Origin of the sequence: Kitasatospora sp. NPDC086801 (assembly GCF_044745805.1) — a bacterium.
GTDB lineage: Bacteria > Actinomycetota > Actinomycetes > Streptomycetales > Streptomycetaceae > Kitasatospora.
Genome location: NZ_JBIVAX010000023.1, coordinates 1 through 115,343, shown reverse-complemented (window position 1 = coordinate 115,343; position 115,343 = coordinate 1). Strand labels below are relative to the sequence as shown.

The window sequence follows — 115,343 nt, the reverse complement described above, 5'->3', positions numbered from 1 at the left end:
CCCCGTCAACGCCGCCTCCATGCTCGGCCTGCTCGGCCTCGGCGCCCAGGGCGGCGACGAGGTCATCCTCGCCTCCGACGCCGACAACGCCGACGACGCCCTCGACCGCCTCGCCAAGCTCGTCCAGGAAGGCCTCGACGAGCTCCCGGCCGCGGCCTGAGCCAACTCGACCAACCCGACAGGGGTGCTGCCACATCGTGGCGGCACCCCTGTCGACGTTGATCAGCCCTTGACGCAGACGACCTGCTTGAGGTGGGCGACCACCTCGACGAGGTCCTTCTGCTGCTCGATGACCTTCTCGATGGACTTGTAGGCACCCGGGATCTCGTCCACGACGCCGCTGTCCTTGCGGCACTCCACGCCCTCGGTCTGCTCGACCAGGTCCTGCGTGGTGAACCGCTTCTTCGCCGCGTTCCGGCTCATCTTGCGGCCGGCGCCGTGCGAGGCCGAGTTGAACGCCGCCTCGTTGCCGAGACCGCGGACGATGTAGGAACCGGTGCCCATCGAGCCGGGGATGATGCCGAAGTCGCCGGTGCCCGCCCTGATCGCGCCCTTGCGGGTCACGAGCAGGTCGACACCGTCGTACGTCTCCTCCGCCACGTAGTTGTGGTGGCAGCTGATGACCTCGTCGAAGGTGACCTTGGCCTTGGCGAATTCACGGCGGACGACGTCCTGGAACAGCGCCATCATCACCGCGCGGTTGTTCTTGGCGTACTCCTGAGCCCAGAACAGGTCCTGGCGGTAGGCCGCCATCTGCGGGGTCTCCGCGATGAAGACCGCGAGGTCCTGGTCGATCAGGCCCTGGTTGTGCGGCAGCGAGCGGGCGACGCCCATGTGGTGCTCGGCCAGTTCCTTGCCGATGTTGCGCGAGCCGGAGTGCAGCATCAGCCACACAGAACCGGACACATCTATGCAAACTTCGCAAAAGTGGTTGCCGGCCCCGAGCGTCCCCATCTGCTGCATCGCCCGCTCGCGGCGCCACTTGACCTCCCCGGCCACGCCGTCGAAGCGGTGCCAGAAGTCGTCCCAGCCCGCCGTCCGGAAGCCGTGCAGCTTGGCCGGGTCGACGGGGTCGGTGTGGAGGCCGCGGCCGACCGGGATGGCCTGCTCGATCTTGGAGCGGAGGCGGGACAGGTCGTCGGGGAGGTCCTTGGCGGTGAGGGAGGTCTTCACCGCGCTCATTCCGCAGCCGATGTCGACACCGACCGCCGCCGGGCAGACGGCGCCCTTCATGGCGATGACGGAGCCGACGGTCGCGCCCTTGCCCAGGTGGACGTCGGGCATCACGGCGAGGCCGTGCAGCCAGGGCAGGGAGCTGATGTTGCGCAGTTGCTGCAGGGCCTGGCCCTCGACGGTGGCCGGGTCGGTCCACATCCGGATCGGGACCCGGATTCCGGGCACCTCGGTGTACGTCATGGTTGAACGACCTCCAGCGGTCGGGTGGTTCGGGGAAGGGGGTGCCGCGCGAAGAAGCCCGGTGCGGCTCGGGGAAGTTCGGGGGTGGGGCTCAGGCGCCCTGGGCACAGGGGGAGGACGGCCTCGGGGAGCGTCGGCGTATGGCTCGCTCGACCCGCATGGTGACCGCCTCCCTTCGTTCGTCGTCGTTCGTCGTCGTTCGTCCGTGTGTGCCGGGGACATCTATCCACGGAACGCCGCTGGCCCGCAACGGATTTAACAACGCGGCGGCCCGGCGGAGCGGGTGCTCCACCGGGCCGCACGGGAACCGCGAGGTCAGCTGACGACGGTGACCTCGCCGATGCCGAGGGCCCGCACGTCGTCGGCGATGACGGCGGCGTCGCCGACCAGCACGGTGACCAGGCGGTCCGGCGGGAAGGCGGCGACGACGGCCTCGGTGGCGGCGGCGGTGGGCAGTTCGGCGAGCTGCCGGTAGACCTCGGCCTGGTAGTCGTCCGCGAGGTACTGCTCGACCTGGTCGGCCAGGGTGCCGGCGACGGAGCCCGCGGTCTCGTACTTCAGCGGGGCGACGCCGACCAGGAACTGCACGGCCTCGTCGCGCTCGGCCTCGGTGAGGCCCTCGGCGGCGAGGGTGCGCAGGATGGTCCAGGTGTCGGCGAGCGCCGGGGCGGTGGAGGCGGTGTCCACCGAGCCGCTGATGGCGAGCAGCGAGCGGCCGCTGCCGTCGGCGGCGGAGCGCAGCGGCTGGGCGAAGGAGCGGACGCCGTAGGTGTAGCCCTTCTCCTCGCGCAGGACGCGGTCCAGGCGGGAGGTGAGGGTGCCGCCGAGGCAGTAGGTGCCGAGGATCTGGGCGGCCCAGACCGGGTCGTGGCGGTCGGGGCCGATGCGGCCGATGAGGAGCTGGGTCTGGACGGAGCCGGGGCGGTCGACGATGAGGACGCGGCTGCGGTCGTCGGCGGTGACGGGGGCGTGGACGGAGGGTTCGGCCGCGTTGCCGGTCCAGGTGCCGAGGGTGCTCTCCAGGAGGGCGGGCAGGTCGGTGCCGGTGAGGTCGCCGACCACGACGACGGTGGCGGTGGCCGGGCGCACGTGGGCGTCGTAGAAGGCCTTGACGGCGGCCCGGTCGATGGCCTTGACCGTGTCGGCGGTGCCGCTGCGGGGCCGGGAGAGGCGGTCGGCGCCGTCGAAGAGCTCGGCGTAGAGGGCCTTGGCGGCGCGCCGGGCGGGGTTGGCCTGCTCGTGGACGATCTCGTCGAGCCGGTTGGCGACGAGGCGCTCGATCTCGTCCTCGGGGAGGGCGGGGGCGCGCAGGGCGTCGGCGAGCAGGGAGAGGCCGCGCTGCAGGCGGGAGGCGGGGACCTCCAGGGAGACGCGGATGCAGGGGTGGTCGGCGTGGGCGTCGAGGGTGGCGCCGGCGCGTTCGAGCTCGGCGGCGTACTCCTCGGCGGTGAGGGTGTCGGTGCCCTCGCTGAGGGCCCGGGCGAGGATGGCGGCGATGCCGTCGAGGCCGTCGGGTTCGGCGGCGAGCGGGGCGTCGAGGAGGACCTCGACGGCGACGAGCTGCTGGCCGGGCCGGTGGCAGTGCAGGACGGTGATGCCGTTGCCGAGGGCGGCGCGCTCGGGGGCGGGGAAGGCCCAGGGGCTGGGGGTGCCGGGCTCGGGCTGGGGGTGGAACGTCATGGCGGGGACGTAGTCGGTGCTCATGCGGCGGCACCCTCCTCATCGGTGGCGGCGGTGGCGTCGGCGTCGTCGGCCGCGGTGGGCTCGTAGACGAGGACGGCCCGGTTGTCGGGGTGGAGCCGGGCCTTGGCGACGGCCTGGACCTCCTCGGCGGTGATGTCGAGGACCTTGGGAAGGGCGCCGCCCAGCAGCTTGGGGTCGCCGAACAGGACGGCGTAGCGGCAGAGTTCGTCGGCGCGGCCGGCGACGGTGGTGAGCCGGTCGAGCCATTCGCGCTCGATCTGGGCCTGGGCCCGTTCGAGTTCCTCGGGGGTGGGGCCTTCGGCGGCGAAGCGGGCGAGTTCCTCGTCGACGGCGGCGTCGATCTGCTCGATGGTGGCGTCGCCGGAGGTCTTGACGTCGAGCCAGCCGAGGCTGGGGGCGCCGGCGAGGCGGAGCAGGCCGAAGCCGGCGGCGACGGCGGTGCGGTCGCGGCGGACGAGCCGGTTGTAGAGGCGGCTGGACTCGCCGCTGCCGAGGATGGTGAGGGCGAGGTCGGCGGCGTCGGCGTCGCGGGTGCCGTCGTGCGGGAGGCGGTAGGCGGCCATCAGGGCGCGGGAGGGGACGTCCTCGTGGACGTGCTCGCGCAGTTCGCGGCCGATGGTGTCGGGGAGTTCGCCGGAGCGCGGGGGCTGCTTGCCGTCGTGGGCGGGGATGCTGCCGAAGTACTTCTCGACCCAGGCGACGGTCTGCTCGGGGTCGATGTCGCCGACGACGGTGAGGACGGCGTTGTTGGGCGCGTAGTAGGTGCGGAAGAACGCGCGGGCGTCGTCGAGGGTGGCGGCGTCGAGGTCGGCCATGGAGCCGATCGGGGTGTGGTGGTACGGGTGGCCGTCGGGGAACGAGAGCGCGGTGAGCTTCTCGAAGGCGGTGCCGTAGGGCACGTTGTCGTACCGCTGGCGGCGCTCGTTCTTGACGACGTCGCGCTGGTTCTCCATGGACGTCTCGTCGAGGGCGGCGAGCAGCGAGCCCATGCGGTCGGCCTCCAGCCAGAGGGCGAGCTCCAACTGGTGGGCGGGCATGGTCTCGAAGTAGTTGGTGCGCTCGAAGCTGGTGGTGCCGTTGAGCGAGCCGCCGGCGCCCTGGACGAGCTCGAAGTGCCCGTTGTTGGAGACGTTGGCGGAGCCCTGGAACATGAGGTGCTCGAAGAGGTGGGCGAGGCCGGTGCGGCCCTTGACCTCGTGGCGGGAGCCCACGTCGTACCAGAGGCAGACCGCGGCGACCGGGGTGAGGTGGTCCTCGGAGAGGACGACGCGCAGGCCGTTGGCCAGGCGGTGCTCGGTGATGGCGATGGCAGCGCCATGTCCTCCGGTGGAGGCGGATTCGGGGGCCGGGTTGGCCATGCGCTCGGGTCCTTCCCGTCGTCGATGTCGGGGTTCGTGTGGCGTCCCCCATTGTGGTGCAACGCGTGGGGGGCGTGTTCGTGTCCCGCGCGGACGGGGCGTTCGCCAGGGGCGGAAGAGGGGCGCTGGCCGGGAGTGTCGGCGCGAGGGTCCACAATGGGGGCGCCGAGCCCTGTTGACGGGGGTCGGCGGATGGACGTCAGAGACTGACCGAGACACAGCAAGCGAGACGTAAGGGAGCCCCGCCGCGATGGCCCGCCGCAGTTCGCAGACCCCGCCGCCCGGAGACTTCGAGGAGCGGATCCTCGATGTCGACGTCGTGGACGAGATGCAGGGCTCCTTCCTGGAGTACGCCTACTCGGTGATCTACTCGCGTGCGCTTCCTGACGCGCGGGACGGTCTGAAGCCGGTGCACCGCCGGATCCTGTACCAGGCCAACGAGATGGGCCTGCGGCCGGACCGCGCGCACGTGAAGTGCGCCCGTGTGGTGGGCGAGGTGATGGGCCGGCTGCACCCGCACGGCGACGCGTCGATCTACGACTCGGTCGTCCGGATGGCGCAGCCGTTCTCGATGCGGCTGCCGCTGATCGACGGGCACGGGAACTTCGGTTCGCTGGGCAACGACGACCCGCCGGCGGCGATGCGCTACACGGAGTCGCGGCTGACGGCGGCGTCGATGGCGATGGTGGAGTCGATCCACGAGGACACCGTCGACTTCGGTCCGAACTACGACGGCAGCGAGCAGGAGCCGTTGGCGCTGCCGGCGGCGTTCCCGAACCTGCTGGTGAACGGCGCGACGGGCATCGCGGTCGGCATGGCGACGAACATGCCGCCGCACAACCTGTCCGAGGTGGTGGCGGCGGCCCGGCACCTGATCAAGCACCCGACCGCGGACCTGGACACGCTGATGCGGTTCGTGCCCGGTCCGGACCTGCCGACGGGCGGGCGGATCGTGGGCCTGTCGGGGATCCGGGACGCGTACGAGTCGGGCCGCGGCACGTTCAAGATCCGGGCGACCACGACGGTGGAGGCGGTGACGGCGCGCCGCAAGGGCATCGTGGTGACCGAGCTGCCGTACAACGTCGGCCCAGAGAAGGTCATTTCGAAGATCAAGGACCTGGTCAACGCGAAGAAGCTGCAGGGCATCGCGGACGTCAAGGACCTGACCGACCGCGAGCACGGGCTGCGGCTGGTGATCGAGGTGAAGAACGGCTTCGTGCCGGAGGCGCTGCTGGAGCAGCTGTACAAGCTGACGCCGATGGAGGAGACCTTCGGCATCAACAACGTGGCGCTGGTGGACGGCCAGCCGCTGACGCTGGGGCTGAAGGAGCTGCTGGAGGTCTACGTCGACCACCGGTTCACCGTGGTGCGGCGGCGCAGCGACTTCCGCCGGCGCAAGCGGGAGGAGCGGCTGCACCTGGTCGACGGTCTGCTGGTGGCGCTGCTCGACATCGACGAGGTCATCGCGATCATCCGGTCGAGTGACAACGCGGGGCAGGCGAAGGAGCGCCTGATGGAGCGCTTCTCGCTGTCGGAGACGCAGACGGCGTACATCCTGGACACGCCGCTGCGGCGGCTGACCCGGTTCGACCGGGTGGAGCTGGAGCAGGAGAAGGCGAAGCTGAGCGCGGAGATCGCGGAGCTGACCGAGATCCTGGAGTCGGACACCCGGCTGCGCAGCGTGGTGTCGTCCGAACTCGGCGCGGTGGCGAAGCAGTTCGGGACGGAGCGGCGGACGGTGCTGCTGGAGGCGGGGGCGGCGCCGTCGGCGGCGCTGTCGGTGCCGCTGGAGGTGGCGGACGACCCGTGCCGGGTGCTGTTGTCGTCGACGGGCCTGCTGGCCCGGACGGCGGACGGGGAGCCGTTCGAGCTGTCGGAGAAGCGGTCGAAGCACGATGTGATCGTGTCGGCGGTGCCGGCGACGGCGCGGGCGGACGTGGGCGTGGTGACGTCGGCGGGCCGGGTGCTGCGGCTGCCGGTGATCGACCTGCCGGCGCTGCCGCCGACGCCGTCGCCGACGCTGGCCGGCGGGGCGGCGGTGGGCGAGTTCCTGCGGCTGGAGGCCGGGGAGCGGGCGCTGGCGCTGACCACGCTGGACGAGTCCTCGCCGGGGTTGGCGCTGGGCACGGCGCAGGGCGTGGTGAAGCGGGTGGTGCCGGAGTGGCCGGCGAACAAGGACGAGTTCGAGGTGATCGCCCTCAAGGAGGGTGACGAGCTGGTGGGTGCGGTCGAACTGCGCACCGGCGAGGAGGACTTGGTCTTCATCGCCTCGGACGCGCAGCTGCTGCGCTACCCGGCGGGGCAGGTGCGTCCGCAGGGCCGTCCGGCGGGCGGCATGGCGGGGATCAAGCTCTCGGACGGGGCGCGGGTGCTGTCGTTCACGGCGGTGGATCCGGCGTCGGACGCGGTGGTGGTCTCGGTGGCGGGGGTGTCGGGGACGCTGACCGGCGAGGAGCAGACGTCGTGGAAGGTGACGCCGTTCGAGCAGTACCCGCGCAAGGGCCGGGCGACGGGCGGCGTGCGCTGCCAGCGGTTCCTGCGCGGTGAGGACGGCCTGACGTTCGCCTGGGCGGGTGCGGCCCCGGCCCGTGCGGCGACCGACAAGGGCGCGCCGGTGGACCTGCCGGAGCGCGACCCGCGCCGGGACGGTTCGGGCACGCCGGTGTCGACGCCGATCGCGGTGGTGGCCGGCCCGGCGTAGCCCCGCGGCGCGGTGGAGGAGGGGTGCCGGAGCCGTCCGGCGCCCCTCCTTCGTCGTCCGGGGGCGCGGCGGGTGCCGAGGGTAGCCTTACCCGGGTGAGCACCTGTGCGACGCTGTCGCGTGAACTGTCGGAGCCGCTGGTCGCCACCGCCGCGGTGGCGACCACCTGGCTGCTGGTGGAGCAGAACGGGCCGTGGGGCGCGAAGGCGCTCGGGGAGAGCCACCTGGACCCGGCGACGGGGCGGGCGCTGGACGCGGCCGCGGCGGGCACCGGGGTGCGGGTGGCGCTGATCCGGCGGCCGGGGCGGCACGCGGACTGCCTGCCGACGGCGCGGCACGAGGTGGTGGTGGCGCACACGGTGCCGGGTCGCGGCTGGGTGCGCCGGGCGGAGGTGGCCGATCCGGCGGAGCTGCTGGAGCTGGACTTCACGGCGCTGGGCGTCGGCGACCACGGCGGTTTCGGGGTGGAGCACGTCGGCGGCCCGTTGGCGCTGGTGTGCACCAACGGGCGGCGGGACCGCTGCTGCGCGCTGCTGGGCCGTCCGTTGGCGGCGGAGCTGGCGGCGGCCGGGCACAGCGAGGTGTGGGAGGTGACGCACCTGGGCGGGCACCGCTTCTCCCCCACGATGCTGGTGCTGCCGTACGGCTACGCGTACGGGCGGCTGACGGCGGAGGCGGCCAAGGAGGTGTTGGCGGCGACGGCGGCCGGGCACATGGTGCCGGCCTGGTCGCGGGGCTGTTCGGGCTGGGAGCGTCCGGGCCAGGCGGCCGAGCACGCGGTGCGGCTGGCGACCGGGGAGACCAGGGTGGACGCGCTGACGCTGGCCCAGCGGCCGGACGGCGCGGGCCGCTGGCTGGTCTCGGTGCTGCACGAGGACGGCCGGGCCTGGGAGGTGGACGTGATCGAGGCGGTGAGCGAGCCGCCGCGTCCGGAGAGCTGCGGCAAGGCGGCGGGGACGCCGTCGCGGATGGACGTGCTCTCGGTGCGGGGCCGGTAGCGGGACGGCGGTGCGCGGTAGCGGGACGGCGGTGGGCGGTAGCGGGACGGCGGCCGGGAGCGGGACGGCAGCGGCCGGCATCGGGACGGCAGCGGCCGGGAGCGCGCGGGCGGCCCCGCGCCCGTGGGGGTGAGCGCGGGACCGGAGCGCGCGGGCGGCCCCGCGCCTGCTGTCCACGGAGGCGCGCGGGGCCGTCACGTCGGGTGTCGGCTCAGCCGGTGACGGCCTTGCCGACGAACTCGGTGGTGTAGGTGCGGGAGAGGTCGATGGTGCCCTCCTTGCCCTTGACGTCCGGGTGGAAGGCGGCGAGCACGGCGAGGACGGTCTTGGGGCCGTCGGCCGGCATCACGCCGTCGGTGGTGAACATCGGCAGGGTCGCCTTGATCGCGGCCGCGTACTGCTCGGCGCCGCCCTGCGCGTAGTCGGCGGGCATCTTCGCGGCGATCTCCTCGGGGCTGTGCGTGGACATCCACTTGAGGGTCTTGACGAAGGCGTTGGTGAGCTTCTGGGTGGTGTCCTTGTTCTTCTCCACCCAGTCGGTGTTCATGTAGAGCGAGGACGACGGGTAGAGGCCGCCGAGTGCCTCGCGGGAGCCCTCGGGGGTGCGCATGTCGTAGAGGATCTTGCCGAGGCCCTTGTCGAGGACGTTGGCGACGGTCGGGTCGGTGGTCATCCCGCCGTCGATGCTGCCCTGTTGGAGCGCGGCGATGAAGGTCTGGCCGGCGCCGACCGCGATCGGGCTGAACTCGCTGACGGCGGTGCCGTTCTTGACGGCGAGGTACTTGGTGAGGAAGTCGGTGGAGGAGCCGATGCTGGTGACGCCGAGCTTCTTGCCCTTGAAGTCGGCACCGGACTTGATCGCGTCGGCCTGCTTGGTGGAGACGAGTTCGACCTCCCCGGGGGCCTGGGAGAACTGCACCACGGACTCGACGATCTTGCCCTTGGCCTGGAGGTCGATGGTGTGGTCGTAGAAGCCGACGGCGCCCTGGACGTCGCCGGCGAGCAGCGCGGTGGTGGCGTTGACGCCGGCGGGCTCGCTCATCAGCTCGACGTTGACGCCGGCGTCGGCGAAGAAGCCGAGCCGCTGGGTGAGCATCGCGGGCAGGTAGATGACCTTGTCCAGGCCGCCGACCATGATCTTGACCTTGGGCCCGTCGACCTGTCGGCCGGCCGGGGCGGCGGCGCCGTGGGTGGTCGTGGCGGCGTCGTTGGCGCAGGCGGCGAGCGGGAGGAGCAGGACGGCGGCGAGGGCGGCCGCGGCGGGTCTGCCGATCGGGTTCGGGCGCATGGGTGGGGGTGCCTCTCTCTGCGAGGGGGGATCAGCGGCGCAGGGGGTTCAGCGAAGCGGGGGGTTCGCGACGCAGGGGGTTCGCGACGCAGGGGATGGGGTTCAGCGACGCAGAAGGGTTCAGCGGCCGTCGCCCGTGTCTGCGGGCTTCCAGCGGAACAGCTTCGTCTCGGCGAAGGTCAGCAGCCCCTCGGTGAGCAGCGCCACGACGGCGAGGATGGTCATGGCGGCGTACACGCCGGCCGCGTTGAAGGTGCCCTGGGCGGCGGCGACGAGCAGGCCGAGACCCTTGGTGGCGCCGATGTACTCGCCGACGATGGCCCCGATCAGGGCGAAGCCGAAGCTGACGTGCAGGCTGGTGAAGATCCAGGTGGTGGCGGCGGGGATGACCACCTGGAGGGTGACCTTGCGGCCGTCGGCGCCGAGGATGCGGGCGTTGGAGACGAGGTTGCGGTCCACCTCGCGGGCGCCCTGGAAGGCGTTGAAGAACACCGGGAAGAACACCAGGACGACGGCGGAGGCGACCTTGGAGGCCGGGCCGAGGCCGAACCAGATCAGGAAGATCGGGGCGAGCACGATCCGCGGGATGGCGTTGAGCACCTTGATGTAGGGCCCGAACACGTCGGCCAGGAAGCGGACCCGGCCGAGCGCGATGCCGAGCAGCACACCGCAGATGACGCCGATCACCCAGCCGGTGAGGGCCTCGTAGAGGGTGTAGCCGATCTGTTCGCCGAGCGAGCCCTGCGCGGTGCCGTGGGTGATCCACTGCCAGATCTGGTCCCAGATCCTCGACGGCTGCGAGAAGTTGAACGGGTCGATGACGTCCGTGCGGGCGCAGACCTCCCACAGTCCGAGGAAGGCGACCAGGACCGCGACCCGGGCCCCGTAGACGGTCAACCTCCGGTTGCGGGCGGCCCGTTCGCGGGCCTCGGTACGGCTGGCGGGGGCGGCCGCCGGGGGCTTGTCGGCGACGGCCGACGCGGTCTCAAGCGGCACGACCCGCTCCTCTCTCGCGGGTGATGCGCACCTCTTCGCCGAGCGAGGCCCAGATCTCGCGGTACAGCTCGACGAACCTCGGTTCCAGCCGGACGGCCTCCACGGTGCGCGGTCGTGGCAGGTCGACGGTGAAGATCTCCTTGACGGTGGCCGGTCCGGCCGTCATGACGACGACCCGGTCGGCGAGCGCGATGGCCTCGTCCAGGTCGTGGGTGACGAAGACGACCGACGCGGCGTTCCCGGACGACCTGGTCCCGGCCCACAGCTCCAGCAGCTGGTCCGACATCAGGGCGCGGGTCTGCACGTCCAGCGCCGAGAACGGCTCGTCCATCAGCAGGATGTCCGGGTCGTTGACGAAGGTCTGGGCGAGCGCGACGCGCTTGCGCATGCCGCCGGACAGCTGGTGCGGGTAGCGGTCCTCGAAGGCGGCGAGGCCGACCCGGCCCAGCCAGTCCCGGGCCCGCTCCCTGGCCTCGGCGGTGGGCACACCGCGGAAGCGCGGCCCGGCCATCACGTTGGACAGGACGGTGCGCCAGGGGAAGACGGCGTCCTGCTGGAAGACGAAACCGACCTTGGGGTGGATCCCGCGGACCGGCTCGCCGTCCACCCGGACCTCGCCCTCGGTGGGCTCCTCCAGGCCGCTGACCAGGGTCAGCGTGGTGGACTTGCCGCAGCCGGTGGGCCCGACGACGGCGACGAACTCGCCCTGGGCGACGGTCAGATCGAGATCGCGGACGGCGGTGTGCAGGGCCCCGGACGGGGTGCGGAACCGTTTCGTCGCGCCAGTCAGCTCGATCGCCGGGGTTGTGCTCATTCGATCCTCCCGGGTCTGTGCTTGCCCCGGAAAGGTAGGAGCGGGCCGGGCCCCGGCGGGAGCCTTCTCGGCGTACTGCGGTTTCTCCGCATTGAGGGGTGTTCTGCTCCTTTTGCTTCCGCTACAACTGCGGGGACGCGGCTGACAGAAACACGCCGGAAACGTAGGGTGTCCCGACCCTGACGTACCCGCCCCCCACAGCCGTCGAGAGGAGGCCCGGATGAAGCTGCCCCGCTGGCCCCGCCGGGTCTTCGCACAGCTGCTGCTGAGCCAGACCGTCGTCACCGTCGGTGTCACCACCGTGACCGCCGGCCTGTTCCTGGCCCCGGTCAGCAGCGAGCTGGACCACGACGCGATGCAGCGGGCCCTGTCGATCGCCCAGGCCACCGCCACCGACGAGGCGATCGCCCGGGCCGCCGACGCCCGGGACTCGGCGACCGCGCAGCGCAACGCCGAGCAGATCCGGCTGGCCACCGGCGCCAGCTTCGTGGTGGTCACCGACCTGGAAGGGATCCGGCTCTCGCACACCGACCCGGAGCGGATCGGCCACCGGGTCAGCACCGATCCGGAGCCGGCGCTCAGCGGGCTCAGCGTCACCGCGATCCAGCAGGGCACGCTGGGCCGCACCGCGCGCGGCAAGGTGCCGCTGCGGGTCGCGGACGGCCGGATCGTCGGCGAGGTGTCGGTGGGCATCAGCGATGACTCGATCCGCCGCCGGCTGCTGAAGATGCTCACCGGGATCCTGCTGTGCGCGGGCGCGGGCCTGGCCGCGGGGACGGTCGCCACGCTGGCGCTGGCCCGGCGACTGAAGCGCCGCACCCACAACATCGCGCTGGCCGACATCTCGGCACTGCTGGTGGAGCGGGAGGCGATGCTGCACGGCATCCGCGAGGGCATGGTGGCGCTGGACGAGCGCGGCCGGATCCGGCTGGCGAACGACGAGGCGGTGCGGCTGCTCGGCCTGCCGGAGGACTGCACCGGCCGGCCGATCGACGCGGTGCTGCCCCCGGGGCGGCTGGCGGACGTGCTGACCGGGCGGATCACCGGCGCCGACCTGCCGGCGGTCCGGGACGACCGGGTGCTGGTGGTCAACCGGATGAACACGGCCGAGGGCGGCGCGGTCGTGACGCTCCGCGACCGGACCGAACTGGAATCGCTGGTCCGAGAATTGGACACCACCCGCAGCCTGACCGAGGCACTGCGCGCACAGGACCACGAGCACGCCAACCGGATGCACACCCTGCTGGGCCTGCTGGAGCTGGGCCGCCACGAGCAGGCGGTGGCGTTCATCTCGGAGCAGTCCAGCTCGCACGCGGTGGTCGCGGCGCGGATCGCGGAGCAGGTGCAGGATCCGCACGTCGCGGCGCTGCTGGCGGGCAAGACGGCGGTGGCGGGCGAGCGCGGGGTGCGGCTGGTGCTGGCCCGGGCGGCGCACCTGCCGGACGCGGTGGTGGACGCGCGGACGCTGGTGACGGTGCTCGGCAACCTGATCGACAACGCGGTGGACGCGCTCGCGGCGGGTGGGGGCGGCCGGCTGGAGGTGACGCTGGCGGCGGCCGGCTCCACGCTGCTGCTCCAGGTCACGGACAGCGGCCCGGGCGTGCCGGAGGAACTGCGCGAGCAGGTCTTCGAGGAGGGGTGGACCAGCAAGGACGCGCCCGCGCACCGTCCGCGCGGGCTGGGGCTGGCGATGGTGCGGCGGCTGGTCGAGCGGACCGGCGGCCGGATCGTGCTCGACGCGGGGCCGCTCGGCGGTGCCCGGTTCACGGTCGAGCTGCCCGAGGCCCTGCTCACCACTCAGCTCGTGGAGGCCTGATGATCGACGTACTCGTGGTGGACGACGACTTCCGGGTCGCGGACGTGCACGCCGCGTACGTGGCCAAGGTGCCGGGCTTCCGGGTGACCGGCACCGCGCACTCGGCCGGGGAGGCGCTGGCCGCGCTGGAGCGCCGCCCGGTGGACCTGCTGCTGCTCGACCACCACCTGCCGGACGAGACCGGCCTGGCGCTGGTGCGCCGGCTGCGGGAGCGGCAGGTGGCCTGCGACGTGATGATGGTGACGGCCGCCCGGGACGTGTCGACGGTGCACGCCGCGATGCAGCACGGCGCGCTGCAGTACCTGGTCAAGCCGTTCACCTTCGCCGGCCTGCGGGACAAGCTGGTCGCGTACGCGCAGCTGCGGCACGCGCTGGCCGGCCCGGCGGCCCGGGAGGCCGGCCAGGACGAGGTGGACCGGCTGTTCGCCACCCTGCGCAGCGCCGCCGCCCCGGCCGGCCCGCTGCCGAAGGGGCACTCGGCGCCCACCACCGACCTGGTGCTGGGGGTGCTGCGCCAGGCGGGCCGGCCGCTGTCCGCGCAGGAGGTCGCGGACGCCACCGGGCTGAGCCGCTCGACGGCGCAGCGCTACCTCAAGCAGCTGGAGCGGGACAGCCGGCTGCGGCTGACCCTGCGCTACGGCGACACCGGCCGCCCCGAGCACCGCTACGGCCTGGCGGTCCGGGCCTGAGACCACGCCCGGACGTGGGGGGACCCCGGCGGCCCCTAGAAACCGCCCAGGCCCGCCGGGGTTCCCCGGGGCACGGCGCTCAGGCCGCGCCCGCACCGGTGAGGGCGCGCACCTCCAGCTCGGCGAAGCGGTCCGCGTCGGCGGGTTCGGACGAGGTGATCGTCCCGATCCAGCCGGCCAGGAAGCCGAGCGGGATGGAGATGATGCCGGGGTTCTCCAGCGGGAACCAGTGGAAGTCGACGCCGGGGAAGAGTGCCGCCTTGGTGCCGGAGACCACCGGGGAGAAGACGACCAGCACGATCGCCGGGATCAGCCCGCCGTACACCGACCAGACCGCGCCGCGGGAGGTGAACCGCGACCAGAACAGGCTGTACAGCAGCACGGGCAGGTTGCTGGAGGCGGCCACCGCGAAGGCCAGGCCGACCAGGAAGGCGACGTTCAGCTGCTGGGCGTAGAGGCTGATCGCGATCGCGGCCGCGCCGATCCCGACGGCCGCGAACCGCGCCACCCAGACTTCCTGGCGCTCGCTGGCCTCGCCCGTCGGCTCGGCCTCCGCCGCGTCCGCCGTCTCCCCCGCGTCCACCGTGTCCCCCGCGTCCACCGGCCGGGAGGCCGGGACGGCGGCGCGCCGCCGGAAGGGGCGCCGCCGCGGCCTGCCGCGCCAGGCGCCGGCCCAGATGTCGTGGGCGAAGGCCGCCGAGGAGGCCAGGGTGAGCCCGGCGACCACGGCGAGGATGGTGGCGAAGGCGATCGCCGAGATCAGCGCGAACAGCACCACCCCTCCGGTGCTGCCGTTGCCGCCGCCGAGCACCAGGGCCAGCAGCGGGACGGCGGTGTTCCCGGCCGAGTTGGCGTGCCGCACCTCCGCCGAGCCGACCAGCGCGGTCGCGCCCAGACCGAGCGCGATGGCCATCAGGTAGAAGCCGCCGACCAGGCCGATCGCCCACATCGTGGAGCGGCGGGCGGCCCGCGCGGTGGGCACGGTGTAGAAGCGGGACAGGATGTGCGGCAGCCCGGCGGTGCCGAGCACCAGGGCGAGACCCAGGCTGAAGAAGTCGAGCCGACTGGTGAAGGTGGCGCCGTACTTGAGGCCGGGTTCGAGGTAACGCCGCCCGGCGCCGCTGTGCTGGGCGGCCTGGCGCATCAGCTCGCCAACGTCGCCGTGGAAGCGGACCAGCAGCAGCACGGTGAGCAGCACCGAGCCGACGATCAGCAGGAAGGCCTTGACGATCTGGATCCAGGTGGTGGCCCGCATCCCGCCGATCGTGACGTAGACGATCATCAGGCCGCCGACGGCGACGATGGTCCAGGTCCGGGCCTGGGCGCTGTCGGTGCCGAGCAGCAGGGCGACCAACGAGCCCGCGCCGACCATCTGGGCGACCAGGTAGAGCAGGGTGACGACGACGCTGGCGCCGCCGGCCGCGGCCCGGACCTTGCGGCGGCGCAGCCGCAGGGCGAGCACGTCGGCGAGGGTGTACCGGCCGGCGTTGCGGACCAGTTCGGCGACCAGCATCAGCACCACCAGCCAGGCGACCAGGAAGCCGATGCTGTAGAGCACGCCGTCGTAGCCGTACAGCGCGATCAGCCCGGCGACGCCGAGGAAGGAGGCGGCGGAGAGGTAGTCGCCGGAGAGCGCGAAGCCGTTCTGCAGAGGGGTGAAGTCCCGGCCGCCGGCGTAGAAGTCCTCGGTGGCGCTGCCCCGGCGGCCGACCCAGAGGGTGATCGTCAGGGTGACCAGGACGACGACGGCGAACAGCACGATCGCGAGGTCGTGGTGGTCGCCGGTGGGGGCGACGGGGGGCGGGGTGGCGGTCGTCATCGTGGTCGTCACCGCAGCTGGTCCTGGGTGTCCCAGCGCAGGCCCAGGGCGGCGCGGTCGCGCTTGGTCCGGGCGTTGCGGGCGTAGAGCCAGGTGAGCAGGAAGGTCGAGGCGAACTGCAGCAGGCCGAGCAGCCAGGCCACGTTGAACGGGCCGGCCAGCTGGCTGCGCATCAGGTCGGGGGCGGCGGCCTGGGCGGCGACGTACAGCAGGAACCAGCCGAGGAAGGCGCCGCTGGTCGGAAAGACGAACGACCGGTAGCTGCGGCGGATGTCCTGGAAGGCGTCGCTGCGCTGGACGGCCCGGTACACCTCGGTGCTGTCGGTGGCGGGTGCCGGGGTCCGGGGGGCGGCCGCCGGTTCGACGGCGGGTTGGACAGTGGGGGCGGCGGCCCGGACGGGCGCACGCTCGGCCGGTACCGGCTGGACCGCACGGGCGGGGGCCGACTGGGCCGGTACCACCGGTTGGCCGGGTACGGCCGACCGGTCGGAGGCGGTGGCGGCGGCCGGAGCGGCCCACCAGTCGAATCGCTGTCCCTGCCCGGGACTGCTCGTCTGCTGCTGTGGCACAACTGCTCCTGGACCGGCGGGCACTCTGACCTCAACCATGATGGCGGCCGCCGGACAGCCCCTCTGACCATCGCGGATACCTTCACTCGATGAGGTGGGCGATCATCCGACAGACACTCATCCGACTACTGCTGCGTACCGGTGATCCCGTGTCGGAAGGCGTACGCGACCGCCTGCGCCCGGTCCCGTACCGCGGTCTTGGCGAACAGGTTGTTGATGTGCGTCTTCACGGTGGCCTGGCTGACGAACAGCCGCTGGGCGATCTCGGCGTTGGAGAGCCCCTCGGCGATCAGCGCCAGCACCTCCGCCTCCCGGGCGGTCAGCCCGTCCGGCAGCTCCCCCGGCCGCCCGGCCGGCTTCCCGGCCTCCGGCACGGATCCGACCGGAGGCCCCGAAAGCCTTTCCAGCAGCCGGAGTTGGACCTGCGGCGAGAGGCCGGCCGCACCCGCCCGGACGTCCGCGATCGCCCGGGCGATCTCCTCGCCGCCGGCGTCCTTGGTGAGGTAGCCGCGCGCCCCGGCCTGGAGGGCGGGGAACAGCGAATCGTCGTCGGCGTAGGTGGTGAGCACCACCACCTCGGTCTGCGGGTACGCGGCCCGGATCCGCCGGGTCGCCTCGACGCCGTCGACGCGCGGCATCCGCAGGTCCATCAGCACCACGTCCGGGTGACACCGCTCCACCAGGGCGACGGCCTCCTCCCCGTCCGCCGCCGCGCCGACCACCTCGATGCCGGGCAGCAGCCCCAGCAGCATCACAATGCCCTCGCGCACCACCGTCTGGTCGTCCGCCACCAGCACCCTGGTGACCCCTGCCTCGCTCATGCGCCCGCCCCGCTTCGCTCGGCAGTCGCTTCGCGAAATCCGCACCTGCTGATGATGAGCTCGCCGCGCTCGCTCATGCCGGCACCCGCAGCAGCACGCGCCACCCTCCGTCCTCTGGGCCCGCCAGCAGGGTGCCGCCGAGCAGTTCCGCGCGTTCGCGCATCCCCAGCAGACCGTACCCGCTGCCGCTGGCCGCCAGCTCCCCGGACGGCTCGCCGCGCGGAGGCCGGGAGTTGCGCACCTCCAGCTCCACCGCGTCCGCCAGGTAGCGCAGTTCGACGGTGCACCGGGCGCCGGGCGCGTGCTTGCGGACGTTGGTCACCGCCTCCTGCGCGGTGCGCCGCACCGCGAGGGCGGCCTCGGCGGCGAGCGGCCGGGGCGTGCCGGTGACGGTGAGCGCGGCCCGCTCCCGCCCGGTCAGCTCCACCAGGAACTCACCGACCGGGGTGAGCTCGCCGCGCAGCGCGGACAGCGCCTGCCGGGTCTCGACCAGTCCGTCCTGCGCCATCCGCCGGGCGGCGACCACCCGTTCGCGGATCTGCCCGCGGTCGGTGCCGGCGTCCAGCATCAGCCGGGCCGCCTCCAAGTGGACGAGCTGCGCGGAGAGGCTGTGTGCGAGCACGTCGTGGATCTCCCGGGCGATCCTGGCCCGTTCGGCGAGCGCCGCGCTCTCCGCCTCGGCGGCCCGGGCGGCGCGCTCCTGGGTGAGCAGCCGGCGGGCGGTGCCGCGGGCCTCGATGTCCAGCCGCAGCAGGTAGCCGAGCAGGCCGAGACCGCCGGTGGTGGCGAAGATGCTCACCCAACTCGCCCAGCTGGCGGCGGTGTACGAGCCCAGCGCGGCCGCCGCGGTGAGCAGGCCAGGCACGGGCGGCAGCCGGACCACCCCGATCACGGCCAGCCCGCACCAGACGAAGTCGGCCAGCAGGTACGCCTGCCCCCAGTTGGCCAGCCAGGCGCTGCCGAGCAGTGCGGCGGCCAGGCCGAGCGAGGGCGCCAGGCGCTGCTCCCTGGTGACGTACAGGTAGCCGGTGGCCAGGGCGGCGACCCCGAACAGCCCGGCCACCGCGACCGCCACCGCCCAGCCCGCGTACTTGCCGCCGGAGAACGTCCCCCAGCAGACGACGACCAGCAGGACGGTGCGGCCGAGCACGGAAAGGACCCGCCGGGGCCATCTCCCGGCCTCGCGCTCCAGCCCCTCGCGGGACGGCCAGCGGGTCCAGTACCACTCGGCCACGGGTGCCTCCTCGACGTTCTCGGACAGCGGGCCCCGGCAGGCTCCGGGCAGGGCGGTCAGCGCGGTACGGCGGCCTGTTCCGGCAGGTCCAGGGCCCTCGCCCGCCAGTTCACCACGAACGACCGGACCAGCAGCAGGACCGCCAGGCCCAGCAGCAGCGCGCTGCCCGCCTGGTGGACGTGCAGGGCCGCACCGATCCCGTACAGGGCGAGCCGGATGGCGAGCATCCCGACCCAGGCGGCCACCGTGGCCTTGGTGCCCTTGGCCCAGACCGAGCCGTCCCCGGCCCGCCACAGCCGCACGGTCCAGCCCCAGACGGAGCCCATCGCGACCACCGCCACCAGGCCGCACACGACCAGGGCGGCGGACACCGCGGTGTGCTGGTGGTCGATGAGCTGCGGGTCGCGCAGCGCGAGCGCGCCGAGGATCAACGGCAGCAGCCAGAAGCGGCGCTCGGTGTCCAGGCGCTGGGCACGCATCTGGCGCTGGACCACGAGGACCATCACCGCGATGATCACGACGATGTTGACGAGGGCGGTCATCGGACTTCTCCGTCCCGACGGGAGGCTTGTGCTGACCTCTCCGACGCTACGGATCCGGCGCCCGCGGTTGATCGGCGCCGAGGTGGACCACGGGTGGAACCGGCGGCGGAAGGGCCCTCCACCCACGGGTGGAGGGCCCTTCCGCCGGAGGCTCCGACGGCCTCAGGCGTCGATGCGGGAGCGGTCCAGGGTGGCCGCCGAGTCCACGATGAACTCCTTGCGCGGGGCGACGTCGTTGCCCATCAGCAGGTCGAAGACCTTCTCGGCCTGCTCCAGGTCGCCCAGGTTGATCCGGCGCAGCGTGCGGTGGCGCGGGTCCATGGTGGTCTCGGCCAGCTGGTCGGCGTCCATCTCGCCCAGGCCCTTGTACCGCTGCACCGGCTCCTTCCAGCGCTGCCCCTTGCGCTGGAACTCCAGCAGGGTGGAGCGCAGTTCGGCGTCGGAGTAGGTGTAGTGGTACTTCTCCTGGCCGCGCTTGGGGTTGGTGAGCTCGATCCGGTGCAGCGGCGGCACGGCGGCGAAGACCCGGCCCTGCTCGACCATCGGCCGCATGTAGCGGTGGAACAGCGTCAGCAGCAGGGTGCGGATGTGCGAGCCGTCGACGTCGGCGTCGGCCATGAAGATGACCCGCCCGTAGCGGGCCTGGTCGATGTCGAAGGTGCGGCCCGAACCGGCCCCTATCACCTGGATGATCGCGGCGCACTCGGTGTTCTTGAGCATGTCGCTCACCGAGGCCTTCTGCACGTTGAGGATCTTGCCGCGGATCGGCAGCAGCGCCTGGAACTCGGAGTTGCGGGCGAGCTTGGCGGTGCCGAGCGCGGAGTCGCCCTCGACGATGAAGAGCTCGCTGCGGTCGACGTCGTCACTGCGGCAGTCGGCGAGCTTGGCCGGCAGCGAGCTGGTCTCCAGCGCGGTCTTGCGGCGCTGGGCCTCCTTGTGCTGGCGGGCGGCGACCCGGGTGCGGGCGGCCGCGACGACCTTGTCCAGCACGGCCCGGGCCTGGAGCTTCTCGTCCTTCTTCGCCGAGGTGAGGAAGGCCTTGAGCTCCTTGGCGACGACGGCGGCGACGATCCGGTTGGCCGCCGAAGTGCCGAGCACCTCCTTGGTCTGGCCCTCGAACTGCGGCTCGGCGAGCCGGACGGTGACCACCGCGGTGAGGCCCTCGGTGGCGTCGTCCTTGGTGATGTCGTCCTCGGCGACGCGCAGCAGCTTGGCCGCGCGCAGCGCCTCGTTGACGGTCTTGGCCAGCGAGCGCTCGAAGCCGGTCATGTGGGTGCCGCCCTTGGGGGTGGCGATGATGTTGACGAAGGAGCGCAGGGTGGTGTCGTAGCCGGCGCCCCAGCGCAGCGCGATGTCCACGCCGAGTTGCCGGGTGACCTCGGTGGGGGTCATGTGGCCGAGCTCGTCCAGGACGGGCACGGTCTCCTTGAAGGTGCCCTCGCCGCGCAGCCGCAGCACGTCGCAGACCGGCTTGTCGGGCGCCAGGAACTCGCAGAACTCGGCGATGCCGCCGTCGAAGCGGAAGACCGACTCCTCGATCTGCTCGCTCTCGGTGAGCCGCTCGTCACGCACGACGATGGTCAGGCCGGGGACGAGGAAGGCGGTCTGCCGAGCGCGGCTGTGCAGGTGCTCCAGGGAGAGCCGGGCGTCCTTGAGGAAGATCTGCCGGTCGGCCCAGTAGCGGATCCTGGTGCCGGTGCGGGCCTTGGGCACCTTGCGGGTCCTGGTCAGGCCGTTGGCGGGCTCGAAGGGCGCGTCCGGGCTGGCCTCGGTGAAGATGCCGGGGGTGCCGCGGCGGAAGCTGATCGCGTGGGTGTGGCCGCTGCGGTCGACCTCGACGTCCAGCCGGGCGGAGAGGGCGTTGACGACGGAGGCGCCGACGCCGTGCAGGCCGCCGGAGGCCGCGTAGGAGCCGCCGCCGAACTTGCCGCCGGCGTGCAGCTTGGTCATCACGACCTCGACGCCGGACAGCCCGGTCTTGGGCTCGACGTCGACCGGGATGCCGCGCCCGTTGTCGCGGACCTCGACCGAGGAGTCCGGGTGCAGCAGGACCTCGATGCGGTCGCAGTGACCGCCCAGCGCCTCGTCGACGGAGTTGTCGATGATCTCCCAGAGGCAGTGCATCAGGCCGCGGCTGTCCGTCGAGCCGATGTACATGCCGGGGCGCTTGCGGACCGCCTCCAGGCCCTCCAGGACGAGCAGGTGCCGAGCGGTGTAGTTGGAACCGTCGTCGCCGGCCAGCAGTGCGGACGGCACGGTCGTTTCGGCACTCACGCGGCACTCTCCTCGGTGAAGTTCTGTCTCATCGGTCACATCCGGACGCATCCGGACCATCCGCCAGTGCAGCATGCCGCACCGACAGCCGTCGCCCGGTGTGCTCGCCCCCCTCCGCTGGGTGCACAGCACGGCGGGCCCCTCCCGCGCAGCTTGTACGCGCTGCGCGAACAAGGACCGCTCCGGTGTCCGGGGCCCGGGGCGCCATCTCCTCCCGGTACCACCGGTCCTGGCGGATCGTGGGGCCTGGCGCAGGCTCCGGAACTGCCGTTATGCAGGCTACCGGGGCCCGGGGCGGGGCTTATGCTCCAACCCGGCAGAGGATTATGCTACGCGGACCTCGCACCCGGTCCCGATCGGGCGTTCGAGGAACGGGCGGATCCTGGGATTCGGTACGCATGAACCACCGGCCCCCGGGGCACGTCCTCATCAACACAGCAGAATCCTCAGAGAAGAAAAGCCACGAGCGGGAACGTTTTCGGCCTGGTTGGATGTTGACCCTGGTACGACAGCTCGTCGAGCTAGAGAAGAGGCGACGTGACTACTGTTCTGACCCCTGCGAGCCCGCTCACCGCGGCTGACCGCTGCGACCGCTGCGGCGCCCAGGCCTACCTGCGCGTCGTACTCGCCAGCGGCGGAGAGCTGCTCTTCTGTGCCCACCACGGCCGGAAGTTCGAGCCCGAGCTCAAGAAGATCGCCGTGGAGATACAGGACGAGAGCGGCCGTCTCGACGGCACCACCAACGCCACGGCCGCCGAAGAAGAGCGCTGATCCAAGGCGCCACCCCAGCAGCCAGCGTCGAGCTGTGTGTCCGGCCGCGCACCGCGCGCGACCGGTGAGCCGGGCGACAGACCCCCTCGGGGCCGGTCGCCCGGCTCTGCTGTTCCCGGAGGCCCACACGCTCCGCACCGATGTGGCGTCAGAACGTGACCAGTTGGTCACCGGCGGCGGCCCGGGCGGCCCTCACAGCACCGAGCGCACCGCGTCCGCGACGGACGCCACCCTGGTGTAGACGCCCGGGTGGGCCGCCTCGGCGCAGCCCGTCCCCCAGGAGACCAGACCGACCAGTCGGCCGCCGACGACCAGCGGGCCGCCACTGTCGCCCTGGCAGGCGTCCTTGCCGCCCTTCTCCTCGCCCGCGCACACCATGCCCCGGGCGTCGAACTTGCCGTCCTGCCCGCCCGGGTATGCGTGCGCACAGGTCTGGTCCGCGATGATCGGCACCTCCACCCCGCGCAGCGTGGGCGAGTAGTCGCCCCGCCCGGTGGTGTCGCCCCAGCCGAAGACCCGTGCGGCGGTCCCGGCCGCGTACGGCTCGGTCTCACCCTGGCCGACCAGGTCGATCACCGGACGGGAGTCCTGGGAGTCGGCGAGGGTGAGCACGGCGACGTCGTTGAGGTTGGCGGCGAAGGAGTAGTCGGGGTGGATCCAGACCGACCGGACGGGCACCTCACGGCCGGCCGAGCTCCGCATGTCGTCCCGGCCGATGACGGCCTTGAGGCCCGGCCGGTCCACCTTGGCGCCCCTGGACTCGTCGTAGAAGCAGTGCGCGGCCGTCACCACCTTGGTCGGTGTGACCAGCGCCCCCCCGCAGAACTGGCCGGAGCGGCCGTTGCCGAACTGCTGGCGGCTGGACAGCGCCACCACCCACGGGTGGTCGGTGGTGGTCTCGGCGCTGCCGCCGACCACCCGGCGCTGCGCCCCGGCCGGCCCGGCCGCGCCGAGCGCGACCAGCGGGACGGGGACGGCGGCCAGCAGCGCCAGCACGGCGGCCCGTCGGCGGCGGCCCGCACGGGCGGCCGCCGGGCTCGCCGGGGGCGGGGCGGGGGTCGGCAGGGCAGCGCGGTCCGGGTTGGGCAGCACCGTGACTCCAGTCGGCTCGGCAGCAGGCAACCGCCACAGCGTAGGTGATCAACTACGCTGTGCGACCGCTTCCCGCCACACCGCCACCCGGACGAGGGACAACGGCCACCCGGACGCTGACCCGCCGGGGCCCGGACGGCCGCGAAGGCCCGGAGCCGTGGGGCTCCGGGCCTTCGTCACACGCGCGCGGCCGTGGTGGCCGGATCAGTCCAGGTAGTCGCGCAGCACCTGGGAACGCGACGGGTGGCGCAGCTTCGACATGGTCTTCGACTCGATCTGGCGGATGCGCTCACGGGTGACCCCGTACACCTTGCCGATCTCGTCGAGCGTCTTCGGCTGACCGTCCGTCAGGCCGAAGCGCATCGAGACCACGCCGGCCTCGCGCTCGGAGAGGGTGTCCAGCACCGAGTGCAGCTGCTCCTGGAGCAGGGTGAAGGAGACCGCGTCGGCCGGGACGACCGCCTCGGAGTCCTCGATCAGGTCACCGAACTCGCTGTCGCCGTCCTCGCCGAGCGGGGTGTGCAGCGAGATCGGCTCACGGCCGTACTTCTGGACCTCGATGACCTTCTCGGGGGTCATGTCGAGTTCCTTGGCCAGCTCCTCCGGGGTGGGCTCGCGGCCCAGGTCCTGGAGCATCTGGCGCTGGACGCGGGCCAGCTTGTTGATGACCTCGACCATGTGCACCGGGATGCGGATGGTGCGGGCCTGGTCGGCCATGGCGCGGGTGATCGCCTGGCGGATCCACCAGGTGGCGTAGGTGGAGAACTTGTAGCCCTTGGTGTAGTCGAACTTCTCGACCGCACGGATCAGACCGAGGTTGCCCTCCTGGATCAGGTCCAGGAAGAGCATGCCGCGGCCGGTGTAGCGCTTGGCCAGCGAGACCACCAGGCGGAGGTTGGCCTCCAGCAGGTGGTTCTTGGCGCGGCGGCCGTCCTCGGCGATGATCTCCAGCTCGCGCTTGAGCTTGGGGGCGAGCTTGTCTGCGGCCGAGAGCTTGTCCTCGGCGAACAGGCCTGCCTCGATGCGCTTGGCGAGCTCGACCTCCTGCTCGGCGTTGAGCAGCGGGACCTTGCCGATCTGCTTCAGGTAGTCCTTGACCGGGTCGGCGGTGGCACCGGCGACGGCGACCTGCTGGGCCGGCGCGTCGTCCTCGTCGTCGTCGGAGAGCACGAAGCCCTGCGACTCCTCCTCGGGCTCCGCCTCCTCGCCCGCCTTGTCGCCGGGCAGTGCGGCGTCCTCGAGCAGCTCCTCCTCGCCGGTGAGCTCCTCGTCGCCCTTGCCCGCCTTGCCGGCGGTCTTCTTGGCGGCGGTCTTCTTGGCCGGCGCGGCGGCCTTCTTGGCGGCGGCCTTCTTGGCCGGGGCGGCCTTCTTCGCGGCGACCGCCTTCACCTCGGAGGCGCCCATGGTCGTCTCCGAGGTGATCTCGGCGGACACCGTGGGGGCGGGCGCCGCGGCGGCCGCGACGGGCGCACCGGGCGCGATCCGTACGGGCGGCTTGGTCGGGGCCGTGGGAGCGGCCGGGTTCCGGGTGGTGACAGCCTTGGTGGCGGTGCGCTTGGTGGGGCTCTTGGCAGCAACGCTCTTGCGCTTGGCGCCGGCCGGTTCGGCCGCGCTGACCATGAGGTCCACCCCCTCCTCAATCAGTACCTGGTTGAGGCTGCGCATGACGTTCTTCCACTTGGTGACCGGGATCTGGTCCGCCTCGAACGCCTGGCGCACGTCGTCACCGGCGATCTGCCCCTGGGCCTTGCCCCGCTCGATGAGCGCCAGCAGAGCTGCGGACTCGGCGATCTCGGGGGGAAGCGAACGGGATGTGCTGGCCGACACGAACAACCTCTCGGACGATGAGTGGACTCGAACCCGTACCGGCCGCCCGAGCGGGCGGGGAAGGAGATCGCGCGCCGGGCGCGCGGTGTCGATTCCGACCGACTCGGGCTTGAGGACTGGGTTTGCAGGACGGCAGCAGCGCCGCGGACCAACACAGCATTGTGACATGTTGAAGTATTCCGGAGCTGCTCCCGCTCAGGAGACATCGCTGCTACTCGTCAAGTGTTACGCATGGCCTTCGTGTCGCGGGTCACACCACTCGGCGCCCGCGGCCACGGGGCCGGAATCCATCATCGCCCATCCGCACCGAAACCTGTTGTCATGGACGGGGCATCACATGTCCAGGTCGGACCGCCGACGTGCAGAAGCCCTCCGGCTGCGCCGCGCGGGTGCGGCCGGAGGGCTCTGGAGGGACGGAGGACGGACGGGGCGCCCGCTCACCGGAACAGCCCGCTCAGTGCTCCCGAGGGGCGGGGACGGACGGCTCGATCTCGGGGTGGACGGTGAGCAGCGCCCGCATCGCGGCCTCGCCCGCGGTGCCGTCGCCGGTGCCCAGCGCCTCCACCAGCCGGGCGTGCAGGCCGACCGAGGACTCGGAGGCCCGCTCGCAGGAGATGGCCGGGCCGCCCGACACCTGCAGCGCGCCGGCGACGATCCCGGACAGGTGCTCCAGCATCCGGTTGCCGGCCATCTGCAGGACCAGGCCGTGCAGCTCGGCGTCGGCCCGGGCGTAGGTGGAGACGTCGGCCTGGGCGGCGGCGTGGCCCATGATCTCGACCAGCTCGACCAGCCGCTGCTGGACGTCCTCCCGGCCGTGGCCGGCGGCGAGCCGGGCGGCCAGTGGCTCGATCGCCCAGCGGAGCTCGAACAGCTCCCGGCGCTGCTCGTCCCGCTGCGGGCCGAAGGCGCGCCACTCGATGATGTCCGGGTCCAGCAGGTTCCAGTCGGCGACCGGGCGGACCCGGGTGCCGACGTTCGGCCGGGCGCTGACCAGGCCCTTGGCCTCCAGCACGCGCAGTGACTCGCGGACGACCGTCCGGGACACCTCGAACCGCTGGCCGATCTCCTCGGGCACGAGCGGTCGGTCGGCGCCGAGGTCACCGGAGACGATCATCTGGCCGAGCTGCTGGACCAGCTGGCCGTGCAGACCGCGCCCGCGGCTGCTGGTGGTCTTGCGGCCGACCCGGGCGAGATCGGACTCGGCGCCCTCCCAGCGGGGCGCCGGCGGGGTCGGCCGGTCGGCGTACGAGAAGCGGTCCAGATCGCCGGGGCCGTGGATGGGCCCATCGGCGGAACGGGCGGGGGTCATGGTGGGGTGCGCAAGGGTACTCACAGCTCCTTTGTCGGCGATCCACGGGCGCAGCTTGAGAATTCTCGTGAAAAGCACACGAAAGGGTGATCGACCGCGACTGGATAATTGACTTCTTATCAGGAAGAACCGCGCATTACGGTCACTGCTGGTCGATCTTGATGCTTCGGTGCGGCCGCCCCCTCGGCGCCCGCGTCAGAGCGCGCGCCGCCGGACCTGCACCAGGAGCACCGCGAGCAGCAGGACGACCGCGGGCGCCGCCACCGCCGCGAGCAGGGCCGGATCCGTCAGCGCCGTACTCCCGGCCGCTGCCTCGTGACCCCCGCGGTAAACCCAGCCGTAGGCCCACTCGACACCGGACTGGAACGGCAGCAGCTCGGCCGCGCGGGTCGGCCACGGCCTGCCGGTCTGCCGCAGCAGCAGCGCCACACCGGACTCCAGCAGCGGCGGCAGCGCGCACAACAGCAGCACCCCGGCCGACACGCTGCGGGTCAGCGACGCCGCCAGCACCCCGGTCCAGCCCGCCACGACGGTCAGCAGGACGAAGGCCAGCAGGGCCGCCGGCACCCCGTGGCCGGCCGCCAGCGCCACCGGGGCGAACACGCCCGGCAGGTCGGCCAGGTCGGACAGCCCCGTGGCGGCCAGCACCTCCGACACCCGGTCCGACAACGCCGAGGGCTCCGCCCAGGCGGCCACCGTCACCCCGCCCGGCAGCGCCAGTTGCACCGCCACCGCGTCGAGCAGCAAGGTCGCCAACGCCAGCAGCCCCGCGACGGGGCCGACCACCAGCAGCTTGGCCGACAGCAGCCGCACCCGCCTCGGGTACGACACCTGGGAGGCCGGCAGCCCCGGGTGGCGCACCTCGTGCCCGTACGAGAGCGCGCCCAGCACGCCGGCCCCGAACGCGGCGAACGGCAGCGGGATCAGCGGCACGGCGGCGGTCAGCAGCCGCACCCCGGCCGGGGCGGCCAGCGGGCCGGCCGGGGCCTGGCTCGCCAGGACGGCGGCCGTGACGGCGTCGCAGAGCAGCACGGCGGCGAGCAGCAGCCAGGTGGAACGCAGGCCGCGCAGGCGGCGCAGCTCATAGGCCAGGACACGCACGGTTCACTCGCTCCGGTGGTCGTCGGGGGTGGCGGGGCTGGCGGGACCGCCGGGGACCGGGGTTTCCGCCGTGGCCGCGGCCCGGGCCAGGCGGCCGAGCCGGACGGTGTCGTCGGTCAGCAGGTCGGCGGCACTCTCGCGGCGGCCCCTGGCCGGGTCGGGCGCGGGCTCCCCGGCGCCGGCGACGGGGGCGGGGGCTTGGGCGGGGGCTTGGGCCTGGGCGGAGGCTGATGCGGATCCGGCCGGACCGCCGGGGCCGTCACGGAACAGCCGCTCCACGGCGACGGTCGGGACGGGCTCGGCGGGCTCGACCTGGTGGGGGGTGGCGCCGAGGGCGGAGAGGGCGGTCGCGACCGAGGCGGCCGGCAGGGCACGGGTGGGCAACACCGCCTCGTCCCGGTGGTGGGAGGCCCCCGCCCGGGCGTCCAGGCGACGGGTGCCCCGGTGGCGCGGCACGGTCACGGCCGGGGCGTCGAGAACCGGCTCCTGGGCGGGCTCGGGGCCAGGTTCGGGGCCGGATTCGGGGCCTGGCTCGGGGCCCGGCTCGGCGGCGGTGGGGCCCGACTGGACGCGGAGGTGGCCGGAGTGGCCCGAAGCGACCGGCAGGGCGGCCCGGGGCGCCGGCTGCTCGACCACCCGGTCGGCCAGCTCGTGCAGCAGGATGCCGTGGCGGTAGGCGAGTTCACCGATCTCGGTGCGGTCGACGCCCGCCACCGCGAGGCCCGCGCCGCCGTCCCGCCGCACCTCGGCGCCCTGACTGACCAGCAGGTCGGCCAGCCGCGCCATCTGCGGCCCGCGGACGGCCACTTCGGGGCTGAGCCTGGTCCGACGGAACTCCGCCACCGGCTGGTCGGCCACCAGCCGGCCGCGGTCCAGCGTGATGACCCGGTCGGCCAGCTGCGCGGCCTCCTGCGGAGTGCGGGTGGTCACCAGGACCGTCCCGCCGGCCACGCCGAACGAGCGCAGGAAGGAGTGGAACCACTCGACGTTGCGCGGGGACAGGCCCTCGGTCGGCGTGTCCAGCAGCAGCGTGCCGGGGTCGCCGAGCAGGGCGGCGGCCAGGGCCAGTCGGCGGTGCATGCCGGGTGAGAAGTTGCGCAGCCGCTGCCCGGCGACGGCCGCCAGCCGGGTCTGCTCCAGCAGTTCGTCGGCCCGCCGGGCGGGGACGCCGACCGCTGCGGCCAGCATCCGCAGGTGGCCGTGCGCCTTGCGGCCCGGGTGGCCCGCCACGGCGGCCGCGCCCGGCCCGGGGCCGGGCAGCAGCACGCCGACCTCGCGCTCGGGGCGGCGCAGCCGGCGGTAGGTGCGGCCGTCGAAGAGCGTGACGCCCTGGCCGCGTTCGAGTTCGAGCATCAGCCGCAGCGCGGTGGACTTGCCCGCTTCCTCGGCGCCGAGCAGCGCGGTCACCATGCCGGGCCGGGCGTCGAAGGTCAGATCGAGCACCGCGGGCGGCGCGCCCTTGCGGTAGACCTTGGTCAGTCCGGTGATCTGGATCATCGCTGCCTGCTCCCATGCCCTCGGCCGGCCTGCCCGACGCGGAGCGCCCCCTGGTGTGTTGGCGCGTGCCCACACGGCCCCGCGCCAGCACATTAGGGGTCGGCAGCGGAGATTCCGGGCATTACGGGAGCGGCACGGGCCCGTCGGCCGCCCACCTCACCCGATCAGGGGACAATCCGATCCTGCGATTCCCGGGTCGGGGGTTCGGCGGCGGGCCGCGGCCGGGTCAGGACTCCGGGCGCAGCATGGGCGGGTTGAGGACGGTCGCCCCGCCCGCGGTGAACAGCTGGGCCGGGCGGCCGCCCTGACGGGTCGTCGTACCGCCGGAGGGCAGCAGGAAGCCCGGGGTGCCGGTGACCTTGCGGTGGAAGTTCCGCGGGTCCAGGACCACGCCCCAGACCGCCTCGTAGACCCGGCGCAGCTCGCCGACGGTGAACTCGGTGGGGCAGAAGGCGGTGGCGAGGGAGGAGTACTCGATCTTGGAGCGGGCGCGTTCCACGCCGTCGGCGAGGATCAGCCCGTGGTCGAAGGCGAGCGGGACGCCGTCGGCCGGGCTCTGGCCGAGCAGTTCGCCGACCGGGGCCCAGCGGGCGCTGCTGGCGTCGCCGCCGGCCCGGGGGGTCGGCAGGTCGGGGGCGAGGACCAGGTAGGCGACGCTGACCACCCGCATCCGGGGGTCGCGCTGCGGGTGGCCGTAGGTGGCGAGCTGCTCCAGGTGGGCGCCGGCCGCACCGGGGCCGACCGCCTCGTGGCCGGGGGCGGAGTGCGCGCGCAGGCCGGTCTCCTCGGCCAGCTCCCGGGAGGCGGCCTCGGCCAGGCCCTCGTCCGGGCGGACGAAGCCGCCGGGCAGTGCCCAGTACCCCTGGAACGGCGGCTCGCCGCGTCTGACCAGCAGGGCGCAGAGCGCGTGGTCTCGCACCGTCAGCACCACCAGGTCAACCGTGACAGCGAACGGAGGGAAGGCCGACGGATCGTAGCGCGACATGGCGACGATCATAGTCGTCTCTCTGACGATAAGCACAGGCCCGTACACGGACCGCGCCCGGCCCGCCCGATGGGTCGCCGTAGGCGGGCGGGCCCGGGCACGGGTGTCAGCGGGCGACCAGTTGCAGCTCCGCGGAGGCCTCCTCGACCATCGCCACGCCGATCCGGCTCACCCGGACCGAGAAGGGCTCACCGGCGACCCGCAGGCCGGTCAGCTCCAGTTCGCCGAGCGGGGTGGTGCTGGCCGGGCGGACCAGGACCCGACCACCCGGCACGTCGGGGCGGACCCCGGCGAGCGCGAACACCGCGTGTGCGGCGCCGGCCGCCGAGACCGCCGCCGGACGGCAGGCGGCCGGGTGCGGCACCGGCGGGCAGCCGGGGGTGCGCTGCTCCCCCGCGTACATCTCGGGCAGCCGCCCCTCGTAGTGGGCGGCTGCGGCGAGCAGGCCCTCCAGCAGGACGCCGGCCTCGTTCTCGTGGCCGGCGTCGGCCAGCCCGGCGATCGCCAGCGCGGTCTCGTGCACCCGCACCGCCCCGCCGCGGTGGCCCAGCGGGTTGAAGCGGGGGGACTTGGCGCTGAGCGTCCGCAGGCCCCAGCCACTGTCCAGCTCCGGCGCGGCCAGGCGCTGGGCCAGCAGCCGGGTCTGCTCCCGGTCCAGCAGGCTCTCGTGCCGGCCGCCGTCGGCGGCGAGCCCGGTGTCGAGCAGGTGCACCAGGCAGGAGGCGACGGCCGGCAGCGGCTGGCCGCCCGGGGCCAGCCCGGCGGCGGGGCGGCCGCCGGAGAGGTCGTCGATCCAGAACCGCTCGCGGAAGCGCCCGCGCAGTCCGGCGGCCCAACCGCGCCACTCCTCGGCGCCGGGGCGGCCGAAGGCCTCCAGCAGTTCGGCGCCGTGCAGGGCCGCCCGGTGGGCCTGCGCCTGGACCTCGGCCCGGGCGGCCACCGGGTGGGCGGCCCGGTCCTCCGCCGGGCGGCTGAGGTCGGTGACGAAGCCGTCGACCAGGCCCTCGCGGAGGGCGGCCAGGGCCCGCTCGGCGGCCGGGAGCAGGTCGGCGGTCTCCGCGCGGGGCAGGCCCCAGCGCCAGGCCTCGGCCAGCACCGTGACGAACAGCAGGGTGGCCTCGGTGGCGGTGCAGGTGGGCGGCAGTTCGGGGCCGCCGTGCCGGAGGGCGCCGGGCAGCAGGCCCTCGGTGCGACCCGGGGCGGCGGGCTGCTGACGGCGGGCCAGCGCCCGGAGGGTGCCGGCGGCGAGCCGGGTGCCGAGCGGCAGGGTGAGCCGGGCGGCCCAGAGCGCGTCGGCCGGAGCGAGACCGAAGCGCCAGGGCGCGCCGGAGGCCGGGTAGAGGTCGGTCGGGCGGTCCGGGTCGGCGAACAGCAGCCCGCCGAGGGCGTCCAGGGAGCGGGTGACCAGCAGGGCGGCCCGGGCGTCGTCGCTGCGGACCTCCGGTTCGGCCCAGGGCAGCGGCACACCCGTGCCGCGTCCGCCGGGCGGCCGCGGGCCGGGGGCGGTGCTCTCCAGTTCTGCGCGCAGTTCGACGGACCAGCGGGCGCCGGGCTGCACCTCCAAGTCCCACCGGAGCACCCCGGCGCCGGCCAGCACGGCGTGCGGGGAGGGCTTGGCGCTGACCACCGCGCTGTGCGCCGGGCCGGCCCAGCGCAGCCCGGCGGACTGCACCTGGCCCGGCAGGTCGGCCGGGCGGTGCCCGGCGGCGATCTCGGCGACCGGGCCGAGGTCGGTGCCGACGGCGATCTCCATCGGCAGCCGGGCAGGGCGGCCGCCGGTGTTGCGCACGATGACGGTCTCCACGCCGTCCGCGTGGCGCAGCCGCTCGACGGTGAGCGCCGGGTCCGGATCGAGGTCGCCGGGGAGCCGGACGGCGCCGAGGAAGCGGGCCTGCGCGGTGCTGGTCAAGGTGCCCTGGAGCGGCAGCGGCTCCATACCGCCCAGGCGCAGCTCCATCCGGGCGAGCACCCGGACGCCGTTGCGGTAGAAGCCGTGCAGGCCGTGGCCGCGCAGTTGGCCGTCCGGTCCGGAGGCGGCCATCGCGGGGGCGTTGACGCAGAGCACCGCGTGGTGGACGGCGGGGGGCTGCGGCCGTGGCGGGGCCGCGAGCCGACTCGGGCCGGCGGGTGCCCCTGCCGGTCCGCCCAGCTGGACCTGGTCGGGACGGCCGACCGGTCTCGGCGCGCCGACCACGCTCTCGGCCGGCATGGCCTGTGGTGGCCTCATGGCGGTCACCGGACTCTCCTCCCCTCGGCGGTCCGGTGGCCTGGTCAGGCCGGTGGGCCGCGAGCATGCTCGATCGCGTGCTGATGGTGCCGGGCCGGCGGGATGCCCCGTCGGCGGGTGTGCCGTGTCTGGCCGTACCCGGTGCAGGGCCGTGCCATGCGGTGCGCGGTACCGGGCCGGTACCGGCGCGCCGCGCCTTCGCGCCGGGCCCGCCGCGGTGCCCGGCACGTCGTCAGGCCCGGTGCCCCGGCCTGCCGGTGGTGCCCGGCCCGTGGGCCGTGTCCGCCGGGCCGCCCGGGCCGGTGGCGGCGGCCGGGCGCGGTGGTGCGGGCGGGCGCCGCATGCTCCGGCACCCCGGTGCCGTGGCCGCCCCGCTCGGCGGGCGCTCTGCCCGGAACCTGCCGCCGGTCGGTCGTCGGCCGGTCGCAGGGCCCCCGGAGTGAACGCCGCGCACCGCCTCCAGGTCACGCCCGGCAACGGGTGCGGCCCGTCGCGCCCGGCCCGGCGGGCGGTCGTGCCGCAGCCGTCGAGCCGTCACGGTCGGGCCGTCACCGGGCTGCCACCAGGGCGGCGTGGTCTCGCCGCCGGGTGGCGGCGGCTGCGCTCCGAGCCCGCGGCCTGCCGTGGCGCCCACCCCGGCCCGGCATCGTATGCCTGGACGAGTGGGCGGTGACCGTCGAACCGGTGCCCGACCGCGGTCAGGATACGGTGCGGGGGTCGTGGCGCCCGCACCCGGTGACCCCGTGAGCCGCGACCTGACCGCTGTGACCAGCAGAGACCGAGGAGTTGCATGTCCACCGTCAGCCGGCTGCCCGGGATTGTCACGACCGACCACGTCTTCCAGGTCCCCCTCGACCACGCCGACCCGCAGGGTGAGCAGATCGAGGTGTACGCCCGCGAGGTGGTGGCCGTCGGCCGCGAACAGGCCGACCTGCCCTGGCTGGTCTTCCTCCAGGGCGGGCCCGGCGGCAAGGCCGCCCGCCCGCTCGGCCGGGACGCCTGGCTGGAGCGCGCCCTCGACGACTACCGGGTGCTCCTGCTCGACCAGCGCGGCACCGGCCGCTCCACGCCCGCGACCCGGCAGACCCTCGCCCGGCGCGGCGGCGCCCAGGAGCAGGCGGACTACCTGGCGCACTTCCGCGCGGACTCGATCGTGCGGGACGCCGAGCTGATCCGCCACCAGCTGCTCGGCGCGGACCGGCGCTGGAGCGTGCTCGGCCAGAGCTTCGGCGGCTTCTGCACCCTCACCTACCTCTCCTTCGCCCCCGAGGGCCTGACCGAGGCCTTCGTCACCGGCGGTCTGTCCGGCCTCGGCAGTTCGGCGGACGACGTCTACCGCGCCGCCTACCCGCGGGTGGTCCGCAAGAACGAGGACCACTACGCCAGGTTCCCGCAGGACGTCGAGGCGGTACGGCGGATCGCCGCGCACCTCGCCGCCACCCCCGCGCCCCTGCCCGACGGCGGGCTGCTGACCGTCGAGGCGTTCCAGGCCCTCGGGCTGATGCTCGGCGGCGGCAGCGGCTCCGGCACCCTGCACTACCTGCTGGAGGAGGCCTGGGTGGACGGCGCGGCCGGCCCCGAGCTGTCCGACACCTTCCTGGCCGGGGCCCAGGCCAAACTCTCCTTCGCTGAGGGCCCGCTGTACGCCGTGCTGCACGAGTCGATCTACGGCCAGCGCTCGGTGGACCAGGACGGCACCGCCTGGTCGGCCGAGCGGGTCCGCAAGGAGTTCCCGCAGTTCGACGCCCGGACCGCGCTGGACTCCGGCGCACCGGTGCTGTTCACCGGGGAGATGATCTACCCCTGGATGTTCGACACCGACCCGGCGCTGCGCCCGCTGAAGGAGACCGCGGACCTGCTGGCCGCCCGCACCGACTGGCCCGACCTGTACGACCCGGCGCGGCTGGCCGCCAACACCGTCCCCGTCGCGGCGGCGATCTACCACGACGACATGTACGTGGACACCGCCGACTCGCTGGCGACCGCCCGCGCGGTGCGCGGTCTGCGGACCTGGATCACCAACGAATGGGAGCACGACGGCCTGCGGGCGGGCGGCGGCAAGGTGCTCGACCGTCTGATCAAGCTGGCGCACGGCGAGGCCTAGCGGAGCCCGCCCGGGCCGGGCGGCGAAGCTCCGGGCGGCCCCTGGCGGACGCCCGGCGAGATCAGCGCGCATGGCGGGCTCCCCGCGCATGGCGGGCTCCCCGCGCCGCCCGACGGACGCCCCGGCACCGGTGGCGCCCGGCGGCCGACGGTGCGGCTGCGGCGGCCCGGGACACCGCCGCCCGGCCGAGCCGCAGGCCCCGGGCGGACCGCTGCCGGGGCACCGGAGCGCACCCGGGCACCGGCAGCAGGGCGAGCGGACCCGGGCCGTCCGGACCGGGCGCCATCTCGGCGGGGCCGACCGGGCCGCACTCGGCCGCCGCCGCTGTGGCCTGAACGGCCTTCGCGGCCTTCCGCCGGGCACTGCGGCGGCGGCGCGAGGCCCCCGCCGCACCGGGCACCCCCGACGGCCCGCCATGGCCCGCGTGGTCACCGCCCGGGCCCTCGGCGGGCGCCGGCTCCGGTTCGCCGACAGGCGGCGGTACGGGCCCACCCGCTTCGCGCCGCCGCCGCTGCGCCTCCACGGCCGCGAGCAGCGCGTCGGGCGTCATGCCGTCGTTCAACGACTCGTACAGCAGCTCGGCCAGCAGGTAGGACGGGTCGAGCCGGAGGACGTGGCCGAGCACGACGCGGGCCGTCGCGGTGTCCCCCGCCACCCAGGAGGCCCAGGCCAGCAGGGTGAGCGGGGCCACCGCACAGCCCTCGTAGGGCGGCACGGCGCGCCGGGCGAGGAAGCGCCAGAGCCGCTCGGCCGGCGCGAGCTCGGCGGGCCGGGCGTACTCGACGCCGCGATCCCGGGTGAGGCGGTCCCGCAGGGCGACCAGCAGCCGGGCCGCCCGCTCCTCGTCGAGCTCGCAGGCCCCGGCCGCGAACTCGGCGAAGGCCTGGTCGAGCAGTTCGGCGCCCCGCTCCCGGGCGGCCGCGCCCCCGGAACCCCCAGCGCCCCCAGCGGCTTCGGCCCGGACGAGCGCCGCACGCTGGGCGTCCGCACCCGGCGGGCCGATCGGGGCCAGCCCGCCGATGATCGCCTTCCGGCTGCCGCGCGGCGCGAGGCCGGCGAAGGCCGCCGCGGCGGCCGCCGGGCCCGGACCGGGGGCACGGCGGATCGGGTTGCCCGCCGGATCACAGCACCCGGCGCGGCGGCAGAGGAAGGACCACCAGCGACCGTCCGAGACGCAGAGCGACTCCTTGACGGCCACCCCCCTGCGTCCGAAGGCCGCGCGGAGGTCGTCCGCCAGCGGCCGCAGGCCGTCCGCCACCGGAGGGGCGTGCGCCGTGGTCGGATCCTGGCAGAGGTAGAGGAGCACCTGGACCGGCCGCTCGCCGTGCCGCTCGGAGAGGGCGACCAGCAGGGCGGCCGTCTCCTCCGCCGCGGCCGGCCACTGCTCGGGCGACTCCGGGACGTCCGCCCGGATCACTCCGCCCTGGTGCAGGTCGGGGCCCTGGAGGCCGACCGCGACGATGCTGTCGTCGGGGTAGAACCCCAGGAGGTAAGGCAACAGCTCGGCCATGTCGGCCGGACCGCGCATGGTGACCGGCCGGTGGCCGGAGACCGGGCCGAGGGAGAGGGTGACACGCTCGTTGTTCATGACGCTCCCGTTGTTCATGACGCTCCGGTTGTCCTCGGCGTTCATGACCGAAAGCGTGACGCGATCCGAGAGCCGCACCGGTTTTTTCTCTTTTCCTGTGGATAACTCCGCCCTCGTTTTCCGCTTCCCTCATTCGGAGCACACCGCGCCCACTCCCCCGAGTGATAAGTCGGCGGCCGTTCAGCGGAAGAGCGGATGAAATACACCCGGCCTCCACCTCTCCCGCAGCCCCGGCATTCGCTCCCTGTCAGCGGCACGGGGTTACATGGACGCCATGCAGCAGCCCGAGAACCACACCACCGCCACCGCCGACCGCGCCGAGGTCCGAGCGCGGGCCGAGGCCGTCCTGCGCGAGCTCGCCGGGCCCGGAGCCGTCCTGCGCGAGGACCAGTGGACGGCCATCGAGGCCCTCGTGGTCGACCACCGCCGCGCCCTGGTCGTGCAGCGCACCGGCTGGGGGAAGTCCGCGGTCTACTTCATCTCCACCGCCCTGCTCCGGGCCCGGGGCGCCGGGCCGACGGTGATCGTCTCCCCGCTGCTCGCCCTGATGCGCAACCAGGTCGAGTCGGCGGCGCGGGCCGGCATCCACGCCCGGACCATCAACTCGGCCAACACCGACGAGTGGGACGAGATCCAGGCCGAGGTCTCCGCCGGGAAGGTCGACGTCCTGCTGGTCAGCCCCGAGCGGCTGAACAACCCCGACTTCCGCGACCAGGTGCTGCCCAAGCTCGCCGCCTCCACCGGCCTGCTCGTGGTCGACGAGGCCCACTGCATCTCGGACTGGGGCCACGACTTCCGCCCCGACTACCGCCGGCTGCGCACGATGCTCGCCGAGCTCCCGCCCGGCGTCCCGGTGCTGGCCACCACCGCCACCGCCAACGCCCGGGTCACCGCGGACGTCGCCGAGCAGCTCGGCACCGGCAGCACCGACGAGCACGCCCTGGTGCTGCGCGGGCCGCTCGACCGGGAGAGCCTCACCCTGGGCGTGCTGGCCCTGCCCGACCCGGCGCACCGGCTGGCCTGGCTCGCCGACCACCTCGACCGGCTCCCGGGCTCGGGCATCGTCTACACCCTGACGGTGGCCGCCGCCGAGGAGGTGACGGCCTTCCTGCGCGAGCGGGGCTTCCCGGTGGCCTCCTACTCCGGCCGCACCGAGGACGCCGAGCGCCGCACCGCCGAGGCCGACCTGCTGGCCAACCGGGTCAAGGCGCTGGTCGCCACCTCCGCGCTGGGCATGGGCTTCGACAAGCCCGACCTCGGCTTCGTGGTCCACCTCGGCTCGCCCAGTTCGCCGATCGCCTACTACCAGCAGGTCGGCCGGGCCGGGCGCGGCGTCGACCGGGCCGAGGTGCTGCTGCTGCCCGGACGCGAGGACGAGGCGATCTGGCGCTACTTCGCCTCGCTGGCCTTCCCGCCGGAAGAACAGGTGCGCCGCACCATCGACGCGCTGGCCGAGGCCGGTCGCCCGCTGTCCACCGCCGCGCTGGAGCCCCGGGTGGACCTGCGCCGCACCCGGCTGGAGACCATGCTCAAGGTGCTCGACGTGGACGGCGCCGTCCGCCGGGTCAAGGGCGGCTGGACGGCCACCGGGCAGAGCTGGGCGTACGACACCGCCCGGTACGCCAAGGTCGCGGCCTCCCGCGAGGCCGAACAGCGGGCGATGCGCGAGTACGCGGCGACCACCGGCTGCCGGATGGAGTTCCTGCGCCGCCAACTGGACGACGAGCAGGCCCGCCCGTGCGGCCGGTGCGACAACTGCGCGGGGTCGCTGCACACCGCCGAGGTCTCCGCCGAGGCGCTGGACGCGGCCCGGGCCGCCCTCGGCCGCCCGGGCGTCAGCTTCGAGCCGCGCCGGCTCTGGCCCACCGGGATGGACTCCCTCGGTGTGCCGCTCAAGGGCCGGATCCCGGCGGGCGAGCAGGCCGAGAACGGGCGGGCGCTCGGCCGGCTGTCCGACATCGGCTGGGGCAACCGACTGCGCGCCCTGCTCGCCGAGCAGACCCCGGACGTACCCGTCCCCGGCGAGGCCGTGGACGCCCTGGTCGCGGTGCTCGCCGACTGGGCCCGCGGCCCCGGCGGCTGGGCCGGGCCCGCGACGGCGGACGGCGCCCGGCTGGAGCGGCCGGCCGGCGTGGTGACCATGGCCTCCTCGACCCGCCCCCAGCTGGTCGGCAGCCTCGGTGCGCGGATCGCCGAGATCGGCCGACTGCCGCTGCTCGGCCGGATCGAGTACGCCGACGGCCGGCCCCCGCACGGCGCGCGCAGCAACAGCGCCCAGCGGCTGCACTCGCTGGCCGGGGCCCTGACACTGCCGCCGGAGGTGGCCCAGGCGGTGGCCGAGGCCGGCGGGCCGGTGCTGCTGGTGGACGACCTCGTCGACTCGGGCTGGACGGTCACCGTGGCCGCCAGGCTGCTGCGCCGTGCCGGGGCGAGCGCGGTGTTGCCCCTGGTGCTGGCCGTGCAGGGGTGACCGGACGATAGCGGGCCGCCACTTCGCCCATCACTCGAATGGCCTAACGAAGGGAGAAAGCAACGCACTCGCGAACACGCGGGACACCGGAGCGGGGAAAGGAGTGGTCACCGTGCCGATGGCGGCTCGCCGGACCCCGCACGCGGCCTGGATCAAGGTTCAACGCCACCCGAGCGACACTCGGAGCGCGGTGGAACATATCCGGCGGAACATGGGCTTTCGGGTGGCGTTCATCATTTCATCGTTGCCGCTCCACCCCCGATACCGCGAGAATTGGCGCGTACCCGAAACCCTGTCCGCTGGACCCGGCCTTCGGCGTACCCACGTACCCGCGTGCTCGTGGGTCAGGAAGGAGGATCGTGATCAACGGTATCGGCCGAGGTCAGCATCCCCTCGCCCGGAGTTCGGCGCCCAGACGGCTGCTGGACCTGGAGACTTGGACCGCCTCGGGGATCCCGTTGCTGCGCGACCCGCGCGAGTTCGTCGCGGAACTGCACCAGCGCCACCTGCCCCAGCCTGGCACGGTCGTGGTCGCCGTCCTCAACGCGCTGCACCACGTGGCCGCCTCGGCCTCGTTCACGCCCTGGTCACACGACACCGACGGCTGGCAGCACCGCAACGCCCTGCTCACGCACCTGCGCCAGGTCACCCCGCACGACCTGCGGCTGGCCGCACCGGCCCGCACGGCCGTGCTGTTGCGCTGCCGCGAGGGCGCGCCCGGCTGGACCGAGCAGGACGGCGCCTGGATGTGGGCGCTGCGGGACGCGGCCGTCCTGCACGGGCTGCGCTGCGGCTCGTACATCGGGCTCACCCCGGCGGGCTGGCACGTCCTCGGGGACGGCCGGAGCGGACGCGATCCGCACGCGGGCTCGTGGGCGGACGGGGTGGTGCACACCGTCACGGAACTGCCGCCGCGCTCGGCGCTGGACGCCTCGCGCGGCCAGCGCGCCCGGCACCAGGCGGCCGAACGGGCCCAGCGCGCCTGCCAGTCCGAGCACCCGTGGCCCCCCGCGCGGGTCGCCGCCGTCCAGCCCGCCCGGCGCACCGGCACCTGCTGACCCCGCCGACACCCGCGGCTGCGGCCTCGGCCGACGCCACGGCCGAGGGCGGATCGAAGGACCGGCCGTCGACGCCCAGACCAGGTACGGGCAGGAACACGGGCCCAGGCCCGGGTCGGCCAGCGCCCCGGGCCGTACACCCCCGCCGCCACCGGGGTACGACCGACCCCGGGCCCGGCACCGTGCGGCGCCGGGCCCGGGGTGGCTCGGTCGTGGTCAGGCGCTGATCGAACGCCCGGGCGCGGTTCCGGCCGCCCCGGTGACAGCCGGGCCGGCGTCGCCGCAGACCACGAGCAGCGAGGTCGCGTGGCCGAGCGCCTTGGCGTGGATCTCGGCGGCCCGGGCGGCCGACCCGCCGTTGACCACCAGGACGACCACTTCCCGGCGTACCGGGCGGGTCAGCGCGGCGTCCGCGTAGAACACGTCCCCGCCCTCGGCGAGCTGCGCCCAGTAGCGCTCCTCGCCGAAGGAGAGTTCGTGCTGCTGCCAGGGGTGCGCCTCGCCGACCGTCAGCACCAGGATGTCGCCCGGGTTGCGGCCGGCGTCCAGCAGCTGGTCGACCGCGTCGTCCGCGCGCTCCAGCGCCTGCGCCGGGGTGGCGGCGACGCGCTGGATCTCGACCTGCGGCTCGGCGGCGGCCGAACGGCGATGCGCCGGCGGGGGCTTGGGGATCAGTCGCGGCGGACCGGAGCGGTCGGCGCGCGGAGGTGCCGGGCGCGGAGGTGCCAGACGGGGGCCGGGCACCGGAACGGCGGCGACGGTGGTGGTGGGTGCGGTGGAAGGAGCGCCGCCGTTGGCAGGCGCGCGGAGGGCTTGTGCGTCCGACTCGCGGGGGAAGGGAACGCCGGGGCCCGGGAGGCTCTCGTGAATCTCCGACTCCTCGGGGAAGACAGGCATACCCGGATATCTATCAAATGCCGCTCGAACGCGCACGGGCACCCCACCCATTGAACACCGCACACCCGTCGCCCCACCCAGGCAATTCCAGACGGACCGTCAGAAACCGAGCGTCAACTGTTCGTCGGCGGAGCCTTCGACCGCACCCGCGACATCCCGAACGCGCTTCAGGTGCCGCCACTTGGGCAGCGCGTCCAGGTATGCCCAGGAGAGCCGGTGGTGACCGGTGGGGCCGAACTCCTCCAGAGCCGCGCGGTGCACCGGGGACGGGTAGCCGGCGTTGTCCGCGAAGCCGTACTCCGGGCACGCCTCGCCGAGTTCGGCCATCAGTCCGTCGCGGTGGACCTTGGCGAGCACCGAGGCGGCGGAGACGCAGATGCAGGACTGGTCGCCCTTGATCACCGTGCGCACCCGCCAAGGGCCGCCCAGGTAGTCGTGCTTGCCGTCCAGGATCACCGCGTCGGGCTCGACCGGCAGCGCCTCCAGCGCGCGGACGGCGGCCAGCCGCAGCGCCGCCGTCATGCCGAGTTCGTCGCACTCCTGCGGCGAGGCATGGCCGAGCGCGTAGGCGGTGACCCAGTCGGCGAGGACCGGGGCGAGCGCGCGGCGGCGCAGTTCGGTGAGCAGCTTGGAGTCGGTCAGCCCCTCCGGGGCCTTGCGCAGGCCGGTGACGGCCGCGCCCACGGTGACCGGGCCGGCCCAGGCGCCGCGCCCGACCTCGTCCAGGCCGACGACGATCTTGGCGCCGGCCCGGCGGAGCGAGCGCTCGACGGAGTGCGTCGGCGGGACGATGGGCATCGCGAGTTCCGTTCGGCGGGGGACAGCCCGTTCAGCTGGGCAGCATCCAGCCTAAGCCCCACCGCCCGACCACCCGGGTCGAGCGCCAGACCCCCCGACCGGCCACCCGGCCGCCCGACCGCCCGCGAGCCCGAACCGGTCGTCCACCCAGCCGCCCGGCCACCAGGCCGCCCGCTCACCCAAGCCGGTCGGCTGCCGCACCGACCGAGCCACAGCCGCCCTCAGGCGCGGATCAGCGGGCGCAGCACCTCGTCCAGCAGCCGGGCCCCGAAGTCCGGCCCCATGTTCTGCCGGCCGCAGATCTTGACCCGGTAGAGCAGCATCGCCGGGACGACATCCGCGACCAGCGCGGTGGCCGCGCCGGGCCGGACGTCGCCGCGGTCGGCGCCGCGGCGCAGGATCGCCAGGATGGTCTCCTTGGTCGGCCCGATCACCCGCTGGGCGATGAAGTCCTTGAACACCTCGGCCCGTTCATGGTCGATCTCGCCCATCAGCACCTGGATGGCGGCGCCCGTCGGGGAGTTCATCGCATCCATGAACACCTCGATGAGCCGCCGCAATTCGAGATCGGCGGACCCGAGGTCGGGGGTGTCGTAGGGGCGCGGGAGAGTGGCGTCCAGGGCGTCGATGACCAGTTCGTCCTTGGACGCCCAGCGCCGGTAGAGCGCGGCCTTCCCGGTCCGCGCCGCGCCGGCGACGCCTTCCATCGTCAGCCGCGCGTATCCGCTGGAGGTGAGCTGGTCGATCGTGGCCTCGAAGATCGCGTTCTCCAGTTCCTTCCCCCGGCGCCGCACCGGCCGCGCGAGGGCCTCACGGGCGACCCGCATCGGGCAGTGAGCCGCCGGCTCGGGCGCCGCCCCCGGTGGCGCCGCGGGTGACGGGGGCGCGCCCGCCGCCCCAAGCGGTCGGGCGCCCGCCCGACCGGTCGCCCGGTCCGCCGTCAGGCGCCGCACCAACCGATCCATCGCCACCATCCTTAGGGAACGCTTGCGTTCACAATCAGGCCCAGGATATCGTCCACATTAGTGAACGATCCCGTTCCTTCCCAGCCCGCGCCAGACCACGGGCTCACGCCGGACCAGTCGGTCCGCAGCGTACGAAGCACACAGCACACAGCCAGGCACATAGCCAGCAGGGGGCACAATCGTGGCTATCTCCGACACGATCAGCAAGAACTCACCACCACAAAGCAGCCAGGGCCGGGGCAAGGGCATCACCCTGACCGTCATCGCGGCCACGCAGTTGATGGTGGTGCTCGACGCCACCATCGTGAACATCGCGTTGCCGCAGATCAGGGACGCGCTGAACTTCTCGACCACCAACCTGTCGTGGGTCATCAACGCCTACACGCTGACCTTCGGCGGGCTGTTGCTGCTCGGCGGGCGCGCGGGCGACATCCTCGGCCGCCGCCGGGTGTTCATCTTCGGGACCTTGCTGTTCGGCTTCGCCTCCCTGCTGGGCGGCTTCGCCCAGGACGGCGGCATGCTGCTGGCCGCCCGCGCGCTCCAGGGCATCGGCGGCGCGATCTGTTCGCCGACGGCATTCGCCCTGATCGCCACCAACTTCGACGAAGGCCCGGAACGCAACAAGGCGTTCGGAGTCTTCTCGGCGGTGGCCGGGTCCGGTGCCGCGATCGGCCTGCTGGCCGGCGGCCTGCTCACCGAGTACCTGGACTGGCGCTGGGTCTTCTTCGTCAACGTGCCGATCGCGGCGCTGATCGCGTTCGCCGCACCGCGCTACATCGCCGAATCCGAGCGCCACGCGGGCCGTTTCGACCTGCCGGGCGCACTCACCTCGACGCTGGGTCTGGTCGGCCTGGTCTACGGGTTCATCCGGGCCGCCTCGGACGGCTGGTCGGACAGCATCACGCTCGGCTCCTTCGCGGGTGGTGCGCTGCTGCTCGCCGCGTTCGTCGTGATCGAGAACCGCACCGACCAGCCGATCACCCCGCTGCACCTGCTCGCCAACCGCAACCGCACCGGCGGCCTGGTGATGATGCTCTGCCTGGCCGCGGCCATGTTCGGCATCTTCTTCTACATCACGCTCTTCGTGCAGGGCCCGCTCGGCTACAGCCCGCTGAAGGCCGGCGTGTCCTTCCTCCCGATCAGCGTGTCGATCATCATCGCCGCGCAGCTCGCCTCCAGCCTCCAGGCCAAGTACGGCCCGAAGCCGTTCATGGCGGGCGGCGCCCTGCTGGTCACCGTCGGCCTCACCTGGCTGACCCAGATGAGCAAGGACAGCGGCTACCTGGACGGGGTGCTCGGCCCCACGGTCATCTTCGGTTTCGGCATGGGCCTGATCTTCGTCCCGGTGATGCTGCTCGCGGTCGCGGGCGTCCCCGGGCAGGAGACCGGCGCCGCATCCGGTCTGCTGAACTCCATGCAGCAGATCGGCGGTTCGCTCGGCCTGTCGATCCTGACGACGGTCTTCGCGCACTACGCCACCGCCGAGGGCAAGCTCCAGCAGCCGAAGTTCCTGCAGTCGGCCACTCCGGACCAACTGGCCTACCTCCAGCAGCACCACGAGTTCCCGAGGGGCACCGACGCCGCCAACTCGGTCCTCACCCAGGGCATTTCGCACGGCTTCATCGTGGGCGCCGTGCTCGCCGGACTGGCGCTGGTGGTCGCGGTCTTCGTGGTCAAGGCCAAGGCCAGCGACCTGCCGAGCGGGGCCTCCGGCGTCGCGATGCACTGAGCCCGACCAGGGCACACCGCACCACACCGGGCCGGGCCGGCCGGGAGCAGCGCGCTCCCGACCGGCCCGGCCGCCGTTTCCCGGCCCCGGCACAGGCCGCTGTTTCCCGGCCCCGGCACAGGCCGCTGTTTCCCGGCGCAGGCCCCGGCGTCAGGACCAGAGGTCCTGGTACCTCATCCCGGCCCGCTCGCAGGAGGTGCGCCCCTCCTCCAGCTGGTCCACCAGCGGCCGTTGCGCCAGGATCTCCCGGGCCCGGGCGGCGGAGGCGCTGGTCGCGTACCAGGGCTGTCCGGGGTGGTTCTCCAGCCCGGCGCGGATCAACTGCAACGCGCAGGTCCGCTGGGCGGCGGGGAGCCGGTCCAGGGCGGGGGCGGCGTCCGGCGAGAGGTCGCGGACGTTGCGCAGGTCGATCCGGGAGGTCCGCTCGAAGCGGGCGACGTTCTGCTCGGCGATGATCGCGTCCGGGCCCATCAGCCCGTACACCGCCGCCGTGAGCATGCCGCTGAGGACGACGACGCGGGGCAGCCAGCCCGCCGAGCGGGTCAGCCCGGCGGTGATCAGCAGCAGCAGGACGACGCCGAGCCAGCCCTCGACCACCAGCACCCAGAGCCGCAGCCTGGTCAGCCCGGAGGCGTCGACGTAGAACCACATCCGGCCGAGCGCCGAGGCGACCACGACCAGGGCGAGCACGCAGAGCGCGCCGAGCAGGATCCGCGCCACCCGGCGGTCGGCGGGCGTGCTGCGCGGGGCCCAGCGCTTGGCGACCGCCACCACGACCAGGGTGAGCGCGGTGATCACGCTCAGCTGCCAGAAGCCCTGCCGGGCGTACTCGGAGCGGCTCATCCCGGTGTTGCGCAGGACGGCGTCGGCGCCACCGAGCACCACCAGGGCCTGGATCACCGCGAAGGCGCCGAACATCAGGTTGAGCGCGACCAGCGGCAGCGCCCACTCCAGCCGGCGGCGGGCCCGGCCCGGCCGGACGACCGTACGGTCCCAGCGGCGGGGCCCGGCCGCGATGTGGGCGAAGCCCAGGGCGGTGAACGCCCCCAGTGCGAACAGCACCGCGCGCAGCGGGAGCCCGCCGAGGTCGAGGCTGGGGCTGAGGCTGCCCAGCAGGTCCGCCATGGCGGCGTCCGCACCGGCGAACAGCAGGCCGAAGACGGTCAGCAGGACGGCGGCGACCGCGAGCGCCTTGAGCACCGGGACGATCCGGCCCCGGCAGGGCAGGCTCCGGCCGCGCAGCCCGTCCCTCAGCCAGACCACGCCGGGCGCCCACTGCCAGAGGGCGGCGGGCAGGGGGAACAGGACGCCCGACCAGCGGCGGCCGCCGTGCAGCGCGAGCGAGGCCAGGCCGAGCGCGCACCCGATGGACAGCGTCACCGGCCAGCCCGCCTCCCAGAGCGCCGGGACGGCGAGCAGGGCGACGGCGAGCAGGCTCCACACCACCGTCCAGGGCCGGATCCGGCGGCCCGCCGACCGGGCGGCGAGACCGGCCGCGGCAGCGGTGGCCCCGGCGCAGATCAGCAGGTTGACGCCCACCCCGTCGAACAGCAGCCAGGCCGTCAGCAGGCCGGTGAGCAGCGCCAGGACGAGGACCCGGGGCGTGGCGACCGCCTTGCGGTCGGGGTCGCTCGGGCGCAGCCACCCGCTGCGCGGCGGCACGGGCAGGCCGGGCCCCCAGTACGGGCCGGGCGCGGGGCTGGGTCCGGGTCCGGGTCCGGGCGTGCGATACGGCCCGGGCGTGCGATACGGCCCGGGCGTCGCGGGTCCGGACTCGGATGGCAGATCGGCCGGGGCGGGCGTGGACAGGCCGGACATGAGTCCCCCTCGGTGGTCGGCGGGCATGCGGAAGCCGCCCTTGGGGCAGTCCGCCGTCGGACGCGCTGGGCGCCGCGGCTGCAGCCGACTGTAGACCATTCTGAACTTGTTCAAAAATCAGTTCTGAACAAGTTCAGAAACCCTCGCCAGCCTTCCGCCGCCCCCTCCGCGGCCCCTCCCCCGACTCCTCCTTCAACGCCTCCGCTACCCCTTCACCGACCCGGCCAGCAGCCCCCGGACGAAGTACCGCTGCAAGCTGAAGAAGACGATCAGCGGAACGATGATCGACAGGAACGCCCCGGCCGTCAGCAGCTCCCACCGCCCGCCGAAGGACCCGGACAGCTGCGCCAGCCGGACCGTCATCGGCGCCACCTCCGGCGTGCCGCCCGCGAAGGTCAGCGCGACCAGCAGGTCGTTCCAGACCCACAGGAACTGGAAGATCGCGAACGAGGCCAGCGCCGGGGTGCACAGCGGCAGCACGATCGAACGGAAGATCTTGAAGTGCGAGGCGCCGTCCACCACCGCCGCCTCCATCAGGTCCCGCGGCAGCTGGGCGATGAAGTTGTGCAGCAGGAACACCGCCAGCGGCAGCGCGAACATGGTGTGCGCCAGCCACACCGGCGCGTAGCTGCCCTTCAGGTCCACCGCCGGGATCAGCGTCAGCGAGCCCAGGTGCGCGCCGCCCGAGAACAGCCGCAGCAGCGGGATCAGCGCCATCTGGATCGGCACCACCTGGAGCGCGAACACCGCGAAGAACACCCTGTCGCTCCCCCGGAACCGCACCCAGGCCAGCCCGTACGCCGCCATCGCCGCCAGCACCAGCGGGAACAGGGTGGCCGGGACACTGATCGCCAGCGAGTTCACCAGGAACGGCATCAGCCCGGTGGAGACGCCGGAGCCGCCCTCGAACAGCACCGTGTGGTAGTTGCCCAGTCCCAGGTCCGGGTGGAGGAAGGCGTTCCACCACCCGTTCGCCGTCACGTCCTGCTTGGGGCGCAGCGAGGTCACCAGCAGGCCCACCGTCGGGATCGTCCACAGGACGGTCACCGCGATCACGAAGACCGAGGCCAACGGGCTGCTGAAGGCCTTCCGGACCGGGCTGCCGTGCGGCGCGCTCATCGCGCGGGCCGGCCTGTCGTGCGGCGCGCTCATCGGACCCCACGCTCCTTCCGCAGCTGGACGATGTTGTAGGCCACCAACGGCAGCACCGCGAGGAAGAGGATCACCGCGAGGGCGCTGCCCCGCCCGGTGTTGAACTGCACGAAGGACTGCGAGTACATCTCGTTGGCCAGCACCTGGGTGCCGAAGTTGCCGCCGGTCATGGTGCGGACGATGTCGAAGGCCTTCAACGTGATGATCATGATGGTGGTCAGCACCACCACCACCGTGGTGCGGATCATCGGCACCGTGACGTACCAGAACAGCCGCACCCCCTGCGCGCCGTCCAGCCGGGCCGCCTCGGTGACCTCGTCCGGGATCGCCTTGATCGCCGCCGACAGCACCACCATCGCGAAGCCCGTCTGCACCCAGACCATCACCGCCATCAGCAGGAAGGTGTTCAACGGCTGCGAGAGCATCCAGTTCGGCGGGTCGTCCCAGCCCACCGCGATGGCGAGTTGGCTCAGCAGGCCGATCTGCGACTGGCCCGGTCCGCGCGACTCGTAGACGAACTTGAAGATGATCGAGGCGCCGACCAGCGAGATCGCCATCGGCATGAAGATCAGCGACTTGTACACTGCCTGGCCGCGCATCCGGTCCACCAGCAGCGCCAGCACCAGGCCCAGGCCGGTCGCCGCCAACGGTGCGACCACCAGCCAGAGCAGCGTGTTGACCAGCACCTTCTGCACCGAGTCGGTGGTGAACGCCCAGCCGAAGTTCTCGCCGCCGACGAACCGGCTGCCGTCGTCGTTCTGCAGGCTCAGATAGACCGTGCGGATCAGCGGCACGACCAGGCCCACCAGCAGCAGCACCGCGGCCGGGCCGAGGAACACCACCACCGACAGCGGGCGGGAGAGCCGGCCCCGGGCCCGGCCCGCGGCGAAGAAGACCAGCAGCAGGATGCCGAGGAAGCCCGCGACGGCGCCGAGGCTGTTGCCGAACTTGACCGCCGCGTCGCCCCACGAGCCGGTGGCGAGCGCGGTGACCGGTAAAGGGGTTCCGGGTACGGACATGACTGGGCGTCCCTCCTGCTCTGGTGGGAAGGGGCGGGCGGTGCGGGTGGGTGGCCCCGCACCGCCCTCGACAGGTGGTCCTGGTGGCGCCCGGCCGGGCCCGGCGCCGAGTCCGGCTCAGCGCCTACTGCGGCCGTTCGCCTACTGCGGCCAGGCGGCGTCGATGTCGGCGGCGGTCTTCTGGATCGACTGCCCCTCGGCGAACCAGGCGGTCAGCGACTTCCACTCCTGCCCGGCACCGATGGCGGCCGGCATCAGGTCGGATCCGTCGAAGCGGAAGGTCGCCGCCGGGTCGGTCAGCGCGTCCGCCGACAACCGGTCGATCGGGTCGGTGTACAGGCTCTTGTCCACGCCCTGGTTGGCCGAGACCCAGCCCGTCGCGGTCTTCACCCGGCTGCTCGCCCAGTCCGAGCTGGACAGGTAGTTCTGCACCGCCTGCACCTCGGGCCGGTTGGAGAAGGCGGCCAGGAACTCGCCACCACCCTCGACCGGGTTGGGGATCGCCGGGTTCACCGCGGGCAGGTGGAAGGCGAACACGTCGCCGTCCGGGCCGACCTTGGTGTCCTTGGGCCACTGCGCCTCGTAGAACGACGCCTGCTGGAGCATGGCGCACTTGCCGGTGAGGATCGGCGCGCCCGCGTCCTGGAAGGTGGTGGTGGCGATCGACTTGACGTCGCCGTAACCGCCGTTGACCCAGGCCGGGTTCTGCATCCAGTCGGCGACGGTCTTCATCGCCGTGGCGATCTTCTCGTCGGAGAACTTCACCTGGTGGCCGACCCACTGGTCGTACACGTCACCGCCGTACGTGCCCAGCACCGCCTCCTCCAGCCAGTCGGTGGCCGGCCAGCCGGTGGCCGTGCCCGAGGCGATGCCGCCGCACCAGGGCTTGGCGCCACCGGACTTGGCGATCCGGTCGCTGAGCGCCATCAGGTCCGCCCAGGTCTTCGGCACCTCGTAGCCGCCCGTCTTGAAGGCCTTCGGCGAGTACCAGACCAGCGACTTCATGTTGGCGCTCATCGGCGCCGCGTAGAAGGTGCCGTTGACCGAGCCGTAGGTCTTCCAGATCGGACTCCACTTGTCCTCGTTGGTGACCGTCTGGGCAGGCGGCTTCACCACCTTGCCGCTCTTCACCATCTGCGCCAGCAGGCCGGGTTGCGGGATGATCGCGAAGTCCGGAGTGTTGCCGCCGGCCACCCTGACCGGGAGCTGGGACTCGAAGTCGTTCGAGCCCTCGTAGCTGATCTTGATGCCGGTGCACTTGGCGAACTCGGCCCAGGACTTCTCCAGGTTGTCCGACTCCGGGCTGAGGATCGAGGCGAACATCGTCACCGTGGTGCCCGAATGTCCAGCGTACGGCTGGTACTTGGCACAGTCGCCGGACAGCGACGGGACCGCCGCGTCACCCCCGCCGCCCGAACCACCGGAACTGTTGGAACAGGCCGCGGTCAGGGCCAGCGCCGCGAGCAGGGCGGGTACGACGGCCAAGCGGCGGCCGGAACCACGATGACCGGAACTCCTGGACGGCGCGGTCGGGTTGAGGGTCAATGCGGTCCTCCTCGCCAGGGCGTGCTGCCGACGGTGGGCTGAACAACATCGCGCTGTACCGGAGACGGGCGTGCAGAGATCGCGAGCGGGCGACGGACGAACCGATCCGACGACGTTAACGCAGCCGCCAGCCGCCGCCAAGGTCCATGTCGACCTTCATCCACCGCCATCCCGCCTACGGCCTCCGCCATACCGCCAACCCTGGTTGACATCAGCGGCCGCTGAACCGCTCCGCCAACGCCTCCTCGAAGGTCCCCCGGCCCACCGCCCGCTCCGGCGTGAGGTTCCCGCCCGCCCGCAGAGCCCGCCCCGAGGCCCCCGGCACCCGCACCGGCAGCAGCACCCGCCGCCGACCCGACGCCCGCAGGTAGGCCTCGGCCAGCTCCCGGTACGGCCGCGCCCGGGGCCCGCCCACCTCCGGCGCGTACCCGGCCGGCCCCTCCCCCGCCAGCTCCGCCACCCGTGCGGCCACCTCCCGCACGTCCACCGGCTGGACCCGTGCCCCGCCCGGCACCGGGAACACCGGCAGCCGCGCCGACACGTCGAAGATCCTCAGCAGCAGGTCGTGGAACTGCGTCGCCCGCAGCACCGTCCACCCCAGCCCCGACTCCCGCACCACCCGCTCACAGGCGAGCTTCGCCCGGTAGTACGGGATCGGCACCCGGTCGACCCCGACGATCGACACGTACAGCAGGTGCCGTACCCCCGCCCTCCCGGCCTCCGCCACCAGCGTCCGGACCGCGGCCACGTCCTTCCGCCCCACCGTGGTCGCGCAGTCCACCACCACCTCGACCCCCGCCACCGCCCCGGCGACCCCCTCCCCGGTCACCAGGTCCCCGACCACCCACTCGACCCCCGCGCCCCCGCTCCGCACCCGCCGGCTCAACCCCCGCACCGCCACCCCGCGCGCGACCAGCAGCCGCACCACCTCCCGCCCCAGGACCCCCGTCGCCCCGGTCACCAGCACCGTCCCCATCACCACACCACTCCTCCCGCCGGACCCCGTCCCCCTACCGACCGCCCACCGCCCCCATCCGTGACATCGGCATCCGCGAAGGCGGCCCGGGCAACGACGAAAGGCGGGGCGAGGACGTGAAGTCCTCGCCCCGCCTCAGCGGTGGCTCACCCGCGCGGGGTCAGTACCGGCGGTCAGCTGCAGCCGCTGGTGGAGCCGCAGCCCTCGCAGAGGTAGCAGCTGCCGGCGCGGCGCATCTTGGTGCCGCAGGAGAAGCAGAGCGGGGCGTCGGCGTTGAGGCCGAGCTGGATCTCGATCAGCTCCGTGGAGTTGTGGGCCTGCGCCGGGGAGGCCTTGGGGGCCTTGGGCGCCTCGACGGCGGGGGCCGGGGTGGCGACCACCGGGGCGGACTGGGCGAGCGACTCGGTGTCGAGCTCCTCGGCCTCCAGCGGCTCGTAGGAGCCCGTGTCCAGGTGGCGCTGGCGCTCCTCGACGGAGTGGATGCCGAGCGCCGAACGGGTCTCGAACGGCAGGAAGTCGAGCGCCAGGCGGCGGAAGATGTAGTCGACGATCGACTGCGCCATCCGCACGTCCGGGTCGTCGGTCAGACCGGCCGGCTCGAAGCGCATGTTGGTGAACTTCGAGACGTAGGTCTCCAGCGGCACGCCGTACTGCAGGCCGACCGAGACGGCGATGGAGAAGGCGTCCATCATGCCCGCGAGGGTCGAGCCCTGCTTGGACATCTTGAGGAAGACCTCGCCGAGGCCGTCGTCCGGGTAGGAGTTGGCGGTCATGTAGCCCTCGGCGCCACCGACCGTGAAGGAGGTGGTGATGCCCGGGCGGCCCTTGGGCAGGCGCTTGCGGACCGGGCGGTACTCGACGACCTTCTCGACCGCGGCGGCCGGGGCGGCCACCTCGAGCTTGGGCTCGGAGTCCTTCTTCTTCGCCGAGAGCGGCTGGCCGACCTTGCAGTTGTCGCGGTAGATGGCGAGCGCCTTGACGCCCATCTTCCACGCCTCGAAGTAGATCTCCTCGATCTCCTCGACGGTGGCGGACTCGGGCATGTTCACGGTCTTGGAGATCGCGCCGGAGATCCACGGCTGGATCGCGGCCATCATCCGGACGTGGCCCATGGCCGAGATGACCCGCTCGCCCATCGCGCAGTCGAAGACCTCGTAGTGCTCGGCCTTGAGGCCCGGCGCGTCCACCACGTTGCCGTGCTCGGCGATGTGGGCGACGACCGCCTCGATCTGCTCGTCCTGGTAGCCGAGGCGCTTGAGGGCGCGCGGGACGGTGCCGTTGACGATCTGCATCGAGCCGCCGCCGACGAGCTTCTTGAACTTGACGAGCGCCAGGTCCGGCTCGACGCCGGTGGTGTCGCAGTCCATCATCAGGCCGATGGTGCCGGTGGGGGCGAGCACCGAGGCCTGCGCGTTGCGGAAGCCGTTCTGCGCGCCGATCCGCAGGACGTCCTGCCAGGTGTCGTTGGCCGCGGCCCAGACCGGGGCCTCCAGCTCGTCGAGCGAGACGGCGGCGCGCGAGGCGTCCGCGTGCTGCTGCATGACCCGCTGGTGCGGGGCGGCGTTGCGGGCGTAGCCGTCGTACGGGCCGACGACGCCGGCGAGTTCGGCGCCGCGGCGGTAGGCGGTGCCGGTCATCAGCGAGGTGATGGCGCCGGCCAGGGCGCGGCCGCCCTCGCTGTCGTAGGCGTGGCCGGTGGCCATCAGCAGGGCGCCGAGGTTGGCGTAGCCGATGCCGAGCTGGCGGTAGGCGCGGGTGGTCTCGCCGATCTTCTCGGTGGGGAAGTCGGCGAAGCAGATGGAGATGTCCATCGCCGTGATGACCAGCTCGACGACCTTGGCGAAGGTCTCCGCGTCGAACGAGTCGTCGTCGCGCAGGAACTTCATCAGGTTCAGCGAGGCGAGGTTGCAGCTGGAGTTGTCCAGGTGCATGTACTCGGAGCAGGGGTTGGACGCGTTGATGCGGCCGGACTCCGGGCAGGTGTGCCAGTGGTTGATGGTGGAGTCGTACTGGATTCCGGGGTCGGCGCAGGCCCAGGCGGCCTCGGCCATCTTGCGGAACAGCTTCTTGGCGTCGACGGTCTCGATGACCTCGCCGGTCATCCGGGCGCGCAGGCCGAATTCGGTGCCGTTCTCGACGGCGGTCATGAATTCGTCGGAGACGCGGACGGAGTTGTTGGCGTTCTGGTACTGGACGGAGGTGATGTCGTCGCCGCCGAGGTCCATGTCGAAACCGGCGTCGCGCAGGGCGCGGATCTTCTCCTCCTCCTTCACCTTGGTCTCGATGAAGGCCTCGACGTCGGGGTGGTCGACGTCGAGCACGACCATCTTCGCCGCGCGGCGGGTGGCGCCACCGGACTTGATGGTGCCGGCGGAGGCGTCGGCGCCGCGCATGAAGGAGACCGGGCCGGAGGCGTTGCCGCCGGAGGACAGCAGTTCCTTCGAGGAGCGGATGCGGGAGAGGTTGAGGCCGGCCCCGGAGCCGCCCTTGAAGATCATGCCCTCTTCCTTGTACCAGTCGAGGATCGACTCCATGGAGTCGTCGACGGCCAGGATGAAGCAGGCGCTGACCTGCTGGGGCTGCTTGGTGCCGACGTTGAACCAGACCGGCGAGTTGAAGCTGAACACCTGGTGGAGGAGGGCGTGGGTCAGCTCGTGCTCGAAGACCTCGGCGTCGTCCGTGGAGGCGAAGTAGCCGTGCTTCTCGCCGGCGGCGCGGTAGGTGAGCACCACGCGGTCGATGATCTGCTTGAGGCTCCACTCGCGCTGCGGGGTGCCGACGGCGCCGCGGAAGTACTTGGACGTGACGATGTTGACGGCGTTGACCGACCAGAAGTCGGGGAACTCGACGCCGCGCTGCTCGAAGTTGATGGACCCGTCACGCCAGTTGGTCATGACGACGTCACGCCGCTCCCAGCGGACCTCGTCGTACGGGTGCACGCCAGGAGTGGTGTAGATGCGTCCGATCCGCAGACCGCCCTTGGGGGCCTTGCCCGCGCCCTTGGCCGTGGTCTTGTCGGACTTCGACCCGCGTGCGGAACCGCTCGTGGTGTCTGTCACTTCTTCCTCCTCCTGGGCAAACGCCCGAAGTGCCCTGAAAAGTCCGGGCACCGCTGGTTCGTTCTTCCGGTGTGCGGGCAGGCGGAGACCTCGCCCGCTTACGCACGGTTTGTTGTGTTCTGTGCCCTTTTTTCGGGCATGCGTGGGCCCCGTGGGGCCGGTGTGGTGCAGCAGGCCCACCAGGGGCCGGGTGCCGGCGCCTCCTAGGGCGCGGCGGCGGCGACGGACACGCAGGTGCCGTCCGCCTCGGGGACGGGCCGTCCGGCGCGGATTTCCGCGATGGCGGCCTCGAAGTCTTCCAGTCCGTCGTACGCCTGGTACACGCTGGCGAAGCGCAGGTAGGCGACCACGTCGAGATCCTTGAGCGGGCCGAGTATGGCCAGCCCGACGTCGTGGGTGGTCAGCTCGGCGTTGCCGGTGGCGCGCACGCACTCCTCGACCCGCTGGCCGAGCTGGGCGAGGGCGTCCTCGGTGACCGGGCGGCCCTGGCAGGCCTTGCGGACGCCGGTGATGACCTTCTCCCGGGAGAACGGCTCGGTGACCCCGCTGCGCTTGATGACCATCAGCGCGGCCGTCTCCACGGTGGTGAAGCGGCGGCCGCAGTCCGGGCACTGCCGACGGCGGCGGATCGAGCTGCCGTCCTCATTGGTCCGGCTGTCGACAACACGGCTGTCGGAGTGCCGGCAGAAGGGGCAGTGCACCTGGGGATCCCTCCCTGGCAGGACGTGCGGACCTGTTGAGTCTATGCGATGCGACCCCGGCCTCGGCAAGCTGATCACGCGCCGCAACCACTAGTACTGGGCACGGAGAGGACTGTAGCCACTAGATGTAGGCCTCCGGGGGAAGCGACACCCCTGGCGTGTCGGCACCGATTAGACTGCCGACGTCGAGATTCGGTCGAACATTTACTCGATGCACGAGCCCGATGTACAGCAAAGCCTTGATCGAGTCAGCCAACTCTCGAATAATTCACTCGAACGTGTGTTTGGCGCAACCTTTCGATAGGAGGGGCGTTGGGCTGGAAAAGGGGAGAGGACAGCCGTCGAGAGGGGCCGCCGTGAACACCGTCGAAAGCAACACCATCCCGGTGCAGGAACACTCCCAGTTCAAGGTGGGGCAGCGCACCACGAATCAGCAGAGCGTGGACATCAGCATGGACCGTAGCGAAGACCACCGCCTCTCCGGCCCGGCCGTTTCCAGCACGAGCCGCGTTCCCGACCAGCCGATCGAACACTCCCCCGCGCTCGACGACGCCCACCAGGCGCCCGCCCGCGCGATGCCCGGCCGCCCCCCCGGCATCCGCACCGACGAGGCCGGCCTCACCGAGCGCCAGCGCCGCGTGATCGAGGTCATCCGGGACTCCGTCCAGCGCCGCGGCTACCCGCCGTCCATGCGCGAGATCGGCCAGGCCGTCGGCCTGTCCAGCACCTCCTCGGTCGCCCACCAGCTGATGGCCCTGGAGCGCAAGGGCTTCCTGCGCCGCGACCCGCACCGCCCGCGCGCCTACGAGGTCCGCGGCGTCGAGGTGGCCCGCCCGAACACCGCCGAGACGGCCGGCCGGCCGTCCACCTCGTACGTGCCGCTGGTCGGCCGGATCGCCGCCGGCGGCCCGATCCTGGCCGAGCAGACGGTCGAGGACGTCTTCCCGCTGCCCCGCCAACTGGTCGGCGAGGGCGAGCTGTTCGCGCTCACCGTGCGCGGCGACTCGATGATCGAGGCGGCCATCTGCGACGGCGACTGGGTCACCGTGCGCCGCCAGCCGGTCGCCGAGAACGGCGACATCGTGGCCGCGATGATCGACGGCGAGGCGACGGTCAAGCGACTCAAGCGCGAGGACGGCCGGATCTGGCTGATGCCGCACAACCCGGCGTACGAACCGATCAACGGCGACAACGCGACCATCCTGGGCAAGGTCGTCGCGGTCCTGCGCCGCCTCTGACGCCTCGCGCGCACGAAAGCGGGAAGGGGCTCCACCGCGCGGTCGCGGGGAGCCCCTCCGGCGTCTCCAGGGGCTCCCCGGCCCCGTCCCGGCCCGAGGCCACGGCGGCACCGCCCAGCCCCGGGCCGTAGCGCCGCCCAGCCCCGGGTCACGGCACCGCTCAGCCCCGTTCCAGCCCCGCTTCAGCCCCGCTTCACCACCGGCTTGACCGGCGGCGCCGAGGCGTCGATCGCCGCCAGCGAGCGGCGCACCTGGTTGCGGTCCGTGGTGTACCAGAACTCCGGCATCGAGGAGCGGAAGAAGCTCCCGTACCGCTTGGTCTCCACCCGCGGGTCGAGCACCGCGACCACGCCCCGGTCGTCCGCCGCGCGCACCAGCCGGCCGGCGCCCTGCGCCATCAGCAACGCCGCGTGCGTCGCCGCGACGGCCATGAAGCCGTTCCCGCCGCGCTGTTCGACGTCCTTCTGGCGGGCGCTCATCAGCGGGTCGTCCGGCCGGGGGAACGGGATGCGGTCCATCACGACCAGCTGGCAGGCCGCGCCGGGCACGTCCACGCCCTGCCAGAGCGACAGCGTGCCGAACAGGCAGGTGGACGCGTCCGAGGCGAACTCCCGGATCAACTCGCCCAGGGTGTCCTCCCCCTGGAGCAGGATCCGGTTGTCCAGCCGCTCCCGCAGCGCCTCGGCGGCCGTCTGGGCGCCGCGCATCGAGGAGAACAGGCCCAGCGTGCGCCCGCCGGCCGCGCCGATCAGCTCGGCCAACTCGTCCAGCATGTCCGGCCGTTCGGGATCGCGGCCGGGATCGGCGAGGTGCCGGGCGACGTACAGGATGCCCTGCTTGGGGTACTTGAACGGCGAGCCGACGTCGATGCCGCGCCAGTGCGGCAGCGCGTCCTCGCCGAAGCCGGGCTCCGGGTTGTCCCCGGGGGTGCGCTCGTCCGGCAGCCGGGAGTCCGAGGGCAGGCCGACGGAGGCGGCGACGCCGTTGAAGTCCCCGCCGAGCTTGAGGGTGGCCGAGGTGAGCACCACCGAGCGCTCCTTGTACAGGCCCTCGCGCAGCAGCCCGGAGACGCTGAGCGGCGCGACCCGCAACGAGGCGGTGCCCATGCCGAAGCGGTCGCTGCGCTCGATCCAGACCACGTCGTACTCGGAGTCCTCCAGCAGCCGCTCGGCGGTCTCGTGCAGCGACTCGGCGGAGGCCATCGCCTGCTTGCGGACGGCGTCCTCGTCGCTGAGCCCCTTGTCGCGGGTCTCGCCGAGCGAGCTGATCACCTGGCGGGAGGCGTCCCGGATCGCGGTGACCGCGTACGCCAGGTACTCGGGCAGTTCCTCGACCCGGCCGGGCTGGGCGGTCTCCATCAGGCCGTGGTAGTTCTCGGCGGCGGCCTGCAGGGCGTCCACGGCCTTCTCGTTGGCGAGCCGGGCGGCGCGCTTGACCGCCCGGTTGACCGCGCCGACGGTCAGCTCGGCGGTGGCCGCGCCGGTGACCCGGTTGACCAGTTCGTGCGCCTCGTCGACGATCAGCAGCCCGTGCTCGGGCAGCACCGGCGCGCCCTCGATCGCGTCGATCGCGAGCATCGCGTGGTTGGTGACCACGATGTCGGCCAGCTTGGCCCGTTCCCGGGCCTTCTCGGCGAAGCACTCCTGCCCGTACGCGCAGCGGGTGGCGCCCAGGCACTCCTTGGAGGTGACCGCCAGCTGGGCCCAGGCCTTGTCGGAGACGCCGGGGCTGAGGTCGTCCCGGTCCCCGGTGTCGGTCTCGTCGGCCCACTCGCGCAGCCGCAACACGTCCTGCCCGAGCTTGCTGGCGGGCCCGCCGAGCGCCTCGGCCGCGTCGAACAGGCCCTCGCCCTCGTCGCTCGGAGTGCCCTCGTTGGCCCGGTGCAGGCACAGGTAGTTGGAGCGGCCCTTGAGCATCGCGAACAGCGGGCGGCGGCGCAGCACCGGGTGCATCGCCTCGACCGTGCGCGGCAAGTCCCGCTCGACGAGCTGGCGTTGCAGCGCCAGGGTGGCGGTGGCGACCACCACGCGGTCCCCGTGGGCGAGCGCCGGCACCAGGTAGGCGAGGGACTTCCCGGTGCCGGTGCCGGCCTGGACGAGCAGGTGCTCGGCGTTGTCGACGGCGTCGGCGACGGCCTCGGCCATCCGGACCTGACCGGGCCGCTCGACGCCGCCGACGGCCGCCACCGCGGCGTGCAGCAGGTCGGGGATGCGGGAGCGCGGAACGGCGACGGCTTCCTCGACGTCGGCGGCGGCGCCGCCGTCCTCGCCTGGGAGCTCGGTCTCGCCGGGGAGCTGGGATTCGGAGTCGTTCGTCATGACCCTCCCAGCCTACGGGGCGGGGGTGACAATCCGGCTCCGTCGCCCGGGAAGATCCGCCTCCAGGGTCACCAGGGCGTTGGGGACGGTGCCGTACCGGGCGGCGTGCGGGCGGTGCGGACGGTCCTGGTAGCCGTCGAGCAGCAGCCGGTTGCGGTTGAGGCAGAGCCGGTCGATCCGGGGCCGGAACAGGTCGAACAGCTCGAAGCGCTCGCGCAGGCCGGGGAAGCGGTCCTGGTAGCGGTGGATCTCGGCCCGCAGCAGGGCCCAGAACTCGGTCTCGGGCAGCCCGGTCTGCGCCTCCAGCAGCGGGGCGAGGTAGCGGAGGACACCGATGAACAGCCCGGAGTGGAGGAACTGGCAGAGCCCCTGCGGGCCGTCCCGCAGCAGCACGTCGTCGACCTCGGCGGGCAGGTCGCGCAGTTCGGGCAGGTCCTGGTCGCTGAGGTTGACGTCGTCGACGAAGTCCTTGACCGCGAGCCGGGTCGGCGCGTCGTGCTCGTCGAAGACGACGATGGCGTTCTCGCCGTGCGGGGAGAAGACCAGCCCGTACCGGTAGAGGAAGTGCAGCAGCGGCGGCAGCACCGCGCCGAACAGGCGGCCGGTCCAGGCGGCGGGGGTGAACCCGGAGCGGGCGATCAGTTCGGCGGCGAGCGCCCGGCCGTCGGAGCCGGTCTGCAGCAGGGCGGCCAGGGTGCGGGCGCGTTCGCCGCCGGCCAGGAAGGGGCCGAGCGGTTCGCGCCAGATCGCGCCGAGGAGTTCCTTGTACTGGTAGGGCGCCTCGGGCAGCTCGCGGTAGAGCGGGTGGTCGACGGTGACGGAGGCGATCTCGCCGAGCAGGATCACCCGGCACTCGTCGCGCAGGTACGGGTCGGCGTCGCGCAGGCCGTGGATCCAGGCGGTGACGGCGGGCGCGGCGAGGGTGCGTTCGGTGGGCAGGCCGCGCCAGACCAGGGTGTTGAGGACGGACAGCGGCAGTTTGACGGTGCAGCGCTCGGGGTGGGCGGTGTTGAAGAAGGAGCGGATGGACTGCTGGGGCAGTCGTAGGTCGCCGTCGGAGGGCAGCGGGACGATCTCGCCGGAGGCGATCCAGGGCGCGAACAGCGGGACGATCGTCTCGTCCCACTGCCAGGGGTGGACGGGCAGCAGCAGGTAGTCGTCGGCGGCCGGGCCGAGGGCGGCGCGCAGCGCGTCCGGGTCGTCGAGTTCGCGGGCGTACAGCTGCTCGGGCCGCTCCAGGCCGGGCACGCCGCGGTACTCGGCGAGCCGGCGGTGGACGGCGATCCAGGGCAGCGGGCGCGGGGTGCGGGCCTCCGGGGCCCAGCGGGCGGCGTCGGTGGCGGAGAAGCCGATCCGGCCCTTGTTGGGGACGATCCAGGGGTGGCCGTCCTGGCGGCCCTCCAGGGCGGGGTGGTCGAGGTCGGCGAGTTCGGCGGCGGTGAGCGCGGTGGCGAGCTGGCGCGCGTCGGCGGTCAGGGTGGCGGTGAGTTCGCGGATCAGGTGGCCGGTGGTCTCGCCGCGCAGGCCGAGGGCGTGCCGGGCGTGCGGGAGGAAGCGCAGCGGGTCGAGGCCGTCGGGGTCGGAGCAGCGGACCGAGTCCGGGTCGACCCGCCAGCTACCGTACGCGCCGCGGCGGGCGGTGAAGCGGTACTCGGCCTCGGGCAGCCAGAGCAGGTACTCGCCGTCGGTGGCGGCGGGCACGGGGGTGAGCAGTTCCTCGTAGGCGAACTCGCCGAGCATCTTGGCCAGCAGGGTGCGCCCGGCCCGCCGCCAGTGCCCGGCGGTCAGGTGCGGGGGCAGGTACAGCGGCGGTTCAGCGGCCGACGGTTGCGGCACGGGTCAGCTCCTGGGGACGGGGGACGGCGGGGGTGCTCTCGGCAGGGGTGCTCTCAGCGGCGGCGGCGCCCACGGCGGCGACCGCGCCCGCGGGGACGGCGGCGGTCCCGGGCGGCGCGAAGCCGGTCCAGGCGGTGCGGGCGGGCAGCCGGTGGACGGTCCGACCGGTGACGGCGTTGAGGATGACGGCGGCCCGGTGGGCGCCGAGGCCCAGATCGGGGGTGCCGACGCCGTGGGTGTGCAGTTCGGCGTTCTGGACGTAGAGGCCGCCGGTGAGTTCGGGCCGGGTGGCGACCCGGTGGTCGAGGTCGACCCGGTAGCGGCCGTCCCGGTCCCAGTCGATCAGCCGGGCGAGCGGTTCGAGCGCGGCCGGGCGGGCGGCCCGGTAGCCGGTGGCGAGCACCACGGCGTCGGTGCGCAGGACGTGTTCGGCGCCGGAGTCGCCGTGCCGGCAGTGCAGTTCGAGGCCGCCGCAGGGGCCGGGGCGGGCTTCGGTGACGGCGGTGCCGGGGGTGATCTCGACCGGGGCGGTGTCGATCGGGCGGCCGATGGTGCGTTCGTAGAGGTGGTCGTGGATCTCGGCGAGGGTTTCGGCGCTGGCGGCCTTGTGTAGCTGCCACTGGGCGGTGACCAGGGCGTTCCGGACGGGTTCGGGCAGGCTGTGGAAGTAGCGGGTGTAGTCGGGGGTGAAGTGCTCCAGGCCGAGCTTGGAGTACTCCATCGGCGCGAGCGCCCTGGTCCGGGTGAGCCAGCGCAGCCGGACGCCGTCGCCGTCGTGGCGCCGGAGCAGGTCGAGGAAGACCTCGGCGCCGGACTGTCCGCTGCCGACCACGGTGATGTCCCGGGCGCCGGCGAGGTCGCCGCGGCGGTCCAGGTAGTCGGCGGAGTGGAAGGCGCGCGGGTGGCCGTCGAGGGCGGTGAAGGCCGCGGGCAGGACGGGCCGGGTGCCGACGCCGAGGGCGAGGTTGCGGGCGTGCACCTCGGTGCGCCGCCCGGTCGCGGTGTCGGTCAGCTCGACCCGGAACAGGCCTCCTCCTCCGGCAGCGGTCCAGTGCAGGGCGGTGACCTCGGTGCCGAAGCGGCAGTTGCCGAGCCGTTCGGCGGCCCACCGGCAGTAGTGGTCGTACTCGCGGCGGGGCAGTTGGAAGCGCTCGGCGAAGTAGAACGGGAAGAGCCGGTCCTGGTCGCGCAGGTAGTTGAGGAAGGACCACGGGTTGGTCGGGTCGACGAGGGAGACCAGGTCGGCGAGGAACGGCACCTGCATCCGGGCCCCGTCCACCAGCATGCCGGGGTGCCAGCGGAACTCCGGGCGCTGGTCGCAGAAGAGCGTGCGCAGGCCGGGGACGGGCGCGGCGAGCGCGGCGAGCGAGAGGTTGAAGGGGCCGATGCCGACGCCGAGCAGGTCGTACGGCGGCTGGGGTGCTGGGGTGTCCACGGGGGTGTCCTAGGCGGGGAGGGGGGCGCGGGCGCGGACCATCAGGGCGGCGCGCTTGTCGGGCAGGTCGAGTTCGGTGTCCAGCCGGAATCCGGCCCGTTCGAAGGCCCGGACGGAGCGCCGGTTGCGGACGTCCGGTTCGGCGACGACCCGTTCGCAGCGGGGCCGTTGCCGCAGGATCCGCTCGGCGAGGGCGGCCAGCAGCACGGCGCCGAGCCCCCGGCCGCGGCTCTCGGCGGGGCCGAGCAGGAGGTGGAGGCCGGTGTCGTGCGGCCGGGCCGGGTAGTGCCGGGCGAGCGGGTCGAGGTCGGCTCGGTAGACCTCCCAGTAGCTCGTCGGGACGCCGTCGAGCAGACCGAGGCAGGGCACGCTGCGGCCGTCGCCGTCGAGTTGGGCCCGGAGGTGGCGTTCGGTGGCGTCGGGCGGCCCGGCGAGCTGCCAGAACGCGGCGATCTCGGGGTCGTTCATCCACCCGGCGATCAGGTCCAGGTCGGCGGGCAGCCGGACCGGGCTGAGTCGGAACTCGCCGGCCGGGGTGGGGATCACGCCCCAGTCCGGCGGGTCGTCGAGCGGGCTCATGCGCCCGCCAGCGGGTTGGGGATGTCCACGTAGACGGACTGGGTGGCGACCGGGCCGACCAGTTCGTCCAGACCGTTGATCCGGGTGAGCAGGTTGGCCTTGCAGGGCAGGGTGGGCGCGTCGAGCAGCAGCGCGGGCAGCGCCGAGCCGGTGGCGCCGGCCCGCGGGCCGGCCAGGAAGCGGCGCAGCCCGGCCAGCAGCACGGTCTCGTCGGCGAGCCCCTGGCTGCCGAGGGCGCCGATCAGGCCGAGGACGTGGTTGATGCCGAGGTAGTAGGCGAAGTGGTGGTCGATCACCTCGTCCGGCAGGAAGGTGTCGCTGTGCTCGCCGAGTCCGGGCAGCCGCGCGGTGAGCCGGTCGGCGGCGCTCTCCCGGTAGTAGTAGCCCTGGTTGTCGCGGTAGCGGCCGCCGTTGGGCCAGCCGTCGGCGTCGAGCAGGACGAGGCTGTTCTGCTGGTGCGCCTCCAGGGCGATGCCGGCCGTGCCGTCCAGCCAGAGGACGGGCAGCACGACGGTGTCCAGGTAGCGCAGGAACCATTCGGCGGCGACGGTCCGCAGCGGGCGGCCGCAGCGGGCGGCGAGCGCCCGCAGGACGTCGCCGAGCCGGGACGGCACGGTGTCGCCGGTGCCGAGCGGCTGTTCGGCGACCAGCCCGGCGACGCACAGCGCGCGGTCGGCGGGGGCGAAGGGCTGGGCCCGCAGCACGGTGTCCAGGCCGCCCGGGTCGCCGAGGGCGGGGTGGTCGACGCCGATCCAGGCCGGGTCGCGGACGATGTCGAAGCCGGGGTGGGCGGAGCGCCACTCGGCGGCCAGGCCGCTCTCCAGCAGCCGGTGCACCTCCAGGCCGCGGTGGAGTTCCTTGCGCAGGTTCTCCCGGCGGGAGTTGGTGATCCGCAGGCCGAGCGAGAGCTTGAGCATCCAGGGGGTGCCGGGGCGGTAGACGGTGCGCACCGAGGAGGTGGGGTGCCAGGGTTCGCCGGCCGGGCCGAGGTCGTGCAGCAGCCCGTCGGCGAGCAGGGCAGCGACGGCCGGGCGGTGGGCGAGTTCGCGGGCCTGCCAGGGGTGCAGCGGCAGGGCGGCGGTGCCGGGCGGCAGGGCGGCGCGGTCGCCGAGCAGGTCCGCGGTGATCCGGTCGGCGCTCTCGGTGAGGGCGGAGCCGGCGGCGAGCAGGTCGCGGTGCACCGCGTACCAGTGGAGTTGGAAGGAACCGTGCAGTTCGGGCGAGTAGGCGGCGCTCTGGGCCGGGCCGAGGCCGTCGCGGCTCTTCGGGGTGGGGTGCAGCGGGTGGCCGAGCAGCAGGGACTGTTCGGCGGCGAGGAAGTGCGAGCGTTCCGGGCCGCCGGCGGGGGCGGCGGTGCGGCGGTGGGCGAGGATGTCGGCGGTGCGGACGACCGAGTCGGCGACCCGGGCGGCGAGGTCGGCGACCTGCCCGGGGTCGGGGCGGTCGGCGGCCGCGGCGGCGAGCAGCGCCGCGGTGGTGACGGCGTCCACGGGGGCGTCGGCGGTGCCCTCCCCGGCGGAGAGGACGGCGGGGCCGAACCGGTGCCAGCCGCCGGGCGACCAGTAGCGGACGGGGGCGGAGAGCCGGGCGGCGCCGCCGAGGACGGCGATCCGCAGCCGGCCGTCGGGGCCGGGCCGGGCGCCGGTCTCGCGCGTCCAGCAGCGCAGCAGGGCTTCCAGTGCGGCCTGTTCGGCGGCGACGGCGGGGTCCGGGTGCAGCAGCGGGTCGGGCTCGGCCGGCCGGTCCGCGGGCAGCAGCGGGTCGGGCGGGGCTCCGGTCAGGGCGGTGCTCAAGGCTGCTCCTTGGGGCGCGTGGGGGTGCGGACGCGCGCGGGTGGTGGAGGGGATCGGCGGGCGCTCGCACCGTCGCGTCAGGTAAGGGTTACCTATCCCTGACGGGTGATCACAAGGTCGACTCACTCGTCCGGGTGAAGATCGGGCATTGTCCGCCGCCGGGGCGCGGCGCCCTGCTGGGCCGCCGGGCCGGCCGCGGCCACGTCACGGATCGGTGACCTCCGGTCAGGGCCGCAACCCGGGGGGCGGCCGCCGCCGTCCTGGTGACCGGTGGAAGACTCCACAGCGGCGAGTCGCCGCACGACAGCCCGATCGCGAACACAGGGGGAAGCGCACACATGCCATTGATCCACCGGTCAGCCATGGCCGTCGCCCTCGTCACGGGGACGCTGCTCGCGGCGAGCGCCTGCGGGCCGGACGGTCCGGCGGGCGACGGGGGCGGCAGTGCCGCGCCGCCACCCGCGTCCACGAGCGCGACCAGCGCCGCCGCCCCCGGGGGCAGCGGTGTGATCGGCGGGATCACCCTCCCGTCGGGCATCCCGACCGGCCTGCTGGAGGGCCTGCCGAAGAGCTGGGACGACCTGAAGAAGTGGAAGTTCGAGGACTGGGACTCGTGGGCGTCCAAGCACGTCTTCAACAACCCGGTGGTGAAGGACTTCTGGAACCCGGACAAGATGGGCGACTCCAAGCCCGCCGATCCGGCCCCGCCCACCGCCAAGCCGGCCGCCGACAACGGCGTGACCGACCCGGACCCGCCGGTGGTCAAGGCCGTACCGGTGCCCCGCCCGTACACCAAGCAGCCGTCCGGGAAGGTGTTCTTCAGCGCCCAGGGCGGCCGGGGCAACTGCTCGGCGACGGTGATCACCGACCCGCAGCACCCGGGCAGGAGCAACCTGGTCTGGACGGCCGGCCACTGCGTGCACGCGGGCAAGGGCGGCGACTTCTTCAAGGACCTGGTCTTCGTGCCCGCCTACAACAACTCGGGCGCCTCCAGCGGCGGCAAGAAGGCCCCGCTGTCCGAACTGGCCCCGCTGGGCACCTGGTGGGCCGACCTGGTCACCACCTCGCCGCAGTGGATGGTCGAGGGCGGCGGCACCGGTGACGCCGCGAACCAGTACGACTTCGCCGTCATGCGGGTGCACAACCAGAACGACACCGGCAAGTCGCTGGAGGAGACGGTCGGTTCGGCCGTCCCGGTCTGGTTCGACGCCCCGCGCGACAAGGTGTCGGTCTCGGCGGTCGGCTACCCGCTCTACAAGCCGTTCGACGGCCAGGAGCTGTACAAGTGCGACGGCGGCAAGCCGACCCGGCTGTCGTTCGACCCGAAGCGCCCGTCGATGCTCACCGTCGGCTGCAACATGACCCAGGGCGCCAGCGGCGGTGGCTGGTTCGCCACCATGCCGGACGGGAGGACCGCCCTGGTCAGCAACACGTCCATCGGCACCGAGGACCACACCTCGCTGAGCGGCCCGTACCTGGAGGCGGTCGCCAAGCAGGCGCTGGACTGGATCTCCAAGAAGCCCTAGGCCCTAGCCGTACGGGCGGCGGAGGCCGCCCCCGGGGGACGATGCAGCATGCCGAAGCACACCGGCCGCGGACCGCGGCGCCGATCCGGACCGACCGGCGCCGCGGTGCTCGCCGTGCTCGCGCTCGCCGGGACCGCCTGCGGGCCGGACGACTCCGGCGCCAGGGCGGCCGCACCACCGCCCGCCCTCCCCACGTCGGCCCCCACCAGCCTGGGCGACCTGACGGGCTGGAAGGTGGAGGACTGGGCCCGGTTCGTCTCCGGCAGCGGCTTCGCCAACGAGGTGGCCCCGGGCTTCTGGTCGACCGCCCGGATGGCCGCCGCCAAGGGCCGGCCCACCCCGGAGTACCCGCTCACCGCCGCACCGGACGGCGGCCGGCCGGACGCCCCGCCGGCGGCCGTCGCGGCCACGCCGCAGCCGCACCCGTACGGCCCGGCCACCGCCGTGGTCGGCCGGCTCTTCGTCACCACGCCCCAGGGCGACGCGTCCTGCTCCGCCACGGTGGTCTCCGACCCGGCCAGCCCGGGCCGCAGCAACCTCGTCTACACCGCCGCGCACTGCCTGCACGACGGCAAGGGCGGCGGCTGGCTGCGGAACATCGCCTTCGTGCCCGGCTTCAACCGGGACGGCCAGGCGACCCGCGGCAAGCCGCTCACCGAGCAGCAGGCCGCCCCGTACGGCCGGTGGACGGCGGTGCGCGCGCTGGTGTCGCCGACCTGGCTCGGGGAGGGCGGCGTCGGCGCCCACCACCAGTACGACTACGGGATCATCCGGGTGCGCGGCGAGGGCGGCTCCGGCACGTCGCTGGAGGAGGCGGTCGGCGGCTCGGTCCCGGTCTGGTTCAACGCCCCGCGCGAGCAGATCGGCTCGGCCGCCTCCTACGGCTACCCGGCCGATCGGCCGATCGACGGCCTGGAGCTCTCCCGCTGCGAGTCCCCGGTGCCGCCGGCCAGGCTCTCCCCCGACCGGAGCCGCCCGCCGATGTACGTGACCGGCTGCACCGTGGCCGGCGGCTCCAGCGGCGGCGGCTGGTTCATCACCAAGGACGGCAAGCCCAATCTGATCAGCGTCACCGCGATCGGCGGCCGCAGCCCGTCCGGGTACCTGGCCGGCCCCTCGCTCCAGGACCAGGCGAAGCAGGCCTTCGACTACTTCGCCAAGAACGTGAAGTAGCCGGGCCCCCGGACGGGCGCGCGGACGGACACCCGAACGGGCGCGCGAAGGGCCCCCGGACGCAACCCGTCCGGGGGCCCTTCGTCGGCTCGGCGCCTCAGCCCTGCAGCGCCACCGCGTAGCGCTCCAGCTCGGCGGCCAGCTCGGCCGGCACCTTGGCGTGCAGCAGCGTGCCCTCACCGGTGTGCTCGGTGGCGAGCAGCTCGCCCTCGGCGTGCACCCGGGAGACCAGCCCGCCCTGGGTGTAGGGCACCAGGGCCCGCACCTCGATCGCCGGGCGCGGCAGCTCGTCGTCGATGAGCTTCAGCAGCTCCTCGATGCCCAGGCCGCTGCGGGCCGACACCACGATGGCGTGCGGCTCGCGGCGCAGCAGGCGCTGCAGCACGTGCGGGTCGGCGGCGTCCGCCTTGTTGATCACCACGATCTCCGGCACGTTCTGCGCGTCGACCGAGACGATGACCTCGCGGACGGCGGCCAGCTGCGTCTCCGGCTCGGGGTGCGAGCCGTCGACCACGTGCAGGATGAGGTCCGCGTCGGCGACCTCCTCCATGGTCGAGCGGAAGGCCTCGACCAGGTGGTGCGGCAGGTGCCGGACGAAGCCGACGGTGTCGGCCAGGGTGTAGAGCCGCCCGCTCGGGGTCTGGGCCCGGCGCACGGTCGGGTCCAGGGTGGCGAACAGGGAGTTCTCCACCAGGACGCCGGCCCCGGTGAGCCGGTTGAGCAGGGAGGACTTGCCGGCGTTGGTGTACCCGGCGATGGCCACCGACGGCACCTGGTGGCGCTTGCGCTCCTGGCGCTTGGTGTCGCGGCCCTTCTTCATCTCGGCGATCTCGCGGCGGAGCTTCGCCATCTTCTCGCGGATCCGGCGCCGGTCGGTCTCGATCTTGGTCTCACCGGGACCACGGGTGGCCATGCCGCCGCCGGACGAGCCGGCGCCGCCACCACCCATCTGCCGGGAGAGCGACTGACCCCAGCCTCGCAGGCGCGGCAGCATGTACTGCATCTGCGCGAGCGAGACCTGCGCCTTGCCCTCCCGGGACTTGGCGTGCTGGGCGAAGATGTCCAGGATCAGGGCCGTCCGGTCGACGACCTTGACCTTGACCACGTCCTCCAGGTGGATCAGCTGGCCGGGGGTGAGCTCACCGTCGCAGACCACGGTGTCGGCGCCGGTGGCCGCGACGATGTCGCGCAGTTCCTTCGCCTTGCCGGAGCCGATGTAGGTGGCCGCGTCGGGCTTGTCACGGCGCTGGATCACGCCGTCCAGCACCTGGGAGCCGGCCGTCTCGGCGAGGGCGGCGAGCTCGGCCATCGAGTTCTCCGCCTCCTCCAGGGTGCCGTCGGTCCAGACGCCGACGAGCACCACGCGCTCCAGGCGGAGCTGGCGGTACTCGACCTCGGTGACGTCTTCGAGTTCGGTGGAGAGGCCGGCGACGCGGCGCAGGGCGGCACGCTCGCTGCGGTCGTACTGGTCGCCGTCGTAGTGGTGGCCGCGGTCCTCGTCGATGGCCGCGAGGTCCTCGTCCATGAGGGCTTCCGCCCGCAGACCGTCGAGGCGGCGCGGGGCGTCGGCGTGGTCGCGGGTGTCGGACGTGGAGGTCATTCTGTCCTTTGGTCGCTGGTGCGGATGGCCTGTGGGGAACCGCCCTGTGCGGTCCCACCCGGAGTCTGCCCAGCTGCCGCCCCGGTTACCGCCGGGCGAGGTGAGCTACCCCTCAGGTCCTCGGGTGCCACCGGGGCTCCTGTGCCCTGTGAACGCCGTGGACCGGCCGTGAATTCCCCATGATGCTCCCACGCCCGGCCCGGACCGGTCATCCCCATTTCCCTCGGGGTGGCGGGCCCCGCCGGTGTCCGGGGCCTGCGGACGGCTGACGTCGTACACCCCGGAGACCTTGAGGATCGCCCGCATCAGCGCGGGCAGCGCGGCCGGCTCGGGCAGCTCGACGGTGTAGGTGTGCCGGACCCGCAGTTCCTGCGGCGGTTCGACCTCGGCCGAAACGATGCCGACGCCCTCGGCGGAGATGGCCGCCGTGAGGTCGGCGAGCAGCCGGGGCCGGTTGAGCGCCTCGGCCCGCAGGGTGACCCGGTGGCCGGCCGCCGGGGTGCCCTCCGGCTGCCAGTGGACCTCCAGCTCGGCGCGCCCGGCCGCGCGCATCCGCTGCCCGGCCGGGCAGCCGGTGCGGTGCACGGCGACGGCGCCGCCGCGGATCGGGTAGCCGACCACCTCGTCCGGCGGGACGGGCGTGCAGCAGCGGGCCAGCCGGACCGGCGCCCCGGGCCGGCCGGCCACCGCGACCGGGGCCGGGCGGCGCTCGGTGGTGCGGTGCGCGGGCGGGGCGGGCTGGCCGCTGGAGGGGCCGGTGCGGACCGCCGGGAGCCGGGCCGGGTGGTCGGCGAGCCAGCGTTCGATGGCCAGCCGGGCGGCCTGGGTCCGGGCGTGCGCGAGCCACTCGGGCGCGGGCCCGGAGGGTTCGGCGGGGCGCGGCCCGTCCTCGGTGAGCACCGTCCCGGTGGGCACGGTCTCGGTGAGCACGGCGAGCAGGTCGCCGTCCTGCAGGACGGTGGAGAGCGCGGTGAGCCGGCCGTTGACCCGGGCGCCGATACATCGGTGGCCGGTCTCCTCGCCGAGCAGGTAGGCGGCGTCCACGCAGGTGGCGCCAGCCCTCAGCTGAAGCGTTTCGCCGCTCTCCGTCACGACGGTGATCTCACGGTCGCCGGCCAGGTCGGCGGTGAGCGCGGACCAGAAGGCGTCCGGGTCGGGCGTCTCCTGCTGCCACTCCAGCAGCCGGCTGAGCCAGCCTGGCCGGGCCGGGTCGGTGCGGTCGAGTTCGTCGGCGTCCTGGACGGCGCCGACCGGCTCCGGGTCGCCGAGCGCGACCACCCCGGTCTCGGCGACCTCGTGCATCCGCCGGGTGCGCACCAGCACCTCGACGACCGTGCCGCCGCTCAGCGCCACGGCGGTGTGCAGCGACTGGTAGAGGTTGAACTTGGGGGCGGCGACGAAGTCCTTGAACTCGCCGGGCAGCGGCGTCCAGCAGGTGTGCAGTTCGCCGAGCACGGCGTAGCAGTCGGCGTTCTCCTCGACCACCACCAGCAGCCGCCCGAAGTCGGCGGGCTGCGGCCCCTGCGGCCGCCCGTCCGGGCCGGGCGCGGCGGCCCGCTTGAGCAGCACCCGGTGCAGCGACACGCAGTGCCGGGGCCGGACGGTGACGTCGGCGGACACCCCGGTCTCGGCGAGCTGGCGGGCCAGCAGCCGGGCGAAGGGGGCCAGCAGGGCGTCCGGCTCGCCCTCGTGACCGGTCATCAGGGCCCGGGTGCGGGCGTACTCCTCGGGGTGCAGGGTGGCGAAGACGATGTCCTCCAGCTCCGCCTTGAGCACCTGGATGCCGAGCCGTTCGGCCAGCGGGATCAGCACGTCCCGGGTGACCTTGGCGATCCGCACCTGGCTGGCCGGCTTCATGTGCCGGATGGTGCGCATGTTGTGCAGCCGGTCGGCGAGCTTGATCACCATCACCCGGACGTCGTCGCCGGTGGCGACCAGCATCTTGCGGAAGGTCTCGGCCTCGGCGGCGGCGCCGAAGTCGACCTTCTCCAGTTTCGTCACCCCGTCGACCAGGTAGGCGACTTCGGGCCCGAATCCGGCGCCGACCTGATCCAGCGTCAACTCGGTGTCCTCGACGGTGTCGTGGAGCAGCGAGGCGACCAGGGTGGTGGTCCCGGCGCCGAGTTGGGCCAGGATCATGGTGACGGCCAGCGGGTGGGTGATGTACGGCTCGCCGCTCTTGCGCTTCTGGCCGCGGTGGCTGGCCTCGGCGAGCCGGTAGGCCCGGGCGAGCAGGCCGAGGTCGGCCTGCGGATGGTGCTCGCGATGGACCCTGACGAGCGGTTCGAGGGCGTCCGGGACGAGCGGCCGGCCGGTGGCCAGCAGGGCGGCCCTCCCGGCCCGGCCGAGCGCGGCCCGGCCGAGCTCCCCCAGGGGCCGCCTGGTCCCGGCTTGCCGTGCGGACGTCGGCTGCCCCGTCAGGGGCTGCCCGGCTTCGATGGTCATCGGCGCACCTCCGGCAGCGATCACCGGCCGCCACCCCGCCGAGGGGCGCCTTCCCGGTGGTCCATGCTACCGAGCAGAGCACGTTCCGCGAGGCCTTGCTTCCCGTCCGCGACACGCATCACTCGAACGGGCGGATTCACCGCCGTACGAAATGGGCAAACCGGGCCGTCAGCCGTCCGAGCCGCGCTCCAACTCGGCCCACCAGCGGGCGTCGATCTCACCGGCGGCCACGATGACCGCCGGTCCGGTCTTCTCGATCCGGCCGTCCGGGTGCTCGGTGATGACCAGTCGGCCGCCCGGCACGTCCACGGTGTAGGTGGCCGGCTCGCCGGTGACCGCGGGGTCGGCGCCGTCCCGGCGGATCGCGGCGACCGCGACGGCACAGGTGCCGGTCCCGCAGGAGCGGGTCTCGCCGGAGCCGCGCTCGTACACCCGCATGGCGACGTGCCGCGGCCCGCGGTCCACCACGAACTCGACGTTCACGCCCTCCGGGTAGGCCCCTTCGGGGCTGGTGAGCGGCGCGGACAGCAGGTCCCCGGCGTGGTCCAGGCTGTCCACGAAGGCGACCGCGTGCGGGTTGCCCATGTTGACGTTCAGCGCGGGCCAGCGCCGCGCGCCGACCGCGACCTCGACGCCGTCCGGTCCGGGCAGCCGGGCGCGGCCCATGTCGACGGTGACCTCGCCGGGCGTCCCGTCCCCGGCGTCCTCGGCGACCCGCACCGTCCGCACCCCGGCGCGGGTGGCGACCGCGAACTCGCCGGGCTCGGCCAGGCCCGCCTCGACCAGGTAGCGGGCGAAGACCCGCACGCCGTTGCCGCACATCTCGGCGATGCTGCCGTCGGAGTTGCGGTAGTCCATGAACCACTCGGCCCGGTCGGCCTGGCCCGCGGCGGCCGGGTCGGCGGCGGAGCGCACCACGCGCAGCAGCCCGTCCCCGCCGATGCCGGCCCGCCGGTCGCACAGCGCGGCGACGGCCGCGGGGCCGATCTCCAGCGTGCCGTCCGGGTCCGGGACGATGACGAAGTCGTTCTGGGTGCCGTGCCCCTTGAAGAAGGGGACACCGACCGGCTGCGGGGAGGATGCGCTCACCCTCCCGATGGTACTGAACGGGCGCACCGGCCACCGGGGCGGTCCGACCGGTGGATCGGCCCGGGCAGGCCGTGGTCGGCGCCGGCAGCCGGTGGATCAGCGCAGGTAGGCGACCCGCCAGACGGCCAGCGCACAGGCCACCAGCGCGATCAGGGTGTAGAGCGCGATCGCCTTCCAGCCGGCCCGCTGCCCGGAGCCGCGGCGCGGCAGGCCGGGCCACTTGTACCCGGCGTGCCGGGCGGCCATCGCGCCCCAGCCGACCGAGGCGGCGGTGAGCAGCAGCCCGAGCATGCCGACCATGGTGGCGCGCGCGCCGGCCGAGCCGAAGGCGAGCGGGAAGGCGAACATCAGCGATCCGAGGGTGCCCAGCAGGGCGATCGGCAGGGTCTGCCACCAGCGGAGCCGACGCAGCGGTCGGATCTCCCGCTCGTGCACCGCGCCCGCCGGGGTGCGGGTGTCCAGGGCCGGCAGTGCGACCGCGTAGGAGGTGGGCACCTCCAGGCCGGTCAGCACGGGCAGGTCGCCCATCGTCGACTCGTCGGCCGGTGCGGTGACACTCCCGCTCTGACCTGATTCGGGGCCGGTACCCGTCGACACGCGGCCTCCCCTGACAGTTCGACACGAGCGGACTCGCGGCCGGGCACGGTCGGCCCGCGCGGCCGACCCCTACGCCTTCGATGATGGCATGTCCAGAGAGGCGTTCCGGGCCTGACCGGCGTCGACGGGTGATCCGTGGCCATCACGTGATCGGGCCGTGACCGTCGGTTCGCCCTGCACGGCCACCTGCGCGCGCAGGTGCACCGCCGGATTGGCCGGAACGCGTCTACCCGGCCGGACGTTCCTGACGGTCGATCAGCTCCAGGGAGCGTTCCAGCAGCTCGACGGGGTCGGTCCCGGCCGGCCGGGACAGCCAGTGGATCCGGCCGTCGCGGCGGAACCAGGACTCCTGGCGGCGGGCGAAGCGCTTGGTGGCCCGGACGGTCTCGGCCCGCGCCTCGTCCTCGGTGCACTCGCCGGCGAAGTGGTCCAGCACCTGCTGGTAGCCGAGTGCCCGGGAGGCCGTCCGCCCCTCCCGCAGGCCGACCCGCTCCAGCGCGCGCACCTCGTCCAGCAGTCCGGCCCGCCACATCAGGTCGACCCGCAGCGTGATCCGCTCGTCCAGTTCGGGGCGCGGCACCGCGACCCCGATCTGCACCGCGTCGTAGACGGCGGTGTTGCCGGGCAGGTTCGCGGTGAACGGCTGCCCGGTGATCTCGATGACCTCCAGCGCACGGACGATCCGCCGCCCGTTGCCCGTCAGGATCGCCTCCGCGGCCGCCGGGTCCAGCTCGGCCAGCCGCCGGTGCAGCGCGTACGGGCCGTCCTGCTCCAGCTCGGCCTCCAGCCGGGCCCGGACCGCCGGGTCGGTGCCGGGGAACTCCATCTCGTCGATCGCCGCCCGGACGTACAGCCCGGAGCCGCCGACCAGGACGGGCGTGCGCCCGGCCGCGAGCAGCCGGTCGATCTCGGCCCGGGCCAGCCGCTGGTACTCGGCGACGCTGGCGGCCTCGGTGACGTCCCAGACGTCCAGCAGGTGGTGCGGCACGCCGCCGCGCTCGGCGGGGGTGAGCTTGGCGGTGCCGATGTCCATGCCCCGGTACAGCTGCATCGAGTCGGTGTTGATCACCTCGCCGCCGAGGCTGCGGGCGATGGCGACGGCCAGATCGGACTTGCCGGCGGCGGTCGCGCCGACGACGCAGACCACTCGGGGCTGGGCGGCGCGGGACTGGACGGTACGGGAGCTGCTCACCGCTCCAGTCTCGCAAAACCGCCGCCGCACCGGTCACCGGGCTGCCCGTCGGCCCCGACTGCGCGACGATATGACTGTCTCCGGCCCTTTCCGCAGTCGAGCCGGTTTGCGAACGGTTCGGCGGTGACGGACGTTGTGCAGGAGACAGGGACGAAAGGGTGAGATCGCCATGGGTCTGATGGACAACCTCAAGGGCAAGGCCGAAGAGCTCAAGGGCAGGGCCAGTGAGCTCGCGGGCAAGCACAGCGAGCAGATCGAGCACGCGGTGGACAAGGCCGGCGGCGCGATCGACAAGGCGACCAAGGGCAAGTACAGCGAGAAGATCGAGCACGGCGCCAGCAAGGCCAAGGGCGCGGTGGGCGACTTCGCCCACAAGCCGAAGCCGGGCGAGGAGGGGCCTGCCGGCGGCAACGGCCAGGCACCGCAGGCCTGACGTCCTCCGCGCCGATCAGCTCCAGGACGCCACCACGTAGCCGACCCCGTACGGGGCGTCCTGGTAGCCGAGCCGCGCGGTGAGGCCGGCGCCCTCCGCGGCGCCGGCCAGCACCTGCCAGGGCGCCCGGCCCTCGGCCTTGAGCTCGGCGGCCAGGGCGGCGTCCAGGGCGGCGAGCGCGGGCAGGTCCGCGGAGCCGAGGGCGGCGGCCAGGGCGGCGTCGAAGCCCTCGGCGCGCTCGTCCAGGTAGCCGGGCGCCTTCACCGAGCGGCAGGCGCTGCCGTCGCCCACCACCAGCAGGCCGACCCGGTCGGCCAGCTGGGCCAGGCCCTGGCCGAGCCCGAGCATCCGGTCAGTGGGCGCGTCGGCGGGCACCGCGCAGGCGTGCGTCGGCACGGTCACCCCGGCGCGCTCCAGCAGCCAGGCGCCGACCGTCAGCGAGGGCGCCAGCTCCGGCCCCCCGACCCGGCCGCCGGGCAGCTTGGCGACCAGCGGCACCCCGTAGCGGTGGAAGGAGCCGGCCCCGCCCTCGGTCCACACCTCGGCCTCCGGCCCGGCACCGACCACCACGACCAGCTGCGGCTCGGCCGCGACCAGCGCCGCCAGGGCCTCGTCACAGGCGGCCCGCAGCGGGTCCAACTCGGCGGCCGCCCCGGCGGCGACCTCGGGGACGAGCAGCGGCGGACAGGGGCACACGGCGGCGGCTACCAGCATGCGGATCACTCTAGGCCCTCGCTCCGCGGCGCACTCGGCCTGACCCGAGGGACCGGCGTGACCCGGGAGAGCGGGCCGGCCCAACGACGACGGCGGCCCGGCGGGACTCGAAGTCCCGCCGGGCCGCCGTTCGGATCAGCGCGTCAGTCGCCGCAGCAGGCCCCGCCCGCCGGGGCGGCCAGCGGCAGCGCGGCCGGGGCGCCGATGCCCGGCAGACCGAGCATCACCCCGGCCGGCTTGGCCGCGGGCTTGGCCTGGCGCTTCTCCCAGGCGTCGCCGGCCCGGGTGCGGCGCACCGCGAGCGACGGGCCCTCGGCGAGCAGGTGGTGCGGGGCGGCGTAGGTGATCTCGACGGTCACCAGGTCGCCCGGGCGCACCGGCTCCGTCGGCCTGGTGAAGTGCACCAGCCGGTTGTCGGGGGCGCGGCCGGAGAGCCGGTCGGTCTTGTCGTCCTTCTTGCCCTCGCCCTCGGCGACCAGGATCTCCAGGGTGCGGCCGACCTGCTTCTTGTTCTCCTCCCAGGAGATCTCCTCCTGGAGGGCGATCAGCCGGTCGTAGCGGGCCTGCACGACGGCCTTCGGCACCTGGTCCGCCATCTCGGCGGCCGGGGTGCCGGGGCGCTTGGAGTACTGGAAGGTGAAGGCGTTGGTGAAGCGGGCCTCGCGGACGGTGTGCATCGTCTGCTCGAAGTCCTCCTCGGTCTCGCCGGGGAAGCCCACGATGATGTCGGTGGAGATGGCCGCGTCCGGCATCGCCTCGCGGACCTTCCGGATGATCCCGAGGAAGCGCTCCTGCCGGTAGGAGCGGCGCATCGCCTTGAGGACAGTGTCCGAGCCGGACTGCAGCGGCATGTGCAGCTGGTGCATCACGTTCGGCGTCTCGGCCATCGCGGCGATCACGTCGTCGGTGAAGTCGCGCGGGTGCGGCGAGGTGAAGCGGATCCGCTCCAGGCCCTCGATCTGGCCTGCGGCGCGCAGCAGCTTGGAGAAGGCCTCGCGGTCGCCCAGGTCGGAGCCGTAGGCGTTGACGTTCTGGCCGAGCAGGGTCACCTCGATGACGCCCTCGTCCACCAGCGCCTCGATCTCGGCGAGGACGTCGCCGGGGCGGCGGTCCTCCTCCTTGCCGCGCAGCGCGGGGACGATGCAGAAGGTGCAGGTGTTGTTGCAGCCGACGGAGATGGCGACCCACGCGGCGTAGGCGGACTCGCGGCGGGTCGGCAGGGTGGAGGGGAAGGTCTCCAGCGACTCCAGGATCTCGACCTGGGCCTTCCGCTCGACCGCGGCCCGCTCCAGCAGCGCCGGCAGGTGGCCGATGTTGTGGGTGCCGAACACCACGTCGACCCAGGGGGCCTTGCGGACGATGGTGTCGCGGTCCTTCTGGGCGAGGCAGCCGCCGACGGCGATCTGCATGCCCTTGTGGCGGCTCTTGACCGGCGCCAGCTGCCCGAGGTTGCCGTACAGCTTGTTGTCGGCGTTCTCCCGCACCGCGCAGGTGTTGAACACGACCAGGTCCGGGTCGCCGTCCTGCCCGGCCTTGACGTAGCCCGCGTCCTCCAGCAGGCCGGACAGCCGCTCGGAGTCGTGGACGTTCATCTGGCAGCCGTACGTGACGACCTTGTAGCTCTTCAATCCGCTCTCACCGCTCACCAGACCAGGGTACGGGCAGCCGCGAAGCGCTTTTCCCCCACCGTTTCCCCTCCCGTTCCGGCGGAGCGCCTGGCAGTATCCCTGCATGACCCCCACCGCTCCGTCCCGTCTCGGCGCCGCCGTCCGCACCGCGGCCCGCAGCCCGCTGTGGCGGACGGTGCTGGTGCTGGTGCTGCTGGTCGCGGGGCTGGGCGGCTGGTGGCTGTCGGCGGGCCGCCCGCCCGGCTACCCGCGCGGCGAGACGCGCTTCGCGACCGGCGTGCAGCGCGGCGTCTACGACCGGTACGGGCAACTGCTGGAGACCCACGTCGCCAAGGCGATGCCGGGGGTGCGGCTGGCCCTGGACAACACCGAGGGCTCGATCGACAACCTGGCCCGGGTGACCGGCGGCCAGGACGACTTCGCGATCGCCACCGCCGACGCCGTCGCCGACTACCAGGGCCCGGGCAAGGACCGGCTGCGGGCGATCGCGCGGCTGTACGACGACTACCTCCAGCTGATCGTGCCGTCCTCCTCGGCGGTGCACCGCACGGCCGACCTCAAGGGGCTGCGGGTCGGCGTGGGCCTGCCGCAGTCCGGGGTGAACCTGGTGACCAGGCGGCTGCTGGCCGCGGCCGGCCTGGACCCGGACCACGACATCGTCCCGGTGTCGGCGGGCGTCGGCGACGCCGCCGACCAGCTGCGCGAGAACAAGCTCGACGCCTTCTTCTGGTCCGGCGGCCTGCCGACCAGCGCCCTCACCGACCTGTCCGACCACATGCGGATGCGGGTCGTGCCGCTGGGGGACCTCGCCGGGGCCATCCACAAGATGGAGGGCGGCGGCACCGACGCCTACCGGGCCGCCACCATGCCCAAGGGCACCTACCCGAACGCCGACCCCAAGGACGCCGTCGCCACCGTGGCCGTGCCCAACCTGCTGATCACCCGGGACGACGTGGACCCGGACCTGGTCGAGGGCATGACCCGGGCGGTGATCGACAGCCGCGACCAGATCGGCTCCCAGGTGCACGCCGCCCAGCTGGTCGACCTGCGCACCGCCGTCTACACCGACCCGCTCCCGCTGCACGAGGGCGCGGCCCGCTACTACCGCTCGGTGAAGCCGTGAAGGCGTGAAGCCGTACCGGCCGTAGCGGCCGTACGGCCTACCGCTTCTGCGGCCGCGGCACCGCCAGCGTCACCGCGAGCCCGGTCGGCTTGACCGGGGCGAAACCGAGCGAGCCGCCACCGGCCGCCAGCAGGGTGCGGGCGATCGACAGGCCCAGCCCGGAGCCGTCCACGTTCTGGTGCCGCGGGCTGCGCCAGAAGCGGTCCCCGGCGCGGGCCAGCTCGTCCTCGGCGAGGCCGGGCCCGGCGTCCGTGACGGTCACCGCGACCTCGTCCCGGCGCACCGAGACCTTCAGCCGCACCCGGCTGCCGGCCGGGCCGAACTTGAGCGCGTTGTCCAGCACGGCGTCCAGGGCGGAGCCGAAGCCGATCGGGTCCGCCATGCCGACGGCGAGCGCCGGGCCCTCCCAGCGCAGCTCGATCCCGCGCTGCTCGGCCACCGGCCGCCAGGCGTCGACCCGGGCCAGGGTGAGCGTGGCGAGGTCGGTCTGCTCGGGTTCGGGGCGGGCGTGCTCGGCGGTGGCCAGGCCGAGCAGGTCGTCCAGCACCCGGGCCAGCCGGACGCCCTCCTCCCGGACGCCGCCGAGTTCCTCCTCGTGCCCCTCGGGCAGTTCCAGGCCGAGCACCTCGACGCGCAGCAGCAGGGCCGCCAGCGGGTTGCGCAGCTGGTGCGAGGCGTCCGCGACGAAGGCCTTCTGCTGATCCATGGCGAGCACCACGTGGTCGGCCATCTCGTTGAACGAGCGGGCCAGCCGCTGCAGCTCGGGCGGGCCGCCGCCGGGGGCGACCCGGGCGGCCATCCGGCCGGTGGCGATGTCGTGGGTGGCCCGGTCGAGGGTGCGGACCGGGCGCAGCACCCACTCGGTGAGCCGGCCGGCCAGCAGCACCGCGACGATCATGGCGGCGGCCTCGCCGGCGCCGATCACCAGCCAGCTGTGCAGGATCCGGGCCCGCAGCGCCCCGGTGGGGGACTCGCTGAGCACCACCGCGACCACGTCGCCGTCGCGCACGACCGGGGTGGCGACGGTGAGGGTGCGGTCGTCGGTCCACGGCCAGACCTGGGGCGGGTTGTGGCTGCGCCGCCCGTCCAGCGCCTCCTGGAAGGCCTGCGCGCCCCAGCCGCCGGAGGGCACCCGCCAGTCGGCGGGAGCGGCGGCGATCGGCACGCCGTCGCGCTGGAAGATGCCCAGCCGCACGCCGTACAGGTCGTGGTAGCGGCGGACCTCGGCGTCGATCGCGTGCCGGCGGCTGACGTCGCCGGGGGCGGGCTCCGGGTCGCCCTTGAGCGCGGACTCCACCGCCGAGGGGCCGGAGGTGGGCAGGTCCTGGGCGAAGCGGGCGGCGTCGTCGAGCCGGTCGACGACCACCCTGCTCTGCTCGGCCGCCGCGACCGCCGCCGCGAGCGGCAGCCCCAGGGCGGCCAGGACGCAGAGCATGAGGGCGATCAGGATGCCGAGCAGGCGGGTGCGCACGTGCGGTCAGCGCTCCGCGGGGGCGGGCGGGGTCGGGTCCGCGGCGGGCGCCGGGGACTCCGGGATCAGGCGGTAGCCGACGCCGCGGACGGCCTCGACCAGGCCGGGCAGCGCGAGCTTGTTGCGCAGCGAGCCGATGTGCACCTCCAGGGTGCGCCCGTTGCCCTCCCAGCCGCTGCGCCAGACCTCGCTGAAGATCTGCTCGCGCCGGTAGACCACGCCGGGGCTCTGCGCGAGCAGGGCGAGCAGGTCGAACTCCTTGCGGGTGAGCGGCACGTCCCGGCCGTCCACGCTGACCCGGCGGCGCTCCCGGTCGATCCGGATGCCCCGGGAGTTCAGCGGGCCGCGCTGCTGCGGGACGGCGTCGGGCGCGGGCACCGCCACCGAGGCGGGGGCGGCGCCGCGGCGGGCCACCGCGTGGATGCGGGCGAGCAGTTCGCCCATGTCGTAGGGCTTGGTGACGTAGTCGTCGGCGCCCAGATTGAGGCCGTGGATCCGGGAACGGATGTCGGCGCGGGCGGTGACCATGATCACCGGCACGCCGCTGCCGGCCCTGATCCGGCTGCACACCTCGAAGCCGTCGCGGTCGGGCAGCCCGAGGTCGAGCAGCACCACCCGGTACGGGTCGTTTCCGTCCGGCACCAGGGCGTCCAGCGCCTCGTGCCCGCTGCGGGCGTGCCGGACCTGGAAGCCGTGCCGACCCAGTACCGCGACCAGCGCGGCGGCCACGCGTTCGTCGTCCTCGACGAGCAGCAGTCGCATCCTGTTCTCCTCCTTCCCCCACCTGCATCACCGGGACCGCCCGGTCGGGCCCCGGTCCTGCGCAGTATGAGCCAGCGGGCGGCCCGGCGCCAGGCTCGGTCGCCCGCCGGCTGCCGCGGGACGGGGCACGCCGGCGCGGACGCCCGCTGTCACATGCCCCGTTGGCGCCCGGGCGAACGGCCCGCGAGCACCGTGTGTCCGTTTCGTGATCCTCAAGTTCCGCTCAGATCGGCTGACGGCGCATCGTCATCGCTCCTATGGTCGGCCCACCGGGGGCTGCGGCTCCGCCGGTCGCGGCTCCCGGATTTCGTACCACCATTGCCGCCCAAGGGAGTTCAGACTTTCACGGGCCGACACGAGGGAGCAGGCGCGATGGCCGAGAATCCGGTCGAGGACTCCACCCCTGCAGCCGCCCCCCTGGTCGTGCTGAGCAGCGTGAACAAGCACTACGGCGCGCTGCACGTCCTGCAGGACGTCGACCTGAAGATCGTCCAGGGCGAGGTGGTGGTCCTGATCGGGCCGTCCGGCTCGGGCAAGTCGACGCTCTGCCGGACGATCAACCGGCTGGAGACCATCGACTCCGGCACGATCACCATCGACGGCCGCCCGCTGCCCGCCGAGGGCAAGGAGCTGGCCCGGCTGCGCGCCGAGGTCGGCATGGTGTTCCAGAGCTTCAACCTGTTCGCGCACAAGACGGTGCTGGAGAACGTGGTCATCGGCCAGGTCAAGGTGCGCGGGATCGCCCGGCCGCAGGCCGAGCAGACCGCCCGCGAACTGCTGGAGCGGGTCGGCGTCGGCGCGCAGGCGGACAAGTACCCCGCCCAGCTCTCCGGCGGCCAGCAGCAGCGCGTGGCGATCGCCCGGGCGCTGGCGATGAAGCCCAAGGTGATGCTCTTCGACGAGCCCACCTCCGCCCTCGACCCGGAGATGGTCAACGAGGTGCTGGAGGTCATGCGCCAGTTGGCCGCCGACGGCATGACGATGGTCGTGGTCACCCACGAGATGGGCTTCGCCCGCTCCGCCGCCAACCGCGTGCTGTTCATGGCCGACGGCCGGATCATCGAGCAGAACACCCCGGACGCCTTCTTCACCGCGCCGCGCTCCGACCGCGCCAAGGATTTCCTCTCGAAGATCCTCCACCACTGACGCTTCGAGACCACGCGGGGCCGCCGCCGGCAAGGACGCCGGGCGGCCCGGCCCGTGCACGCAACTTCCAGACGCCAGAGCCCGGTTGTAGCCGTGGCCCAGCTCCCAGGAGAACAACCCTCATGAGGACTCGTCGCACCCTCGCCGTCGCGCTCTGTGCCGTCGCGCTCACCGCCACCGCCGCCTGCGGCAAGGACGGCACCCCCGGCGCCGCCGCCGCGAGCGGCGGCAACGCCCCGGCGCTGCCGACCTACACGGTCAAGACCGACGCCAAGGTCGACTCCCCGATCATCGCCGAGGCCAAGAAGCGCGGCCAGCTGATCATCGGCGCCAAGGCCGACCAGCCCAACCTCGGCTGGGAGGACGTCGCCAGCGGCGACCGCAGCGGCTTCGACATCGAGATCGCCAAGATGATCGCCGCCGACCTCGGCTTCACCCCGCAGCAGATCAAGTGGCAGACCCTGGTCTCCTCACAGCGCGAGCCGGCCATCGCCAAGGGCCAGATCGACTTCTACGTCGGCACCTACAGCATCAACGACGAGCGCAAGAAGTCGGTCTCCTTCGCCGGCCCGTACTACATCGCCGGCCAGGACTTCCTGGTGAAGTCCGACAACACCTCGATCACCGGTCCGGAGAGCGTCGGCGGCAAGAACGTCTGCACCGCCACCGGCTCGACCTCGATCAAGAACATCCAGCAGTACAACCCGAAGATCACCCAGTTCGACACCTACTCGGCCTGCGTCGAAAAGCTGATGGCCGGCGAGGTCGACGCCGTCACCACCGACGACGCGATCCTCAAGGGCTACGCCTCCAAGTACGCCCCCAAGCTCAAGGTGGTCGGCAAGCCGTTCACCAAGGAGAACTACGGCGTCGGTCTGAACAAGGACGACTCCGTGCTGCGCGGCGCCATCAGCGACGCCCTCAAGGCCCACGAGGACAACGGCGACTGGAAGAAGGCCTACGACGCGACCCTGGGCGCGTCCGGCTCCGCCGCGCCCGCCGTGCCGGCCCTCGACCGCTACTGATCCGCCCGCCGACCGCCCTGCCCGACCATCTGTGCTGACCATCTGTCCTGACCATCTGTGAGAGGAGGGCCGCCGGATGGGGTTCCTGTTCGAGGACGACAACTTCGCGTTGTTCCGCGACGGCTTTCTGCAGACGATCGAGCTGAGCGCGCTCAGCGCCCTGCTCGCCCTGCTGCTGGGCACCCTGCTGGCGGCCTTCCGGGTCTCCCCGGTGCCGGTGCTGCGCGCCTTCGGCACCGCCTGGGTCACGCTGTTCCGCAACACCCCGCTGACGCTGCTGTTCTTCGCCGTCGAGTTCGGCCTGCCGCCGCTCGGGGTGCACTTCAGCCACCTCGTCTTCGCGGTGCTGGCGCTCGGCGGCTACACCGCCTCGTTCGTCTGCGAGGTGATCCGCTCCGGCATCAACACCGTGCCGCTCGGCCAGGCCGAGGCGGCCCGCAGCCTCGGCATGACCTTCGGCCAGACCCTCACCCTGGTCATCCTGCCGCAGGCCGCCCGGACCGTCCTGGCCCCGCTGAGCAGCGTGTTCATCGCGCTGCCGAGGAACTCGGCGATCGCCGGCGCGTTCAGCGTCGCCGAGCTGTACAGCGTGCAGCAGACCCTCTCCGAGCGCGGCTACGCGATCTTCGGGATCTTCTTCTGGGTGGCCTGCGCCTACCTGGTGATCAGCGCCGCGGTCGCCACGCTGTTCCGCGTCCTGGAATCCCGACTGGCGGTGGCCCGATGAGCAACCCCTTCACCCGCACCTCCACGGCCAGCGTCCTCTACGACGCCCCCGGCCCGCGGGCCCGCACCCGGTACCGGCTGTTCGGGGTGCTGGCGCTGATCGGCGTCGCCGCACTGCTCTGGTACGTCTTCGCCGCGCTCGCCGACAACGGCCAGTTCGATCCGCAGATGTGGGACGCGTTCCAGTACAACACCGTCCAGCAGCGGATCGTGGACGGCCTGGTCTCCACCCTGGAGGCCTTCGGCCTGGCCGCGCTGTTCTCGCTCACCCTGGGCGCCCTGCTCGCCGCCGGGCAGCTCTCCGACCACAAGCCGGTCCGCTGGGCGGCCGTCGGCTTCGTCCAGTTCTTCCGGGCGATGCCGCTGCTGATCCTGATCGTCGCGCTCTACTACGCGTTCTTCGCGAAGGAGCCGATGTGGGCGCTGGTGCTCGGGCTCACCCTCTACAACGGCTCGGTGCAGGCCGAGATCATCCGCAGTGGCGTCAACGCCGTCCCGCGCGGCCAGGCCGAGGCGGCCTACGCGCTCGGCATGCGCAAGACCCAGGTGATGGCCGGCATCCTGGTGCCGCAGGCGATCCGCTCGATGCTGCCCTCGATGATCGGCCAGCTGGTCGTCACCCTGAAGGACACCTCGCTCGGCTTCGTCATCACCTACCACGAGCTGCTGTTCGTCGGTAAGGCGATCGCCAGCCAGCCGATCAACGCCGCGGGCTTCCCCTACATCCCCGTGGTGCTGGTGATCGGTCCGATCTACATCGCCATGTGCCTGCTGCTGACCGCCCTCGCCCGGTGGATCGAAGCACGCGGCCGTCGCGGCGCGAACCGGCGCACTTCAGCTGCTGCTTGACGCACACGCAGGTGAACTGTTGCATTGCTCTTCGTGACACCTCCCGGGAGCATCCACGCGGCATATGCGGCAGCGGTAACTGACGCCGGCCCATCGGCCGGTTCGTGCCCGGAGGTCACCGCATGGACCCGGTGATCGTGGTCGGGGCCGGACCGGTCGGTCTGGCCCTGGCCCTCGCCCTGGCCCGGCACGAGGTGCCGACCATCGTCCTGGACGAGGGCTCCGGGCTCTGCCCCGAGGGCCCGCGCAGCGTCGTCCTCGGGGCCGACACCGCCGCCTTCCTCACCCGGATCGGCTACCCGCGGGCCGTCTCGGACTCCGCCCTGTGGGACTCCTTCACCGTCTGGCGCCGCCGCCAGGAGGTGCTGCGGATCGACCTCACCGACTCCCCCGCCTTCCACCTGCCCCAACACCGCCTCCAGCGCGGCCTGCGCGACGCCCTCACCGGCACCCCGCTGATCCGGCTGGTCCCGCTGAACCGGGTCGTCGAGCTCGAACAGGACCGCGACGGCGTCAGCGTCCGCACCCACGGCACCCAGGACGGCTCCAGCACCTGGTGGCGCGGCAGCCACCTGGTCGGCTGCGACGGCGCCAGATCCGCCGTCCGCAAGCTCCTGAAGATCCGCTTCCCCGGCCGCCCCGCCGTCGACCGCAACGCCATCGCCACCGTCCGGGTCGACCTGCCCTTCCAGGAGGCCCGGCTGCACCGCGAGCCCCCGTGGCGCGGCGACCGCGAGGCCTCCGCCCGCCCACTGCCGGACGGCGTCTGGCGGCTCGACTGGCGGCTGCCCCCCGGGCGGCCCACCCCCACCGAAACCGTCGACCCGCACGCCACCTGGCCCGGCGTCGTCACCGGCGACACCCTGCTCACCCGGGTCACCGCCACCCTCACCGGCTGGTGCGGCGAACTCCCCCGCTTCGAACTGCTCGCCGCCGCCGACCACACCGCCCAGCAGCGCCTCGCCGCCCGGTTCCGCAGCGGCCGCTGCTTCCTCGCCGGCGACGCCGCCCACCTGCACGGCGCGCTCGGCATGCAGAACCTGGCCGACGGGCTGCGCGACGCCGACAACCTCGCCTGGCGGCTCTCCCTGGCCTGGCACCTCCACTCCGGGGGCCCGCAGCCCGGCGGCTCCCTGCTGGACGGCTACGAGGCCGAACGGCGCGGCGCGGTCGGCGCCCGGCTGCGCGCCGTCGACCAGTCCATGCCGCTGCTGCGCCCGCTGCGCGGCTGGCAGCAGACCCGGCGCTCGCTGCTGGTCGGCGGCTTCCGCAAGCACGCGCCGCTGCTCGCCGACGGCCAGCTCGGCACCGGCCGCTTCGGCGGCGCGCCCGCCTACCCGGCCGCCCCCTCGGGCGTCCCCGGCCGGGTGCCGGTCCAGCGCGGCGCCCGCGGCACCACCTCGCTCAGCGAACTGCTGCCGGCCACCGCCCCCGGCGTGCTCGTCCCGGACCTGCCGGTGCTCGCCGCCGACGGCACCCCGGACCACCTGCACGCCCGGCTCGGCGCCACGTTCCTGCTGCTGCTGGTCGCCCCCGGCACCGCCGTCTGGTCCGCCGAGCACTGGCTGGGCGCCGGCCTGATGCCCCGGCTCGCCGAGGTCGCCGCCGCACTGCCGGTGCCGGCCGAGGTGCTGGTCACCGAGGAGTACCCGGAGGCCGGGCCGCACACCGTGCTGCTGATCCGGCCGGACGGGCACCTGGTCGGCGCCACCCAGGGCGCCGCCGCCGAGGATCTGCTCGCGCTCGCCGACCGCGCCCGGGGCGGGCCGGCCCCGCTCGCCGGCGCGCCCGGACCCGAACCGGACCAGGACCCCGCGCCGGAGCCCGCCGCCCGCCAGACGCCCCAGCAGGTGGACTCACCCAGCGCGTAGGGCCCCGGCGCGCGCCCTGGGACACGCCCCGGGGCACTCTCCGGGACACGCCCCCGGCGCGCCCTAACTCGCGACCGCGATGGCCCGGCTCTCCCGGACCACCGTCACCCGGATCTGGCCGGGATAGGTCAGTTCCTCGGAGACCTGCCGGGCGACCTCCCGGGCGATCAGCTGCGCCCCGAGGTCGTCCACCTCCTCCGGCCGCACCATCACCCGCACCTCGCGCCCCGCCTGCATCGCGTACACCTCGGCCACGCCCTCGTGCGCGCGGGCGATCTCCTCCAGCCGCGCCAACCGCCGCACGTACACCTCCAGCGACTCCTTGCGCGCCCCGGGCCGCCCGCCCGAACAGGCGTCCGCGGCCTGCGTGAGCACGGCCTCCACGGTGCGCGGCTCCACCTCGCCGTGGTGCGCGGCGATCGCGTGCACCACCTCCGGGGACTCCCCGTGCCGGCGGGCGAAGTCCGCACCGACCGCCGCGTGGCTGCCCTCGACCTCGTGGGTGAGCGCCTTGCCGATGTCGTGCAGCAGCGCCGAACGCCGCACCGGCTCCGGGGCCACCCCGAGCTCGGCGGCCATCATCCCGGCCAGGTGCGCGGACTCCAGCAGGTGCCCGAGCACGTTCTGCCCGTACGAGACCCGGTAGCGCAGGCTGCCCAGGGTGCGGACGAGTACGGGGTGCATCCCGCCGACCCGGGCGTCCAGCAGGGCGTCCTCACCGGCCCGGACGCAGCACTGCTCGACCTCCTCGCGGCTGCGCTCGTGGAGGTGCTCGATCCGGGTCGGGTGGATCCGGCCGTCCTCGACCAGTTGTTCCAGGGTGAGCCGGGCGGTCTCCCGGCGGACCGGGTCGAAGCAGGAGAGCTGCACCGTCGCGGGGGTGTCGTCGATGATCAGGTTGACGCCGGTGACCGCCTCGAAGGCGCGGATGTTGCGGCCTTCACGGCCGATGATCCGGCCCTTCATGTCCTCGCTCGGCAGTCGGAGGACGGTGACCGCCGTCTCGGCGGTCTGCACCGCCGCCAGCCGCTGGATCGCCCCGGCGAGGATGCCCCGGGCCCGGCGCTCGCCCTCCTCCTTGGCCTCGCGCTCGATCTCCCGGACGGTGACCGCGGCCTCCCGCCGGGCCGTGGTCGTGGCCTCGCGCAGGAGTTCGGTGCGGGCCTGCTCGGCGGAGAGTCCGGCGGCCCGTTCCAGCACCGCCACCCGGCGGGTCACCAGCGCCTCGGCCTCGCCCCGGGTGCGCTCCAGTTCGGCGGAGCGCACGGCGAGTTCGTCCTCCCTGGTCCGGACCCGGCGCAGCTCCTCGGCCAACTGCTCCTCACGCCGGGCGAGTTCGGCCCGTTGCCGGGAGGTCTGCTGTTCGGCCCGGCCGCGGACGCGCTCGACCTCGACGGAGGTGCGCCGCTGGGCGGCCCGGAGCCGCTTGGCCAGCAACCCGACCAGCACCGCGAGGACCAGCAGGACGGCGCCGGCCGATCCGGCGAGTGGCAACAGGGAGGCGCCCGATCCGGTGCCCGCAGAGATCCTCATGCCGCCCACTCCCCGTCACCGCTGTCCGCCGCCCGGCGCGGACCGCCGTCCGGAAGCGCCCCCGCGCTTGGGGCCCGTCCGGCGGATCTTGCCGGGCAGGCCCTAGTGCGAGGCTAGGCGCGGGTCACGAAACGGTCAAGACTCGGCCTGGACTGGACCAAGAAGCGTACGAAACTGCCACTAGTCCCTCCCGGTTCCTGACGCTTCACCCGTCTCCTCCTCTTCCAGCGCGCTCCGCACCACCCGGAACGCCAGCCCCTCGGAGTAGCCGCGGCGGGCCAGCACGCCGACCAGCCGCCGCGTCCGGACCTGCGGGTCCAGCCCCCGGGTGGCCCGCAGCTTGCGGTCGACCAGCGCCCGGGCGGCCTCGGTCTCGTCGTCGTGGTCGAGCTGGGCGACGGCCTGTTCGACCAGGTCGGCGGCCACGCCCTTGGTGCGCAGTTCCTGGGCCAGCGCCCGCCGGGACAGGCCCCGGACGGCGTGCCGGGACTCCACCCAGGCCGCCGCGAAGGCCGCGTCGTCGATCAGCCCGGCCTCTTCGAGCCGGGTGAGCACCTCGTCGGCGACGTCGTCCGGGATCTCCCGCTTGCGCAGGGCGTCGGCGAGCTGTTTGCGGCTCTTGGCGGCGCCGGTGAGCAGCCGCAGGCAGATGTCGCGGGCGCGGGTCTCGGGATCGGCCGCCTCCTCGGCCCCGGCCCGCTTCCGCGCGGTACCGGCGGTACGGGTGGATCGGGAGGTTCGGGAGTTTTGGGAGGTTCGGGCGGAAGGGTCGTGCTCCTCGCCGGGAGCGCCCGCCTCGTCCGACGCGGGTCCGGCGGAGCGCCCGGCCGCAGCACGCCGCCCCCGGCGCGCGCCGGCACCGGGGCGCTGGGCCGGGGCGGTCACACCCCCGTGACCGACCGCCCCCGCCCCACTCCAACCGTCGCCCGCCGCCGCGGACCCGGTCTCGTCGAACTCCTCGGCCGCCACTGCCGAACGGCGCCGACGGCGGCCGGTGGGCAGTTCGGAGGCGGAGACCAGCCCGAGCTCGCCGACCGTCGGCTCCGCCGGCGCCGGCCCGGGCGCCGCGCCGCGCACCGCCCGGGCCGGCGCCCGGTCGAACTCCGGCTCCGAACCGGATGCCCACTGTGCGGCGGAGGACCGCTCCCGCCGCCGTTCCTTCCGGGACTGCGACCGCGCCCGGGGCGCCGCCTCGTACGACGGCTCCGGCTCCGCCGCCACCGCGGCGAACCAGTCGGGCGGCCCGTAGTCGTCGCCGTCCGGGCCCGCCGGGCCGCCGTCACCCACTGCGTCGTGCTGCGTCAACGGTTCAGGCCTTGGCGGCCGCCGCCGTCTTCTTCGCCGCGGCCGTCTTGGCGGCGGTCGCGGTGATCGGCTTCGCGGCACCGTCGGCGGCGGCCGCCTCCTCGCCCTCGGCCGGCTCCTCGGTCTTCGGGCCGATGCCGAGCTTGCTCTTGATCTTCCGCTCGATCTCGTCGGCGAGCTGCGGGTTGTCCCGCAGGAAGTTGCGGGCGTTCTCCTTGCCCTGGCCGAGCTGGTCGCCCTCGTAGGTGTACCAGGCGCCGGACTTGCGGATGAAGCCGTGCTCGACGCCCATGTCGATCAGGCCGCCCTCGCGGCTGATGCCGACGCCGTAGAGGATGTCGAACTCGGCCTGCTTGAACGGCGCGGCGACCTTGTTCTTGACCACCTTGACGCGGGTGCGGTTGCCGACCGCCTCGGTGCCGTCCTTCAGGGTCTCGATCCGGCGGATGTCCAGCCGGACCGAGGCGTAGAACTTCAGCGCCCGGCCACCGGTCGTGGTCTCCGGCGAGCCGAACATGACGCCGATCTTCTCGCGGAGCTGGTTGATGAACACCGCGGTGGTGTTCGACTGGTTCAGCGCACCGGCGATCTTGCGCAGCGCCTGGCTCATCAGGCGGGCCTGCAGACCGACGTGCGAGTCGCCCATCTCGCCCTCGATCTCCGCACGCGGGACGAGCGCCGCGACGGAGTCGATGATCACCAGGTCGACCGCGCCGGAGCGGATCAGCATGTCGGTGATCTCCAGTGCCTGCTCACCGGTGTCCGGCTGGCTGACCAGCAGGGCGTCGGTGTCCACGCCGAGCTTCTTGGCGTACTCGGGGTCGAGCGCGTGCTCCGCGTCGACGAACGCGACCGTGCCGCCGGCCCGCTGGGCGTTGGCCGCCAGGTGCAGGGTCAGCGTGGTCTTGCCGGACGACTCGGGGCCGTAGATCTCGACCACCCGGCCGCGCGGGATGCCGCCGACGCCGAGGGCGACGTCCAGGGCGGTGGACCCGGTGGGGATCACCTCGATCGGCTCGTTGGCCTTCTCGCCGAGGCGCATCACCGAGCCCTTGCCGAACTGCCGCTCGATCTGGGCGAGTGCGTTCTCAAGGGCCTTCTCGCGGTCCGTACCTGCCATGGCTTCCACCCTCGGGTTCTGTGCTGTGCGCTTCATCGTCCTCGACGCTAGCGCGTCCCACTGACAAACGAGCCCGGCCCGGCTCCGCCTGTGGAAAACTCCTCGCCGGAGAGTACAAAGAACATCTGTTCGATTCAAGCCTCGCACGTCCGAACGGTGCCGTCACCGCCCGCCGGATCGCCTCCCGTCGCCGCCGACCATCCGCCGCAGCCGCCGGGCCGCCTCCCGGCGCAGCTCCCGCCGGGCCCGCCGCTGCTCGCCCCGGTCGATCCGCGGGTCGGTGGCCACCTCGTACCGCCGCACGTACGTCCCGACGAAGCCCTGCAGGGTGGCCGCCGCCGGGATGGCGATCAGCGCGCCCACCGCGCCGAGCAGCGCCGCGCCCGCGATCACCGCGCCGAAGGCGACCGCCGGGTGCACGTCCACCGTCTTCGCGGTGATCCTCGGGTGCAGCAGGTAGTTCTCGACCTGCTGGTAGACCACCACGAAGACCAGCACCCAGAGCGCGTCCACCGGTTGCACGGTGAGCGCCACCAGCACCGGCAGCGCGCCGGCCAGGTACGTCCCGATGGTCGGCACGAACTGCGACATGACGCCCACCCAGACCGCCAGCGCGGCCGCGTACGGCAGCTCGAGCAGCGCGAACATCACCCAGTGCCCGGCCGCCGAGACCACCGCGAGCAGCGCCCGGGAGTACAGGTAGCCGCCGGTCTTGGCGAGCGCGATCTCCCAGGCCCGCAGCACCTCGCCCTGCTTGGCGGGCGGCAGCATCGAACAGACCGTCCGGCGGACCCGCGGGCCCTCGGCGGTGAAGTAGAAGGTGAACAGCCCGACCGTGAAGGCCTGGAAGAGCCCGCCGACCACGGTGGAGGAGACGCCCCAGACGTTGTCGGCGGCCTGCTGGGCGTAGCTCTCGATCGCGCCGGAGTCCTTGAGCAGCTTCTTCTGCAGCTCGCCCAGCGACAGGTCCTGATGGAACGTCCGGTTCACCCAGTTGATCAGGTTGTCGACCAGGTGCGGCAGGTCCCCGGCGATCTTCGCCACCTGATCGACCAGCAGCGTGCCGAGCGCCGCCAGGAATCCGATCACCGCGATCCCCACCGCGACGAACACCAGGAAGGTGCCGACCCCGCGGCGCACCCCGCGCGCCGCCATCCGGTCGACGGCCGGCTCCAGCGCCAGCGAGAGGAAGAAGGCCACCAGCAGCATCACGAAGAGGTCGATCAGCTGGTGGAAGGCCCAGTCGGCGAGCTGGAACAGCCCGACCAGCACCAGGGCCAGCACCATCGCCCGGGGCAGCCAGCGCGGCATCCCGCCACCCCGGACGGCGCCGGCCACGCCCCCCGGCAGCCGCGGTTCGGGCGGCGGCCCCGGGGCCTCGTCGGCGACCCGCGCCGTCCTGTCCGAATTCTGTGCTTCTGCGCTGCTTGTCACTCCGACAGTCTCACCCATCGCCCGGAGCCGCCCGAGCACCGGGCACCCCGTTCGGCCCACGGGCGGGCAGGGGTCAGCGCAGCACGCCGGAGACGCCCTGGGTCTCGCAGACCACCCGCCAGACGTCCTTGGCCTCCCAGCCGGCCTCCAGCGCCTGCCGCACCGTCCGCCCGCCGAGTTCGCTCATCACGTGGTCGGAGGCGAAGGACTCCGCGTACGCCTCGCCGAAGTGCGCGGACATCCGTCGCCAGAACTCGGTCAGCCTCATGGCTCCAGTATCCCGGACCGCGCGGCGCCGCCCGGGGCCTGCCACTGCCCGGCCGTCAGCGCGTACTCGACCTCGCCGTGCTCGCTGCCGGGGATCGCCTCCGGGTAGTCCCCGTGGAAGGTGCGGACGAACGACAGCCCGGTCTTCTCCATCACCCGCCGCGAGCCCGCGTTGACCGTCATCGTGTACGCCACCACCCGCCGCACGCCCAGCTCGGTGAAGCCGCGGCGGACCAGCGCCCGCGCACCCTCGGTCGCGTACCCGAGCCCCCAGGCGGCCCGCCGCAGCCGGTACCCCAGCTCGACCTCGGAGCGGTCGCCGTCCCGCGTCGGCCGGAACTCGAACCAGCCCAGGAACGCCCCGCCGGCCCGCTCCTCGGCCGCCCACCAGCCGAGGTCGCCGTACCGCCGGTAGTGCGCGAGGTACAGCGGCAGCAGTTCGCCCTCGACCCGCTCCCGCGCGGTCGGCCGCCCGCCGGTGAGGTAGCGCGTCACCTCCGGGTCGCCGTCCAGTTCGACCAGGTGGTCGACGTCCGCCGCGGTGAAGCGGCGCAGTACCAGCCGCTCGGTGGTGAGGAAGACGGTCACGCCCCGATCCTCACCCACCGGCCCGGGCCCCGTCACCCGGTTTTCCGCCCGCCTCAGCGCGGCAGCGCGAGCAGCCCGGCGCCGAAGTACTGCCGGTCCCCGCAGGCGTACGGCCCGGACGGGCAGCCGGCGGCCGCGGTGCCGGCGAGCAGGGCGGCGAGCGGGCCGGAGCCGTAGTCCGGGTGCAGGGCGGCGGCCACCGCGACCGCGCCGGTGACGTGCGCCGCCGCCATCGAGGTGCCGGCCAGTGCCGCGTACTGCCCGCCGGGCCAGTCGGAGACGATCGCGCTCTGCGGCCCGCCGTCCGGGTCGCCGCCGGGGGCGGCCAGCGAGACCCGGCCGCGGCCGTAGTTCGAGTAGCCGGACGGGTGGCCGTCCCGGTTGACGGCGGTGACGGTGACGACGCCGGGCAGCTCACCGGGCAGCCGGATGCACTCGGTGCCCAGGTAGCGGAAGCGGGCCGGGCCGGAGACCCGGTCGTTGGGGCTGCGCTCGTCCGTCCGGGCGGCGCCGAGGTCCTGGCCGTCGTTGCCCGCCGAGGCGACCACGACGGCGCCCTTGCGCTGGGCGTAGGCGGAGGCCCGGCCGACGGCGGCGATCAGCGCGGCCTGGTCCCGGTCCTCCGGGCAGTTGTACTTCCACGGGTCGGCGAAGTAGCTGTTGTTGATCGCCTTGGCGCCGTGGTCGGCGGCCCAGAGCATGCCGCAGACGATGTTCTCGGCGTAGTACTGGCCGAGCGGTCCGAGCAGCCGGACGGCGGCGATCCGCGCGCCCGGCGCGACCCCGGTGACGCCGTGGCCGTCCCGGGTGGCGCCGACGATCCCGGCGACGTGGGTGCCGTGGCCGCTCTCGCTGACCCCGGGGTCGGGCCGCCAGGAGCCGGAGCGGGCGTCGGGCCGGCCGTCGGCGCAGGAGACGGAGGCCTTCGGGTCGACGGCGGCGCGCAGGTCCGGGTGGGTGTCGTCGACGCCGGAGTCGAGCACCGCGACCAGCACCTTGTGCAGTGCGTCGGCGGTCGGCGCGGCGGCGCCGGTGGGCCCGCGCACCCCGGTGGAGGTGTCGCCGGCCCGGGCGCCGGCCGCGCCGAGCATGGCGAGGTTCCACGCGTCGCCCTCGGCCGGGTCCGGCACGGTGGCGGTGCCGGACCCGGCCTGCCGGTCGGCGCTGCTGCGGCGGGCGTGGTCGGTGCCGGCGGTGAAGTCCCCGGCGCCGTCCAGCAGGCGGGGTGGGGCGACCACCGGTTCGGTCCGGGTGGTGCCGACGGCGGCGATCCCGGGCCGGGCGCGCAGCTTGTCCGCGAAGCCGCCGGTGGCGTACGCCAGGACGACCCCGATCTGCGGGTACTCCTGGACCACCTGCCCGCCCGCCGCCCGGGTCTCGGCCCCGGCCCGGGCGGTGCCGGCGGCGTCCTCCTGCTCGGCGAGCACCAGGTAACTGAGGTAGGCCCGGCCCGATCCGGACACGTACGGGACGGCGCCGCCGACCACGAGTGCGGTGAGCAGCATCGCGAGCAGCGCCCGGGCGGGCCCGCGGACGCGGCGGGGGGCCGCACGGGCGGGACGGCCGGACGGGTTCGCCTGCGCCATCGCACGGCCTCCGCTCGTCGGTCCGGTGGGTCAGGGACGGGTCATGGGTCTGACTCATCACCATATGAGCGGATTTGCCTTTTTGCTCCTTTAACTACGCCCGTGCGACCTCCGCTCCCCCGTCCCGGTTGTCGGTGCCACCCGGCACCATGGGGGCATGGCGCCCCAGCACCCGACCCCGCCGGACGACGACTCCCTGGCCGGATTCGCCCCGACCACCCGGGCCTGGTTCACCGGTGCCTTCCCCGCCCCCACCACCGCCCAGTCCGAGGCCTGGCGCGCCATCCGGCAGGACACCGACGTCCTGGTGGTCGCCCCCACCGGCTCCGGCAAGACGCTCGCCGCCTTCCTCTCCGCCCTGGACCGGCTGAGCAGCACCCCTCCCCCGGCGGACCCCAAGCGCCGCTGCCGGGTCCTGTACGTGTCGCCGCTCAAGGCCCTCGCGGTGGACGTCGAGCGCAACCTGCGCGCCCCGCTGACCGGCCTGCGCCAGGCCGCCGTCCGGCTCGGCCTGCCCGAGCCCGAGGTCCAGGTCGCCATCCGCTCCGGCGACACCCCCGCCGCCGACCGCCGCCGCTTCGCCACCCACCCGCCGGACATCCTGATCACCACCCCCGAGTCGCTGTTCCTGCTGCTCACCTCCGCCTCCCGGGAGGCGCTGCGCGGCGTCGACACGGTGATCCTCGACGAGGTGCACGCCGTCGCCGGCACCAAGCGCGGCGCCCACCTCGCGCTCAGCCTGGAGCGGCTGGACGAACTGCTGGAGCGCCCGGCCCGCCGGATCGGCCTGTCCGCGACCGTCCGCCCGGTCGAGGAAGTGGCCCGCTACCTCAGCCCGCAGCGCGGCGCCGTCGTCGTCCAGCCCGCCGCCGCCAAGGAGTTCGACCTGTCGGTGGTCGTCCCCGTCCCCGACCTGGACGACCTGCCCGCAGCCCCGGCCACCGGCGCCTCCTCCGACGCCGACCCGCAGCGGCAAGCGTCGATCTGGCCGCACGTCGAGGAGCGGATCGTCGACCTGGTCCAGGCGCACCGCTCGACCATCGTCTTCGCCAACTCCCGCCGCCTCGCCGAGCGCCTGTGCAACCGGCTGAACGAGATCGCCCTCGAACGGGCCACCGGCGAACCGCTGCCCGAGGCGCACTCCCCCGCCCAGCTGATGGCCGAGTCCGGCGTCGCCAAGGGCGCCCCACCGGTCCTCGCGCGCGCCCACCACGGCTCGGTCTCCAAGGAGCAGCGGGCGCTGGTCGAGGAGGAGTTGAAGGCCGGCCGGCTGCCCGCCGTGGTCGCCACCTCCAGCCTGGAGCTGGGCATCGACATGGGCGCCGTCGAACTGGTCGTCCAGGTCGAGTCCCCGCCCTCGGTCGCCTCCGGCCTGCAACGGGTCGGCCGGGCCGGCCACCAGGTCGGCGCCGTCTCCACCGGCGTCTTCTTCCCCAAGTACCGCGGGGACCTGGTGCAGTCCGCCGTGGTCACCGAGCGGATGCGGGCCGGCCGGATCGAGGCGCTGCGCGTCCCGCGCAACCCGCTGGACGTGCTCGCCCAGCAGCTGGTCGCGATGACGGCGCTGGACGCCTGGCCGGTGGACGACCTGCTCACCGTGGTCCGCCGCGCCGCGCCCTTCGCCACCCTCCCGCAGTCCGCCTTCGAGGCGGTGCTCGACATGCTGGCCGGCCGCTACCCCTCGGACGCCTTCGCCGAGTTGCGCCCCCGGGTGGTCTGGGACCGGGTGGCCGGCACCGTGACCGGCCGCCCCGGCGCCCAGCGGCTCGCCGTCACCTCCGGCGGCACCATCCCCGACCGCGGCCTGTTCGGCGTCTTCATCGCCGGCGCTACCGGGCCCGATGCGAAGACGGGCAAGAAGGGCGGCGGCCGGGTCGGAGAACTCGACGAGGAGATGGTCTACGAGTCCCGCGTCGGCGACGTCTTCACCCTCGGCACCACCTCCTGGCGGATCCAGGAGATCACCCACGACAAGGTGCTGGTCACCCCCGCCCCCGGCGTCCCCGGCCGGCTCCCGTTCTGGAAGGGCGACACCCTCGGCCGCCCGCTCGAACTCGGCCGCGCCCTCGGCGCGTTCACCCGCGAGCTGGGCGCCCTGGCGCCCGAGGCCGCCACCGCCCGGCTGCAACGGGCCGGCCTGGACGACTGGGCCGCGGCCAACCTGCTCGACTACCTCGCCGAACAGCGCGCCGCCACCGGCCACCTCCCGGACGACCGCACCATCGTCGTCGAGCGCTTCCGGGACGAGCTCGGCGACTGGCGGATCGTCATCCACTCCCCCTTCGGCGCCCAGGTGCACGCCCCCTGGGCACTCGCCCTCGGCGCCCGACTGCGCGAGAAGCACGGCCTCGACCCCCAGGTCATGCACGCCGACGACGGCATCGTGCTGCGCCTGCCGGACGCCGACCTCCTCGCCCCCGACTTCGATTTCGCCGGCCCCTCGGGGCGGGCCGGTTCCGACGAGGCCCCGGTCGGCGCGGACGCCGCCCTGTTCGACGCCGCCGAGATCGAGCAGCTGGTCACCGACCAGGTCGGCGGCTCCGCCCTGTTCGCCTCCCGCTTCCGCGAGTGCGCCGGCCGCGCCCTGCTGCTCCCGCGCCGCAGCCCCGGCCGCCGCACCCCGCTCTGGCAGCAGCGCCAGCGCGCCGCCCAACTGCTCGAAGTCGCCTCCGAGTACGGCTCGTTCCCGATCGTCCTGGAGGCCGTCCGCGAGTGCCTCCAGGACGTCTTCGACGTGCCCGGCCTGGTCGAGCTGATGGGCGACCTCGAATCCCGCGCCGTCCGGCTGGTCGAGGTCACCACCCCCGAGCCCTCGCCCTTCGCCCGCTCCCTCCTGTTCGGCTACGTCGCCCAGTTCCTCTACGAGGGGGACTCCCCGCTCGCCGAGCGCCGCGCCGCCGCCCTCTCACTCGACTCCCGGCTGCTGTCCGAGCTCCTCGGCCAGGCCGAACTGAGCGAGCTGCTCGACCCGCAGGTGCTCGCCGAGTTGGAGGCCGAGCTCCAGCGCCTCACCCCCGAGCGCCGGATCAAGGACGCCGAGGGCGTCGCCGACGCGCTGCGCCTGCTCGGCCCGCTCACCGAGGCCGAGTTGGCGGCCCGCGGCGCCGAACCGCTCTGGGCACTGGAGTTGGAGGCCGCCCGCCGGGTGATCCGGGTCCGGATCGCCGGCGAGCGGCGCTGGTCCGCCGTCGAGGACGCCGGGCGGCTGCGCGACGCGCTCGGCACCCCGCTGCCGGTCGGCGTCCCCGAGGCCTTCACCGAGCCGGTCAAGGACCCGCTGGGCGACCTGCTCGCCCGCTACGCCCGCACCCACGGCCCGTTCACCGCCGCCGGGGCGGCCACCCGCTTCGGCCTCGGCACCGCCGTCGTCACCGGCACCCTGCACCGGCTCACCGCCGCCGGCCGCCTGGTCCAGGGCCAGTTCCTCCCCGCGGAGAACCACACCACCGCCGAGTGGTGCGACGCCGAGGTCCTGCGCCGGCTGCGCCGTCGCTCGCTGGCCGCCCTGCGCCAGGAGGTCGAACCCGTCCCGCCGCGCGCCCTGGCCGCGTTCCTCCCGCAGTGGCAGCACCTGGCCGGCCACCGGCTGCGCGGCCCGGACGGCCTGCTCCGGGTGGTCGAACAGCTCCAGGGCTCCGCCCTGCCCGCCTCCGCCCTGGAGAAGCTGATCCTCCCGGCCCGGCTCACCGGCTACTCCCCCGGCCTGCTGGACGAGTTGACGGCGGCCGGCGAGATCGGCTGGTGCGGGGCCGGCGCACTGCCCGGCAAGGACGGCTGGCTCAGCCTGCACCTGGCCGAGCACGCCCACCTGCTGCGCCCCGAGCCCGTCCCACCCGCGCTCACCCCCGTGCACAGTGCGCTGATGGCGGCGCTGGCCGGCGGCTACGGCCTGTTCTTCCGCCAACTGGTCCAGCAGTTGCCGGAGGAGACCCCGGAGCCGGAGATCGTCGAGGCGCTCTGGGACCTCGTCTGGGCCGGCTACGTCACCAACGACACCCTCGCCCCGCTGCGCGCCCTGCTCGGCTCCGGCCGGACGGCCGGAGCCACCGCCCACCGCGCGCCCCGGGCGACCCCGCGCGGCCGCTACGGCGGCGCCGGCCGAGCCTTCGGCCGGGTCGGCGGCGCGCTGCGCAGCGGCCCGCCGACGGTGGCCGGGCGCTGGTCGCTGCTGCCCCCCTTCACCACCGACCCGACGGTCCGGGCCACCACCCAGGCGCAGAGCCTGCTGGACCGGCACGGCCTGCTCACCCGGGGCGCGGTGGCGGCCGAGCGGGTGCCGGGCGGCTTCGCCGGGGTGTACCGGGTGCTCGCCGCGATGGAGGAGCGCGGCCGGGCCCGCCGGGGCTACTTCGTCGAGGGCCTGGGCGGCGCCCAGTTCGCCGTGGAGGGCGCGGCCGACCGGCTGCGCTCGGTCAGCGGCCGGCTGGAGCGGGCCCGGGCCGCCGAGTGGCCGGCCGCCCCGGCCGCCGAGCCGCCGCAGGTGCTGGTGCTGGCCGCCGCCGATCCGGCGAACGCCTACGGCTCCGCACTGCCCTGGCCGGAGCCGCCGACGCCCCCTGGCGGCAAGGAGGCCGGGGCGCACCGCCCGGGCCGCAAGGCGGGTGCCCTGGTGGTGCTGGTGGACGGCGAGTTGGCGCTGTACGTCGAGCGGGGCGGCAAGTCGCTGCTGGCCTGGCCGGAGGACGGGGCCACCCGGGCACTGGCGGTGGGCGCGCTGGCGGCCGCGGTCCGCGAGGGCGCACTCGGCAGCGTCACGGTCGAGCGGGCGAACGGCGAGCCGGCCCTCGGCTCGGCGCTGGGCGCCGCGCTGGAGGAGGCCGGCTTCCACGCCACCCCGCGCGGCCTGCGTCTGCGGCCCTCATGAGGTCCACCGACGGAGGTGCACCGACGCCGAAGGCCGCGGGGCATCCGGTGCCCCGCGGCCTTCGTTCGCTCGTATCACCCGTTCGAGTGGCTCAGCCCACCGGCGGCGGCGCCTCCACCCGGGCCACGGCGTCCTCCTGCGGGCGCGGCTTCGGCCCGGTGGCGTCCCGGTCGGCGTGGACCGGGATCAGGCCGAGCCCCCAGCCGCCGGCCGCGAGCAGCCCCAGCACGGCGCCGTCCGCCAACTGCCCCCGGACGGCCAGGAACCACCAGATCAGCCCTGCCGTCAGGATCACCAGGACCCGGCGGGCCGGCCACGGTATCAGGCGCCGCAGCCGTATTCGGGCCTCCGTGCACACCGTCGCGGCTCTTCGCACGACCGCCCTCCTTCGCTCGCCCCGGGCACCAGGAGCCCGGGCGTCGAGGCCGGGTTCAGGCGGCGACCACGTCCATCGCGGCGGCCTTGGGCGACATGTTCGCCCGGTCGGTGCCGGGGGCGGGCAGCGGAACCGGTTCGAGTACCGGCCTCAGCAGATCACCTTCGGAGAGGGTGGCCATCGCCGCAAGTTCGGCGAGCGACAGTTCGTCGCTGACCTCGCGCATGACCTCGGACATCCGGACGTCGAGCGCGTCGCAGATGGCGGAGAGCAGCTCCGAGGAGGCCTCCTTCTGTCCCCGCTCGACCTCGGAGAGGTAACCGAGTGAAACCCTCGCGGCCGCCGACACCTCGCGGAGTGTGCGGCCCTGGCGCTGGCGCTGCCGACGCAGTACATCGCCCAGTAGGCGACGGAGCAGGATCATCGGTGCCTCCCTCCTCGGACTGCGGATCGAGATGTCACGCCCCCACCGTACCGCCTTGCCCGCTTCGCGTGCGGGGACCCTGGTCGTGTTCACTCTGGGCTGCAAGGCTGTCCCCCTCCTCGTTCCGGTGTCGTTCCCGGGTCCGCGGGCCCCTCGTGGTACCCGTCGCGGGCCACCCGGCCACCGTCACGCAACTCGTTCGCCACCTGGTTTCTGCCCAACCAGGCCGTTGGATGTAACACGATCCTCCAGCTATGCCATACCCGCGTGCCGGATCGGCGGATCCCCGTTTCGGTGGAGATCGCCGCGGTCGGGGATCCAGCACGCCTCCGCAGCGCCTCCAACGGGCTGCGAGACGCCCGGGTGCGGGCCCCGCGGGGTTCAGGTCGTGGGCGTACCGGCCGGGAGCCGCCCGACGAACAGCTCCAGAGCGGCGGTCACCGCCCCGTGACGGATTCTGGCACGCCCGCCCGACAGGCGGGGCGAACTGACCAGAGTTCCCTCCGGACCGGCGACCGCCAGGTGTACGGTGCCCACCGGCTGCCCGTCCTGCGGGTCCGGCCCGGCCACCCCGGTCGTCGCGATCCCGTAGGTGGCCCCCAGCAGTCGGCGCACGCCCTCGGCCATCTGCCCCGCCACCACCGGATGGACCGGCCCGTACACCGCCAGCAGTCCCTCGTCCACGCCGAGCACCGAGGCCTTCAGCTCGGTGGCGTACGCGGTGACCGAGCCCCGGAAGGTCGCGGACGCCCCGGGGACGTCGACCAGGGCGGCCGCGAGCAGCCCTCCGGTCAGCGACTCGGCGACGGCCAGCGTGCCGCCCCGGGCGCGCAGCGCCTCGTGCGCCCGTACCGCCAGCTCGTAGTCCGTCACCCGGTCTCCCCCGTCGCTCACCGGCCCGCGCGCTCCGCGGCCAGTCCCTCGCGGCGCATCCGCAGCGCCTGCCCGACGTAGTCCAGCGCGGTGCCGACGGTCAGCAGCACCGCCAGGGCCATCAGCACGGCCCGGGCGGTGGCCAGCCAGCCGGTCAGCTCCAGGACGTACATGCCGACCGCGATGCCCTGGGTCAGCGTCTTGATCTTGCCGCCGCGGCTGGCCGGGATGACGCCGTAGCGGATCACCCAGAAGCGCATCAGGGTGATGCCGAGTTCGCGGGCCAGGATCACCGCGGTGACCCACCAGGGCAGGTCGCCGAGCAGCGAGAGGCCGATCAGCGCCGAGCCCATGATCGCCTTGTCGGCGATCGGGTCGGCGATCTTCCCGAAGTCGGTGACCAGGCCCTTGCGCCGGGCCAGCTCGCCGTCGAACAGGTCGGTGATCATCGCGATGGCGAACGAGGCCCAGGCGACCGAGCGCCACTTGGGGTCGTGCCCGCCGTCGGCGAACAGCAGCGACACGAAGACCGGCACCAGCAGCAGCCGGAGCATCGTGAGCATGTTGGCGATGTTCCAGACAGCCGGCACCGCGGCCGCCGGTCTGCCCGGGTGGGCCGCGGCCGGGGCGCCGGGCCCCTTGGTCATTCCCCGGCTCCCGGGGCCTGGCGGACCCGGACCGGCTCCAGCGCCTCGGCGATCAGGTCGACGCCCTCGCTGGCGACCACCTTGGCCCGGTGGAACTGGCCGATCTGCGGGTCCTCGACGCCGGTGAGGGTGGTCAGGCCGTCGGTCTCCGGGGCCTGGTGGGCGGCCCGGCCCTCGACCACGCCGTCCTCGATCGACTCGATCAGGACCTCGACCTCGGTGCCGACGCGCTGCTCGGCCCGCTGGGCGGTCATCTCCTCGGCCAGTCGGCTGAGGCGGTTCAGCCGGTCGGCGATCACGTCCTCGGCCAGCTTGCCGTCGTAGGTCGCGGCCTCGGTGCCGTCCTCGTCGGAGTAGCCGAAGACGCCGATCGCGTCCAGCCCGGCGTGCGTGACGAAGCGCTCCAGCTCGGCGAAGTCCGCCTCGGTCTCGCCGGGGAAGCCGACGATGAAGTTGGACCGGGCGCCGGCCTGCGGAGCCTTGTCGCGGATGGTCTTCAGCAGGTCCAGGAACTGGTCGGTGGAGCCGAAGCGGCGCATCCGGCGCAGCACGGCGGGCGCCGAGTGCTGGAAGGACAGGTCGAAGTAGGGCACCACGTCCGTGGTCCCGGTCATCGCGTCGATCAGTCCGGGGCGCATCTCGGCGGGCTGCAGGTAGGAGACCCGGACCCGCTCGACGCCCTCGATCGCGGAGATCTCGCCGAGCAGCGTCTCCAGCAGCCGGATGTCGCCGAGGTCCTTGCCGTACGAGGTGTTGTTCTCGCTCACCAGGACGACCTCGCGCACGCCCTGCTCGGCCAGCCACTGGGCCTCGTGCAGCACGTCGGAGGGGCGGCGGGAGATGAAGGAGCCGCGGAACGCCGGGATGGCGCAGAAGGAGCACCGCCGGTCGCAGCCGGAGGCGAGCTTGACCGAGGCGACCGGGTTGTCGTCGAGCCGCTTGCGCAGGGTGCGCGGGCCGGAGGCCGGGGCGAGGCCCTCGGGCAGGTCGGCGATCGGCTCGGCCGGGGTCTCGGCGGCACCGTGGCCGGGCAGCGCGACGGCCTCGGCGGCGGACTGCCGCTCGGCCGGGCTGATCGGCAGCAGCTTGCGGCGGTCGCGCGGGAGGTGCGGGGCGTGGTGGCCGCCGGAGAGGATGGTCTGGAGGCGGTCGGAGATGTCGGAGTAGTCGTCGAAGCCGAGCACGCCATCGGCCTCGGGCAGGGCGTCGGCGAGCTCCTTGCCGTACCGCTCGGCCATGCAGCCGACCGCGACGACGGCCTGGGTGCGGCCGTGCCCCTTGAGGTCGTTGGCCTCCAGCAGGGCGTCCACGGAGTCCTTCTTGGCGGCCTCGACGAAGCCGCAGGTGTTGACGACGGCGACGTCCGCTTCGGCGGCGTCGTCGACGAGCAACCAGCCGTCGGCTTCCAGTCGCCCGGCGAGTTCCTCGGAGTCCACCTCGTTGCGGGCGCATCCGAGCGTGACAAGGGCGACAGTACGGCGTTCAGGCATAGGGCCAAGATTAACGCGCGGCCTCCGGTGCCGTTCGCCCCGGAGGCCGCGCGCCTCGGATTACCAGATCTTCGCCAGCCCGCAGGGCCGGTCTCCAGGGCCTCCGCAGGCCTGTGGTCAGCCCGCCTGCGGATCGCCGGGGGTGTACGTGACGTGCACCACCTGACCGTCCTTGCCGAGGAGGCCGAGGTCCTTGCCGTTGACGTACGCGTGCACGGCCCCGCCGTTGCCGAGCACCAGCTTGATCTGCTTGGGGTCGGTGAAGGTCTGGTCCTGGCCGTCGCTGATGTTGTTCTGGAACAGCGACTTCCCGGTGCCGTCCACCGCGGACACCCAGCTGGTGCTGCCCTCGGCCACCAGCTTCACGGTGACCTTGTCGGCCGGGACGGCGGCGATCGCGGCCGCGCTCGGCACGGGCGCCGGCGGCTGCACGGTGGGCGAGGGCACGGAGGCGACCGAGCCGGTGCCGGAGCCGCTGGGCAGCGGCGCGCTGGCGGAGCCGGTGCCGGTGTGGCCGCCCTTGCCGCTGACCAGGTTGAAGCCGATCAGGACGACCACCGCGACGATCGCGGCGACCATGGCCGCCGCCCAGTTCGGCCGGCCGCGACCGGGCACCTTGATCGGGCCGCTGTCGATCAGCTGGGTGGGCCGCTTGGAGGCGGGCGAGCCGCCGTGCGCGGCGTCGTACCGGGCGACCAGCGCCTCGCCGTCGACGCCGACCTCGCGGGCGATCGCGCGGATGTGCCCGCGGGCGTAGAAGTCGCCGCCGCAGCGGCTGAAGTCGTCCTCCTCGATGCCGTGGACGATCGGCACCCGGACCCGGGTCGCCGTACTCACCTGGTCCACGGTGAGCCCGGCCTCGATCCGGGCGGTGGCCAGCACCCGGCCGATGCTCGGGGCATCGGCCGCCTGCACCGCGTCGTCGGTCGGCTCGGCGGACGACGGGGCGTTCTCGCGGTCGGGGGACTTGCCGATGGTCACGGGGCACGCCTTTCGAGCGGATGGCCACCTGCTGGAGAACAGTCTAGGGGCGTGGGCGGATCGTTTCTCAAGCGGGACAGGCCCGAACGTGCGCGCCCGTCCCGACGGGGGCCCTGCATCCCGCTGAACGGCCGTCAGCGGGCCCGCACGGGGAACCCGGGGTTCGCCTTCCGGCCTGTGACGCGGTGCACGGACGTTCGGTTCCCCACCACGCGCCTACCCTCCTCCGAACGAGTGAACACTCGTCGGAGGCACGGGCCGTCAACCGCGCAGGAGGACCAGCACCCCGTCCAGCTCGTCCGGCTTCACCAGGACGTCGCGGGCCTTGGAGCCCTCGCTCGGCCCGACGATCCCGCGCGACTCCATCAGGTCCATCAGCCGTCCCGCCTTGGCGAAGCCGACCCGGAGCTTGCGCTGGAGCATCGAGGTCGAGCCGAACTGGGTGGAGACCACCAGCTCGGCCGCCTGGATCAGCAGGTCCAGGTCGTCGCCGATCTCCTCGTCGATCTCCTTCTTGGGGCCGCCGCCGACCGTCACGTCGTCCCGGTAGACCGCGGTCAGCTGGTCCTTGCAGTGCTGCACCACCGCGGCGATCTCCGCCTCGGTGACGAACGCGCCCTGCAGGCGGATCGGCTTGCCGGCGCCCATCGGCAGGAAGAGCGCGTCGCCCTTGCCGATCAGCTTCTCCGCGCCGGGCTGGTCCAGGATGACCCGGGAGTCGGCCATCGCGGAGGTCGCGAAGGCCAGCCGGGACGGCACGTTGGCCTTGATCAGACCGGTGACCACGTCCACCGAGGGCCGCTGGGTGGCCAGCACCAGGTGGATGCCGGCCGCGCGGGCCAGCTGGGTGATCCGGACCACCGAGTCCTCGACGTCGCGCGGCGCGACCATCATCAGGTCGGCCAGCTCGTCGACGATCACCAGCAGGTACGGGTACGGGGTCAGCTCGCGCTCGCTGCCGAGCGGCGGGGTGACCTTGCCGGCCTTGACCGCCGCGTTGAAGTCGTCCACGTGCCGGAAGCCGAACGCCGCGAGGTCGTCGTAGCGCAGGTCCATCTCGCGCACCACCCACTGGAGGGCCTCGGCGGCCTTCTTCGGGTTGGTGATGATCGGCGTGATCAGGTGCGGGATGCCCTCGTACGCGGTCAGCTCGACCCGCTTGGGGTCGACCAGCACCATCCGCACCTCGTCCGGGGTGGCCCGGGCGAGGATCGAGGTGATCAGGCAGTTGATGCAGGACGACTTGCCCGCGCCGGTGGCACCGGCCACCAGGATGTGCGGCATCTTGGCGAGGTTGGCCATCACGGTGTGGCCCTCGACGTCCTTGCCCATGCCGACGACCATCGGGTGGGTGTCCTCGGCGGCCGTGCGCGAGCGCAGCAGGTCGCCGAGGTTGACCATCTCGCGGTCCCGGTTGGGGATCTCGATGCCGACCGCGGACTTGCCCGGGATCGGGCTGATGATCCGCACGTCCGGGCTGGCCACCGCGTACGCGATGTTCTTGGCGAGCGCGGTGATCCGCTCCACCTTGACGGCCGGGCCGAGCTCGACCTCGTAGCGGGTGACCGTCGGACCCCGGGTGAAGCCGGTCACCCTGGCGTCCACCTTGAACTCGCCGAAGGTGCTGGTGAGCTGGGCCACCACCTCGTCGTTGAGGGCGCTGCGGGCCTTGGCCGGGCCGCCGCGTTCCAGCAGGTCGAGCGGGGGCAGCGCGTAGGTGATGTCGCCGGAGAGCTGGAGCTGCTCCATCCGCACCGGTGCGGGGCCGTGCTCCTCCGGCGCGCCCGGGCCGGCGCTGCGGGCGGCCGGGACGGCGGCCTCCTCCGGCGGGGCGGTGCGGTCCTGCACCTGGTGCATCATGTTCGCCACCGCCGAGGAGGCGGGCACGCCGTAGACCAGCGCCCCGTCCAGGTCGGCGGCGGCGCCGGCGGCGAGGTCGCGGGTGGCGTACGGGTCCAGCGGCTCCTTGTCCAGGGACACCCGGACGGCGTCGGGCTGGTCCTCGTCGTCCGTCTGCTTGCGACGGCGGCGCCGACGGCGTGCGCCCACCTCGTCGCCCGGGTCCGCGCCGTCCACGGTGAACGGCAGCGCGGCGGGGTCCGCGTCCTCCGGCGGCTCGGTGGACAGCTCCCGCTCCGGCGTACGCCCCTCGTGCAGCTCGTCCTCCGGCCCGGGCTCCACCACGCCGAGCCGCACGCCGGCCGACCGCAGCCGCTCGGGGATGCGGTTGACCGGGGTGGCGGTGACCACCAGCAGGCCGAAGAAGGACAGCAGCAGGAGCAACGGCACGGCCAGCGCCGGCCCGGCGGCGGCCATCATCGGGGTGGACACGGCCCAGCCGATGATCCCGCCGGCCGCCCTTATCCGCGAGGCGCCGCTGCCCATCATGGGCGCGCCGCAGCCGATGTGCACCAGGCCGAGGACGCCGATCAGCAGCGCGCTCAGGCCGATCATGATCCGGCCGTTGGCCTCCGGCAGCTCCGGGTGGCGCCAGAGCCGGACCGCGATCCCGGCCAGCAGGAACGGCACCAGCACGTCCAGCCGCCCGAACAGCCCGGACACCACGGCGGTGGCCGCCTCCCCCAGCCAGCCCTGCGGGCTGAACCAGGTGCCGGCGGCGGTCACCAGCGCGAGCGCGAACAGCAGCAGGCCCAGCCCGTCCTTGCGGTGGGCCGGGTGGAGGTTCTTGGCCCCGTCGCCGAAGCCCCGGAAGATCGCGGCGATGCTGTTCGCCAGGCCGAGCCAGACGGCCCGGACGGCCCGGAAGAGTATCGGCTTGGGCGGCGGCGGGGACGGCGGGGCCGGTTTGGCCGCCGCCTTCTTCGCCGGGGCCGCCTTCTTGGCCGCCGCCTTCTTCGCGGGCGGCTTGCCCGGGGCCTTCGCCGCGGCCTTCTTGGACGGTCCCGGACTCGGGTTGCGTGCCGCGCTTCCGGGCGTACGAGTGGCCATGGGTCAGCAGCCTACCGGGGCGGACCACCAGTGCACATGTGCCCGAGCCGGGGCTCCGGGACGTGTCGCAGACACACCGTCACGCTGACCCGGCTTCACCCGGTCGCCCGGGAAATTCACCCGGAGGGGTGAACTCCACCGACCGGCTACGCGGTTCCCGGACGGAGCGCGTCCAGGGCCCGGCGCAGCCCCGCCAGCTTGCGCTCCAGGTGCGCCGCGGTGGCGGCCACCCCGGCGTCCTCGACGCCGTCCAGCTGCTTGCCCAGCGCCTCCGCCTGCTCCTCGACCGCCGCCAGCCGCGCGGACAGCTCGCCCAGCAGCGCCCCGCCGAGGGGCGGCTCGCCGCCGCCCGCCTCCAGTTGCAGCCGCAGCAGCGCGGCCTGCTCCTTCAGCTGGCAGTTCTTCACGTACAGGTCGACGAAGACCGAGACCTTGGCGCGCAGCACCCACGGGTCGAAGGGCTTGGAGATGTAGTCCACGGCCCCGGCCGCGTAGCCGCGGAAGGTGTGGTGCGGGCCGTGGTTGATCGCGGTCAGGAAGATGATCGGGATGTCCCGGGTGCGCTCGCGGCGCTTGATGTGGGCGGCCGTCTCGAAGCCGTCCATCCCGGGCATCTGGACGTCCAGCAGGATCACCGCGAAGTCGTCGGTGAGCAGCGCCTTGAGCGCCTCCTCGCCGGAGACGGCGCGCACCAGCGTCTGGTCCAGCGCGGAGAGGATCGCCTCCAACGCCAACAGGTTCTCCGGCCGGTCGTCGACCAGGAGGATCTTCGCCTTCTGCATCAGGGCTCGCCCTCCTGTCGCCTGCCTGCCGCCCGGTGATGGCACTCGCGTACTGCCCACCGCTACCCCGGTCATGCTAGCCGCACCCCCTCGCCCGGCACATCGCTCCGTCGTGACCCGATCCGGAGCGGCGCGCGGCCAGTGCTCCGGCGCACGCTCAGCAGCGTGTCGCCATCCGGTCACTGTTCGCAACGATCGGTGACCCTACCGGGTTCCCGGGCCCGACCGCCAGCAAACCGGCCCACCGGACGGCGCGAACTCCGGAGCCCGCCCCGGAGTTCGCGCCCTCCCCAGTGGTCACGCGCGGTCCGACCGCAGCCACTCGTGCATCACCGCCAGCAGGTGGTCGGTCTCCACCGGCTTGGTGATGTGGTCGGTGGCGCCCGCCTGCAGCGACTTCTCCCGGTCGCCCTTCATCGCCTTGGCGGTCAGCGCGATGATCGGCAGGCCCGCGAACTGGGGCATCCGGCGGATCGCCTCGGTGGTCGCGTAGCCGTCCATCTCCGGCATCATGATGTCCATCAGGACCAGCGCCACGTTCTCGTGCTGCTCCAGCATCTCGATGCCCTCACGCCCGTTCTCGGCGTACAGGACGGTCAGGCCGTGCTGCTCCAGCACGCTGGTGAGGGCGAACACGTTGCGGACGTCGTCGTCCACGATCAGCACCTGCTGGCCGCCGAAGCGCGCGTCGCTGCGGCTGGGGCGGGGCGGCGCGGGCTCCACCGGGCGGGCCCCGGCGGTGGTGTCCAGGGCGGCGCTGCGCCGACGCTCCACCGCGCCGCGGCGGCGCTCCTCGGCCAGCTCGCGGACCTCCTGGGCCCAGTGCTCGGCCGGGTTCTCGCCGACCGGAACGGGCACCCCGACCGGGGTCACGCCGACGGAGGCGCGCAGTGTCGGGACGCTCGACACCATCGGGCGCTCGATCTGCGTGGCGTCCGGGGCCTCGGTGCGCAGCGGCAGGTAGAGCGTGAACGTGGAGCCCTTGCCCAGCTCGCTCTCGGCGTGGATCTCGCCGCCCAGCAGCCGGGCGATCTCGCGGCTGATCGACAGGCCGAGGCCGGTACCGCCGTACTTGCGGCTGGTGGTGCCGTCGGCCTGCTTGAACGCCTCGAAGATCTCCCGCAGCTTGTTGTCGGGGATGCCGATGCCGGTGTCGGAGACCGCGAAGGCGATCAGCTCGTCGTCCGGGCCCTTGATCGAGCCGGACTCCAGCAGCCGCTCGCGCACGTGCTGCGGGACCTCCGCGCCGGCCGGGGAGATCGAGAAGTCGACCGCACCGGCGTCGGTGAACTTGACGGCGTTGGAGATCAGGTTGCGCAGCACCTGCTGGAGCCGCTGCTCGTCGGTGTGCAGGGTGACCGGCAGGGCGGGCGAGACCCGGACGGCGAAGTCCAGGTTCTTGTCCAGCGCGACCGGCTGGAAGGTGGCCTCGACGTAGTCGACCAGCTGGACCAGGGCGATCCGGGCCGGGCGGACGTCCATCTTGCCGGCCTCGACCTTGGAGAGGTCGAGGATGTCGTTGATCAGCTGGAGCAGGTCGGAGCCGGCGCCGTGGATGGTGTCGGCGAACTCGACCTGCTTGGGCGAGAGGTTGCCCTCGTTGTTGTCGGAGAGCAGCTTGGCCAGGATCAGCAGCGAGTTGAGCGGGGTGCGCAGCTCGTGCGACATGTTGGCGAGGAACTCGCTCTTGTACCGGGAGGCCAGGGCGAGCTGCTCGGCGCGCTCCTCCAGGACCTGCCGGGCCTCCTCGATCTCACTGTTCTTGATCTCGATGTCGCGGTTCTGCTGGGCGAGTTGCTCGGCCTTCTCCTGCAACTCCTCGTTGGTGCGCTCCAGTTCCTCCTGGCGCGCCTCCAACTCGGCGGATCGCATCGAGAGTTCGGCGGTGAGCCGCTGGGACTCCAGCAGCAGGCCCTCGGTCTTGGTGTTGACGCTGATGGTGTTGACGGTGACGCCGATCAGGTCGGCGATCTGGTTGAGGAAGTCCAGCGCGACGGTGGTGAAGGAGCTGAAGGTGGCCAGCTCGATCACGCCCAGCAGCCGGCCCTCGAACAGCACCGGCAGCACCACGATGTGGGCCGGCGAGGCCTCGCCGAGGCCGGAGGCGATCTTGAGGTATCCGGGCGGCGCCTCCTTGAGGATGATCGCCCGCTTCTCCACCGCGGCCTGGCCGATCAGCGACTCGCCGGGCCGGAAGGTGGTCGGCATCGCGCGCCGCTGGTAGCCGTAACTGCCGATCAGCCGCAGGATGGTGTCGTTCTCGTCGTCGTCCTCGGTGATCAGCTCGGCGGTGCGGCCGGCCGGCTGGGCGAGGAAGAAGGCGCCGTGCTGGGCGGAGACCACCGGGGTCAGCTCGGTCATGATCAGCGAGGCGACGGCCTCCAGGTCCCGGCGGCCCTGGAGCAGGCCGGAGATCCGGGCCAGGTTGGTCTTGAGCCAGTCCTGCTCCTGGTTGGTGCGGGTGGTCTCGCGCAGGTTGGCGATCATCTGGTTGATGTTGTCCTTGAGCTCGTCGAGCTCCCCTGCGGCGTCCACGTCGATCCGCAGGCTCAGGTCGCCCCTGGTCACGGCGGTGGCGACCTGGGCGATCGCGCGCACCTGCCGGGTCAGGTTGTTGGCCAGCTCGTTCACCGACTCGGTGAGGTCCTGCCAGGTGCCGTCCACGCCGGGCACCCGGGCCTGGCCGCCGAGCCGCCCGTCGGTGCCCACCTCGCGGGCGACCCGGGTGACCTCGTCGGCGAACGCGGACAACTGGTCGACCATGGTGTTGATGCTGGTCTTGAGCTGGAGGATCTCGCCGCGCGCGTCGACGTCGATCTTCTGCGAGAGGTCGCCGCGGGCCACCGCCGTGATCACCAGCGCGATGTTGCGGACCTGGCCGGTGAGGTTGTTGGCCATCAGGTTGACGTTGTCGGTCAGGTCCTTCCAGATGCCGGCCACGCCCGGCACGCTCGCCTGGCCGCCCAGGGTGCCGTCGGTGCCGACCTCGCGGGCCACCCTGGTCACCTCCACCGCGAAGGAGGAGAGCTGGTCGACCATGGTGTTCAGGGTCCCGGCGAGGGCCGCGACCTCGCCCTGCGCCTCGATGGTGATCTTCTTGGACAGGTCGCCGCGGGCCACCGCGGTGGCGACCTCGGCGATGTTGCGGACCTGCCCGGTCAGGTTGGACGCCATGAAGTTGACGTTGTCGGTCAGGTCCTTCCAGATCCCCGACACCCCGCGCACCCGCGCCTGACCGCCCAGGATCCCCTCGGTGCCCACCTCGCGCGCGACCCGGGTCACCTCGTCGGCGAACGCCGACAGCTGGTCGACCATGGTGTTGACGGTCGTCACCAGCTCCAGGATCTCGCCCCGGGCGTCGACGGTGATCTTCTTCGACACGTCTCCGCGCGCCACCGCCGTGGTCACCTCGGCGATGTTGCGGACCTGGCTGGTCAGGTTGTTGGCCATCAGGTTGACGCTGTTGGTCAGGTCCTTCCACGTCCCGGACACCCCGGGCACGCTCGCCTGGCCGCCGAGGATGCCCTCGGTGCCGACGTCCCTGGCCACCCTGGTGACCTCGTCGGCGAAGGCGCCCAGCTGGTCCACCATCGTGTTGATGGTGTTCTTCAGCTCCAGGATCTCCCCGCGCGCGTCCACCTGGATCTTCTGCGACAGGTCGCCCTTGGCGACCGCGGTCGTCACCTGCGCGATGTTGCGCACCTGATCGGTGAGGTTGTTCGCCATGAAGTTGACGTTGTCGGTCAGATCGCGCCACACCCCGGCCGCCCCGGGCACCTGCGCCTGACCGCCGAGCCGACCCTCGGTGCCCACCTGGCGGGCCACCCTGGTCACCTGTTCGGCGAAGCCGGAGAGCTGGTCGACCATCGTGTTGATGGTGTTCTTCAGCTCCAGCATCTCGCCGCGCGCGTCCACCTCGATCTTCTGCGAGAGATCCCCGCGCGCCACCGCCGTGGTCACCTGGGCGATGTTGCGGACCTGGCCGGTCAGGTTGTCGGCCATGAAGTTCACCGAGTCGGTCAGGTCCCGCCAGACCCCGGCCACGCCCGGCACCTGCGCCTGGCCGCCGAGCCGGCCCTCGGTGCCCACGTCCCGGGCCACCCCGGTGACCTGCGCGGCGAACCCGTTCAGCTGGTCCACCATCGTGTTGACGGTGTTCTTCAGCTCCAGCATCTCGCCGGCCACCTCGACGGTGACCTTGCGGGACAGGTCGCCCTTGGCCACCGCGGTGGTCACCTGGGCGATGTTGCGCACCTGCGCGGTCAGCCGGCCGGCCATGGTGTTGACCGAGTCCGCCAGGTCCTTCCAACTGCCCGACACGCTGCGGACCTTCGCCTGGCCGCCCAGCTTGCCCTCGGTGCCCACCTCGCGGGCCACCCGGGTCACCTCGTCGGTGAACTCCGAGAGCTGGTCCACCAGCCCGTTGACGGTCCGGCCGATCTTCAGGTACTCGCCGCGCAGCGGGTGGCTCACCCCGTTGCTGTGCAGCGAGCGCAGCTCCATCTTCTGGTCCAGGTCGCCCTCGGCGATCGAGGTCAGCACCCGGCCCACCTCGGCCATCGGGCGGGCCAGATCGTCGATCAGCGCGTTGCAGTTGTCGACGGCCGCCATCCAGGCGCCCTCGCCGGCGTCGGTCTCCAGCCGCTCGTTCAGCCGGCCCTCGCGGCCCACCGCCCGCCGCACCCGGGCCAGTTCACCGGTCAGGTGCTGGTTCCGCTCGGCGACCTCGTTGAACACCGCGGCGATCTCCGCCAGCGGCCCGTCCCCCGGAACCGTCAGCCGGCGACGGAAGTTGCCGTCCCGCATCGCGGTCAGCGCGGCCAACAGCTTCCGCAGCTCGGCCGGCTCCGCCCCCCGGTTGTGGCTCACTCGCCGGCCGGCCGCGTTCCGCGGCGCGGTCCCGGACCGCCCACCGCGCGGAACGGGCGGCGTCGTACCGGTTGCGTCCTTGGTGGCCGAACTCAACGGGCCCCTCCCACATCGTGAACTTTCCGGTGACCGTCCGTGCCGGTACGGCACGCACCGGGGCACCGGCCCGGTCGGGCTGCGCACCGGCGCCCCACGCGGCACACCGGCACCCGCATCGACCGTACTGCTCCGACCGGCCGTCGCGGACCCCCCAGTCTGGCAGCACCGGCGCCGGGTATACGGCCGGTTGCGCTCGGTTGGTAGCCGACCGTCCGAAACAGGTGGGCAGAATCACTCTCAGGTGCCTGTTTCGACGCCCCGCCCCCACGGGGAACCAAGCGGAAAGTAGGGTGGAGCGCTGCACCGGGCCATGACCCGACCCAGCGCCGCCGCCCCGGCGGCGCGCACGGGCAGTCGGCGCCACGCCCCGGACAGTCAGGGCCAGAGCAGCAGAGGAGAAGTGGCAACGTGGTCACCGCGCGCGCAGCCGCCACCTTCGCCCCCGACGGCCGGTCCGCGGCCGCCGCCCGGGGCTTCGTACGGGACGCGCTGCTCGGCTGGGGTCTGCCCGAGGTCGTCGACGACGCCGTCGTCCTGGTCAGCGAACTGGTCACCAACGCCGTCGTCCACGCCGGCACCGCCGCCGAGGTGTGCTGCCTGCGCGAGGAGGGCACCGTCCGGATCGAGGTCACCGACCACCACCCCGAACGCGGCCTGCCCTCCCTCGGCGACGGCCCCGTCACCTCCTCCGACCGCTACGCCGACCCCGACGGCGAAGGCGGCCGCGGCCTGCTGATGTGCTCCGCCCTCGCCGAACGCTGGGGCGTCGAGTACGCGGCCGGCCGCAAGACCGTCTGGTTCCGGCTCGCCCTGCCCGCCCCCGTGGCCGGCACCCGCTACGCCGTCCCCGCGACCCCCGGCAGCGACCTGCCCAGCGGCCCCGGCCCGGTGCACGTCGCCGTCGTCCAACTCGACGAGGACGGCCGCGTCCTCGCCTGGAACCCGGACGCCGAGGCGCTCTTCCAGTACCCCGCCGCCACCGTCCTCGGCCGCCCCTGGGCCGACCTCGCCGTCTGGCCGCAGTCCGCCGGCCGCGGCCTCGGCCTCACCGACACCCTGCGGCTGGCCCGTTGGGAGGGCGGCTACGGCGTCCGGCGCGCGGACGGCCACGAGGCCGAGGTGTACGGCGTCCAGGTCCGCGTACGCGACACCGAGGGCGTGCCCTCCACCCTCTGCCTGCTCGTCCTCGAACCCGACCGCGCGGTGCTCCGCTCCCCCGCCCGCGCCCTGCCCGGCGAGCGCCCCGACCCGACCGGCCCCCGGCTCGACCTGCTGGCCGGCCCGGTCGCCACCGACGACCTCGACACCCTGCTCCAGCGCACCGTCGAACGCGCCCGCGACCTGCTCGACGCCGACGCCGCGTACCTGCTGCTGACCACCGACGACGAGACCGAGTTCGAGGTCCGCGCCGCCACCGGCCTCACCTCCGGACACCGCCGGCACACCCGCTTCCCGGTCGACACCGGCAGCCGCTACGACTCCGCCCGGCTGCCCTCCGTCCACGAGGACCTCACCGCCCGCCCGACCGGCCTGCCCCTGCTCACCGGCAGCGGCATGCGCTCCCTGGTCACCGTCCCGCTCAAGGTCGAGGGCCGGCTGATCGGCTCGCTCGGCATCGCCACCGCCGCGCCCGGCCGCTACGACAACGAGGACGCGCTGCGCCTGCAGTTCGCCGCCGACCGGGTCGCCCTCGCCGTCGAGAGCACCCGGCTGACCGAGCTCGAACGACTCCGCCGGGGCTCGCTGTCCTTCCTCGTCGAGGCCTCCGACCTGCTCGCCGGCACCCTCGAACACGAGCAGACCCTCGCCCTGATGGCCCAGATGGCCGTCCCCACCCTCGCCTCCTGGTGCGCCGTCTACACCAAGGGCGACCACGGCGCCACGGCCGGGCTCGCCTTCGTCCTGCACGAGGACGAGGACCGGATCGACCCACTGCGCGACCTGCTCGACAAGACCCCGGCCCCCGACGCCGGCCCGACCCACGGCGTCCGCTTCTGGTCGGCGCCCGCCGAGACCGCCGCCGCCGGCGGCCTCACCGACAGCCCCGAACTCGCCGGCCTGCTCGGCGAGACCGTCGTCCTGCCGCTGACCGCCCGCAACCGGGTCATCGGCCTGCTCGCCCTCGGCGTCCCGGCCGGCGTCCGGTTCCGCCAGGAGATCCTCGAACTCGCCGAGGACCTCTCCCGCCGGGCCGCCCTCGCACTCGACAACTCGCGCCTCTACTCCGAGCGCACCGCCACCAGCCAGGCCCTGCAACGCAGCCTGCTGCCGCCGGACCTGCCCGAGATCCCGGGCGTCGAGGTCGACGTCTACTACCAGGCCGCCGGCGAGGGCAACGAGGTCGGCGGCGACTTCTACGACCTGTTCACCATCCGCGAGGGCACCTACGGCTTCGCCATCGGCGACGTCTGCGGCACCGGCCCCGAGGCCGCCTCGGTCACCGGCCTCGCCCGGCACTCGCTGCGCCTGCTCGCCCGCGAGGGCCTGGACGCACCGCAGGTGCTCCGCCGCCTCAACGCGGCCATCCTGGACGAGGGTTCGCGCAGCCGCTTCCTCACCCTGCTCTACGGCGAGCTGACGCCCCGCCCGGACGGCAGCACCGAACTGTCCCTGGTCTGCGCCGGCCACCCGCTGCCGCTCCGGCTGCGCACCGACGGCCAGGTCGACCGGGCCGCCACCCCGCAGCCGCTGCTCGGCGTCATGGACGACCTCGACCTCACCGCCGAACGCCTGGTGCTCTCCCCCGGCGAGGTGCTGCTGTGCGTCACCGACGGCGTCACCGAACGCCGTGAGGGCCTCCGGATGCTGGGCGACGACGGCCTCGCCGAGGTGCTCACCGGCTGTACCGGCCTGACCGCCGGCGCGGTCGCAATGCGGGTGCAGCGCGCCGTCGAGCGCTTCGCCCCGGAACCACCGTCCGACGACATGGCCATCCTGACCCTGCGGGTGCCGACCCAGCGCACCTCGTGAGCCGACGCCGCCTCCTGGTCAACTCCGAGCGTTCCGGCCGGCTCTGAGCGTTTTGGTCAACTCCGCCCGTTTTGGTCGATCCTGAGCGTTCCACAGCTGACGTCGTCACAAATTGTCGGATTCACAAGGGTACAAGCGAGTGCGGCCGGGTACACCGATCTCACCGGGGAATCCCCCGGCGGGGACACGACCGGCGGCTCTCCCGCCGGCCCATCACTGCTGACCGCAGCCCGCGCACGCTCCGGCCGTGCGCCCTCGGCGCGGTCGCGCGCATCCACCTCATCGGACCACACCACTGCGTTGACTGCGCCCTGCGCGCGCCCAGAGTGAAAGGAGCCTCCGGTGAGCAACGAAGCTACCGGGGCAACGAACGCCCGCTCCACCGGAGCCGACGCAGGTAACCTCGGCTACCTCGCACTCGGCCTCACACTGCTCGCCTACGGCCTGCTCTCCACCGGCGTCCTGAGCGGCACCGGGGTCGGGGACGCGGCCCACCTCGCCCATCTGGTCGGCGGAGTCACCCTCTTCATCGCGGGCCTCTGGCAGCTCCGCGGCGGCGAAGGTTTCACCGGAACAGCCTTCACCAGCCTCGGCGCCTTCTGGGCGACCTGGTCGCTGGCCGGCGGAGCAGGCAAGAACGCCACCGGGCTGTTCCTCCTGCTCTGGGCCCTGCTCGCCCTCACCCTGACCGCCGCCAGCTGGGGCTCCGGCCTGTTCAGCCGCGCCGTCTACGGCCTGCTGACGCTCTCCTTGCTGCTGAACGCCATCGCCGTCTTCGGCGGCTACAGCGGCCTCGCCAAGTTCGCCGGCTGGGTCGCGGCCGTCTCCGGGCTCACCGCCTGGTACTGGGCCACCTCCGCACTCAGCAACGGCTCCTGGGGCAGGATCGCCCTGCCGGTCAAGTGACCCGCTGCGGCTGATCCGCCGCGGCGCGCCGGGGTCGGACCTCCGAGTCGACGGAGGGCCGGCCCCGGCGGCGTGCCACCAGGGCCTGGGCGGCGTACGCGAGCAGCAGGATCACGACGGCGACGATCCCGTCCGCCCAGAAGTGGTTCGCGGTCACCACGACCACCGCGACGGTCAGCACCGGGTGCAGCACCATCACCCACCGCAGCGGGCTCCGCGACACCCGTACCACCGCGACCGCCGCCAGCACGCACCACGCGACGTGCACCGACGGCATCGCCGACAGCTGGTCGGCCACCACCACCCCGCCCATCGCGCCCCCGTACACCGACTGCCCGTACTCGGCGGCCACGTCGACGAACCCGTTCTGCGGCAGCATCCGGGGCGGCGCCACCGGGACGAACTGCACCAGCAGGCAGACCGCCGTGGTGATCACCACCGTGTTCCGCACCCACGCGTACCGTTCCCGGTGCCGCAGGAACACCCAGAGCAGCACGGCCAGCATCACCGCGAAGTGCATCGCCGCGTAGTAGTAGTTCGCGAGCTTCACGAGCACCGGGTACGGCGTGACGGCCGCCTGCCAGGACGCCTCGTCCGGCAGGCCGATCGCCGACTCGGTGCGGTGGATCCAATCCGCCCGGTCCAGCGCGTGGTCCGCGCTCATCACTGAGAGGTGCCCCACCAACTGCCAGAGCGCGAACAGCGCCAGCAGCGTGCCGGCCTCCCGCAGCAGCGCCGACAAGGACGACTTCCGAACCCTGGCGGCGGCGTACGCCCCGCCGTAGAGAGCGACCGCGGCGCCCCCGGCGGACTGCCAGGTAAGGGTCAGGTTCTGCAACGGATCGCGCCTCTCCGACAAGCTCTGGTTCGTGTGTCGGCAGAGGGTAACGCAAAAAGACCCCCTCCCGGACGGGAGGGGGTCTTTTCGGAATGATTGTTCGGCGGCGTCCTACTCTCCCACAGGGTCCCCCCTGCAGTACCATC

Annotated in this window: 84 protein-coding genes (1 of these 84 running past the window's edge); 23 read left to right on the top strand and 61 right to left on the bottom strand. The window is 73.5% G+C overall.

Translation table 11 applies throughout. The annotated features are described in order from the left end of the window. A protein-coding gene (locus ACIPLC_RS23210) for an HPr family phosphocarrier protein (protein ID WP_063349373.1) crosses the window boundary here: on the top strand, positions 1-160 show its 3' portion. 122 nt of this gene lie to the left of the window's left edge; 160 of the gene's 282 nt are visible here — the last part of the coding sequence; the start codon falls outside the window, past its left edge; the stop codon is at positions 158-160. Positions 161-222: 62 nt separating this feature from the next. On the opposite strand, the gene ACIPLC_RS23205 is transcribed toward ACIPLC_RS23210, so the two are convergent. The 3 genes from ACIPLC_RS23205 to ACIPLC_RS23195 all read right to left on the bottom strand — a co-directional run bounded on the left by ACIPLC_RS23205 (position 223) and on the right by ACIPLC_RS23195 (position 4,478). After that, entirely contained in the window at positions 223-1,416 is a 1,194-nt protein-coding gene (locus ACIPLC_RS23205; RefSeq protein ID WP_400474899.1) for an RtcB family protein, read from the bottom strand. A 315-nt stretch (positions 1,417-1,731) separates the two neighbouring features. Then, positions 1,732-3,096 (bottom strand): M16 family metallopeptidase, encoded by a 1,365-nt coding sequence (locus tag ACIPLC_RS23200; protein ID WP_400474923.1) that lies wholly within the window; start codon positions 3,094-3,096, stop codon positions 1,732-1,734. Between the two features lie 20 nt (positions 3,097-3,116). Then, positions 3,117-4,478, bottom strand: coding sequence for a M16 family metallopeptidase (locus ACIPLC_RS23195; protein WP_400474898.1), 1,362 nt, complete (start codon positions 4,476-4,478; stop codon positions 3,117-3,119). Positions 4,479-4,728: 250 nt separating this feature from the next. On the opposite strand from ACIPLC_RS23195, the gene ACIPLC_RS23190 reads away from it, so the two are divergent. Both ACIPLC_RS23190 and ACIPLC_RS23185 read left to right on the top strand, forming a co-directional pair. Next, a complete protein-coding gene (locus ACIPLC_RS23190; RefSeq protein ID WP_400474897.1) occupies positions 4,729-7,179 on the top strand; it encodes a DNA topoisomerase (ATP-hydrolyzing) subunit A in 2,451 nt (816 codons plus the stop codon). A 95-nt stretch (positions 7,180-7,274) separates the two neighbouring features. After that, a complete protein-coding gene (locus ACIPLC_RS23185) occupies positions 7,275-8,177 on the top strand; it encodes a sucrase ferredoxin (RefSeq protein ID WP_400474896.1) in 903 nt (300 codons plus the stop codon). Positions 8,178-8,388: 211 nt separating this feature from the next. On the opposite strand, the gene ACIPLC_RS23180 is transcribed toward ACIPLC_RS23185, so the two are convergent. The 3 genes from ACIPLC_RS23180 to ACIPLC_RS23170 form a co-directional block, all read right to left on the bottom strand. Then, entirely contained in the window at positions 8,389-9,465 is a 1,077-nt protein-coding gene (locus ACIPLC_RS23180; protein WP_400474895.1) for an ABC transporter substrate-binding protein, read from the bottom strand. Positions 9,466-9,585: 120 nt separating this feature from the next. After that, positions 9,586-10,461 carry an ABC transporter permease gene (locus ACIPLC_RS23175; protein ID WP_400474894.1) on the bottom strand — a complete coding sequence of 292 codons (876 nt, stop codon included), beginning with the start codon at positions 10,459-10,461 and terminating at the stop codon, positions 9,586-9,588. Next, entirely contained in the window at positions 10,451-11,275 is an 825-nt protein-coding gene (locus tag ACIPLC_RS23170; RefSeq protein ID WP_063349366.1) for an ABC transporter ATP-binding protein, read from the bottom strand. The genes ACIPLC_RS23175 and ACIPLC_RS23170 overlap by 11 nt, the downstream gene beginning before the upstream one ends. 220 nt (positions 11,276-11,495) lie before the next feature. Between ACIPLC_RS23170 and ACIPLC_RS23165 the strand changes: the two genes are divergently transcribed. Together ACIPLC_RS23165 and ACIPLC_RS23160 are read left to right on the top strand one after the other, a co-directional pair. Next, positions 11,496-13,091: an ATP-binding protein gene (locus ACIPLC_RS23165; RefSeq protein ID WP_400474893.1), complete on the top strand. Its 1,596-nt coding sequence runs from the start codon at positions 11,496-11,498 to the stop codon at positions 13,089-13,091. Then, the gene (locus ACIPLC_RS23160; RefSeq protein ID WP_063349364.1) at positions 13,091-13,780 is read left to right on the top strand and encodes a response regulator; all 690 of its coding nucleotides are present in this window, start codon (positions 13,091-13,093) and stop codon (positions 13,778-13,780) included. Before ACIPLC_RS23165 ends, ACIPLC_RS23160 begins: the two co-directional genes overlap by 1 nt. Before the next feature lie 79 nt (positions 13,781-13,859). On the opposite strand, the gene ACIPLC_RS23155 is transcribed toward ACIPLC_RS23160, so the two are convergent. The 6 genes from ACIPLC_RS23155 to ACIPLC_RS23130 form a co-directional block, all read right to left on the bottom strand. Beyond that, a complete protein-coding gene (locus tag ACIPLC_RS23155; protein WP_400474922.1) occupies positions 13,860-15,599 on the bottom strand; it encodes a cation acetate symporter in 1,740 nt (579 codons plus the stop codon). A gap of 8 nt (positions 15,600-15,607) precedes the next feature. Then, a complete protein-coding gene (locus tag ACIPLC_RS23150) occupies positions 15,608-16,168 on the bottom strand; it encodes a DUF485 domain-containing protein (protein ID WP_400474892.1) in 561 nt (186 codons plus the stop codon). 125 nt (positions 16,169-16,293) lie between these two features. Beyond that, positions 16,294-16,989: a response regulator gene (locus ACIPLC_RS23145; RefSeq protein ID WP_400474891.1), complete on the bottom strand. Its 696-nt coding sequence runs from the start codon at positions 16,987-16,989 to the stop codon at positions 16,294-16,296. Positions 16,990-17,062: 73 nt separating this feature from the next. Then, positions 17,063-18,223: a sensor histidine kinase gene (locus tag ACIPLC_RS23140; RefSeq protein ID WP_400474890.1), complete on the bottom strand. Its 1,161-nt coding sequence runs from the start codon at positions 18,221-18,223 to the stop codon at positions 17,063-17,065. Positions 18,224-18,279: 56 nt separating this feature from the next. Then, positions 18,280-18,765: a DUF1453 domain-containing protein gene (locus ACIPLC_RS23135; protein ID WP_400474889.1), complete on the bottom strand. Its 486-nt coding sequence runs from the start codon at positions 18,763-18,765 to the stop codon at positions 18,280-18,282. Positions 18,766-18,927: 162 nt separating this feature from the next. Then, entirely contained in the window at positions 18,928-21,039 is a 2,112-nt protein-coding gene (locus ACIPLC_RS23130; RefSeq protein WP_400474888.1) for a type IIA DNA topoisomerase subunit B, read from the bottom strand. 537 nt (positions 21,040-21,576) lie between these two features. Here ACIPLC_RS23130 and ACIPLC_RS23125 point away from each other — a divergent pair. After that, positions 21,577-21,810 carry a hypothetical protein gene (locus ACIPLC_RS23125; RefSeq protein ID WP_400474887.1) on the top strand — a complete coding sequence of 78 codons (234 nt, stop codon included), beginning with the start codon at positions 21,577-21,579 and terminating at the stop codon, positions 21,808-21,810. Positions 21,811-22,002: 192 nt separating this feature from the next. Here ACIPLC_RS23125 and ACIPLC_RS23120 read toward each other — a convergent pair whose 3' ends face one another. From ACIPLC_RS23120 to ACIPLC_RS23090, 7 genes are all read right to left on the bottom strand, one after another. Continuing rightward, positions 22,003-22,806 (bottom strand): S1 family peptidase, encoded by an 804-nt coding sequence (locus tag ACIPLC_RS23120; RefSeq protein WP_400474921.1) that lies wholly within the window; start codon positions 22,804-22,806, stop codon positions 22,003-22,005. Positions 22,807-23,106: 300 nt separating this feature from the next. Continuing rightward, the gene (locus ACIPLC_RS23115) at positions 23,107-24,729 is read right to left on the bottom strand and encodes an RNA polymerase sigma factor (protein ID WP_400474886.1); all 1,623 of its coding nucleotides are present in this window, start codon (positions 24,727-24,729) and stop codon (positions 23,107-23,109) included. Between the two features lie 454 nt (positions 24,730-25,183). Continuing rightward, a complete protein-coding gene (locus ACIPLC_RS23110) occupies positions 25,184-26,116 on the bottom strand; it encodes a FadR/GntR family transcriptional regulator (protein ID WP_400474885.1) in 933 nt (310 codons plus the stop codon). Positions 26,117-26,233: 117 nt separating this feature from the next. Further along, on the bottom strand, positions 26,234-27,139 hold the full coding sequence (locus tag ACIPLC_RS23105; protein ID WP_400474884.1) for a hypothetical protein: 906 nt from the start codon (positions 27,137-27,139) through the stop codon (positions 26,234-26,236). 3 nt (positions 27,140-27,142) lie between these two features. Next, positions 27,143-28,636 carry an ATP-binding cassette domain-containing protein gene (locus ACIPLC_RS23100; RefSeq protein ID WP_400474883.1) on the bottom strand — a complete coding sequence of 498 codons (1,494 nt, stop codon included), beginning with the start codon at positions 28,634-28,636 and terminating at the stop codon, positions 27,143-27,145. Positions 28,637-28,862: 226 nt separating this feature from the next. Then, positions 28,863-29,621 carry an NUDIX domain-containing protein gene (locus tag ACIPLC_RS23095; protein WP_350581057.1) on the bottom strand — a complete coding sequence of 253 codons (759 nt, stop codon included), beginning with the start codon at positions 29,619-29,621 and terminating at the stop codon, positions 28,863-28,865. A 106-nt stretch (positions 29,622-29,727) separates the two neighbouring features. Continuing rightward, positions 29,728-31,848 carry a glycogen debranching N-terminal domain-containing protein gene (locus ACIPLC_RS23090; RefSeq protein ID WP_400474920.1) on the bottom strand — a complete coding sequence of 707 codons (2,121 nt, stop codon included), beginning with the start codon at positions 31,846-31,848 and terminating at the stop codon, positions 29,728-29,730. 790 nt (positions 31,849-32,638) lie between these two features. On the opposite strand from ACIPLC_RS23090, the gene ACIPLC_RS23085 reads away from it, so the two are divergent. Further along, positions 32,639-33,952 carry an alpha/beta fold hydrolase gene (locus ACIPLC_RS23085; protein WP_400474882.1) on the top strand — a complete coding sequence of 438 codons (1,314 nt, stop codon included), beginning with the start codon at positions 32,639-32,641 and terminating at the stop codon, positions 33,950-33,952. A 61-nt stretch (positions 33,953-34,013) separates the two neighbouring features. On the opposite strand, the gene ACIPLC_RS23080 is transcribed toward ACIPLC_RS23085, so the two are convergent. Further along, complete coding sequence (locus tag ACIPLC_RS23080) at positions 34,014-35,585, bottom strand: DUF4192 domain-containing protein (protein WP_400474881.1); 1,572 nt, start codon at positions 35,583-35,585, stop codon at positions 34,014-34,016. A 229-nt stretch (positions 35,586-35,814) separates the two neighbouring features. Between ACIPLC_RS23080 and ACIPLC_RS23075 the strand changes: the two genes are divergently transcribed. Further along, positions 35,815-38,010 (top strand): RecQ family ATP-dependent DNA helicase, encoded by a 2,196-nt coding sequence (locus ACIPLC_RS23075; protein WP_400474880.1) that lies wholly within the window; start codon positions 35,815-35,817, stop codon positions 38,008-38,010. A gap of 419 nt (positions 38,011-38,429) precedes the next feature. Beyond that, positions 38,430-39,068, top strand: a complete 639-nt coding sequence (locus ACIPLC_RS23070; RefSeq protein ID WP_400474919.1) for a hypothetical protein — start codon at positions 38,430-38,432, stop codon at positions 39,066-39,068. A 216-nt stretch (positions 39,069-39,284) separates the two neighbouring features. Here the strand turns inward: ACIPLC_RS23070 and ACIPLC_RS23065 are convergent, their stop codons facing one another. The 3 genes from ACIPLC_RS23065 to ACIPLC_RS23055 form a co-directional block, all read right to left on the bottom strand. After that, on the bottom strand, positions 39,285-39,965 hold the full coding sequence (locus ACIPLC_RS23065) for a hypothetical protein (protein WP_400474879.1): 681 nt from the start codon (positions 39,963-39,965) through the stop codon (positions 39,285-39,287). Positions 39,966-40,064: 99 nt separating this feature from the next. Further along, on the bottom strand, positions 40,065-40,763 hold the full coding sequence (locus ACIPLC_RS23060) for a ribonuclease HII (RefSeq protein ID WP_400474878.1): 699 nt from the start codon (positions 40,761-40,763) through the stop codon (positions 40,065-40,067). Positions 40,764-40,984: 221 nt separating this feature from the next. Continuing rightward, the gene (locus ACIPLC_RS23055; RefSeq protein WP_400474877.1) at positions 40,985-41,590 is read right to left on the bottom strand and encodes a TetR/AcrR family transcriptional regulator; all 606 of its coding nucleotides are present in this window, start codon (positions 41,588-41,590) and stop codon (positions 40,985-40,987) included. Positions 41,591-41,909: 319 nt separating this feature from the next. On the opposite strand from ACIPLC_RS23055, the gene ACIPLC_RS23050 reads away from it, so the two are divergent. Further along, positions 41,910-43,457 (top strand): MFS transporter, encoded by a 1,548-nt coding sequence (locus ACIPLC_RS23050; RefSeq protein WP_400474876.1) that lies wholly within the window; start codon positions 41,910-41,912, stop codon positions 43,455-43,457. A gap of 150 nt (positions 43,458-43,607) precedes the next feature. Here ACIPLC_RS23050 and ACIPLC_RS23045 read toward each other — a convergent pair whose 3' ends face one another. From ACIPLC_RS23045 to nrdR, 7 genes are all read right to left on the bottom strand, one after another. After that, positions 43,608-45,119: a DUF4153 domain-containing protein gene (locus ACIPLC_RS23045; RefSeq protein ID WP_400474875.1), complete on the bottom strand. Its 1,512-nt coding sequence runs from the start codon at positions 45,117-45,119 to the stop codon at positions 43,608-43,610. 360 nt (positions 45,120-45,479) lie between these two features. Next, positions 45,480-46,427 carry a carbohydrate ABC transporter permease gene (locus ACIPLC_RS23040; protein ID WP_400474874.1) on the bottom strand — a complete coding sequence of 316 codons (948 nt, stop codon included), beginning with the start codon at positions 46,425-46,427 and terminating at the stop codon, positions 45,480-45,482. Continuing rightward, positions 46,424-47,446 carry a carbohydrate ABC transporter permease gene (locus ACIPLC_RS23035; protein WP_400474873.1) on the bottom strand — a complete coding sequence of 341 codons (1,023 nt, stop codon included), beginning with the start codon at positions 47,444-47,446 and terminating at the stop codon, positions 46,424-46,426. The genes ACIPLC_RS23040 and ACIPLC_RS23035 overlap by 4 nt, the downstream gene beginning before the upstream one ends. 141 nt (positions 47,447-47,587) lie before the next feature. Next, entirely contained in the window at positions 47,588-48,931 is a 1,344-nt protein-coding gene (locus ACIPLC_RS23030; protein WP_400474872.1) for an ABC transporter substrate-binding protein, read from the bottom strand. A gap of 271 nt (positions 48,932-49,202) precedes the next feature. Continuing rightward, the gene (locus tag ACIPLC_RS23025; protein WP_400474871.1) at positions 49,203-49,967 is read right to left on the bottom strand and encodes an SDR family oxidoreductase; all 765 of its coding nucleotides are present in this window, start codon (positions 49,965-49,967) and stop codon (positions 49,203-49,205) included. 173 nt (positions 49,968-50,140) lie between these two features. After that, positions 50,141-53,026 (bottom strand): vitamin B12-dependent ribonucleotide reductase, encoded by a 2,886-nt coding sequence (locus ACIPLC_RS23020; RefSeq protein WP_400474870.1) that lies wholly within the window; start codon positions 53,024-53,026, stop codon positions 50,141-50,143. Positions 53,027-53,229: 203 nt separating this feature from the next. Next, positions 53,230-53,727, bottom strand: coding sequence for a transcriptional regulator NrdR (nrdR, locus tag ACIPLC_RS23015; RefSeq protein WP_400474869.1), 498 nt, complete (start codon positions 53,725-53,727; stop codon positions 53,230-53,232). Positions 53,728-54,179: 452 nt separating this feature from the next. Here nrdR and lexA point away from each other — a divergent pair, with 452 nt between their 5' ends. Continuing rightward, the gene (gene lexA / locus ACIPLC_RS23010; protein WP_400474918.1) at positions 54,180-54,965 is read left to right on the top strand and encodes a transcriptional repressor LexA; all 786 of its coding nucleotides are present in this window, start codon (positions 54,180-54,182) and stop codon (positions 54,963-54,965) included. A 182-nt stretch (positions 54,966-55,147) separates the two neighbouring features. Here lexA and ACIPLC_RS23005 read toward each other — a convergent pair whose 3' ends face one another. From ACIPLC_RS23005 to ACIPLC_RS22985, 5 genes are read right to left on the bottom strand one after another with little or no spacing between them, the layout of a single operon-like run. Then, positions 55,148-57,283, bottom strand: coding sequence for an ATP-dependent DNA helicase (locus ACIPLC_RS23005; protein ID WP_400474868.1), 2,136 nt, complete (start codon positions 57,281-57,283; stop codon positions 55,148-55,150). A 12-nt stretch (positions 57,284-57,295) separates the two neighbouring features. Further along, the gene (locus ACIPLC_RS23000; protein ID WP_400474867.1) at positions 57,296-59,119 is read right to left on the bottom strand and encodes an IucA/IucC family protein; all 1,824 of its coding nucleotides are present in this window, start codon (positions 59,117-59,119) and stop codon (positions 57,296-57,298) included. Beyond that, a complete protein-coding gene (locus ACIPLC_RS22995) occupies positions 59,097-60,554 on the bottom strand; it encodes a lysine N(6)-hydroxylase/L-ornithine N(5)-oxygenase family protein (RefSeq protein ID WP_400474866.1) in 1,458 nt (485 codons plus the stop codon). Before ACIPLC_RS22995 ends, ACIPLC_RS23000 begins: the two co-directional genes overlap by 23 nt. A 9-nt stretch (positions 60,555-60,563) precedes the next feature. Continuing rightward, positions 60,564-61,133 carry a GNAT family N-acetyltransferase gene (locus ACIPLC_RS22990; protein ID WP_400474865.1) on the bottom strand — a complete coding sequence of 190 codons (570 nt, stop codon included), beginning with the start codon at positions 61,131-61,133 and terminating at the stop codon, positions 60,564-60,566. Then, on the bottom strand, positions 61,130-62,926 hold the full coding sequence (locus ACIPLC_RS22985) for an IucA/IucC family protein (RefSeq protein WP_400474864.1): 1,797 nt from the start codon (positions 62,924-62,926) through the stop codon (positions 61,130-61,132). Before ACIPLC_RS22985 ends, ACIPLC_RS22990 begins: the two co-directional genes overlap by 4 nt. 338 nt (positions 62,927-63,264) lie before the next feature. On the opposite strand from ACIPLC_RS22985, the gene ACIPLC_RS22980 reads away from it, so the two are divergent. After that, positions 63,265-64,452 carry a trypsin-like serine peptidase gene (locus ACIPLC_RS22980; RefSeq protein WP_400474863.1) on the top strand — a complete coding sequence of 396 codons (1,188 nt, stop codon included), beginning with the start codon at positions 63,265-63,267 and terminating at the stop codon, positions 64,450-64,452. A gap of 48 nt (positions 64,453-64,500) precedes the next feature. Further along, entirely contained in the window at positions 64,501-65,625 is a 1,125-nt protein-coding gene (locus ACIPLC_RS22975) for a trypsin-like serine peptidase (protein ID WP_400474862.1), read from the top strand. A gap of 97 nt (positions 65,626-65,722) precedes the next feature. Here ACIPLC_RS22975 and hflX read toward each other — a convergent pair whose 3' ends face one another. The 5 genes from hflX to miaA all read right to left on the bottom strand — a co-directional run bounded on the left by hflX (position 65,723) and on the right by miaA (position 72,548). Continuing rightward, the gene (hflX, locus tag ACIPLC_RS22970; protein WP_400474861.1) at positions 65,723-67,225 is read right to left on the bottom strand and encodes a GTPase HflX; all 1,503 of its coding nucleotides are present in this window, start codon (positions 67,223-67,225) and stop codon (positions 65,723-65,725) included. Between the two features lie 105 nt (positions 67,226-67,330). Beyond that, positions 67,331-69,670 (bottom strand): RelA/SpoT family protein, encoded by a 2,340-nt coding sequence (locus tag ACIPLC_RS22965; RefSeq protein ID WP_400474860.1) that lies wholly within the window; start codon positions 69,668-69,670, stop codon positions 67,331-67,333. Positions 69,671-69,838: 168 nt separating this feature from the next. Next, on the bottom strand, positions 69,839-70,759 hold the full coding sequence (dapF, locus tag ACIPLC_RS22960; RefSeq protein WP_400474859.1) for a diaminopimelate epimerase: 921 nt from the start codon (positions 70,757-70,759) through the stop codon (positions 69,839-69,841). A gap of 96 nt (positions 70,760-70,855) precedes the next feature. After that, the gene (locus ACIPLC_RS22955; protein WP_400474858.1) at positions 70,856-71,356 is read right to left on the bottom strand and encodes a hypothetical protein; all 501 of its coding nucleotides are present in this window, start codon (positions 71,354-71,356) and stop codon (positions 70,856-70,858) included. 226 nt (positions 71,357-71,582) lie between these two features. After that, a complete protein-coding gene (miaA, locus tag ACIPLC_RS22950) occupies positions 71,583-72,548 on the bottom strand; it encodes a tRNA (adenosine(37)-N6)-dimethylallyltransferase MiaA (protein ID WP_400474857.1) in 966 nt (321 codons plus the stop codon). A gap of 169 nt (positions 72,549-72,717) precedes the next feature. Between miaA and ACIPLC_RS22945 the strand changes: the two genes are divergently transcribed. Then, on the top strand, positions 72,718-72,981 hold the full coding sequence (locus ACIPLC_RS22945) for an antitoxin (RefSeq protein WP_400474856.1): 264 nt from the start codon (positions 72,718-72,720) through the stop codon (positions 72,979-72,981). Between the two features lie 15 nt (positions 72,982-72,996). Here ACIPLC_RS22945 and ACIPLC_RS22940 read toward each other — a convergent pair whose 3' ends face one another. Together ACIPLC_RS22940 and miaB are read right to left on the bottom strand one after the other, a co-directional pair. Further along, a complete protein-coding gene (locus tag ACIPLC_RS22940) occupies positions 72,997-73,695 on the bottom strand; it encodes a hypothetical protein (RefSeq protein WP_400474855.1) in 699 nt (232 codons plus the stop codon). A gap of 143 nt (positions 73,696-73,838) precedes the next feature. Continuing rightward, positions 73,839-75,341 carry a tRNA (N6-isopentenyl adenosine(37)-C2)-methylthiotransferase MiaB gene (gene miaB / locus ACIPLC_RS22935; protein ID WP_363584577.1) on the bottom strand — a complete coding sequence of 501 codons (1,503 nt, stop codon included), beginning with the start codon at positions 75,339-75,341 and terminating at the stop codon, positions 73,839-73,841. Positions 75,342-75,426: 85 nt separating this feature from the next. On the opposite strand from miaB, the gene ACIPLC_RS22930 reads away from it, so the two are divergent. Beyond that, positions 75,427-76,446, top strand: coding sequence for a TAXI family TRAP transporter solute-binding subunit (locus tag ACIPLC_RS22930; protein ID WP_400474854.1), 1,020 nt, complete (start codon positions 75,427-75,429; stop codon positions 76,444-76,446). 37 nt (positions 76,447-76,483) lie between these two features. Here the strand turns inward: ACIPLC_RS22930 and ACIPLC_RS22925 are convergent, their stop codons facing one another. After that, positions 76,484-77,917 carry a sensor histidine kinase gene (locus ACIPLC_RS22925; RefSeq protein WP_400474853.1) on the bottom strand — a complete coding sequence of 478 codons (1,434 nt, stop codon included), beginning with the start codon at positions 77,915-77,917 and terminating at the stop codon, positions 76,484-76,486. Positions 77,918-77,923: 6 nt separating this feature from the next. Then, positions 77,924-78,679, bottom strand: a complete 756-nt coding sequence (locus tag ACIPLC_RS22920) for a response regulator transcription factor (RefSeq protein ID WP_400474852.1) — start codon at positions 78,677-78,679, stop codon at positions 77,924-77,926. Between the two features lie 372 nt (positions 78,680-79,051). On the opposite strand from ACIPLC_RS22920, the gene ACIPLC_RS22915 reads away from it, so the two are divergent. The 5 genes from ACIPLC_RS22915 to ACIPLC_RS22895 all read left to right on the top strand — a co-directional run bounded on the left by ACIPLC_RS22915 (position 79,052) and on the right by ACIPLC_RS22895 (position 84,296). Next, on the top strand, positions 79,052-79,825 hold the full coding sequence (locus tag ACIPLC_RS22915; protein ID WP_400474851.1) for an amino acid ABC transporter ATP-binding protein: 774 nt from the start codon (positions 79,052-79,054) through the stop codon (positions 79,823-79,825). A 122-nt stretch (positions 79,826-79,947) separates the two neighbouring features. Next, positions 79,948-80,850 (top strand): glutamate ABC transporter substrate-binding protein, encoded by a 903-nt coding sequence (locus ACIPLC_RS22910; RefSeq protein ID WP_400474850.1) that lies wholly within the window; start codon positions 79,948-79,950, stop codon positions 80,848-80,850. A 76-nt stretch (positions 80,851-80,926) separates the two neighbouring features. Further along, on the top strand, positions 80,927-81,577 hold the full coding sequence (locus ACIPLC_RS22905; RefSeq protein WP_400474849.1) for an amino acid ABC transporter permease: 651 nt from the start codon (positions 80,927-80,929) through the stop codon (positions 81,575-81,577). Then, entirely contained in the window at positions 81,574-82,425 is an 852-nt protein-coding gene (locus tag ACIPLC_RS22900; protein WP_400474848.1) for an amino acid ABC transporter permease, read from the top strand. The genes ACIPLC_RS22905 and ACIPLC_RS22900 overlap by 4 nt, the downstream gene beginning before the upstream one ends. A gap of 122 nt (positions 82,426-82,547) precedes the next feature. Beyond that, on the top strand, positions 82,548-84,296 hold the full coding sequence (locus tag ACIPLC_RS22895; RefSeq protein ID WP_400474847.1) for an FAD-dependent monooxygenase: 1,749 nt from the start codon (positions 82,548-82,550) through the stop codon (positions 84,294-84,296). A gap of 63 nt (positions 84,297-84,359) precedes the next feature. Here the strand turns inward: ACIPLC_RS22895 and rny are convergent, their stop codons facing one another. From rny to ACIPLC_RS22860, 7 genes are all read right to left on the bottom strand, one after another. Then, positions 84,360-85,829 carry a ribonuclease Y gene (gene rny / locus ACIPLC_RS22890; RefSeq protein WP_400474846.1) on the bottom strand — a complete coding sequence of 490 codons (1,470 nt, stop codon included), beginning with the start codon at positions 85,827-85,829 and terminating at the stop codon, positions 84,360-84,362. Positions 85,830-86,009: 180 nt separating this feature from the next. Next, the gene (locus tag ACIPLC_RS22885; RefSeq protein ID WP_400474845.1) at positions 86,010-87,134 is read right to left on the bottom strand and encodes a regulatory protein RecX; all 1,125 of its coding nucleotides are present in this window, start codon (positions 87,132-87,134) and stop codon (positions 86,010-86,012) included. A gap of 4 nt (positions 87,135-87,138) precedes the next feature. After that, on the bottom strand, positions 87,139-88,254 hold the full coding sequence (recA, locus tag ACIPLC_RS22880; protein WP_400474844.1) for a recombinase RecA: 1,116 nt from the start codon (positions 88,252-88,254) through the stop codon (positions 87,139-87,141). 162 nt (positions 88,255-88,416) lie between these two features. Next, entirely contained in the window at positions 88,417-89,688 is a 1,272-nt protein-coding gene (locus ACIPLC_RS22875) for an AI-2E family transporter (protein WP_400474843.1), read from the bottom strand. A gap of 73 nt (positions 89,689-89,761) precedes the next feature. Next, positions 89,762-89,956: a DUF3046 domain-containing protein gene (locus tag ACIPLC_RS22870; RefSeq protein WP_400474842.1), complete on the bottom strand. Its 195-nt coding sequence runs from the start codon at positions 89,954-89,956 to the stop codon at positions 89,762-89,764. Further along, on the bottom strand, positions 89,953-90,543 hold the full coding sequence (locus ACIPLC_RS22865; RefSeq protein WP_400474841.1) for a GNAT family N-acetyltransferase: 591 nt from the start codon (positions 90,541-90,543) through the stop codon (positions 89,953-89,955). Before ACIPLC_RS22865 ends, ACIPLC_RS22870 begins: the two co-directional genes overlap by 4 nt. Before the next feature lie 53 nt (positions 90,544-90,596). Then, on the bottom strand, positions 90,597-92,129 hold the full coding sequence (locus ACIPLC_RS22860; protein WP_400474840.1) for a S8 family serine peptidase: 1,533 nt from the start codon (positions 92,127-92,129) through the stop codon (positions 90,597-90,599). Between the two features lie 157 nt (positions 92,130-92,286). Between ACIPLC_RS22860 and ACIPLC_RS22855 the strand changes: the two genes are divergently transcribed. Continuing rightward, a complete protein-coding gene (locus ACIPLC_RS22855) occupies positions 92,287-96,993 on the top strand; it encodes an ATP-dependent helicase (RefSeq protein WP_400474839.1) in 4,707 nt (1,568 codons plus the stop codon). A 91-nt stretch (positions 96,994-97,084) separates the two neighbouring features. On the opposite strand, the gene ACIPLC_RS22850 is transcribed toward ACIPLC_RS22855, so the two are convergent. The 9 genes from ACIPLC_RS22850 to ACIPLC_RS22810 all read right to left on the bottom strand — a co-directional run bounded on the left by ACIPLC_RS22850 (position 97,085) and on the right by ACIPLC_RS22810 (position 110,321). Continuing rightward, positions 97,085-97,369: a hypothetical protein gene (locus ACIPLC_RS22850; RefSeq protein WP_400474838.1), complete on the bottom strand. Its 285-nt coding sequence runs from the start codon at positions 97,367-97,369 to the stop codon at positions 97,085-97,087. Positions 97,370-97,424: 55 nt separating this feature from the next. Then, positions 97,425-97,793, bottom strand: coding sequence for a helix-turn-helix domain-containing protein (locus ACIPLC_RS22845; protein ID WP_049660741.1), 369 nt, complete (start codon positions 97,791-97,793; stop codon positions 97,425-97,427). 381 nt (positions 97,794-98,174) lie between these two features. Beyond that, a complete protein-coding gene (locus tag ACIPLC_RS22840; RefSeq protein ID WP_400474917.1) occupies positions 98,175-98,651 on the bottom strand; it encodes a CinA family protein in 477 nt (158 codons plus the stop codon). A gap of 32 nt (positions 98,652-98,683) precedes the next feature. Beyond that, the gene (pgsA, locus tag ACIPLC_RS22835) at positions 98,684-99,313 is read right to left on the bottom strand and encodes a CDP-diacylglycerol--glycerol-3-phosphate 3-phosphatidyltransferase (protein ID WP_400474837.1); all 630 of its coding nucleotides are present in this window, start codon (positions 99,311-99,313) and stop codon (positions 98,684-98,686) included. Further along, positions 99,310-100,803: a 30S ribosomal protein S12 methylthiotransferase RimO gene (gene rimO / locus ACIPLC_RS22830; RefSeq protein ID WP_400474836.1), complete on the bottom strand. Its 1,494-nt coding sequence runs from the start codon at positions 100,801-100,803 to the stop codon at positions 99,310-99,312. The genes pgsA and rimO overlap by 4 nt, the downstream gene beginning before the upstream one ends. 117 nt (positions 100,804-100,920) lie before the next feature. Further along, complete coding sequence (locus ACIPLC_RS22825) at positions 100,921-101,784, bottom strand: helix-turn-helix domain-containing protein (RefSeq protein WP_400474835.1); 864 nt, start codon at positions 101,782-101,784, stop codon at positions 100,921-100,923. A gap of 261 nt (positions 101,785-102,045) precedes the next feature. Next, on the bottom strand, positions 102,046-104,733 hold the full coding sequence (locus tag ACIPLC_RS22820) for a DNA translocase FtsK (RefSeq protein WP_400474834.1): 2,688 nt from the start codon (positions 104,731-104,733) through the stop codon (positions 102,046-102,048). A 146-nt stretch (positions 104,734-104,879) separates the two neighbouring features. Further along, positions 104,880-105,518, bottom strand: coding sequence for a response regulator (locus ACIPLC_RS22815; RefSeq protein WP_063351395.1), 639 nt, complete (start codon positions 105,516-105,518; stop codon positions 104,880-104,882). A gap of 294 nt (positions 105,519-105,812) precedes the next feature. Further along, positions 105,813-110,321 (bottom strand): HAMP domain-containing protein, encoded by a 4,509-nt coding sequence (locus tag ACIPLC_RS22810; RefSeq protein ID WP_400474916.1) that lies wholly within the window; start codon positions 110,319-110,321, stop codon positions 105,813-105,815. 570 nt (positions 110,322-110,891) lie between these two features. Between ACIPLC_RS22810 and ACIPLC_RS22805 the strand changes: the two genes are divergently transcribed. Together ACIPLC_RS22805 and ACIPLC_RS22800 are read left to right on the top strand one after the other, a co-directional pair. Then, positions 110,892-113,453 (top strand): SpoIIE family protein phosphatase, encoded by a 2,562-nt coding sequence (locus tag ACIPLC_RS22805; RefSeq protein ID WP_400474833.1) that lies wholly within the window; start codon positions 110,892-110,894, stop codon positions 113,451-113,453. A gap of 342 nt (positions 113,454-113,795) precedes the next feature. After that, the gene (locus tag ACIPLC_RS22800; RefSeq protein ID WP_400474832.1) at positions 113,796-114,359 is read left to right on the top strand and encodes a GPR1/FUN34/YaaH family transporter; all 564 of its coding nucleotides are present in this window, start codon (positions 113,796-113,798) and stop codon (positions 114,357-114,359) included. On the opposite strand, the gene ACIPLC_RS22795 is transcribed toward ACIPLC_RS22800, so the two are convergent. After that, positions 114,352-115,218, bottom strand: a complete 867-nt coding sequence (locus ACIPLC_RS22795) for a phosphatase PAP2 family protein (protein WP_400474831.1) — start codon at positions 115,216-115,218, stop codon at positions 114,352-114,354. The two genes, ACIPLC_RS22800 and ACIPLC_RS22795, sit on opposite strands and share 8 nt — an antisense overlap. Positions 115,219-115,343 lie beyond the last annotated feature (125 nt).

Coding starts and splice junctions, on each gene's coding strand:
- ACIPLC_RS23205 (WP_400474899.1), bottom strand. CDS start 1,416: ATGACGTACACCGAGGTGCCCGGAATCCGGGTCCCGATCCGGATGTGG.
- ACIPLC_RS23200 (WP_400474923.1), bottom strand. CDS start 3,096: ATGACGTTCCACCCCCAGCCCGAGCCCGGCACCCCCAGCCCCTGGGCC.
- ACIPLC_RS23195 (WP_400474898.1), bottom strand. CDS start 4,478: ATGGCCAACCCGGCCCCCGAATCCGCCTCCACCGGAGGACATGGCGCT.
- ACIPLC_RS23190 (WP_400474897.1), top strand. CDS start 4,729: ATGGCCCGCCGCAGTTCGCAGACCCCGCCGCCCGGAGACTTCGAGGAG.
- ACIPLC_RS23180 (WP_400474895.1), bottom strand. CDS start 9,465: ATGCGCCCGAACCCGATCGGCAGACCCGCCGCGGCCGCCCTCGCCGCC.
- ACIPLC_RS23170 (WP_063349366.1), bottom strand. CDS start 11,275: ATGAGCACAACCCCGGCGATCGAGCTGACTGGCGCGACGAAACGGTTC.
- ACIPLC_RS23165 (WP_400474893.1), top strand. CDS start 11,496: ATGAAGCTGCCCCGCTGGCCCCGCCGGGTCTTCGCACAGCTGCTGCTG.
- ACIPLC_RS23160 (WP_063349364.1), top strand. CDS start 13,091: ATGATCGACGTACTCGTGGTGGACGACGACTTCCGGGTCGCGGACGTG.
- ACIPLC_RS23155 (WP_400474922.1), bottom strand. CDS start 15,599: ATGACGACCGCCACCCCGCCCCCCGTCGCCCCCACCGGCGACCACCAC.
- ACIPLC_RS23145 (WP_400474891.1), bottom strand. CDS start 16,989: ATGAGCGAGGCAGGGGTCACCAGGGTGCTGGTGGCGGACGACCAGACG.
- ACIPLC_RS23135 (WP_400474889.1), bottom strand. CDS start 18,765: ATGACCGCCCTCGTCAACATCGTCGTGATCATCGCGGTGATGGTCCTC.
- ACIPLC_RS23100 (WP_400474883.1), bottom strand. CDS start 28,636: ATGATCCAGATCACCGGACTGACCAAGGTCTACCGCAAGGGCGCGCCG.
- ACIPLC_RS23095 (WP_350581057.1), bottom strand. CDS start 29,621: ATGTCGCGCTACGATCCGTCGGCCTTCCCTCCGTTCGCTGTCACGGTT.
- ACIPLC_RS23090 (WP_400474920.1), bottom strand. CDS start 31,848: ATGAGGCCACCACAGGCCATGCCGGCCGAGAGCGTGGTCGGCGCGCCG.
- ACIPLC_RS23085 (WP_400474882.1), top strand. CDS start 32,639: ATGTCCACCGTCAGCCGGCTGCCCGGGATTGTCACGACCGACCACGTC.
- ACIPLC_RS23080 (WP_400474881.1), bottom strand. CDS start 35,585: ATGAACGCCGAGGACAACCGGAGCGTCATGAACAACGGGAGCGTCATG.
- ACIPLC_RS23075 (WP_400474880.1), top strand. CDS start 35,815: ATGCAGCAGCCCGAGAACCACACCACCGCCACCGCCGACCGCGCCGAG.
- ACIPLC_RS23065 (WP_400474879.1), bottom strand. CDS start 39,965: ATGCCTGTCTTCCCCGAGGAGTCGGAGATTCACGAGAGCCTCCCGGGC.
- ACIPLC_RS23060 (WP_400474878.1), bottom strand. CDS start 40,763: ATGCCCATCGTCCCGCCGACGCACTCCGTCGAGCGCTCGCTCCGCCGG.
- ACIPLC_RS23055 (WP_400474877.1), bottom strand. CDS start 41,590: ATGCGGGTCGCCCGTGAGGCCCTCGCGCGGCCGGTGCGGCGCCGGGGG.
- ACIPLC_RS23040 (WP_400474874.1), bottom strand. CDS start 46,427: ATGAGCGCGCCGCACGACAGGCCGGCCCGCGCGATGAGCGCGCCGCAC.
- ACIPLC_RS23035 (WP_400474873.1), bottom strand. CDS start 47,446: ATGTCCGTACCCGGAACCCCTTTACCGGTCACCGCGCTCGCCACCGGC.
- ACIPLC_RS23025 (WP_400474871.1), bottom strand. CDS start 49,967: ATGGGGACGGTGCTGGTGACCGGGGCGACGGGGGTCCTGGGGCGGGAG.
- lexA (WP_400474918.1), top strand. CDS start 54,180: ATGGACCGTAGCGAAGACCACCGCCTCTCCGGCCCGGCCGTTTCCAGC.
- ACIPLC_RS23005 (WP_400474868.1), bottom strand. CDS start 57,283: ATGACGAACGACTCCGAATCCCAGCTCCCCGGCGAGACCGAGCTCCCA.
- ACIPLC_RS22990 (WP_400474865.1), bottom strand. CDS start 61,133: ATGAGCCCGCTCGACGACCCGCCGGACTGGGGCGTGATCCCCACCCCG.
- ACIPLC_RS22980 (WP_400474863.1), top strand. CDS start 63,265: ATGCCATTGATCCACCGGTCAGCCATGGCCGTCGCCCTCGTCACGGGG.
- ACIPLC_RS22975 (WP_400474862.1), top strand. CDS start 64,501: ATGCCGAAGCACACCGGCCGCGGACCGCGGCGCCGATCCGGACCGACC.
- hflX (WP_400474861.1), bottom strand. CDS start 67,225: ATGACCTCCACGTCCGACACCCGCGACCACGCCGACGCCCCGCGCCGC.
- ACIPLC_RS22965 (WP_400474860.1), bottom strand. CDS start 69,670: ATGACCATCGAAGCCGGGCAGCCCCTGACGGGGCAGCCGACGTCCGCA.
- ACIPLC_RS22945 (WP_400474856.1), top strand. CDS start 72,718: ATGGGTCTGATGGACAACCTCAAGGGCAAGGCCGAAGAGCTCAAGGGC.
- ACIPLC_RS22940 (WP_400474855.1), bottom strand. CDS start 73,695: ATGCTGGTAGCCGCCGCCGTGTGCCCCTGTCCGCCGCTGCTCGTCCCC.
- ACIPLC_RS22930 (WP_400474854.1), top strand. CDS start 75,427: ATGACCCCCACCGCTCCGTCCCGTCTCGGCGCCGCCGTCCGCACCGCG.
- ACIPLC_RS22920 (WP_400474852.1), bottom strand. CDS start 78,679: ATGCGACTGCTGCTCGTCGAGGACGACGAACGCGTGGCCGCCGCGCTG.
- ACIPLC_RS22915 (WP_400474851.1), top strand. CDS start 79,052: ATGGCCGAGAATCCGGTCGAGGACTCCACCCCTGCAGCCGCCCCCCTG.
- ACIPLC_RS22910 (WP_400474850.1), top strand. CDS start 79,948: ATGAGGACTCGTCGCACCCTCGCCGTCGCGCTCTGTGCCGTCGCGCTC.
- ACIPLC_RS22905 (WP_400474849.1), top strand. CDS start 80,927: ATGGGGTTCCTGTTCGAGGACGACAACTTCGCGTTGTTCCGCGACGGC.
- ACIPLC_RS22900 (WP_400474848.1), top strand. CDS start 81,574: ATGAGCAACCCCTTCACCCGCACCTCCACGGCCAGCGTCCTCTACGAC.
- ACIPLC_RS22895 (WP_400474847.1), top strand. CDS start 82,548: ATGGACCCGGTGATCGTGGTCGGGGCCGGACCGGTCGGTCTGGCCCTG.
- rny (WP_400474846.1), bottom strand. CDS start 85,829: ATGAGGATCTCTGCGGGCACCGGATCGGGCGCCTCCCTGTTGCCACTC.
- recA (WP_400474844.1), bottom strand. CDS start 88,254: ATGGCAGGTACGGACCGCGAGAAGGCCCTTGAGAACGCACTCGCCCAG.
- ACIPLC_RS22870 (WP_400474842.1), bottom strand. CDS start 89,956: ATGAGGCTGACCGAGTTCTGGCGACGGATGTCCGCGCACTTCGGCGAG.
- ACIPLC_RS22860 (WP_400474840.1), bottom strand. CDS start 92,129: ATGGCGCAGGCGAACCCGTCCGGCCGTCCCGCCCGTGCGGCCCCCCGC.
- ACIPLC_RS22855 (WP_400474839.1), top strand. CDS start 92,287: ATGGCGCCCCAGCACCCGACCCCGCCGGACGACGACTCCCTGGCCGGA.
- ACIPLC_RS22845 (WP_049660741.1), bottom strand. CDS start 97,793: ATGATCCTGCTCCGTCGCCTACTGGGCGATGTACTGCGTCGGCAGCGC.
- pgsA (WP_400474837.1), bottom strand. CDS start 99,313: ATGACCAAGGGGCCCGGCGCCCCGGCCGCGGCCCACCCGGGCAGACCG.
- rimO (WP_400474836.1), bottom strand. CDS start 100,803: ATGCCTGAACGCCGTACTGTCGCCCTTGTCACGCTCGGATGCGCCCGC.
- ACIPLC_RS22820 (WP_400474834.1), bottom strand. CDS start 104,733: ATGGCCACTCGTACGCCCGGAAGCGCGGCACGCAACCCGAGTCCGGGA.
- ACIPLC_RS22810 (WP_400474916.1), bottom strand. CDS start 110,321: ATGCGGGACGGCAACTTCCGTCGCCGGCTGACGGTTCCGGGGGACGGG.